We start from the raw sequence: 91,558 nt of genomic DNA on the forward strand, positions 1-91,558 counted from the left end.
CTTGCATGTATTAGGCACGCCGCCAGCGTTCGTCCTGAGCCAGGATCAAACTCTCCATAGAATTTGAAAGCTCATTACTTTGTTTTATCGCTTTTCCATTAATTCATTAGAATCAATGGGGCAGTTTTGCTCGTTGTTCAGTTTTCAAAGAACAATTTCTTTTGTGTGTCAACCGCGTGTGTCTCAGCGGCGACTCATATAATATATCACGGGTGCCTATAGCATTGCAAGTCTTTTTTTAAAGTTTTTTAGATTCTTTTTATACATACAAAAAAGAGACTCACGCATCCCGCGCAAGCCTCTTCATCTTACTACTATTAATATACTTTTGCCGTTGTATATTTCGAAGCCTCTTTTACAAGCTCGAACTTCTTATTCGACTTTTTCAGGCCGGCATCAACTGTTGTATCGATCGTTACCCATTTGCCGTCCAGGTACACTTCATTCCAAGCATGGTACTGAGTTACATAAGTCGAATTACCCATAACCAGCTTAGTCGGAATATCTACGCTGCGCAGCATAGCTGCAAACAGTGCCGAGTAACCGTAGCAAATATCTTTCTTCGTGCTAAGCGTCCGATCAATGCTTGGCAAGTACTCAGTCGGCAAATTGTTTGCCAGATCATAATCATAGTCAACAGTTTTGATAATGTAATCATAAATAGCTTTTACTTTATCGGCATCGCTCTTCTTGTTAGCTGTCAGTTCTTTAGCCTTTTGGATCGCTTTATTCGTGTTGTTCCATTTAACGTTTTGTACCGAGTTCAGGAAAACAATCTTCGTGTCGTTCAACTTCAAGCTAACGACTTCTTTACTTACTACTTTATATTTGTTGCCAGTTGTGTTCTCAAGAATCGAAATCGTGTAATCCCCATTGCCAAGCTGCAATGGAAAAACTTCTTCGCTCGAGCTCGCCAGCGTATATGTATAGTTGTCCTTGCCTTTTGCTACCATTACTTTCGTTTTTACATTCGACTTCACGTCATATTTAACGCCTACTGTACCATTATTAATGTTAGCAGTATCCAACCATTGTGCATCAGCGCTTGCAGCTGCTGTTGTCACTTGAATCGATGTTGTAATTACAAACACGGCTACGAGCATAAGAATTAGCTTACGCATGAATAAAACTCCCTTCGGTGGCTAGGCTGCCATCTCATTAAGAGAAAAGGCCCTATAGCTTTGCGTCCCTACCTTTCGATAGGTTTGCCATTATCGTATAAAGTTCTCGAACATACGTTCGCTTTTTAACAAAATAAAAAAAGCCCGTTTCTTTCGGTAGCTGGCTGCCATCATACGGAAGGCCCTGTAGCTTTGCGTCCCTATCTTTCGATAGGTTTGCCGTTATCGTGATTAGCTTTGTCTAGTACTAGATTACCATATTCTATGAAAAAATCAACCCTATTTTAATAGTTTTTAATAGTATAGCGAAAAAAAATAGGGACCAGCCCTTTATGGACTAGTCCTCTAAATGAATTAAACATTACTTATGCATTATTTTTCTTTTTAAGAAGCAATACTCCGCCCAGCAATGCAAGCATAGCTCCGGCTAAGTAAATCGGTAACGAGCTTGACTCACCTGTTTTAGGCAGTGCGCCCAGAGGTACTTCTTCATTAACATCTACTGTATCAGAATCACTTCCAACAACTGCAGTAGGAGCAGGCTTATCATTCGATGTACCCGTATCGCTGCCGCTACCCTGATCGACTGGTCCCAATGGGTTCTCATTGTCGTCTATTACTACTTCTTCATCTGGTGTCGAAGAAGGCGTTGGTGTCGGGGTTGGTACTGGAGTTGACTCCGGTGTTGGTGCCGGCGTTGACTCCGGTGTTGGTGCTGGCGTTGACTCCGGTGTTGGTGCTGGCGTTGACTCCGGTGTTGGTGCTGGCGTTGACTCCGGTGTTGGTGCCGGCGTTGACTCCGGTGTTGGTGCTGGCGTTGACTCCGGCGTTGGTGTCGGAGTTGCCTCCGGCGTTGGTGTCGGAGTTGCCTCCGGCGTTGGTGTCGGAGTTGCCTCCGGCGTTGGTGTCGGAGTTGCCTCCGGCGTTGGTGTCGGAGTTGCCTCCGGTGTTGGTGTCGGAGTTGCCTCCGGTGTTGGTGTCGGAGTTGCCTCCGGTGTTGGTGTCGGAGTTGCCTCCGGCGTTGGTGCCGGAGTTGGCTCCGGCGTCGGCGTTGGTGTCGGCGTCGGTGTCGGCGTCGGTGTCGGCGTTGGTGTCGGTGTCGGCGTCGGCGTCGGCGTCGGCGTCGGCGTTGGCGTCGGCGTTGGCGTCGGCGTTGGCGTCGGTGTCGGCGCAGGTTTTTCCTTTTTATAGAACGTGATTCTATAAATGGACTGATACTCGCCAAACCAACCTCTATTAGCAGTCAGACCCAGATCGCCTCTTGAACCTCCTTGATACTCGATGATCTTACCATCACCCAACCAGGTTTCAATCTTTACGCAATACACATCATAATTGCCGGTTGCTGACCAATCCAAGAATGCGTTAGAAACTTGAGACCAGCCTGAACCCTGATCTCTTAACGAACCGCTAATGTCACCATGTGATGTCGTAAATGTTTTTTTATTACCGACAGTGTAACTCACTGTGCCGTAATCCGAACATTTAAACGAATTACTTCCTCCCCCATGCGCAAAAACATTACCGGCTATGCTGAACGTCAGAATAATAATCATCGTCAGCACAAGCAACGATTTGAACCGTTTCTTGCCCATTACTCACTCTCCTCCATAAAATAATTCCGGATTCAAGGCAACAAAAAAGACTGCCTCGAATATGGTCATATTCATGGCAGTCGGACGATCATCGCATACACCCCAACCGTGTAATGCCTTAGACTCCTGACTTTGCGTCCCACCCTTTCGGATGGTTTGCTATTATCATGTCATATGTAGTTAATCCTACGGAACCTAGTAAATCTACCAATTACACCCGGTTCGCAAGACCTATTCTACAATTAGTAGCAATTGCAAGTCAACGGTTTTCTTACCATTTTTTAAACTATTTCTGTCGCTTAAAAACCCACCATTTACTGCCGACAAAATTCAGCACAACTGTTATACAAGTAACGACAAGCTTCGCCAAAAACGGGTTAATTCCCCAGCTTTCTTTGGTCAGAAACAGCAATCCAAGCGAGACAAGGAGCACTGCCAAATTAAGGGTGATAAAGCGAATCGGCCTGCCCCTATCCTGCTCTCCTCCGCCAGCTTCACCCGAGGCGCCGCGAAACGTAATCAGCGTATTCATCAGATAGCTGTTGCCCATTCCCGCGGCATAAGACAGTATCTGTCCCGGTATATAATGCAGGCCTGCCCAGACGAGCAGGCTGTACACCGCAAAGTCCACTGCCGTATTGATTACGCCAACCATATTAAATAAAATAAATTGCTTAAACATTTTCCGGCGATGCTGTTTCACTTGTGCATCCGTCTCGCGTTCTACTGGCGTCGGCACTGAAAGGGGATCAAGCTGATCAGCGGACATATTCACGTTCCGTTTGAACAGATGCTTGTTCCTGCCGCTCATTATCCTCAAAGCCTTGGGCTTCCCGCACAATATACAAAGGACGGTTTTTCGACTCGTCGTAGATTCTGCCGATATATTCACCGATTAAACCAAGAAGCATAAGTATGATGCCGTTGAATAATAAATTAATCGCTACAATGGATGTCCAGCCGACCTGATTATAGGATGTGAACAGCTTCTGATACACGACGACCATCAAGTAGAGAAAGCTGGTTACTGATAAAAAGAACCCGATATACGTAGCGATTTTCAACGGCTTATAGGAAAACGAAGTGATGCCGTCCAGTGCGAAGCTGATCATTTTTTTCAAAGGATATTTCGTTTCGCCGGCAAAACGCTCTTCCCGGACATACTCGACGCTCGTCTGACGAAAGCCGACCCAGCTCACAAGTCCGCGCACGAACCGGTTTTTCTCCTTCAGCCCGCGCAGCACATCGCATACTTTGCGGTCGATCAGCCGGAAGTCTCCTGTATCCATAGGAATATCGAAGTTGGTCATGCTGCGCATCGTCCGGTAGAACAACATCGCCGTAATTTTTTTAAAGGCGGTCTCGCCCTTCCGCTTCAACCGCTTGCCGTATACGACCTCGTAACCCTCTTTCCACTTCTCGATCATTTGCAGCATCACTTCCGGCGGATCCTGGAGATCCGCATCGATGATGATAACAGCCTCGCCCTTGGCATAATCCATTCCAGCCGTAATTGCAATCTGATGACCGAAGTTGCGGGAAAAATTAATGAGCCGAACGTTCCGGTCATTGCGGCAAATGCCGTCGACAATCTCAACCGTACGATCCCGGCTGCCGTCGTTGACGAATATCAACTCATAGGACTCTCCGTAGCCGTCCATGACCGTTTTCAGCTGTAAGTACGTATGCCCGATTACTTCTTCTTCGTTGAACATCGGCACAATAATGCTGTACTTGGCTTGCATCCGTATCCCTCCTATTCATAAATTCCCGATCCGTCCAACCTAACCGTAAAACACCCAAGAATCAAAGATCCGAATGACTGCCGCATAAGCTCTGGCGACTTCCATGCCCGACAGCACCGGATAGTAAATAAGGAACAATACTGCAGCCGCAGCGACATAAAGCCAGCGCAGCCATTGCCGGTCGGGATGCCTCTCCTCATAAAGCTTGAACATATAAATAATAGCTAAAATCATAAAAGGCACCATCGCAAAATAATGGTAGATAAACGTAAGGCGCGGAACGAGCATCCAAGGCAAGTATTGCGACAGGTACGCAATCCAGATGATGTAGATCCGCTTATCCTTCCGTTTGATGCTGAAGTAAAGCGTGCCAAGTAATGCGAATATCCCCGTCCACCAAATCAGCGGATTGCCGAAAGCCGATATGGTCGAGACGTTGCCCGGATTAGCGAGATCACTGCCGCTGTAATACCAGACCGGACGCTTCATAAACGGCCACTCCCACCACTGCGAGGAATAAGGATGCGTAGCGACAAGCTCGCTGTGGTAATGATACATATTTTTCTGATAGTCTACCAATCTTTCCGCTGTGTATTCATCTCCCGATACCTTCAGCACCGGAATGTAAGACAAGCCATAAATGACAGCCGGAATGGCAACGTAGAAAATCAGGCATATTGCCAAGGTGATAATCGTATTTCGCGGGAACAGCCGGATGATTTTCCGGTACGTATCCTCTTCCTCCGCCTTAACCTTGCCAGCAGCGAGAATTCGTTTGGCAGCCCCGTATTGCCGGTACCGTTCGAAGAGCGACAATGCGAGCATTACTGCTAGTCCAGCACCACCGTAAATCACGATCCATTTCGACGCAACGCCGATGCCAAACAACAGTCCTGCCCAGAACAGCGGTACAAGCGTCTTGCGCAGCGGTGTGCTGTAAAAGTTCAGCGAGTAGTACTTATGCATGAAGTAGAACATCAGCATGATGAAGAAGACACCGTACACGTCAATCGTTGCAATTCGCGTCTGGGTAAAATGCATAAATTCCGCTGCGAGCAGTCCAGCTGCAGCCGCAGCATAACCCGTGCGCTTAAACAGCCTGAGCGCAAACAGATAAAGGACAGGCACCATCGCAATACCAAATAGGGTGCCCATAATGCGCCAGCCAAACGGACTGAGGCCAAACAGCTTAATGCCAAGCGCAATAATAATTTTGCCTAGCGGCGGATGTGTATTCTCATAGGCTCTAACGCCTTCGATATTCTCAAGCGCCGTTCTAGCATGATAGATTTCATCGAAATAGCTGCCGTTCTTATAGCTTGCCTTGTAGGCAGCGGCCGACTGTTCATCGAATAAGCGGACGGCGGAGCTTTTCCCCTCCTGCTTCTCCTCTTCAACAACTTGGCTGATCGCAACCGGCTCATCGCTGCCTTTTGCGTAGAACGCCATCTCTTGAATCGAGTAGCCTGTCTGATTAGTAGTTACCTTCACATAACGAGCGGTAACATCAAGCGGGTGAACCGCCCACTTCAGATCGTCGCCGCCCTTCTGCTCCAGCTCAACCGGATTGCTCCAAACATCCGGCGTATTGCCGAATTCCAGCTTATACTTGCCTTCGCCATACCCGCCGAAGCTGTTCATCCGCTCCAGCTGCCGGGCTTCCCCAAGATCTACGTAGAAGCTTTGTCCCGACTTGGCTGGCGTCCAGCCCGAGCCTAATGTTTGCGTGGAGCCCAAGTTGGACAGAGCAACCACTGCATAGATGAGCGTGATTGCGAGCATCGCAATCCAATCGTTTTTCTTCAATCTCGAAGGTGACTTATTGGACCGCTGCACGTTAACGATCTCCGACAGCAACTTCTCATCATTGCGAGCCTGTTCATCCTCCGCGAGACTCGGTACAGACTGCACCCGGCCGCGGATATAAATATCGTAACCGACATACAGCATGTACAGCAGCAATCCAAGATTAGCGATTGAGGTTACGATGACGATGCCGTCCGTCGGAACATTCGTTGTAAATTTGCTGAACGCTAACACATAACCGACATTAATAAAGAAGGTGATGCTGTAGCCCAGTAAGATATGCAAAATCCGTCTGTCTTTTGCTTCGATATAAGCAAATACGCCTAACAGAATCGCCGGGAACAAATAGCGCTCATGCATTTTGGTGCCCAAAAGGAACATAACTGAAATGAGAATTAGGCCGATATAATAAGACTTCGATAAATCCGATTTGTCTTTTGCCTTAACGGACAAGTATACAGACAATGCTACCGCTAACAGAATGGCGATTATGCCCCATTTGCCGTATGGGATGAACAAGAAGGTATGATCCAGATCCGTCCAGTTGCCGCCAGTAAGCGCATAAAGATTAAATACATTTAGCGTAGCGTAAGGGTATGATGCCAGCGTCGATTTGTAAAGATTGATCAGGCCGGCAATCCCGCCATTGCTCCAGAAAAAAGGAATGGCCAGCGCCACGAATAATGCCAATCCGTATACCGCGCTTATTGCAGTCCGCTTCCACTCGCGCTTGGTTACGATGGCCAACAAAATAACCGGCGTAAAAATCAGCGCCTGCGGTTTAACCAGAACGGCGATCGCAAACCACAGCGCTCCGCGCTCCAGCTTATTGCCGACTATAGCTTGAATGGCAAGCAGCAGGAACAACGTAAAGATGGAGTCCACTTGGCCCCATGCAGCAGAATCTACCCAGACAGCCGGATTCCACAGATAAAGCATCGCAAGTCCAAATGCAGCCGTCTCGCCAAGCTTCTTGCCAGCCGCTTTATAAATCACCCATCCGGCAGCCAAATCGGCAATAATCGCCGGAAGCTTGTACAGCAGATAAGCGCCCTTCGAAGCGCCGTCCAGTCCGAACAGCTGCTGCAGCATGCCAAGCACATAGAGCACATAGATATAACCAGGCGGATAGTCGGCAAACATCCCCTCCTGATAAAAGCCGGTAATCCCATTTTTGTATGCCGCATTGCCCCAATAGATGAAGGTTCGCAAATCCGACTCATAGCCGGTATAACCTACTGCAATGACAATACGGAAACCTAGTGCAATTAAGAGCCATGCCATAACCTGCGTGGCCTTGCTGGCGCTGGCGCGCTCTAGCGGAAGTCTCTGCCTAAGAGTACGGCTATATAAATAAACGAATAGAATAGCGAATAGTGTAGAGATCGCAAGTACTGGAAAAGCCGAAACCTTCGGCGGGCTGTCCGCCTTCGCTGCATCGCCGCCGCTGACATCGCTTGGCGCAAACGAGATCGCCGTTACGCCCGCCGGCAGCTTGTCGACCTGCGTCAGCGACAGATCATCAAACCATGCCCGGCCGGTATTCAAGCTGCCGTAGCCGCCGAGGCTTGCCGCCAGCTGAATCTCTTTCTGCCCCTTGCTTGTCTTGCCGTAGAATTCGATTAGCTTCCATTCGCCGGCGGTATTGTGGATTTGCGGAAATTCGCCGCCAACGCCAATGATCAGCAGGTTCGCGCCTGTAGCATTCTCATCTGTTCCGGCCACATTCACCCAACCGCTAATCCGGTAGTAGGTATTGGGTTTCACCGCTACCTTCTGAACCCATTTGGCATGGTTAGGCTGTGTGTTCTCAATTACCGCAGCAGTACCGCCCGAATGGGTATTCAACGTATCGACCGTAAACCGGGTAACATCGCTTCCTTGAACCCATACATCCTGCGTCCACGACAGAGGAACTCCCGACTCCGCCTCTTCGAATCCCGGGTTTAACAATAGATTCGGATGCTCTCCCTCGCCAGCTGCATGTCCTACAGTCAAAGGAATTGCCATGATAATGAGCACGGTAGCAATAATGAGTTTAGACCAGACAGAATTCCGCATACTCAGACCTCTCACCTCTACATTTTATAATTTATCAACAGCAATTTAGCCTATTTTTTCCTAAAAATACATATCAACTTTAAAGGAAAAGCTATCGACGGTCAATGTCTGCCCATAAAAAAACCGCTTGGGATTGTTTCCCAAGCGGTATGAAGGCTTTTATTGTTCGCCGCCGCGATCGCGCATATGCGGGAACAGCAGTACATCGCGAATCGAAGGCGCATCCGTAAGCAGCATAACAAGGCGGTCAACACCGATGCCTAGACCGCCAGTAGGCGGCATGCCGTATTCCAGCGCACGGATGAAATCATCATCCATTTCATGCGCTTCGTCATTGCCCTGCTCGCGTTCAACCAGCTGCGACTCGAAACGCTGACGCTGATCGATCGGATCGTTCAGCTCCGTGAACGCGTTCGCATGCTCGCGTGCCACGATGAACAGCTCGAAGCGGTCTGTGAAGCGAGGATCTTCGGCATTCTTCTTCGCCAGCGGCGAGATCGCAACCGGGTGGCCCGTTACGAAAGTCGGCTGGATAAGCGTATGCTCACAGAAATGCTCGAAGAAGGCATTGAGAATGTGGCCGAACGTCATATGCTGTTCAACCGGCACTTTATGCTCCTTCGCCAGAGCATGTGCTTCTTCGTCGCTCATTTGTACGCCGAAGTCTACACCCGTCGTTTCTTTGACCAGGTCAACCATCGATACGCGGCGCCATTGCGGCGTCAGGTCAATCTCTTGGCCCTGATACATAATCTTAGTCGTACCGAACACTTCTTGCGCAATGTGTGCAATCAGATTTTCGGTCAGCGCCATAATATCCTTATAATCAGCGTAAGCCTCGTACAGCTCGATCATTGTGAATTCCGGATTGTGGCGTGTCGAGATGCCTTCATTCCGGTATACACGGCCGATCTCGTATACTTTCTCCAGGCCGCCGACAATGAGACGTTTCAAGTGGAGCTCAATTGCAATCCGCATGTAGAGCTGCATATCAAGCGCATTGTGATGCGTCTCGAACGGACGGGCAGCCGCACCGCCTGCAATAGAATGCAGCGTCGGCGTTTCGACTTCCAGATAACCGAGCGAATCCAAATAACGGCGCATCGATTGAATGATACGGGAACGGGAGATGAACGTCTGTTGAACGTCCTGGTTCATGATCAGATCGACATAACGCTGGCGGTAGCGCAGCTCTACGTCTTTCAGTCCATGATACTTGTCCGGCAGCGGAAGCAACGACTTGGTCAGCACGTCGACTTCCTTCGCTTTTACCGAAACCTCGCCCGTATTCGTCTTGAACACGACGCCATGAACGCCAACGATATCGCCGATATCGAGCAATTCGAACGCTGCGTATTTATTCGCTTCTACCGAATCCTTACGCACATAAATTTGAATTTTGCCGCTCAAGTCCTGAATATGGGCAAATGATGCCTTACCCATACCGCGCTTCTGCATAATGCGTCCCGCAATGCTTACCGTGACCGCCTTCTCCTCCAGCTCTTCCTTGCTGAAAGCTTCGTATGCAGACACAATTTCCTTCGCTGTATGTGTACGTTCAAATTTACCGCCGAATGGATCGACGCCCAAGCCGCGGAGCTCGTCCAGCTTGTCTCTGCGAATTTGCAGCAGCTCGCTAAGCTCCTGTTCTTCTACTACACCGTTATTTTCCTCGTTCAATTCAGTCATCTCCTCGACACCGCCGAAACGTTCAAAAAGCTTCCGCTAAGGAAGCTTTCTGAAATAACACAGTGCAAACCTTATTTTTTGATATCTAAAATTTTATATTGAATAATGCCGGCAGGTACGCTCACGTCAACGACAGTCCCAATCTTTTTGCCCAAAATCGCTTTGCCTACCGGGCTTTCATTCGAGATTTTGTTCTGCAGCGGATCAGATTCCGCCGAGCCTACAATCGCATACTCCATCTTATCGCCGTATTCCAAATCTTCAACCGTTACTGTCGAGCCAATGCTCACCGTATCGGTATCGATGTCGTCATTATTGATAATCCGCGCATTGCGCAGCATTTTTTCCAACGTTATGATACGTCCTTCAATAAAAGCCTGCTCGTTCTTCGCATCTTCATATTCCGAGTTTTCGCTAATATCGCCGTACCCGATTGCTACCTTAATCCGTTCTGCTACTTCACGACGTTTAACCGACTTCAGGTTTTCCAGTTCTTCTTCAAGCTTCTTCAATCCGTCCTGAGTCAGAATGATTTCCTTATCGCTCATCTTTCCGATTCTCCTGTCGTGTGACAAATTTTCATACGGTGTATGAATTCACTCGTACTTAATATATTACGGTCGCCAGCCGTCATGCCTTCGGCAAGCGCTGCAACTGCGTCATTGATGTATATTGCAAGATTATATTTCAAAGACACCCCGAATGTCAATCAAAGGGAATTGACACTGTAACCGCTTTATTCGATTGCCCTGCGCCTGACAGGACCGGGAGAGAAAATGCGAAAAGCGGACATCCGGCTCATGCCCCCGGATTATCCGCTTACGGTATTAATGAACGGCTTGTGAGTTTGCTTTAACAGCCGAATCCGCCAGCGCATCCGCATCCAGTGACCCAATATAATTCTCCAATATTTCAAGGACGCCTTCGCGTCCCGTTTCTTCCATAATGGCATCCTTCACGCGGGCTGCGCCAGGAAGTCCCTTAAGATACCATGCCAGATGCTTGCGCATCTCGCGAACCGCTACCGCTTCGCCCTTCAGCGCGGCAAGCCGGTCAAGATGGAGCAAAGCCACGTCCATCTTCTCGCGCGGCAATGGATCGGCCAGCAGCTCGCCGGAAGCCAAATATTGAATCGTCCGGTAAAGCATCCACGGGTTGCCGAGCGCGCCCCGTCCGATCATAACACCGTCACAGCCGGTATGCTCCAGAAGCCGTTTGGCGTCTTCCGGCGAGAATACGTCGCCATTGCCAATAACGGGAATCGATACCGCTCGTTTGACATCCCTTATAATATCCCAGTTTGCCTTTCCCGTATACTGCTGCTCGCGCGTGCGTCCATGTACGCTAACCGCGCTTCCGCCAGCGCTTTCAACCGCTTTGGCGTTGTCTACGGCAAAGATATGCTCATCGTCCCAGCCGATCCGCATTTTGACCGTAACCGGTTTGCTAACCGCTTCAACGACAGCTGATACCATTTCGTAGATTTTGTTCGGGTCCAGCAGCCAGCGCGCCCCTGCCTCGCAATTGGTTACCTTCGGTACCGGGCAACCCATATTGATGTCGATAATGTCCGCATTGGTCTGCTGATCGACAACTTTCGCAGCTTCGACAAGCGTCTCGCGGTCACCGCCGAAAATCTGCAGGCTAAGCGGCTTCTCCCGCTCGTCAACGAACAGCATTTCCATCGTTCTTTTGTTGCCATGCAGAATAGCTTTGTCACTTACCATCTCCGCACAGACAAGTCCTGTGCCAAATTCCTTTGCGATGAGTCGAAAAGCCGGGTTGCACACGCCTGCCATCGGTGCGAGCACGACTCTGTTCTTCATCTCGATGTCTCCGATTTTAAGCATGCCGCCTTTGACTCCTCCTTCAATCCTTCTATTTGCAAAAATGCTTCGCGCCAGCCTCCGCTATTGCTTCGCATCCGTTAATTCATCGTAAGTGACGCCTAGCGTGCTTGCAATGTTGTTCAACAGCTTCGTATCTGCTTTCCGGGTGCCTCTTTCAAGAGATCCAAGAACCGCTACCGAGACGCCAAGCTGCTTGGCAAGCTCCTGCTGGGTATATCCTTTCAGCTTCCGGAAAGCCCGGACGCGCTGAGCCAGTTGGTCGTTTTCCATTGGGCAATGCCTTCCTTTCCATCCTGAAGCGCCGCTGCTGCAGCTGCCGCAACGTGATTCCGCAATGGATTCTCGCCCGCAATGACATCGCTCAGCGGAACGAGCACGAATGCGCGTTCCATCATACGGGGATGCGGAAGCGTCAGCTCCTCATCGTCCATCGCAACGTCTTCATACAGCAGCAGATCAAGGTCTATGGTGCGCGGCCCCCATCGAATGTCGCGTACGCGGCCAAGCAGCCGCTCCACATCCTGCTGCACACGCAGCAGATCAAGGGGCTTAAGCGTCGTTTGTACGGCAATAACCATGTTGAGAAAAGCGGGCTGATCCGTATAACCGACAGGATCGGTCTCATAGAGCGCGGACAGCCGCAGCACATCAATATCCGGCCGTTCGTTCAGACATTCAACGGCTTGCTGCAGCAATTGCTCCCTGTCGCCCATGTTAGAGCCGAGCGCAATATATGCCGCAAAGCGTTCTGCATTAGACGGGAACAATTCGGCCATGAGCATCCCGCTTTCTGCGCAACTCCACCGTCACGCCTTCGAAATGGATCTCGAACGGCGGATTAGGCTTCGTTACGCGAACCGTCACTTCATTTATCATAGTATAAGCTTCTAGTACCCGTGTTGCAATGCCGCCTGCTAAAGCTTCGATTAATTTGTAAGGCTTGCCTTCTACAACTTCTTTCGTAAGAGCATGCAATTGCGAGTAGTCGACAGAGTGCGACAGTTCATCCGTTTGTGACGCCTGCTCGAGATCAATCTTCAGCTCCAGATCGACGCCGAATTTTTGACCGAGCCGGTTTTCTTCGGGAAAAACTCCATGATAGCCAAAAAACTGCATTCCTTTTAACGTCATTTTATCCATGCGAGTCCGACTTCCTTTCAAGTATGAACAATCAGCGATATACGATAGCATCGGCCATTTTGGCCGTACGGGCGTTGGTCCGGACATCATGAACGCGTACGATCTGGCAGCCTTGGGCGATACCAAGTGCAGTCGTTGCTGCCGTTCCTTCATCCAGTTCGGACACCGGCAGATTAAGCGTCTGGCGGATGACCCGTTTCCTGGAGGTACCCAGCAGAACCGGATAGCCCAGCGCGTGAATCTCTCTTAAGCTTCCGAGCAGCTGCAAGTTCTGCTCATAACTTTTGGCAAAGCCTATGCCTGGATCGAGCCAAATATTGGACTCCCGGACGCCGGCTTGCTTCGCGATAGCTATGCTTGTCTGCAAATCAGCCAGCACATCCGCTAGAAAATCGCCATATTCCGCTTCCGCGCGGTTATGGGTAACAATTACCGGACAATCATATTCAGCCGCAACGGCGGCCATCAGCGGATCATATTTTAATCCCCATACATCGTTGAGGATATGAGCGCCAGCCTCCAAGGCTTGCTTTGCCGTCTCTGCTTTGTAAGTGTCGACGGATATTGGAATATGCGGCAGCGCCTCTCGTACAGCCTGGATAACAGGCAGCAGCCGCTCCAGCTCTTCCTCGGCGCTGATCGGCATAAAGCCCGGCCGTGTAGACTCCGCTCCGATGTCGATCAGATCCGCCCCGTCCGCCACCATTGCAGCTGCATGAGCGACAGCCGCCTCCGCTGTATGATGGCGACCGCCATCGGAGAAAGAATCGGGAGTGGCGTTAAGGATGCCCATAATGAGCGTCCGTTCGCCAAGCTCCAGCTTTATTTCATTCGAGCCTCCGCCGAATTGATAGGAACGGCTCCAAAAAGACGGTGCGCCGCCGTTATTCATATTCTGTGTCATCGTAAGCCGTCCTTTCCTTCTCAAGCGAAATTTTACGAACGCAGCTATACAGCACTGCCCGTGTCGCTCCGGTAAGCTTGCAGCAGCTTATCTGTAATCGGACCGATAGCTCCATCGCCAACGGTCATTTGGTCCTGAACCTGACCCTGCCCAGAAATCCCGCTCACCGATGTAATCGGCACAAGCTCTTGAATCGAGTTGGTCACCCATATCTCATCCGCTGCCAGCAGCTCCGCCAATTGATAATGCCCTTCTTCCGCCTCGAAGCCCGCTTCAAGCGCCAGCTCCAGCACTCTCGCCCGAGTAATACCCGGCAATATGCCTGTATCAATAGCGGGTGTATATACCTTGCCGTCCTTCGCGAAAAACAAATTGCTGACGATTCCCTCGGCTAGCTTGCCGTCCGCGGTCAGCATAAGCCCTTCAGCGTTTGCAGCAGCCCCGCTGCCTGCAAGTTCCCGCTTCGCTATCATATTATTCATATAATGGAGAGATTTTAACCGTACAGCCCCCTCCGGCGTGTTTCTGGCGGTGCTCAGCAGCCGCAGCTCCTTGCCGGAGCGGTACAATGCTTTATTGACAGGCGGCAGCGCCTTCATCAGCAGAAGCTCGTTCGGGCGTTCATAATCGCCGCTTTGCAGCCCAAGCTCGCCTGCGCCAGCTGTAACGGTGAGCCGAATATAAGCCTCATCCAAGCCATTCTCCCGCAGCAGCCCGGCAATTAGCGCCTGCAGCGCTTCCTGATCCGCCTTATAGCGTATACCTAGCTGCTCGCAGCCCTCCGCGAGCCGCTGCAAATGCCGTTCCAGCATATACGGCCTTCCGCCGTAGGTGCGGAACGTCTCGAATAGCCCCATTCCGTACAAAAAGCCGTGATCATAAATCGAGATCACAGCTTCCTCCGCGTTCTTCACCTCACCATTAAATCCGATCTTCATTGCGCCGCGCCAACCCGGATTTGCAAGAAGTTGCGAAGCAGCGTCAAGCCGTGCTCCGTAATGATCGATTCCGGATGGAATTGTACGCCTTCAATGGGATAATGCTTATGCCGCAGCCCCATGATTTCGCCCTCAGCCGTCTCTGCGCTGATCTCCAGGCAATCGGGCAGCGTCTCGCGCTTCACGATAAGCGAATGGTAGCGTGTAGCCGTATAAGGGGAAGGGATGCCTTCGAAAATCGTCTTGCCGTCATGGATAATTTCCGACGTTTTGCCATGCATCAGCTTCTCTGCGCGCACAACATCGCCGCCAAAAGCTTGACCGATCGACTGATGGCCGAGGCAGACGCCAAATATCGGAATAATCCCTTTGAAATGATCGATCAGCGACAGGCTGATTCCCGCCTCATTAGGGGAGCATGGTCCCGGCGAAATGAGAATATGGTCAGGCTTCAGCGCCTCGATTCCAGCAAGATCGATCTCGTCATTGCGCTTGACGACAACCTCCTCGCCCAGCTTGCCCAAATACTGCACCAAATTGTACGTAAACGAATCATAGTTATCAATTACGAGAATCATCGTCCCAGTCCCCCTTCTACCATTCTGCACCGGACCCTGCGGTCCAGCGTGAGCGCGCCGGGAATGCCCCTAAACGCGGCTTGTCTGCTCAGCGAATTGCTCGCTGAACTGTACCGCTTTCCAAAGTGCCTTTGCTTTGTTAAGCGACTCGTAGTATTCCCGCTCCGGATCGGAATCGATGACGATTCCAGCTCCCGCCTGGACATGTACGAGGCCGTCCTTCACTGCCATCGTTCTTATAATAATATTAAATTCCATATCGCCATTATAGTCAATCCATCCGAGGGAGCCTGTATAGGAGCCGCGGCGTGTCGGCTCAAGCTCCTCGATGATCTCCATCGTACGGATTTTTGGCGCGCCGGTGATCGTGCCTCCCGGGAACGTGGCGGCAATGACATCGTAGGCGTCCTTGCCCTCGGCCAGCCTGCCTTCCACTTGCGACACCAGATGCATGACGTGGGAGTAGCGCTCGATCACCATCAGTTCTTCGACATGGACAGATCCGTATGCGGCGATTCTTCCAAGGTCATTGCGCTCCAGGTCGACGAGCATAATATGCTCTGCCCGTTCTTTCTCGTTGGATAACAGCTCGTCCTCCAGCATCCGGTCTTCTTCCTCCGTCTTGCCCCGGCGGCGTGTGCCCGCTATAGGGCGGGTCGCCAGCAAACCGTCACGCTGCTCCACGAGCAGCTCTGGCGACGCAGATACGAGCTGGAAGTCCGGTGTCCGCAGAAAGCCCATGTAAGGCGACGGGTTGACAACTCGCAGCCACTCATACAATTCCTCTGGCGAAGCGCTGACCTTACGGCTCTGGCGAAGCGACAGATTCACTTGGAAGACGTCGCCCTGAGCGATATACGCCCGTATCCGCTCCACAGCCGCCTTATAAGCCTCTTTAGAGAACGGTGAGGTCATCCCCTCCATCGACTCCACATCGATATGGAGGCTTCCATCCTGCGTCCGCCCGAGCCAATCAGAACGCAGAGCAGCAGCAGCCGTGCTGCCGCCTTGCACGCTGTCATTCCAATAGGCCGCCATAGCATCCGCCCTTGCTGCTGCCGCCTCGTAGAGGCTGCGCAGCCGCGCTGGAGCGGCGTCCTTCTCTACCTTGGAATGAACGGCGCAATATAGCGTTTGCTCCGCCTTATCAACGATCCACAGCTCGTCCATGCGCATGAACAAATAGTCGGGCATGCCGAGATCATCAGCGGCGAGCTCCGGCAGCCGCTCGATGGAGCGAATAATATCATAGCTCCAGTAGCCGACGCAGCCTCCCGTCCATTTCGGACCTTCGCTCAGTTTAGGAGCCGTATGACCGCTCATCCAGCGGCGGACGAGCTCCAGCGGCTTCCCTTCCCATTCGCTGTCTGCGCCAGCAAGCGGCGGCGTGCCTCCGCCGCCCAGCTCCGTACATACAGCCTTAAGACCCTTGCCGCGGATGACGCTTGCCGGATGCAAGCCCAAATACGTATAGCGGCCATCCTTGCCGCTCTCCAAGACGAAGGCGTAAGGCGAAGCGTCCTTCCAGGCTCTCTCCCATGAATCAACGGCAAACGTCTCCAGCTGCACCTTTTTCAATAACGGCAGCGTTGTGTATTGCCGTTCGGCGTGCCACCCGTTCCATTGCTCCCAAGCGGTGAACATCACCTTTTACCCCCGATCAGTTGCATATTATGATTTGCTAAGTATACAGAAAGGCAGGGCAAAAGAAAAGACTGACATGTCCCAACCAAAAAAAAGCCCTCCACCCGCAGCAAGCGGCATGGAGGACTTGGCGATCCGTATGGATTAGTTCTCGAAATTGAACAGCGGCGTGGACAGGTAACGTTCGCCGTTGCTTGGAACGATTGCAACAACGCGTTTGCCTTTGCCCAGCTCTTTGGCAACTTTCAAAGCCGCGTAAATAGCAGCGCCGGAAGAAATGCCGACAAGAATGCCTTCTTCTTTCGCAGCACGGCGTGCGTATTCGAATGCTTCCTCGTTCTCAACGGTAATAACACCGTCATAAATTTCACGGTTCAAAATATCAGGCACGAAGTTCGCGCCGATGCCTTGAATTTTGTGAGGACCTGGCTGGCCGCCCGACAAAATTGGCGATGCAGCCGGTTCAACGGCATAGACTTTGATGCCTTCGAAGTTTTGCTTCAGTACTTCGCCAGCGCCAGAGATCGTACCGCCCGTACCGATACCTGCAATGAATGCATCCAGTTTGCCGTCAAGGGAGTTAATCGCCTCTACGATTTCCGGACCCGTCGTTTCACGGTGGATTTTCACATTGGCTTGGTTTTTGAATTGTTGCGGGATGAAGTAGCTAGGGTTTTCTTTCGCCAGCTCTTCCGCTTTGCGTACTGCGCCGTTCATACCTTCCGATCCAGGCGTCAATACAAGCTCTGCGCCATAAGCGCGAAGCAGGTTGCGACGCTCGATGCTCATCGTCTCAGGCATAACGAGAATCGCTTTATAGCCTTTCGCAGCTGCTACCAGAGCAAGACCGATACCCGTGTTGCCGCTAGTAGGCTCAACAATCGTGTCGCCCGGCTTCAACACGCCTTCTTTCTCCGCCACTTCGATCATGCTGATTGCAATCCGGTCTTTCACGCTGGAGCCCGGGTTTTGGTATTCAAGCTTTACATAGATTTCCGCGCTATCCTCAGGCACCAAACGATTCAAACGAACAAGCGGAGTATCACCGATAAGTTCAGTAACGCTTTGTACAATTCTAGCCATGATAGAAAAGCCTCCTTATTCCGACTAATTCAGTTGGTTTTTTAACTAATTCCATATTAACAATGCTGGTATTCGTTGTCAATAGCTTTTCTATGTAATTTGCCCTATGAAAGGAAAACGATTACAGCTATCCCCATCTATTAATGATATAACGGCCTGTATAAAAAAATGATGCTGGCCAGCCGGAATATTACTTCCGTTTGACAGCATCATATTTCAGCAACAGCTCATCCTCGATATCATGCAGAGGCTTGGCCTTGGAAAGCGCAAGCTGCTTGCGCGCTGCGTCCATCAGCCTTTTGCCCGTCAGCCCCTCGGTCTTCTGGCGCTCAACGAGCCGAATCACGGCATAGCCGCCGTCTGTTTTAAGGGGACCCGCCATTTCTCCGGTCTGCAGCCGGCTTGCGGTATCCAGCAGCTCCGCATCGTAAAAGGGATCATCAGCGTCAATCAAGCCCAGATCTCCGCCTGAGTCTGCCGTAAAGTCATCAACCGAATACGTTCTGGCGATCCGCGCGAAATCCTCGCCATCGGACAGCATATCCAGTACGTCTCCCGCATCCTTTTCCGTTTTCGTCACGATCCATTGCAGATGCAGCTGAAGCCGGTCGCCAAACAGCTCGGCATGCTCGCCGATATAGCGATTCACATCCCCGTCGGATATCTCAACGGACAGCATTGCAATTTGTTCCAGCAGCAGCTTGTACTTTACATCCTCGCGCACGTCGTCCTTCTCCATGCCAAGCTGCTCTTTCATAACCCGGTAATATTCGTCTTCGTTCTCATAGCCTTCCATCATGGCAGCCAGCTCGCGGTCCTGCTCCTCCACGGTGACCTTCAACTGCCGCGCGCCGGCTTCGAGGTTCAACGCCTTGCGCACCATCATCGTTCTCAGCACCGTATCGCCATATTGCTTCAAAAGCTGCGCTTCCAGCTCACCGGCCGTTATCGGCTCTCCTCCGACGGTTGCCGCCTCGTCGCCTCCGTCGTTGCCGGTATGAGCTTCATTGCCTGTACCCGGCTCCAGATCAGAGGGGTCGCTGCCGAATGGCGAAAGCTTAACCACTACGGCAACGCTAAGCACGATCATACAGACCGCCTGCAGAAGAACAACTGTCTTCACTACCCCGAATTTTTTCATTCCCCCACTGCCTCCGTTTTATTGGAGAGGCTACGGTCTCGCTTGTTCGAGCAGCTTCTCCAGCTGTTCACGATCAAAGGTATACGCCTCGTTGCAAAAGTGGCACACGATTTCCGCTTCTCCGTCATCATCAATCAGTTGTTGCAGCTCAGCCTCGCCCAAGCTGACCAGCGTCTGTGCGACACGGTCCTTCGAGCACTTGCATTGGAACACGATATCCATCGTATCGTGAATTTGCAGATCGTCGCCCACGAGCCAGCGCAGAATTTCCTCCGGCGTCTCGCCTTGATCCAGCAGCGCCGTTACATGCGGCATCGTGCCAACCGCTTGCTCCAGACGGGTAATTTCGGCGTCAGTCAGACCCGGCAGCAATTGAACAATGAATCCGCCCGCATGCAGGACGGTTCCGTCCGCCTCAACCAGTACGCCAAGGCCAACAGCCGATGGCGTCTGCTCCGACAGCGCAAAGTAATACGTGAAATCCTCGGCAAGCTCCCCGGAAATAAGCGGCACGCTGCCGCGGTACGGCTCCTTCAAGCCGAGATCTTTAATAATATGAAGAAAGCCTTCGCGGCCCACGCCGCCGGCAACATCAATCTTCCCGTGTTCATTGCTTGGCAGCAGCACGTCCGGATTGTCGACATAGCCGCGAACCTCGCCATGCGCGTTGGCGTCGATGACGATTTGACCGATTGGACCGTCGCCTTTCACTTGAACCGTCAGCTTTTCTTCGCCCTTAAGCATCGATCCCATAATTGCCCCGGCAGTTGCTGCGCGGCCTAGAGCTGCAGTCGCAGTAGGCAGCGTTCCGTGACGGCGTTGAAGCTCGCTGACCAGCTGAGTCGTACGAACGGCGAAGACGCGGATTTTACCGCCCCAAGCCGTGCCCCGTACGAGTACGTCCTTCAATTGTTCCATGCTTTAAACCTCCTGATTCCGTTCATAAATGATACGCAGTCCTTCTAATGTAAGAAGAGGATCAACTTCCTCTATCGTTTCCGATTCCGCGCTGATTAACTCTGCAAGCCCGCCTGTCGCAATGACGCGCGGCGTAACCTTGAACTCGCTGCGGATGCGTTTCACTATGCCGTCTACCTGACCTGCATAGCCGAAAATAATGCCAGCCTGCATCGAAGTAATGGGATTCCGGCCTATTACGCTCTTCGGGCGCACCAATTCGATGCGCGGCAGCTTGGCCGCCCGCTGGTACAGCGCCTCCGTGGAAATGCCGATGCCCGGCACGATTGCTCCGCCGAGGTAATTGCTGTCCCCGTCGATATAATCGAAGGTCGTCGCCGTTCCGAAATCGACGATGATGAGCGGCGAGCCGTATTTCTCAATGCCCGCCACTGAATTGACGATGCGGTCGGCGCCCACCTCCCGCGGGTTCTCGTAGCGGATATTCAAGCCGGTCTTAATTCCGGGCCCTACGATCAGCGGCGTTTTACGCAAATATTTCAAGCATAGCTGCTCCAATGCCCGCATAAGCGGAGGAACGACAGAAGAGATAATGACGCCATCCATCTGTTCCAGCTTCAGGCCGGCGAAATGAAACAAGTTATGAATATTGATGCCATACTCGTCCACAGTAGCGGAACGATTGGTGCTTAACCGCCAATGATGCAGCAGTTCCTTGCCCTTATAGACGCCAAGCACGATATTGGTGTTGCCTACATCAATAACGAGAATCATGAGGCCGATCCTCCCTTCTTCGCGTTCAGATCCAAGCTAATGTCCAGCGCGTTGAAAGAATAGGTCAGTCCTCCAACCGATATGACGTCGACGCCGGATAATGCAATAGCATGAATCGTATCAAGCCGGACATTGCCGGAAGCCTCGACGATAACCCGAGGAGAATGGCTCTTGATACGGGCTACCGCTTCCTTCATTAGAGAAGGGCTCATGTTGTCGAGCATGATAATATCGGCGCCGCAGGCAAGCGCTTCTTCAACCTGCTCCATCGATTCCGTCTCCACTTCGATCTTCATCGTATGCGGAATACTCGCTCTTGAAGCCTCGACAGCCTCACGAATGCCGCCAGCCCCTTTAATATGATTATCCTTGATCATAACCGCATCATACAAGCCAAAGCGGTGGTTGGAGCCCCCGCCGATGCGGACTGCATACTTCTCCAGCAGCCGGTGGCCGGGCGTCGTCTTCCGCGTATCCACCAGCCGGACAGGCAGCCCTTCAAGAGCCGCAACAAACGCATTCGTCTTCGTAGCGATGCCGGACAGCCGCTGCATGAGATTGAGAGCAAGACGCTCGCCTGTGAGCAAGCTATGCGTGCTGCCCTCCACAATTGCGATAACAGTCCCCTTCTCTACATAGTCGCCATCTGCCACTTTCGCCTCAAACACAAGGCTAGGGTCGACAACCTCGAATACAAGCTGAGCTACAGGAAGGCCGGCGATGATCCCGCTCTCCTTGACGTGAATGACCGCTTTCGACTGCGATTCCGCCGGAATGGTAGTCGCCGTCGTGACGTCGCCGCTGCCGACATCCTCAGCGAGCCAGCCGTTTATTTGATTTTTCAACGTTTGCCGATAGCCGAAGCCGTTGAAATTCGTCTCAAGCATGAACAATTCGCTCCTCTGTCATTCCATGTAAGCGGTGCAAGACGGTATGCTTGCGCCATACTTCATCGTTGCGCTCCGGAAAGTCTTCACGGGCATGTGCGCCGCGGCTTTCCTCGCGCTGCAGCGCCGCCTCTGTCGTCAGCAAAGCACAGGTGAGCAGGTTGGCGAATTCGAATTCTTCCCGCTTCGTCAATACGGACTCAAAGATCGGCAGCTGCCGCTTTAACTCTTCCAGCCCGCGCTCCAAGCCCTTCGCATCCCGCCGCAGTCCGACGTATCTCACCATAATCTTTTGCAGCTTCAACCGTTTCTCAACAACAGCCTGCATCGGCGCATCTACGCGCAGCTCCTCCGGCTGAATCGACGGCTTCGTCTCCAGCTTCGGAAGCTTATTAATCGCATCGACAATACGCTTGCCGAATACGATCGCTTCCGACAAGGAATTGCTCGCTAACCGGTTCGCGCCGTGAACGCCTGTAGACGATACTTCACCGCAAGCAAACAATCTGCCAATATTGGTTTCCCCGTTCAGGTCGGTTTTGACTCCTCCCATCATATAATGGGCGGCAGGCGCCACCGGAATCCAGTCGGTCGTCAGATCAAGCCCGTACTTCAGGCAGAATTCATAGATATTCGGAAAACGATGCGTGATCATATCCGCAGACTCATGCGTCACATCAAGATAGACGAAGGTCGATTTAGTCTCCTCCATCTCCGAGACGATCGCCCGCGCAACGACATCGCGAGGGGCAAGCTCCAGCTGCGGGTGATACCGCTCCATGAAGCGTTCGCCCCTGATATTGCGAAGCACGGCGCCTTCGCCGCGAACCGCCTCCGAGATCAGGAAACGAGGCGCTCCCGGATAACAAAGCGAAGTCGGATGGAATTGAATGAATTCCACGTCCTGAATATAGGCGCCTGCACGGTAAGCCATGGCAATGCCATCGCCTGTAGCGACGTCCGGATTGGTTGTATAACGGTACAACTGGCCTGCGCCGCCGGAGCAAAGAACTGTCGCTTTCCCGCGAATGAACAGACGCTGGCCGTCCGGTTTCTGCACGAGAACGCCGCAGCATTCGCTTTCCTCCGTAATAAGATCGATAACGAAATGGTCGTCCCACACCTCAATCTGAGGATCAGCTACTGCTTTCTCTGAAAGCGCGCGAACGATTTCATAACCCGTCGCATCGCCATTTGCATGCAGAATACGGCGCTGACTGTGCGCCCCTTCCTTCGTAAGAGCAAACTCCCCATTCTCCAGATCGAACTGGGTTCCCATCTTAATAAGGCGGTTCACGCCATTTGGCCCTTCATGCACGAGCACGTTTACGGCTTCGTCAGAGCAAAGCCCTGCACCGGCGATCAGCGTATCCTGGCGATGGTACTCCGGTGAATCATCCTCCGAAATAACGGCTGCGATTCCGCCTTGCGCGTACCGGGTGTTGCTGTCGAGCAGCGACTTCTTCGTAATCATCAGTACGGAATTGCCGCTGGCGCTGGCGCGCAATGCGGTAAAAAGACCGGCAATGCCGGCCCCGATTACGATAACGTCTTTATCGATAACTGGCAGTTCATCCAGTTGAACATCTACTAAGTATCTAGGAATCATAACGTTGGCGCCTCCAGGCATAGGAGTAGCGCATGCTCCTCCTATTTCACGAGTAACATGCGCTCCAGGGAAAGACGAGCTTGATCGGCTACATGCGGCGGAACGTAAATTTGCGGCTGCATTGTCTCGAGACATTTCACCAGCTTCTTCAAATTATTCACCTTCATGTTCGGGCAAACCAAATATTTCGATGCAAAATGGAATGATTTATCCGGGCTGTCCAGACGCAGCTGGTATCCCGTTCCGTCTTCCGTTCCGACGATAAATTCCTTGCAGTCGGATTCTTTGCAATATTTAATGATTGCAGTCGTGCTGCCAACGAAATCGCCAAGCGAAACAACCTCTGGGCGGCATTCCGGGTGAACGACGAATTGCGCGTTCGGGTGCTTCGCTTTCATTTCCTCAACGTCTTTCACCGTCAGCATATCATGGGTATTGCAATAGCCTTCCCAAATGATCATCTTTTTGTCGGTGTTTTGCTGTACATAGTGTCCGAGGTTTTTGTCCGGTACCCAAATCACCTCGTCGCCTTCAACTGAATTGACAACGTTGAGCGCATTCGCCGAAGTACAGCAAATGTCGGTCTCCGCCTTAATTTCTGCCGAAGAGTTGATATAGGTTACAACCGTCGCGTTAGGATGCTGCGCTTTCAGCTTCCGCAAGCCGTCCACATTGACCATGTCAGCCATCGGGCAGCCGGCGCGTTCGTCCGGAATAATAACCGTTTTATTAGGAGCCAGTATCTTTGCGCTCTCGCCCATAAAATGAACGCCGCAAAAAACGATGACATCAGCATCTGTCTGAGCCGCTTTCTGAGCCAGCAGGAAGGAATCCCCGCGGAAATCGGCTACCTCTTGTATTTCATCCCGTTGGTAATAGTGAGCAAGAATGATTGCATTCCGTTCTTTCTTCAGCTGCAATAGCCGTTCCCGCAGCTCGCGGTTTTGTTCCGCTTTGCGTTCCAGCGCCAATGCTTCCACAGTTGATCCTCTCCTCTTATGAGGGATGGGCGGTGAATCCCATTCCGAGTTATGGCCGACCGACTTTGTGAATTGATGCACAAACATTGTCGAGTCAAGCCTGATGATTAGAATGTTTATAATAATACATTTGTTAAGGTTTAATTTACTCCAGGCGGAAGGCGCTGTCAATGCGTGAATTGCCAAACTTCCGTCACAATTTATATTTTTTATTTCCATCGGCGCTATCAGCCTCGAAATCACCTGATTGCCTGTCCTAATATAAGTAAAGCTATGGATTATCGATTGGAACTGTTATATTTCTAACCTCTCAATTAACGATAAAGAAAAGCCCGCTTGGCACATGGCCTTGCGGGCTTCTCTACTTCATTAAGACTTCGTTGGTTCTCCGTCGTCACCGGACGGTTTTTCCTCATCCAGTGCAGGAGGCGTAATATCGCCAGCTTCACGGGTTTGGATCCGTACTTTAACGCCGCCAATCGTATCGACAATCGGTTCGGATGTTGCTTCTCCATCGGCGCTGCCGCCTTCGGATGAGCCCTCGCCTGTAAGCGAGCCCGTCTCGATCAGGTTCTTGATTTGCTCAAGCTCCAGCGTCTCTTCGTTAAGCAAGGTTTGTGCAATGATATGCACCTCTTTGCTCTTCTCGGTCAAGAGGTTTTTCGCAATCGTGTAGCACTCGTTCACCATACGCTGCATCTCTTGGTCGATCTCGTAAGCGATCGCATCGGAGTAGTTCTGTTCATGGCCCAAGTCCCGTCCAAGGAATACTTGGCCTTGGGACTGACCGAATTGCATTGGACCAAGCTTGTCGCTCATACCGTACTCCATAATCATGCTGCGGACAATGCTCGTAGCTTGTTTGAAGTCGCTGTAAGCGCCAGTGCCGATCTCGCCGATGAACAATTCCTCAGCAACGCGTCCGCCCAGCAAGCCAGTAACGCGGTCGAGCAATTCCTGCTTCGTCACCAGCATCCGGTCTTCCTTAGGAAGCATAATGACATAGCCGCCGGCTTTGCCGCGAGGAATGATCGTAACCTTGTGTACTTGGTCGGCATGCTCCAGGAAGTAGCCGATAATCGTATGGCCGGCTTCGTGGTAGGCAACAATCCGTTTCTCGCGTTCGCTGATAACGCGGCTTTTCTTCTCCGTGCCGACAATAACACGGTCGATTGCCTCGTCTACCTCGCGCATTCCGATATCCTTCTTGTTGCGGCGGGCTGCAAGCAGCGCCGCTTCGTTCAACAGGTTCTCCAGATCAGCGCCTGTGAAGCCCGTTGTACGCTTCGCGATAATATCCAGCTTAACATCTTTTTCAAGCGGCTTGTTGCGGGCATGAACCTTCAGCACCGCTTCGCGTCCTTTCACATCTGGACGGTCAACCGTAATTTGACGGTCAAAGCGTCCAGGACGGAGCAACGCAGGGTCGAGAATGTCAGGACGGTTCGTTGCAGCAACGATAATGATACCTTCGTTCGCGCCGAAGCCATCCATCTCAACGAGCAATTGGTTGAGCGTTTGCTCGCGCTCGTCATGTCCGCCGCCGAGTCCGGCGCCGCGCTGACGGCCAACTGCGTCAATCTCATCGATAAAGATAATACAAGGCGCATTTTTCTTCGCATTCTCGAACAAGTCGCGGACGCGGGACGCGCCTACGCCGACGAACATCTCAACGAAGTCCGAACCCGAGATGCTGAAGAACGGTACGCCTGCTTCGCCTGCAACTGCACGGGCGAGCAACGTTTTACCGGTACCTGGAGGGCCTACAAGCAAGACGCCTTTCGGTATGCGTGCACCAACCAGATTAAACTTGCGAGGGTCTTTCAAGAAATCGACGACTTCGACAAGCTCTTGCTTCTCTTCGTCGGCACCTGCGACATCCTCGAACGTAATCCGTTTCTTCTCCTCGTTGTACAGCCGCGCCCGGCTTTTGCCAAAGTTCATCACTTTGCCGCCGCCGCCTTGCGCCTGATTCATAAGGAAGAAGAATAATACGAAAATGATGACGAATGGAATAATGGAGGTCAGGAGCGTAAGCCATACGCTTGGCGTATCCATTTTCCTGTAATCCAATTCGAACCTATTCTGCCCCTGTGCGTCAATGATCTCTTTCCCAGCATCCAGGCCGATCCTTGTCGTGAACGAAAGCTCTTCGGTTTTCGCGCCGACAGGCGGTTTTTTATATTTACCAGCTACAAAATAAGTATACCCCTCATACTTGACGGTGAGCTTCTCGATGTTGTTCTCGCTGATGGCGGTACGAAGCTCATCGTATCGTATTCCAACGGTAGTGTCATTCTGCTTACTGATAAACTGGATAATCCCGACAGTTACCAAAAAGATGATCAAATAAAATCCAGTATTACGGATGATCCGATTCATCCCCTACCTCCTCTCAAGACGCTTCTAATATTTTACCATAGCATGACTTTCCATCTCAATAGAGCTTGATTCGGAGGAAAGCTGGCCCTGAAACGCTTATTAGAACTGCTACTTCTGGTATACTTCCGGCTTGAGTATGCCGATAAACGGCAGGTTCCGGTATTGCTCCGCATAGTCGAGGCCATATCCGACAACAAACTCATCAGGCAGAGAGAAGCCCGTGTAGTCCGCTTCCAGATCAACCGCACGTCTAGCCGGCTTGTCAAACAGCGTAGCGACCGTAACCGATTTGGCATTGCGGCGTTCGAGCACGTCGATCAAATAGCTGAGCGTCAGCCCGCTATCGATAATATCCTCAACGATTAGAACGTCCCGTCCTTCGACCGAAGCGTCCAGATCCTTGATGATTTTCACGACGCCCGACGATTTCGTGGATTGCCCGTAGCTGGACACGGCCATGAAATCAATCTCAAGCGGAATAGACATTTTCTTCACCAGGTCGGACATAAAAACGAATGCGCCTTTCAGGACGCAAATAACGAGCGGATTCCGCCCGCCAAAATCCCGGCTCAATGTCTCGCCAAGCTCTTTGACCTTGGCCTGAATCTGCCCTTCGTCGTACAACACCTCTTGAATATCGTTAAGCAAAATAAATATCCCCCTACACTTCCTTATATTTATGAGTATAACAGCGTTTCTTATTCGTTTTCCAATCGGATGAACAGGAACTCCTTCGTCGCCTCGTCAACCAGCGCATGACCGGACCTTCGAATGCCCGGAATCCAGAGCAGCCTGCCCTCCGCATCAAATAGAAGCGGATACCTCTCCCTTGCGGATGGAGCAATCTTTTCGTCAACGAACATATCTTGCACTTTTTTGGAGCCATTTAATCCTAAAACGGAAATTCGGTCTCCAGGACGCCTATTGCGCACCACCAACGGAAAAACAACCTTCTCCGCATCGAAGCAGGCTTCGTTTCGACCCTTGGCTTTCACATGACCGCCATGCCGGGCAACAAGCGTCAGTCCGCCTTCCGACACTTGCCAGCTTTCAGCAGAACGGTCAAGCTCGTACGCGTAATCGCTGTCCTCCGTTCCTCCGGAAGCAAAGCTTGCGGAGCGGATCCAGCGCATAACCTCGTACTCGCGCATGCATCTTATTCCGGCTCCGGCATCGAAGCGCCAGGTGCTCGGAGCATCGGTCCGGGCGGCGAGGCGCATCGCTTCGATGTGCTCAAACGCGGCCGAAACCGTATCATTAGAAAGATAATTTAATATTAGTTTAATCAATCTCCTTTGTAAAGCGACGGGGAGACTGGTCAAATCACTGCCGCGAACCTTGCATTCGCCGGGGGAGGACGCTACAAGTTCCGCAAACCTTTCTTCCGCCTGCTGCTCCATCCATTCATCCTCAGCTCCCGCTACATCAGCGAGCCTCCGGAGTGAATGGGACAGCTGCGGATTAAACTGTGTTAAGTACGGAAGGACATCAAGCCGAATGACATTCCGGAAGTAGTAGCGCTCATTATTGCTGCTATCCACGCAATAAGGCACCTCATGCTCGGAACAATATTGCATAAGGTCTGACTTGTTCATACGAAGCAGAGGGCGAATGAGTTGCACGTTTTTTTCGCGGCGCTTCACAGCCATCCCGGACAGGCCCGTCAGACCCGTCCCGCGCAGCAGACGCATCATGATCGTCTCCGCTTGATCGTCGCCATGATGGGCCAGCACAATCGCTGCCGCCCCGCGCCTCTCTGCCGTTTCTACCAGATAGGCATAACGCCTCTCCCGTGAAGCGGCGGAAGGATTCATTCCGGTCTCTTCTATATATGCGGGCATATCGAGCTCCGTCATCTCGAAGGCAAGACCTAATTTTGCCGCATACTGCTCTACCATCTCAGCCTCTGCTGCCGACTCCGCCTTGCGAAACCCATGGTTCACATGAGCGACTGTAATCGTCAGATCATGCTCGGCCGCCAGTCTGCTAAGCAGATGGAGCAGCGCCATCGAGTCAGGCCCTCCTGATACGGCGGCGATCAGAGCGTCTCCCTTCGCCCATAACCCCTCTTGCTCCGCCGTACTTCGCACTTGCTGCAGCATTCTGCTTCCCATTTCCTTATGTATCTCCCCTTTAACCCATCCTTGAATGTTACAGCCCGCCTCTTATCAGCCAATAGACGGAGACGCCCAGCAGCACCGCCGAGACGGCTGCGAGTCCCTTCAGCCAGCCCGGCGTATCGGAACGCCGCCTTAATTGGCGCCGGTGCATCAACAGCCGCCAAGCCTCTGCGCCTTCGGCAGCATCCCAGAAGTCTCCGGTCAATGCCCGGTGCAGCCATTCGGATACAGGCTTCAGCGTTTCGTTTTCCTTAGAAAGCTGCAGCAGCTCCTCAATCGACCGGTTCTGCGGCAAGCCAGCCGTTAATTGCTGCAGCTTCTTCGGTTCAAGCAGCTGCAGGCAAAGAACGCCAAACGAGAACAGGTCATATTTCGCATCTGCCGAACGTGATCCCGCATTCCAATAGCCCCGGTCATAAATTTCGGTAAATTGCCGTATGCCTCTGCCCGCTGCCGTTGCACCGCCGTAATCGACCAATTCCACATAACCGTAATCGGCCACCAGCACATTCTCCACTTTCAAATCGCCAAACACCCAGCCCTTGGAGTGGAGCGCAGCCAGCTTGTTTAATAAATTCAGCCCTACGAGCGGAAACCATTCCTTGCCGTTCTGCGACAAATACTCCGAGAGCGTCACACCTCTGACATATCTCATTATATAGAAAGAATATTCGCGGCCATCCGGACCGTAAAGATCGTCGACATCGATCAGAAACGGTTCGCCGTTTGCACCGCCGGGCAATGTGTCCTGCCTGCTCCGGCCGCCAGGCTTCTCCTGCTTAGCCAGCGCCTGGAGCACATTGATCTCGGATTGAAGATCCACTGCATCTGCGCCGACTTTCATGGCATACCAGCTGCGGTCCCGCTGAACCAAATAAACTTTGCCGTTTGCCCCTTCTCCCAGTAGGCGCTCGACCTGGTAACGGTTCCGCTTCCACTTGCCCGTCACCGCCATCCCGCGACGGAGGTTGATCTTAAACGACGTAGTCACTCATCATCCCATCCGTTTCATCTCTGCTCTTCCTACCATAATCCCCGCGTCTGTAAAAATCAATAACATGCATGATCGCCGGCCCTGTCGGCGTCGTTCCATTCATCTGCAGCTTCGGAAACAACGACGAAACGCCGGACAAGTTATCTGTCCAATCCAAATCCATCATGCAGTCGTCCCCATACTTGGAGCTTGGAAAATGGAACACGGCAATTTCGCTTCCACCCTGTCTGGCCTGCAGACTCAGCATCAGATCATGAATCGCTTCCTCTACCGCCCGCAGCTTCGGCTTCATGCTGGCACTGGCATCGATCAGCAGCGCCACCTGCAGCTTCGTCGTCTCGCCAAGCTCATCGATTACGCGCACTACTTCGCTCCGCTTATCGGGCGGCAGCGCTTCGATTGAACCATTGCCCAGCACGTTCTTCAGCTCTTTCTGAACGGCCAGTTGAATAGACTGAACCGCTGTCTTACGCGTAATCATTTGAACCGTCTGCGAGAGCTGCCTCGTATTGACCAGACGGCTCAGACCTCCGCCTGCTCTAGCAATTTCCTCAATCTCAGCTGCACCCAACTCTCCGACATCGCCATAATCGAGAACACCTACGATATTTACAGCAATGCCTTCCGCTTTGGCATGCGCCGCTGCTACTACGGGACTAAGGCCGACATTGGAGCAGCCATCGGTAATCAGCAAAATTTGTTTCATACTCGCTCATCCTCCTAACAATCGTTTCTATCAGTTTTGCCTTTTGTTTAGGAGGATAAACGAATAGATTCGTAAAAATTATGTATGGCCTGCAAGGAGAACGGTATTTGTCCGCTCTCTCTTATCTTCGGATTCTATGGAACCTTCTATAATACATGACTGCCAAGAGGGCAAAAAAAAGCTCTTCCGGCATCCCGAGCGCCCCTCGCACCCAATATGCCGAAAGAGTTGTATCTTATTGTCCGGTTATCCATTTAACTTACCGTGCGCGGGCGCTCCAGACGGGTCAGCCCCGGCCAGCGGAACGACGCCCATTCCGGCAGATGCTTGTCTACCCGGGCGACCAGCACCGTCATGTCGTCCGCAATATCGCCCTCATGATGCCGGACGACAGTCTCCAGCAGCGCATCCGCCATTTCCTGCGGATCGCTTGTCTTCAGCTCGGTGATCATCCGCTTCATCCACATCTCTTTGTTGACCGCATGACCCGGCGCATCATAGATGCCGTCGCTCATCATAATGAGCGCATCGCCAGGCTGCAATTGCATCGAGATCATATCGACATCAATTTCCTGCAGGATGCCGATCGGCAAATTGTTGGCCGTCACCAGAATAACCTCATTCCCCCGTTTAATAAAGCTTGGCGTAGAGCCAATCTTCATGAACATCGTCTTGGCCGTATATAGATCGATGATCGCTAAATCGACAGTTGCGAACACCTCATCGGAGGAACGAAGCAGCAAAATGGAATTGACAGATTTGACCGCCAGCTGCTCGTCCATTCCGGATTGCAGGAGCTGCTGAAGAATAGACAGCGCTGCGCTGCTTTCCTCGCGGGCCCGCTCTCCATTGCCCATGCCGTCGCTTATCGCCACAGCGAACTTGCCGTTGCCCAGCTCCAGCATACTGAAGCTGTCGCCTGACAGCAAATCGCCTCCTTTCGCCGCGCCGGCAATGCCCGTCTCAATTTCGTACTCTTTAGCCGAGCCGAAGACGACGAGCGTCGGCTCCCCGCTTTTGCCGGAAGCACGCTCCGACTTGACCGCTACGTGCTCGCCTAATATATCAGAGAGCAGCGGCGCTATAATTTTGCGGCACTCGTCGTAGCCTTGAGAGAAATGATGGTAAAGCTCGATCTCGATATTTCCCTCCTCCAAATTGATCACTTCAATTTCCTGAATAGATAGTCCCAGTCCCTCCAATGCTTCCCGGATCTGCTCCTCCTGCAGGTGAAGCGTTTGACCCTCCCGCTTAATCTCGCCGGCCAGATCCTCCATGACTTTCGACACACCGGACAGCTGCTCCGCAACAAGTTGACGGGAATCGAATATTTGCTTCTTCCAATGCATATTGTTTTTATAAAGCTCGTACTGCTGCTCCATCACGCCAATGACTTGAGCAGGCTTGACGCAGTGGTTCGTCCACTGGCGAGGCATCGACTTAGCGGAAGGCGTCCTTCCTTCCTCTACACTCGTAATCATGTCTGTCATCATCTGATGCGTATGATAAAACTTCGTCTCCCAGCAGGCATTTTGCCGATGGCAGTTAAGGCAGCTCCGCTCAGCAACGGCATTCATGAAATGGCCAAGCTCCTCCTCCCGCTTCAATGCGGTAGAAGCGCCGCTGAATTGTCCGAAGCTCCGGGAGAGCTGGCGGAATACCTCCGAATATTGCGACACCCGTTCCGCTGTCACTTCCCGCACCCGCTTGGCGTAATCATGCTGGGACTTGGCATGCTCGTTCGTGCCTGGCACATAGCGGGCAATTGTCCGAATCATCACCTTTGGCGTCAGCATGAGCAGAATTGCGGCGGCAGCCGATTCCCATGTGGAAGACATGACATCAGACTGACTGCCCACATAAATAGCCAATATCGAGGTGCCGAGCAGCATCCCGAAGGCGACCGCCATCTTCCCGCCATCCCGCAGCAGGCCGGCAAGCAGACCAGCGAAGGCGAGCAGGCTCATCTGCACAATAGCGGTTAAATCGGCCAAGCTTAGAATCAAGCCAGCGACGACGCCAACCGAGGCTCCAAGAGGTGCACCGCCAGCCAGGGCGAACAGCAGCAGCATATAGCGGGACATCACATGCTCGACGGACATGCCGTAGACGACCCAACCTACCGCGCCTGTCATGACTGAGGCAAGCATGATCATGAGACATATGATTTCTTCATTTTTGAGTGTGGCCGTCTTCTTGGACATCGTAAGCACCGGAATCGCCTGGATGAACACGAGCGTCAATACGAAACCTAGCGCAGCCTCGACGACAACCATCATAAAGTTATACCAGCTTAATGAATCACCGACAAATACGGAAAACAGCTGGACGAGAAGCATCGCGGCGAATACGAGCAGCGGCGCCGATGACAGCTCCGCCTTCTCATAAGCTTCAAGCCCCTTGAACATGAGAAACAGCACGGCAATTTCCATCGCAATCCACATCGGGGAAGGAACGGCGGCAAACCAGCTCCCGGCAATGAGCGACACCGCTATCCACGCATGCACATCCCGGCGCATGAAATAAATGACGGCGAAATAAGCAGCAGCAAACGGCATCAGCGATTCCAGAATAACAGCCCGTCCAAGCAAAAAGCCGACCAGCACCAGCAGAAACGTCCACTTCTTGGCCAGCAGCAATTGAACGAACCGAAGCGATGACGCCCACTCCCCGCCTCTGCGCAGCCACGCTCGACCCCATCCCGCCTTCTTGCTCTCTCCACCCGGAAATACTACTACGTTCTCCTTGTACACTTCCCGACACCACCATTCCGACTTTATTGTGTTTCTCATTATAGGAGGTTGTCCGTATGAAGTTTGTCAGTTTAACGTAGCCTGTTCAAAAGTTTTTTCCGACAAAATGGTCTACCCGCGCATTGCTTGTCGCCTCCGTGGAAACGCTTGCCCCGCGCGGAGTTAAGCGGCGTTGCCTGACTCCTCATCCCGTTCCTGCTTCAACAAAAACCGTCGATGGCGTCTCCTTTTCGTTGACGAATGCTGACTTGACGCTGTCGGTAATGACGAAGTTGCTCAGAAATTTTTTCCATTTTACCCATGCCAAAAACTTTCATTCTTCTAAAATCGTACCGCAATGCCTCTGAAATGCCTCTGAAGACAGTAAAAAAGCAGAACCACTTGGGCTCTGCTTTCCGTAGAATTGTATAAAAAACCGATCTATACCCGTTTGGCTCCGCGTCCGCCGCGTTTGCCTTCGGTGTTTTTCTTCAAGGAAGAGATGCGCTCTTCGCTATCCTTCAAGAAGCGCGACATTTTATCTTCGAATGACGGTTTTCCGTAAGACGGTCTGCCAGAAGATGGCTTATTGAAGGGACGTCCGCCACGATCTTGCCCGCCGCCGCCTCCGCCACCGCGGTTGAAACGTTCTCCGCCGCCTCCACCACTTGGACGCGGTTCGCGTTGCGGCGGTTGTTGACCCTCCGGCCGGTCAACTGCCTGTTTAATGGAAAGTCCGATTTTACCGTCTTTATCGACGTTGATCACTTTAACCTTGACGATGTCATCAATTTTCAGGTGATCCTTCACGTCTTTGACGTAATTATCGGCAATCTCCGAGATGTGAACGAGCCCTGTGACACCTCCCGACAAATCGACGAATGCCCCGAAATGCGTAATGCCTGTCACTTTGCCCTCTAACTTGGCGCCCACTTCAATTGCCATAAAATAAAATGTTCCTCCCTAAGATATTTGCTAATTAGCCTCACACCGTGATTATAACCGAACGGTTGAAGGCAGGTCAACAGACGTTCACCCGTTTACAGCGTCTAATTCCATCCAGCCGCTTACTTAACGACTTGAATCTGCCGTTCGCCGTCCTTAACCATTCCTTGATCCTTTGTTGCCAGTTGTTCGATATATTCAGGATCGTTCAGCCGTTCAATCTGCTGCTGAAGCGCTTTTGTCTGCACAGTTGTTTCTTCCAATTGCTTCTGGGCCGCGGAAAGCTTCGTCTCCATCGCCTTCTGCTCGTTCCATTGCCCTATGAAAGTATAAGCTGCCCAGCACATAAATAGAACACAGGCCATCCCCCAGATCCGAATACGGCGTCTGGAACCGGCGCTGATTGTTGTCTTGCCCGTCGCTGCGGCTGTTGCCATTTGCTTACACCCTCCTTAGGTCGGTCCGAAAAGCTTGAAGCCATCACTCCCGCTTGAACCATCTTTTCCATACATTCGTTAAACGTGTCCTCATTTCCTTCCATCTCGCAGGAATTTGCCAGCTTTCAACGATCGGTCCCAGCCAGCGTCCCAGCGGACGTATTAGCGGACGAGTCATCCAACGAAGCAAAAGCCAAAAAGGACGAAGTAATTGTAACACAATTTTGAAGACGAAAATAGTGATCGCAGTCCCAATTCCAATGATGACCTTCACTAATTTGTACAGCAGAATAATAGGCTTCACAATGAGCAGATCCAGGCATCTGAGCACAAAACGGATAAGCTTGCGGAAAGCCTCAATCACCCATTTGACGATGGCAATGACCGCTTTGCTCAAGAGCCAATAGTAGCTCAGAACGCCGATAAGCAATCCAACAAACACATACGCCCGCACCTCGCCGTAATTGCTGGCGTATAAGACACGGAAGATAATAAGGGCCGCAGCCAGCCAATACACCATGTCGAGGACGGGAAGCCACCACTTCGGAAAGCGAAGCTCGTTCGATACGACTCTATAGCCGTCGAACACCGCCCCCATGCCGATGCCGGAGAGCAGCATCATCGCCATGGTGAACCATTGCATGTCCAGCGTCACTTAAACAGCTTCCCGAAGAGCCCTTTAGATTTTGAAGGGCCTGTTCCGTCCAAATAGGCGAGTGAATGGACGTAGCCTTCGATAGCTACAAGACCCTGTTCCAGGTTGAGATGCTTAATATGCAGGTTTTGCCCTTTAATCGTCAGGAAGCCGAGCTCCGTATCCAGCAAAAACTCCTCACTGTCGAAGCTTTCTACGTTCAATACGCCGGTTAGCTCAAGCAGCTTGCGGTTCAGCATCTTTACTTCCTGACGCTTCTGCCCTTTGACTTGATCATTCATTCGACTTGTCCCTCCATCCGCTTCGAAAGCTTCGAAACATCGCTTGAGACTAGCCTATGAACGGGGGACAACCATTAGAACTATTTTTGCTAGATTAGCTTCGCCTAGTCCAAGTGCCTGGAGCAATTGAACAGCTCGCAAGCCCAGCCTGCTTCGTCCCCGTCATTCCTGCAGATTGTGGTAATGGATGTATTGACGAGCGACTCGCCGGTATACGCTTCCGGAATCCACGCCTCCATCGACCGGCCGATCAGAGCGCCGTGGCTGACGACGAGCACATTTTGCCCAGGGTGGCGTTCTGCGATCTCATCAAGCACCGCAGTTGCCCTCTCCAGCAGTGATTCCCTGGTCTCCCGCTCCAGTTCCAGCTCTCGCCAATTCGCGCCCCATTTCTCGATACGTTCTGCCTCCGTCGTTCCTTCGGTTTGTCCGCCGTTCGCTTCGCGCAGCCTTTCATCGAGTCTGACTTCACCCAGCTGCAGCCGTCGTGCTACAGCCTCCGCCGTTGCCCGCGCCCGCATCAAGTCGCTGGAGTAGATCACATCCCACTTCTCCCCGCTGAGCCGCTCAGCCAGACGTTCCGCCTGCTGTACACCCTCCTCATCAAGAGGAATGTCGGACTGCCCTTGCGCCCGTCCTTCTTTATTCCACGCCGTGCTTCCGTGCCGAATCCACCCGATTCTCGTCAATGCCAATTCAATTCCCTCCCTGTTCTCCTCTTCATTATTCTTCGCTAGAAGCTAAATCATGCCCTCTATTAAAAAGCAAAAAAGCTGCCCGGCAAGCCTAAGCTTGCAGAACAGCCCTTCTAGAGCTACCAGCCGAGATCATTCTCGCGCGGGCGCTGCTCTTCTCTCACTAGCGTGTAAAGCTCACCGGCTTCATCCTTACGGGTTGTGTCCGCAATCCGTTCTACACGAACGGTTACGTTCTTCTGACCGTACTGAATTGTGAGCTCGTCCCCGACCTTCACGGTGCTGCTCGCTTTCGCTTCGCGGCCGTTGATCCAGACGCGTCCTTGCTCGGACACATCCTTAGCGACCGTACGCCGCTTGATCAACCGGGACACTTTGAGAAATTTATCCAATCTCATGAACTACTTAATAGCGTCCTTGAGTTTGTTGCCTGCTTTGAATGCAGGAACTTTGGATTCTGGAATCGTGATTTCTTTACCCGTTTGCGGGTTGCGGCCCACTCGGCCGGAACGTTTGCGAGTTTCGAAAGTACCGAAGCCGATCAGTTGTACTTTATCTCCACCGGCAAGAGCGTCAGTTACTTCGCCCAGGAAACCGTTAAGAACGGCTTCTACGTCACGTTTAGTCAAACCGCTTTTTGTTGCAATGTTGTTGATCAGGTCTGTTTTGTTCATGATTAAAATCCTCCTAATTTGAAATTGCCCTCAGTTCAGTATCGACGGTCGGCATAGGCTAAGCCGTCTATTATCTGAGTGGTAATTTTTACTGTTAAATCCTTTATACGAAGAATACATATTCTGCTCGGCTGCAAGAAATCCTGCTGTTATTAAAAATTTTTTACCGAATCGTAGCGGAAAACTTCGATTGTTGACGAATAGCGGCTGCTATTGTCGCTTCGCCTCTTCCCACCAGCGATCCATTTCTGTTAGATCAGTCTGGTCAAAAGTTTTGCCGTTTATACGAAGCTGCTCCTCAATATACGAGAATCGTTTTTTGAACTTCGCATTCGTGCGGGAGAGCGCCTCCTCCGGATCGGCCTTGATGAACCGGGAAGCATTCACCACAGCAAAAAGCAGGTCGCCGAGCTCGCCTGCCTGCTCCTCCGCGTCGCCTGTGCCGACCGCTTCACGCAGCTCCGCCAGCTCTTCTTCAACCTTGCTAAGCACCGGGCCAAGCTCGTCCCAGTCAAATCCGACCTTCGCCGCCTTCTTCTGCAGCGCGTAGGCTTTCATCAGCGCGGGCAGATCGGCAGGTATGCCGTCAAGCTGAGACTTGCGGCTCTGATCCGAGCCGTTGCGCTTCTTCTCCTCCGCCTTCATCTGCTCCCAGTTGCCAAGCGCCTCATCGGCATTATTGGCATTCCGGTCGCCGAATACATGCGGATGGCGGAAAATCAGCTTTTCGTTCAATGACTCTATAACGTCATAGACGGAGAACGCACCGTTCTCCTCCTCCATCTGGCTGTGCAGCATCACTTGCAGAACGACGTCGCCAAACTCCTCGCGCATACCGTCTGGATCATCGTTATCAATAGCTTCGAGCGCTTCGTAAAGCTCCTCGATAAAGTTTTTGCGGATCGATTGATGCGTCTGCTCGCGATCCCAAGGACAGCCTTCCGGACTGCGAAGAATGGCAACAATCTCATGCAGCCGGTCGAAGGAGCGGTTGAGCACGGCATCCTGCTCCGTGCGCGGCACCCAGATCAGCGACAGATTGCCGAAGCCTTCCGTCCGGTCCAATTCATAGAGTGGAACCTTGACGATTGTCTCTTCTCCCGCCACGCCTAACGCGTGGCCCACCACGACTTCGAAATCATCGGGGTAACGCTCCATCAGTGCGAGCTTCACATCAGAGGCGGTGAAGGCGTCATAGACTTGGCCAATAAGCGTATGAACGCGCGGCTGAAGCTGAGACGCTTGCAGCTCGGCTGCATCAAGCAAGGCGAAGCCTTCGATTGGATCGAAGCCCAGCCGGACGAAAGCTTGATCCAGAAAGCTCTCGCCGCCGAGAATCTCCAGCGTCACCCCAGCTTGCGGACAACGCTCGCGGAGCAGTTGAACCGTGCGTTCAGCCACCATAGGATGACCGGGAACGGCGTAAAGCACCGGTCCGCCGGCGCTTGCTTCGTTGATCAGCTGCTGAGCAATCGCTTCGTACACCTCAGGAAACGTATCATGCTGTTCATACACACTGTCGAAGGAAGTGAATGCAAGATTCTCCTCCCGCAGCAGTGCCATTACCGGATGATGCTCTGTACGTACATACAGACGCTCAGCAGACTGAAGCCGGCGCCATACGCCTAACGTCAATTGATCGGAATCGCCGGAACCGAGGCCGACGACCGTAATCGAATGTGTCAATGTCATACTCCTCCTTGCCTAATGGCAAAATTACGCTACAGGTAGTATACCATTGCTTGCGGCCCAACTCTAAATTTGGAATACTGAGAATACCATAATGCGCGCAAAAATGCGAGAAAAGGCGGGATTCCTGATGAAAGTCATAGCTGCACCCGATTCTTTTAAAGGCAGCATGTCCGCAGTCGAGGCCGCGGCCGCCATTGCCCGCGGCGTGCGGCGCGCCCTGCCGCACGCGGATGTCGTAGAAGTGCCTATCGCTGATGGCGGTGAAGGCACGCTTAGCTGCCTGCTTGCGGCTGCCGGCGGACAGCGCGTGGAAGTACAAGTGCTTGGGCCCATGAGCAAGCCCGTGCGCGCCGCTTACGGGCGACTAGGCAAGGCGGGGCATGAGATCCAGGACGAAAGCAGAGGGCTAGATGCGGGTGAGGATGCACAGGTACGTCTAAGTGAGGGCTGGGGCGTGGACGACGAGCAGCCCGTAGCAGCCGGAATGACTGGGCATGCTGCGAATCGCAGTGGCATTGCCGTAGTTGAAATGGCTGAAGCATCCGGCTTGATGCTCGTTCCACCTCATGAACGCAATCCACTGCTGGCCACCACCTATGGCACAGGACAACTGCTTCGCCATGCACTGGACGCAGGCTGCCGCCAATTCGTATTGGCGCTTGGCGGCAGCGCCACAAACGACGGCGGCGCAGGCATGCTGCAGGCGCTGGGCATGAAGCTGCTGGACCGCGAGGGTAAGCCCATCGCAGCTGGAGTCGGAGGCGGTTCACTAATCGATATCACTGCCATCGATGACAGTGAATTCGATTCGCGAATTGCCGAATCCAGCTTCATTATCGCCACTGACGTTGAGAGCCCGTTTGTAGGGCCAAACGGTGCATCGCATGTATTCGGCCCGCAAAAAGGAGCCGATCCGGCCACAGTTCGACAACTGGAGGAGGGCATGACCGCTTGGGCTGATCTGATCGCCGGGAAAACCGGCGTCAGCTTGCACGAGCTTCCCGGCGCGGGAGCGGCCGGCGGTCTAGGCGGCGCATTCCTCGCCTTCTTCCCTGCAGCAATACGACGCGGCATCGACGTCGTCATGGAATATGCGGGGCTCCGCCGCCTAATGGAAGGGGCGGAGCTCGTAATAGTCGGCGAAGGCCGTATAGACGGCCAGACCGCCGCAGGCAAAGCGCCCATGGGCGTGGCGCTGGAAGCGAAGCGGCTCGGGATCCCGGCCATTGCGCTGGCCGGATCGGTCGGCTCTGGCATCGAGCCGCTGTACGATGCGGGCATAGTGAGCGCCCACAGCATCGTAGACGGCCCCATGCCGCTGGAGGAAGCCATGTCCCGAACGGCCGAACTGCTGGAGCAGGCAGCGGAGCAAGTGGTGCGGACTTTTGCCGCTAACCGGCCACCTTCATCGCGCATCCATACTCCAACTAACTAAAAAGAGCGAACCTGCTTAACCAGTAATTGAACCATTACGCGGAAGATGGCGCTCATCAACAACCCTAAAAACTAACTAAAAATAACGCCACTTATTGAGCCAAAAATTGACTCATTACGCGCTACATGACGTCCATCAACTGATCCAAAAACTAACTCATTTTGGGCCGCAACGCAAAATTAAAAAAGCAAACTCGCTTCGCTAATCAGCTCGAAATTGGGTACAAGTGCAAATAGGTGAGCCAAACCCCAAAAAAACGAACCTCCTTCGCTAAATAACGAAGACAAGTTCGCTCGAGACCACCTAAGACACCTGTACATAGAGTTGTAGCGAATCTTTCTTCGCTACTCGAGAACCTAAGTTCATGAGTTGCGAAGATTAGTTCGCTATACCGTTCCACGCCCCCTCAACGAGGCTCACTAGCGAAGATTGGTTCGTTATTTTGCGAATCTGCTTCGCTAATCAGCTCGAACCGGGCACAAGTGCCAATAAGTCAGAGAAACAGCGAAAAAAAGATCCGATTCCTAACAAATCGCTTCTCTATTTGCTCAAAAAAGACCTATTACGCGCAACGTGCCACCCAACAGCCGCTCTCCAAACCAAACAATGTCTGACCGCAGCGCCCAAGCCTAAAAAAGCGAACCTCCTTCGCTAAACAACGAAGGCAAGTTCGCTCGAGACCACATGAGACACCAGCACATGCAGCTATAGCGAACCTTTCTTCGCTACTCGAGAACCTAGATTCATGAGTTGCGAAAGTTGGTTCGCTATACCGTGCTATGCCCTCGTAACAAGCCACTTTAGCGAAAGTTGGTTCGTTCTTTTGCGAGTCTGCTTCGCTAACCTGCAGTGGAGGCCAAGCCAAAACGCCATACAAACACTTGTATAAGCAAAAAAAGCCGCCTAAGCGGATCACACGCAAGGCAAACCTTTGCCATTGCGTGCTTGTCCCGCCCGAAGCAGCCTGGAAAATCTATGTTACTTAAAGGATGGCAGCCAGCTGCCGTGCGCTTCGATCAAGTCGTCGCAGAGCGATACGATATCGTCGAGCGACAATTCAGCAGAAGTGTGCGGATCGAGCATCGCCGCATGATAGATGTGCTCTTTTTTGCCCGTAATCGCCGCTTCGATCGTCAGCAGCTGTGTGTTAATGTTGGTGCGGTTAAGAGCAGCAAGCTGCGGCGGCAAATCGCCGATAAAAGTCGGCTGGATGCCGGAGCGGTCGACCAGACACGGCACTTCGACACATGCTTCTCTAGGAAGGTTCGTGATGAGCCCTGTATTCATGACGTTGCCGCCGATTTTGTACGGAATGTCCGTCTCCATAGCTTCCATGATGTGCGAAGCATACTCTTCACTGCGCTTGTGTTCAACCTTCTTGTCAGCAAGCATTGCATCACGCTGTGCTTCCCAGCCTTTGATCTGATCGATACAACGGCGCGGATATTCGTCGAGCGGAATGTTGAACCGGTCCACAAGCTCCGGATAGTTGCGCTTGATGAAGTACGGATGGTATTCCGCATTATGCTCGGACGATTCCGTCACGTAGTAGCCGAATTTCAGCATCAGCTCGAAGCGAACCATGTCATGATGCTTCTCCTTCTGCAGTTCAGCGGCACGGCGCTTCATTTCCGGATACAGATCGACGCCGTCCTTTGTTGCTTCCAACAGCCAAGCCATATGGTTAATGCCCGCGATTTTCGTCTTCACGCCCGTGGTATCCATACCCAAGTGTTCGAACAGATGCGGCACGCAGCCTTGTACGCTGTGGCAAAGACCAACGGTATTCAGGCCGCCATGTGTAGTCAGTACGTTGGTCAGTACGGCCATCGGATTCGTGTAATTCATGAACAGTGCATCTGGGCATACTTCTTGAATGTCTTTGGCAAAATCAAGCACGACCGGAATCGTACGCAAATTTCGGAAAATACCGCCGATGCCAACAGTGTCGGCAATCGTCTGACGCAAGCCATATTTTTTCGGAATTTCAAAATCCGTAATGGTACATGGATCGTAGCCGCCTACCTGAATGGCGTTAACGACATATTTTGCGCCGCGCAGCGCCTCTTTACGATCCGTGTAGGCTTTAATAACACATGTGCTGCCAATCGATTCCTTCATATTAAGAAGCAATTGCTCCGACTCGCGCAACCGGTTGTCATTGATATCGAATAATGCCAGTTCGAAGCCTTGAAGCGCTTCCGTAAGCATGACGTCACCGAGAACGTTTTTCACAAAAATCGTGCTGCCTGCGCCTAGAAACGTAATTTTGGACATTTCATTCGCCTCCGTCTTATCGTTGAATTTAATACCTTAACTATAAGGCGGAGAGGCACTCGCGAACATGGGTTAAATCCCGAACTACCTGTCATAATTCCTTTTCATTGCGTGATTTCACGCATAATACTATAATAATCCATGTCATAATATTGAACGAGTGAAAGGAGCGCCACCATGGAAATTTATCAGAAAAAAGAGCCGCCGCAGCGGCAAATGGAGCTTCGCTTGCGCTTCTTCGGGGAAGAGCATTGCCAGCCCCTTCACAGCTGGGGACCCGGGCTGCGGGACCTGTACATTGTTCATTACGTGCACAGCGGAAAAGGACAATTTTCGACAGGCGGTGAGACATATAAGCTATCAGCAGGCAGCGGTTTTCTGATCACTCCGGGGACGCTCGTTCATTACACCGCGGACGATACCGACCCTTGGAGCTACAGCTGGATCGGATTCGACGGCCTTCATGCCCGGTCTTTCATGCAGCGTGCAGGGCTAAGCGTATCGCAGCCGATATTCAACGCCAATAACGGAAACGACACGGGGAACAACTGGTTCGAAGATGCTTATCGCCTTATGATGGATGCCCACCAGCTCGAATCCAACGATATATTAGAACAAAGTCTCCTGTACCGGTATATCGCAGAGCTTGTTGAGTGCTCAGAATCCCGCTCCCCGGAGCCCATCAAGCGCGCAAATTCGAAAGAAGCCTATATGAGTCAGGCCATCACCTTCATCGAGAACAATTACAGCCAAAAGACGACCGTGCAAGACATCGCGCAAGCCGTCGGCCTCGACTCGACTTATTTATCCGGCCTTTTCAAACAGCAATACGGACTGTCGTTGCAATTGTTTTTGCTGCAATTCCGGATGAATCGCGCTGTCGAGCTGCTCGCCAACCCTGATCTTACAGTCAGTGACATTGCCCGGTCTGTCGGATATACCGATCCTTTCTTGTTCAGCAAAATGTTCAAAAAAACGATCGGAGCCCCTCCCCGCACCTATCGGGAACAGCTGAACAACCCTAGTTAAGCATCGAGCCTGCCTTTATTCAACTTACGTTGCTTAGTTTAGCTTCGCTTTACCATGCCATGCCTTGCCTTGCTTCGATTTGCCTTTTCGTGCCTTGCTTTGCCTTGCCTCATCTTGCTTTGCTTTGCCTTGTCGTGCCTCGCTTTGTCTTGCTTTCTCTCGCTCTGTCTAGCCTTTGTCTTGCACTGCTTTACTCTACTTAACTTTGCTCATCTAACCTGACATCACTTCACTTGAACATCGATAATACCCCCGGCATACGGGGCGACCTCATACTCCTGGAACAGCAAGTACACCTTGCCGTCTGCCAAATAGAAAGTATGATCATCGGTTAATTCGAAATTCTCAACATCCGTTGCATTGAAACGTTCGGGATCTTCCGCCAACGCTTGCTTCAGTGCGCCCTCGCCAAGCTCTTTGAAGCGGCTGCCAAGCACTTTCTCCAGCGTTAGCGGCTCCGCCTTCACATCATTTCTTACATTATAAGTGTCGACACGTGTACCGCCGTGAGCCCCTCCGCTATACAGGTAAGTCTGAACCGTCAGCGACAGCTTTCCTCCCGCAGCAGCCCCGCCATCAGATTTCAACGTATAATCCAGCTTCATTTCATACGGATGGAAGGTGTAGCCTCCAGCCGCTGCATCAGCAGAACCTTCCTCAGCTTGCTTCTTCAGCAGCTTAAAATCCTCCATCGTCTTCTTTTCCAGCTCCGCATTTAATTGTGCCTGATAACGCTCATCAGCCATTCCGGCAATGACGGGAATGCTCAAATCAGCCGTGTATAGATCAGTCGTGTCATGAATCGTTTTATCACTGACGACAACCGCTTCAGCCCCGTGCCCCGGTTCAGGCTTCTGATCCTGATCCTTCCCCGCCTTCTGCGCCTCTCCTGAATTCACATTGTGGACGATAGCTGCTTCAGCAGGCGAAGAAGCTGCATCCGGATTTCGGGAAAAGGCCGGAGAAGCCATGACTACAGGAATCGCCACAGCTAAGCCGGCAACGGCAAAAGCAATCATTTTATACGAAAATTTCATATCGATGCCTCCAGAACTAGAATCTTGTCTTCACTATAGCTCAGTCCAGCCGAACAAACGTTACAATACGGTTAAAGCCCATTCGCGCAAAAAAAGACCCGGCTCCCGATATGCCGCATCGCCGCGCACCGAAAGCCAAGTCTTCGTCCATTCTCTTCAATTTATTGTTCCATTTGTTTCGCTAGAAAGCCTGCAGCCGTCTCAGCCATCTTCGTCTCCATCTGAGACATTTTCACGCTATCGTCCTTGCTAAGCAGCACAACCGTGCCGATCGGATCTCCGCCAGCCACGATTGGCGCAGCCACATAAGCGGAATAAGCATCCTGTACATCTTTAACGATTTCATAGGTGCCTGCCGCGCCTTCCACCGTCTTGCGGTTTTCCATACAAGTCTCCAGAAGCGAGCCGATCTGCTTGTCCAGCAGCTCTTTCTTGGATGCCCCTGCAACGGCAATAACCGTATCGCGGTCAGTAATAAGCGTGACGTGATTCGTGCTTTCGAATAAAGATTCGGCATATTCCTTCGCAAAGTCGCCAAGCTCGCCGATTGGGGAATATTTCTTGAGTATAACTTCACCGTCGCGGTCTACGAAGATTTCGAGCGGATCGCCTTCACGGATACGCAATGTGCGGCGAATCTCCTTCGGAATCACCACACGCCCGAGGTCATCGATGCGACGTACAATTCCAGTTGCTTTCATTTCATGTTGCCCCACTTTCCTAGAGGATTTTGAGTCGACTGGATATTCCGGCTAGATGCAAGCCTTAGACAGCTTGCCTGCCCTTGCGGTAAAAATATTTAGCGTACGGCTAACGGATACGTTCGGGCGATGAACAGCTTATTTGAACATCAGGCGATGCGGGCTGTCCTCGAGATCGAGCGAGTTCGATAACGAATTCGTTGTGAATCTGACCATAGTATTCATCGGCTCCCATTTTCTTATACACAATACCATGGCAGCAGTTGCGCAACTTGCGGTCTCGCTTCCAGACTGGCCGTTCTTCCAGCATTCCCCGAATATCCGCAGAGCTTGCATGGCTTTTATGAATTAATCTCATTCAATCGCGTTTATCATCCTGTCCATCCCCTCCATACCAAAAACATCCTGCCTCTCTGGAAAGAGCGGCAGGATGTCTGGCGAGCAGTATTCTGGCAGTAATGCCTAATGCTTTAAGCAAAATCGGACGCCACCCGCGGGATGGCGTGACGGGGAGTGAAGTTGCCTCAATCGTATTAGAATTAGAATTTGGCGACACGCCATCAACAACACATTCCTTGTCGTTCGTTGATTCAGATTTCATTAAGTTCATTTCCATCTGCCGCTCCTCCTTGTTAATTATGCTTCAGCAATCCGACCAATTCACGCTTCAACCCTAGAAACTCAGGGGTTTCCCGCACATCCGGCGCAAGACGGTCGGGCAATTGCACCCTGAACTCCTTCAAAATCCGGCCAGGACCCGCGCCCATAACTACAATGCGCTGCGATAGAAAAATCGCTTCATCAATGTCATGAGTGATGAACAGTACCGTCGTCCGCTCCTTTTCCCAAACCTCCAGCAGCATCTCCTGCATCTCCAGCTTCGTCTGAGCATCGAGCGCGCCAAACGGCTCATCCATCAGCAGCACCTTTGGCTTGTTAGCAAGCGCTCTCGCAATCGCTACACGCTGCTTCATCCCGCCGGATAGCTGCTTCGGAAACGCTTTGTCGAAGGATTCCAGCCGTATCGTTCTCAGCCACTCATTAGATATTTTTCTGCGCTCCAGCGTCGGAATGCCTTTCAGCTTGGGGCCGTATTCGATGTTCTCCCTCACAGTCAGCCAAGGAAAAAGCGTATACCCTTGGAATACCATGCCCCGATCGGCGCATGGACCGATAATGGGTTCTCCATCAAGCAGCAATTCGCCCCCGGTTGGCTCATCAAGACCAGCGACCATCCGAAGCAATGTCGATTTGCCGCAGCCGGAGGGACCCAGAATCGTCAGGAACTCATTCGAGTCAATCGTCAAATGAATGTCTCGAAGCGCTTCAAACCTGGATTTCTTCGTCTCATACACCTTATGAACCCCGGATATTTCAATTCGGCCCCGCTCAACCACGGTATCTGCAAGCTTCACTTCCATTGTTGGATCCGCTTCAACCGTATTCACATTTAGCTTCTTGGCTGCCTGCATCATCGTTCATGCCCCCATCCCTCATCGCTGAGTGTCGTTATTCGAATAGCAAAAAGCCCGGGAGAAAGTGATCTCCCAGGCTTTTATCCTTCCGTGTATATAGAAGGGCCGCCGTGCTCGGGTGATCGCCTGCTATACGTCATCTCTCGGACCGGACTTGAGCAGCTCAGCCCAACGGAACCCTAGACGACTTTGTCATTCCCGGTTCTGCAATCATCCGGAAACCTTTATTCAGTTAAAATGCGTCAACTAATCTAACTTATTTATTATTAGATTAAAGCATTTCGGTCTGATTCGTCAATATTTATGTTAGATATTATTACATAAAACCGAGAGAAGACTCTGCTAAAGCGAATTACCTCACATTCCTCAGACATAACGCCAACCGCCAGCTGCAGTAATTTCCTCCACTTCCTGAACAGCATACCCTTCACATACGAAACCCGGCACTACAGAGCCGTCGTCCAGCTCAATCTTGCCGATTCCAAGCGGTGCCGGAATGGACGCCACGAACTCGCCGAATCTCTCCAGCGGCATTTCCCAGAGCTCCACTTCAATTGAAGAACCCTCTTCATGGACCCGAACCATCCCCGGCTTGGCAGGCTCCGTCAGCAGCTTGAACAACTTATACTTGGCAGCCGATCTCGCCGTACGAATATAAACCGCTTCGCAGCCCAGCATTTGCTTCTCCAGCGGAAAGCCGCGCATATGAAGGCCGCATACAGCGACAAGAGTCGTCGCAGTCGCAGACTTCCCGATCGGCACACTAAGTACACGGTCTAAAACAACCGTCTCAGTACCCCCAGCCCCCCTTGACACTTCCGCCCCCAAAACCTGTGACGCAGCCCCGACGACCAGGCCCTCCTCCTCCGCCAAGGCAAACAGCGTAATGCCAAACGGCAGATCCGCTTCCGCTTCACCTGCAGGAATAGCTACCGCACAGAGATCAAGCAAATTGCAGTGATTCGTATACAGCCCCATCGCACTGTTAGTTGCAATTGGATTCAGACGCACTTCTTCACGCGTCCATGTGCCTCCGCAGGTTGGCATTGCCAATACAGCATCCTCCAGCAATTGGCGCACTTCCAGCTTATATTGTGCCAGCTTGTGCATCGCCCGGAAGACTGAAGCAGCAGTCAAGGACTCAGCGTTGCCTGAGCGCAGCACCTGCTCCGTCACCGGAAATACCGTTCCAGGGGAACTTGACTCGACGAATCCCTCCATTTCGGCCCACCGCTCAGCAATCCAAGGCCCGTCGTATAAAACCGCCGCCGCCTCTGAGAACAGCGCATCATCGATATACTCGATTTGCATACCAAGCCCGCCCTGCTCCTCCAGCTTAACGAGCCGCGCAACCTCCGCATCCCAAGCTTTGCCGTATGAATCTGCGAAAGATCCATAGAAACTAGGCCGATTACTCGGCAAATAAAGCTTGGCGGGCAGCTTGGCGGCCGGCTGCGGCAAGCTTCGCGACCAAGGATCTGAGGCGTGGGCGCCGCGCACCACACCATCCACTGCCAGCACATCCTCCAAGCTATGGGCAAAGACGGTCACGCAATCCAAGCTTTCGCATGCCGGAACCACGCCTTTCACCGGCCATGCACCAATGCTGGGTTTGAAGCCAACCAAACCATTCAACGCAGCCGGCACGCGACCGGAGCCCGCCGTATCCGTACCCAAAGAAAATGCCGCATGACCCCGCGCAACGGCTACCGCCGAGCCGGAGCTTGAACCGCCGCTAATCAGCTCGGGACGAAGGGAATTGGTTGTCTCGCCATATGGGCTTCGCGTTCCAACAAGCCCTGTCGCGAATTGATCCAGATTCGTTTTGCCAACCGGTATAGCTCCCGCTTCTACCAGCCGCTCCACGACCGCCGCATGATGGGCAGGTATATAGGCATACTCGGCACAACCCGCTGTAGTTGGCAGACCAGCCACATCAATATTATCCTTAACCGCGAACGGAATGCCCCAAAGCGGCGCATCAGCAGGCGCTAGAACGCTCAACCGATCCAGATAGGGCTGAATATGCTCATAAGACGGCGGTGTAATCCAAATATTTTTAGCTGCGTCCGCCTTAGATCGTTCTACAATTCCTTCTATAACAACACTTGGCGTAAGACGCCCCGCTGCATATTGCTCCTTCAGCCGCTCGATCGATAAAATGCCTGTTACATTCATAGATGTCATCCTGCCGCCACCCCAATTTCTGTCGTAATGCCGACAATGAGCTGCCCTGTATGCACTTCATCACCCGGCTTGACGAAGACGGAAGCCACAACGCCGTCGCAGGACGCCTGCTGCGAGAATTCCATCTTCATGCTCTCAATAATAAGCAGCGTGTCACCTTTCTTCACCGCTTCACCCGGCGAGACAAGCACCTTCCATACACTTCCCGGCATATTGCAGCGCACCGCTTCCGTACCAGAAGGTAGCGCATCTTCCTCTTCCAATTGTCCTGAGTCGCTATCCGACACATATTCAGCCAGACCTAGCGCCTTCCAGCTCTCTCTTTCCGCCGCAAACGCCGTACGCTGCTTCAAGCGAAATTGCTCCACACTCTCTCCGATCTCCTCTAAGAAAGCCAGATACTCTCCCAAGTCAAATGTCGTCTCCACAATCTCAGCTTCATAGCGGCCGCGCGGAAAATCTTCGCGAAGACGAAGCAATTCTTCGGCACTAACCGAAAAAAACTGAATCTGATCAAAGAACCTGAGCAGCCAAGGCTTGCCCGGCCGGAAGCTTTCCGTTGTACGAAGCTTATTCCACATCTGGATCGTCCGGCCGACAAATTGATAGCCGCCAGGCCCTTCCATTCCATAGACACACATATAGGCTCCGCCTATGCCAACTGCATTCTCCGGCGTCCAAGTGCGGGCCGGATTGTATTTCGTCGTTACGAGGCGGTGACGCGGATCCATCGGCGTTGCCACAGGCGCGCCCAGATAAACATCACCAAGACCCAGTACAAGATAACTCGCGTCAAACACGATGTTCTGCACCTCATCGACACTGTCTAGTCCGTTAATCCGGCGAATGAACTCGATGTTGCTCGGACACCACGGCGCATCCGGCCGTACTGTCTGCTGGTAGCGGTCAATCGCCAGCCGGGTAGCCGGATCATCCCAAGAGAGCGGGAGACGGACGATTCGCGAAGGCACTTGGATCGACTCCAGCGGCGGAAGCTTGCTATCGAGTTCAAGAATGAGACGGCAGGCCTCGCCCACCGTTATACGAGAGCGATCGACATGCACTTGCAGCGAGCGGATGCCTGGCGTCAGATCCAGCACAGGCAGGTCCGCACAATCGCGAATGGCATCCATTAAGACATGAACCTGGAAGCGCAGCAGCAGATCAAGCTCCAGCGCGCCGTATTCTACGAGCAGATTCTCGTCGCCGCTGCAGCGGATTTTAATCGGAAAACGCCGCCCTTCCGATTCATCTACCAGCAACGGATAGGATGGGTCCATTAGCAATCGGTCGGACTTGGGCGGCAAGCTTAACTCGGCAAGCGCCGACCATTCGCCGCGGCCTATAGCTTGCAGATTAGCTTCTTGAACGTCGCGAAGCGCATCCGCCTCCTCCAGTGTTAACAGACGGAAGCTCACTTTGTCGCCGGGATGCAGCTGGCCCAGCTTCCAGAATTCTGCTGAAGCTGTCGTTACCGGACAAACGAAGCCACCGAGACTCGGTCCGTCCGGGCCGAGCAAAATCGGCATATCCCCCGTTAAATCAAGCGTCCCGACGGCATACGCATTATCATGAATATTTGAAGGATGAAGCCCGGCCTCGCCTCCATCCTCTCGGGCCCACAACGGAGCGGGGCCAATTAAGCGAACGCCGGTCCGGGAGCTGTTGAAATGCACTTCCCACGTCGTCTCGGTAAGCTGATTCAAATACTCCTTCCGCAAAAACTCCTCCGTGCAATGCGGTCCAGGAATAACCCCAATCGTCCATTCCCGGGCTACAGCCGGAAGAAACGCTTCATCAATTGGCCCGCTCCATGGCAGCGGCTGATGACCGCCATTCATCCGCAGCACGTCGCCCGCCCGCAGCGCCCGTCCGCCATGCCCTCCAAAGCCCCCTAGCGTAAAGGTCGCGGAGCTGCCCAATATGCGAGGCATATCCAATCCTCCCGCAAGCAGCAAATACGTCCGCAGTCCTGCGGAAGCTTCTCCAAAGTGAAGCACTTGCCCCTGGTCAGCGCGTATCGGCCGATAGAGCGGAACCCGCTCGCCATCCAGCTCCGCATTCATGTCGGCGCCGGTTAGACAAAACCATGCAGCATTGCGGAATTTATAGGCACCGCCCCGCAGCGTCAGCTCAAGACCAGCCGCAGCGTCGGTGTTGCCAAGCAGCTTGTTGCCAATCCGGAATGAGAACGGGTCCATCGGCCCGCATGGCGGTACTCCTACATCCCAATGTCCAACCCGGCCGGGAAAATCCTGCACCGTTGTCTGAATCCCGCCGTCGAGCACTTCAAGCGCAGCTTCCGCCGGAGCAAAACCCTCCAGCATTCGCGTGTATACCAGACCGTCCTGACAATCAGATTCTTGAAGCAGCGCCTGCAAATATTGCAGATTGGTCGTAATACCGAACATCCGCGTCTCGCTCAGCGCAGCAAGGAGCTTCGCTATAGCGTCTTCGCGATTCTTGCCGTGTACGATGATTTTTGCCAGCATCGGATCGTAGAGGGTCGTAATCTGAATCCCATCCCTTACCCAGCTTTCATTGCGGGCATTCTCAGAGAACACCGCCCGGTCGAGCTGACCGGCGCTCGGACGAAAGTTCTGCAAGCAATCCTCGGCATAGATCCGGGCTTGCATACTGTGTCCGTTCGGCTCCGGAACTAAAGCTTCCAGCCCCCGCAATTCCCCTGCCGCTTCGCGAACCATCCACTCAACGAGATCGAGACCGAGCACTTCCTCCGTCACGCCGTGCTCCACTTGCAGCCTTGTATTCACTTCAAGGAAATAGAATTCACAACTCTCCGGATCATAAAGATATTCCACCGTACCAGCGCTGCGGTAACCCGCCTCGGCGGCAAGCCGTTTAGCTGAAGCAAGCAGACCGGCACGCACCGCCTCCGGCAAATTCGGCGCCGGACTTTCCTCAATCACCTTCTGATTGCGGCGCTGGATGGAGCAATCCCTCTCCCCAAGCGCAACAACCTCGCCATATTCATTGCCGAAAATCTGTACTTCGACATGACGTGCTCTCGCAATATATTTCTCCAAAAACAAGCCGCCGTTCTTGAAGTTCGTCTCGGCAAGATGACGCACGCCGTCATAAGCCGCGATCAACGCACCCTCATCGTCACATACGCGCATCCCGATGCCGCCCCCGCCAGCGGTGCTTTTCAGAATAACCGGGTAACCGATTCGTCCCGCCTCGCTCAGCGCTTCCGCGAACTCCGTAATAAGCGGCGTACCCGGCAGCATCGGAACTCCCGCCTTCTCCGCCAGCTCACGCGCGGAATGCTTCAGCCCGAATCGCTCCATCTGCTCCGGCTCCGGGCCAATGAACACAATGCCTCGTTCACGGCAAGCTCGTGCAAAATCGGCATTTTCACTCAAAAACCCATAGCCGGGATGGATCGCCTCAGCTCCTGTCTCGATAGCCGTCTTAAGAATGAGCTCCGCATTCAAATAGCTTTCCGCTGCCGGCCCGTCGCCGATCAGCACCGCTTCGTCGGCCTCATCAACATGACGGCTGTCTTGATCCGCTTGTGTATAGACGGCAACGGACCGGATGCCGAGCCGGCGCAGCGTCCGTTCAATTCGCACGGCGATAGCACCTCGGTTAGCAATTAGCACTTTTGTAAACATCATGTACTCCCCCTTAGCGAGCGTCCGCTTCATTCTCCCAGATCAAGACGCGAATCGGCGTCGGATTATAGCCATTGCAAGGATTGTTCAATTGCGGGCAATTGCTGATCAAGACTGTCGTCTGGCAAAGCGATTCAAGCTCCACATATGCCCCTGGCGAGGATACGCCGTCATCAAACTTCAAGCCGCCATCACTCGTCACCGGCACATTCATGAAGAAATTGATGTTTGGCGCCAGATCACGTTTCGAATACCGCCCGTCCCTTTTAGCCAACTGCAGCATAAACGTATCCCGGCAGTTATGCATATGAAGCTTCTCATGCGCGTAGCGGACGGTATTGCTCTGAGCCGAGCAAGAGCCGCCCACCGTATCGTGACGGCCGCAAGTATCGGCAACGATCCGAAGAAGCGCCTTCCCGGACTCCGCCAGCAGGACAGACCCTGTCGTCAAATAAATATTTTGTTGCCCGGCTATTGTCGCTGTTGCACTATAATGATCATCCGGTTCATCCGCATCGTAAAATATCGTGTCCGCCGCCTGGTTCCCTTCCACGTCCACGATTCGAAGCACCTGCCCGGGCTTCAGATCATACATCCAGCCGTCCCCCGCCAGCACCGTCGCCTCATAGATCGCATCCGCCTCCGCTCTCTCGCTTTCCACCCGATTAAATACCGCCATAGTCAGCTTCCTCCCTCATAAAATAATCAACTCTCGCTAAATGCCAAGCAGTATCTCATACTCCCAAGTATTTTCGAACGCTCTGACGTTCTCCGGGCGATATTGAACACAATAGTCGGCATCCCGATCGACTGCGGCCGCTTCCGACACTTCGATCAGCACCGGCACGGATGGATAGACCGTGCGCGAATCCAGCGGATTTGGCGTATTCGATAAAAGCAGCAGCACATCCATCTCCGTGCGGAGTGTGACCGTCGCACCTGCCGGACAATGCAGCTCATCGTAGTGCATGTTGCCTTCATTATCACAGCTGACTTTGGAAAACAAATTAACAACAGGCATCATATCCCGCATGCCCAATCCGCTGCGCACCAGTTCAATAGCGAAATTTTCCTGGCCGCTTCGCAGCCAGTCATTGCGCTGCTTCTGGTAATTTGTCAGCCCGTATTTGTCATCCGTCAGCGACCGGCTCGTGTAACCGCCTATCGGATCATGCCAGCCCAAGCTATCCGCCACAATACTGGCCAGAACACGGCCGTTGTCGCTCATAAGCGTATGACCACTCGTTAAGCGAGCCGTATATTGCGCCTTCAGCGTATCCGGCATGTTGTAGCGCTCCGTCAAATCCCTCGCATTGAACAACAATATCGATACGTTCGCCCCCGCCTCTTGGGCCGTAAATTGAATCAGCCTGCCCTTTCCGATATTCCCTGACCATTTGCCGCCCGCTTCTATCGTTTTGCTCCATAACATGCCGCGTTCCTCCCGCTTGTTTAAAATAGAAAAAGCCAAGGAGACACTTGATCTCCCAGGCTTTTATCCTTCCGTGTTATATGGCGAGCGCCATACGCCGTCTCTCGGTCCAGTCCTAATAGATGATGATCACAACCATCAGCGGAACCCTAGACAACCTTTTGTCCCCATTTGCTGCTTAACCGGGAACCTATATTAAATTGTTCAACAAATCGCTATGCCCAAGGGAAAAATCGCTTGTTCATAAAGGCGAATATCCGGTCACTAATGAGGCCAAGCAAACCAATCACGATGATGCCGACAAAAATTTGATCCGTATTCAGAAACCGCTGCGCCTTCATAATGGCATATCCCAGACCGCTATTGACTGCCACAAGCTCAGCTACGACCAGATAGGTCCATGCCCAGCCGAGAATGAGGCGAAGCGTATGCATTAATTGCGGCTGAATGGCCGGAATCAGCACCGTCTCGATTGCCTTCCAGCGGCTTGCCCCCAGCGTGAAGGAGGCTTGCAGCAGGTCATGCGATACCCGGCGTGTATTGTCAGCAACCATAAGAACGAGCTGAAAAAAGCAGCCGATGAAGATGAGCAATATTTTCGCCCATTCACCAATGCCAGCCCACACCATAATGAGCGGAATGAAAGCGACAGCCGGCATGTAACGGATAAATTCCATCGGCGGCTCCACCACAGCCTCGCCGTATTTGAACGTCCCGGCAAACAGGCCGATCGGAATGCCGACGATGCATGCAAGCAGGAAGCCGGCTGAAACGCGGAATACACTAATACCGATATGATGCCAATAGGCCTCCGTGCCAAGCTGCCTGAACAATTCGGCTAGCACTTGATGCGGCTCCGGCAGAAAAACCGGATTGACGAGCTTCATATAACTGAGCACCGACCAGATTAACAGCAAGGCGAGGAAGGAAGCCCCCGCTGTCAAGGCAAATGGCTTTGCGCCTATTTCTTTGAAGATTTGCATACGATAAGGTTTGCGTCTGTTGACCAGCTTCATCCCGCATCACTTCCCAGCTGCTGTATTTTTAATGAATTGCGAGTCGAACATGACGCTTACATCTTTGATGTCATCAACCATATCAAGCCCCTTCAGAAATGCCGCCGTTTTCCCCGCCGTATATTCAAGCGAAGTGTATTCATCCCGTTTCTCGAACGCATGAAGATTGTCTTCGACCGAGAACAACTTAATGCTGTCCATGCCTAGCTTGAAATCTTCCGGTGACGTCTCCGCCTTCTTCGCAAGCAGGGAAATCGCCTCCTCTTGATGTTCCTGAAAGTAAGCGACCGCATCGAACCAGGCGTCTACAATCTTCTGAACTTCCTCCGGCCTTTCCTTCACTACCTTCTCCCGGAATACGAGCAAGTCAGGAATTAGGCCTGGCGTGTCTTTGGAGGAGAACAGCACCTTCCCCTTCCCTTCCTTTACCGCAATCGTCTGAAACGGCTCCCACAGCACCGACGCTTCGGTTTTGCCCGATATAAAAGCGGGACCTGCATCGTTAACGGTCATATTGACGTAATTGATATCCGATTCTTTCATGCCATTCTCTGCAAGAGCAGTCAGCAGCAGCAGATGATCCACCGTTCCCAGCTCAGTCGCAACCGTCTTGCCTTTCAACTCTGCAATGGAGTTAATGTTCGCTTTGCTGACAATAGCATCCCCGCCAAAAGAATTGTCGTTCACAAGCACCGCCTTGAGCGGGATGCCCTTGGAGATTGGAGCCAGCGTATCGCTGAGTGTCTGGCTATTGGCATCAACCTTGCCCGTTGCGAGAGCTTGGAGCGAATCGCTGTAAACGGGGAAAAACTCCAGCTTCACCTGAACACCATGCTTTTCGAAAAAGCCCTTTTCCTCCGCCAAATACCACATATACCAACCGGGCCAAGGACTGAGCGCAATTGTAACCGGACCATCGGCTCCTCCAGAAGCTTTAGAGCCGCCTCCACAGCCCGCAATGGTGAACATCGCGATCAGAAGCATCAGACTGCACCATTTCTTCACCGTCAACTTTTCCATTCTCCCCACTCCTTGTCTATTTCGCTCCGAACAGCCAATCGCCGCCATCCTTCGGGCTCTAAAATAAACAAAAGCCTGAGAGAATTTAATCTCCCAGGCTTTTATCCTTCCGTGTTATACAGCCAATCTGACTGTACGCCGTCTCTTGGACCAGACTTGAGCCTTTGCATGAGCAAAGTCTCAACGGAACCCTAGACAGCTTTTTCGCTCTCATTCTCATCCATTATGAGGGAAAGCCTTTATTTTATTGTTAGAAAACCTAACGTTTAATCGTAGTATAGTGGGGAATGTATGGGTGTGTCAACATAAATGTTAGATTATATGACACAAAAAAAGGAATGACCGAACCATTCCGCCGCCGGAACATTCGGTCATTCCTTTTAATCTTCTTGTGATTTCGATTGGATGGAGGATGGCTTCGGCAGCCTCCCCGCTTTCCCAAGCGCTTCCCGGAGTAAAAATTCAATATGGCCGTTGACGCTGCGGAATTCGTCATTCGCCCACTGCTCCAGCGCACGATGAATATCGGGATCAAGACGCAGCGCGAAAGCTTTCTTTTCTTTCCCCATCTGAAGCCCCTTTAGCTATAAAGAGAGCCGGTATTAATGACCGGCGTCGCCGCGCGGTCCGAAACGATGGCTACCATCAGATTATTCACCATCGCCGCACGCCGCTCCGCATCAAGCTCGATCCCATTCTCGACTAATTGCTTCAAAGCAGAGTCCACCATCCCAACTGCGCCTTCAACAATCTTTTGTCTAGCCGATACAATCGCAATGGCTTGCTGCCGCTGCAGCATCGCACTCGCAATCTCCGGCGCATACGCCAAGTGCGTCAGCCGCGTCTCCAGCACTTGTACGCCTGCAACGGACAATCTCGTCTGCAGCTCCTTCATCAGCTCATCCGCCACTTCGTCCGCGTTGCCTCTAAGCGACAGCGCCTGTTCATTTTCAAACGTATCATAGGCGTACTGAGCAGCCGTGTGCCGAACCGCCGTCTCGCTTTGAATCGCGACAAATTTCTCATAGTTGTCCACGTCAAAGCTTGCTTTAGCCGAGTCTGTCACCTTAAACACAACAACCGCGCCGATCTCGATCGGATTCCCTTCCGCATCATTAACCTTTAGCGTCTGGCTATTGAAATTGCGTACCTTTAGCGAAACCGTGCTCTTGTTCGTGAACGGCAGCACCATCCACATCCCGCTTCTCGAGACTGTTCCCACGTACGATCCGAAAAAGGTAATGACTTTAGAATCATTCGGCTGCACGATCGTGAGTGACGATACAGCCACCGCAAATACAGCGCCAAGAATAACACCTAGCACAATGAACAGTGTATTCGGTTCTGTTGATGTCGAACCAGCTACAATGAGTGCCACGCCGCCGGCAATTGACGCGAGCGCAATGAGCAGCGCCAGAAATCCATTCACATGCCATGCTTTTTTCTCTTTCATAGAACCAGCCCCTTATATTATATTAGTATCATTATGATATCACTTTTTACATTATAAGTAAACACAAAAATGAAGCCGCCCCTCCGATCCACTGCTGCGATCGCTAGGACGGCTCCTATTCAGCTCAATATCTACTGTCTGGTCAACTTTTCCTGCGCCAGCCGGATCATCTCGCGCACCATTGCGCCTCCAATTTTCCCGCCGATTTGACCAGCATCCTCCGTCTTCAAATCACCGTTATCCCCTGCCTTGAGCGGTATGCCCAGTTCGCTTGCCACCTCATATTTCACTCCATCCGGATGATTCGGATCTACCGCGTATCCTTCCTGCCGCATCACATCGGCTTTGAAGCTTTGCATCGCCTGTCTAGCCTCAGGCACCAGCAGCCTCCGATTCCTTCTTGCCACATTACCACCACCCTTTCAATCACTCCTAACATCAATTACCTCCATACTTTTCCCTGAGGCTTTACATTTATGAACAAAATAAAAAAAGCCCGTCTCTTCGCCAAAACGTCTTTGGACGCTCCGACAAAGAGACAGGCCTTCACTTCACACTCCGCCTCTTGACTTGCAGCTATACCGTCAAATACTTCTTAATAACATCATCCGTCAACGACTCTATTCCGCCCTCCCAAGCGACCGAACCCTTCTCCAGCACATAAAAATAATCACCGACGCTTTTCACAAATTCCAAGCTTTGCTCCACAAGCAGGATCGCCGTGCCGCCATCCGCCTTGATGGAACGAATGACATCACGAATATCATCCACGATAGACGGCTGGATACCCTCGCACGGCTCATCAAGCAGAAGCACCTCCGGCTTCGATGCCAGTGCTCGCGCAAATGCCAGCTGCTGCTGCTGCCCGCCGCTCAAGTCGCCGCCGTGTCTGGCGTACATTGTCGGCAGCACAGGAAACTTAGCGATCGCCTCTTGAGGGATGGATTTCACCTGTTTGTCGCGAGCCGCCTCCAAGCCGATCAATATATTCTCATATACAGTAAGCTGACCGAATATTTCACGCCCCTGCGGCACATAGCCAATCCCGCTCTTAGCTCTCCGTCCCGGTGCCAGCTTTGTCAATTGCTGTCCATCATAAGAAATCGTGCCGCTTCGAGCCTTAAGCAGCCCCATTATGCTTTTCATCAGTGTCGTTTTGCCGACTCCATTGCGGCCGAGCAGACAGACGACCTGTCCCGGCTTCACCTTCAATGACACATTGCGAAGAATAACACTCTCGCCATAACCGGCTTCAAGCTGTTGAACGGCTAACATCCGCATCCCGCCTCTTCCCCAAGTAGACTTCCGCCACACGGTCATCCCGCTGCACTTCCTCCATCGTCCCTTCCTTGAGCAGCCTGCCTTCATGCATAACGGTCACCTTGCTTGCAAAATTACGGACAAATTCCATATCATGCTCAACCACCACGATGGAGCGCTGGCGGGAAATTTCAATAAGTAGTTCACCCGTTTTATCGGTCTCCTTATCCGTCATGCCCGCAACCGGTTCATCAAGCAGCAGCACTTCCGGCTCCTGCAGCAGCATCATACCGATCTCCAGCCATTGCTTCTCGCCATGCGACAGGCCGCCCGCACGCCATTCCGCCTTATCCTGCAGCCCGATCATCTCCAGCTGCTGCTCAATCCGGGCAGCATCCTCCGCCTTCATCCTCGCAAACAGAACGGTGAATACACCGCGCCGCTGGCGCATTGCAATCTCCAGATTTTCAGCCACTGTCATCGACGGAAATATCGAAGGAGCCTGGAACTTGCGTCCGATGCCGAGCTCGGCGATCTGATGCTCTTTTTTCCTCGCGATATCGACAGATTCCTTGAACGTAACCCGGCCGGAAGTCGGCCGCACCTTGCCGCAGATAACATCTAGCATCGTCGTTTTCCCTGCGCCGTTGGGACCGATCAGAAAGCGCAGCTCCCCTTTTCTAAGCTGCAAGCTCATGCCTTGCACCGCCTTGAAGCCGTCAAATTCCACTGTAACCTCTTCACACTGCAGGATACTCGACTCTATCATGCTCTGGCTCACTCCTTTTTTTGCCTTTCCCCAGCTTGAACTTGCTCGCAAGTCCCATCAGCCCGTTCGGCAGGAATACGACCACCACAATAAATACCGCCCCGAGAAAATACGTCCAGCCCTCCGGATACGTCGTACTAAATTCACTCTTCGCCCAGTTCATCAGCACCGCACCTAACGCTGCGCCAATTAACGTGCCGCGGCCGCCAATCGCAACCCACAGCACCATCTCAATAGAAGGAACGATCCCCATCATGGATGGCGAAATAATACCGACATGAAGCACAAACAACATACCGGCGATGCCAGCCAAGGCGGCGGATATCGTAAAGATAACCATTTGATAAACTGCCGGGTTGTAGCCGATGAACCGCACCCGGTTCTCCCCATCGCGAATGGCTCGCAGCACCTTGCCGAAGCGGCTCTTGACGATATAGCGGCAAAGGATGAACACCGCTATGAGCACCGCCGCCGTGATCCAATACAGCATCCGCTTCGTATCAGAGGAGGCGATAGATTGGCCGAGAATTTTGCTATAGCCGGTAACGCCGTTCGTTCCTCCCGTATAAGCTTGCTGACCGACAAGCAGCGTTGTCGTAATAATGACCAAAGCCTGCGTCAGAATCGTAAAGTAAACGCCTCGAATCCGGTTGCGGAATGTGAAAAAGCCCAGGAAAAGAGCCAGCACTGCCGGTATAAGAATACCCATCAGCACCGCAAACCCAAAGCTTTCGAATGGCTTCCAGAACCACGGCAGCTGACTCAGCCCGCTCCAGCCCATAAAGTCCGGCAGCTTGCCGCCGCTTGCCTCCAGCTTCAAGTACATCGCCATTGCATAGGCGCCGAGACCGAAGAAGATACCGTGCCCCAAGCTCAGAATGCCCGTAAAGCCCCAGATCAGATCGAGCCCGAGCGCTACAATGGCAAAGGCAAGAAACTTGGCAAGCAGATTCAGCCTGAAGTCACTTAAAAATAGCGGAGCCGAGAATAGAGCGGCCGCCGCAGCCGCATACCCGACTAACAGCCATACCCGCGCCGGCGTTAATTTTTTCAGCGTCAACATCCGTCTCTCCACCTCTCTCTATGAATCAAGCGAACGCGAGCGCATGGCCACGAACCCCATCGGTTTCCATTGCAGAAAAGCAACGATACAGAGGAATACGAGCACTTTGCCAAGCGAAGCATTCGTCCAATATTCGAACATCGTATTAAACACTCCGATCCCCATTGCTCCAAGCACTGTGCCGACCAATTTGCCGACACCGCCAAGAACGACAACCATAAATGCATCGACGATATAATAGGTGCCAAGAGACGGTCCAATCGGACCAAGCAGCGTAAGCGCACAACCGGCAATACCTGCTATACCCGAACCGATCGCAAAGGTCATCGCATCCACACGCCTGGTGGATACGCCAAGACAAGCGGCCATATCGCGGTTCTGCATCACAGCCCGCATTCTGCGTCCCTCAAGGCTGCGGTAAATGTAGAAGTACATGGCAAGCAAACACAAGGCAACCAGACCGATAATAAATAACCGTTTATACGGCAGAACAGCACCTAATACCTCTACACCGCCGTTAAGCCAAGACGGACTTGTAACTGCAACGTTCGGCGCTCCGAAGATGGATCTCGCCAGCTGCTGCAGCACCAGCCCGACGCCCCAGGTTGCCAGCAAGCTGTCGAGCGGCCTGCCATACAGAAACCGGATGAGACTCATTTCGAGCACAAGCCCAAATATAAAAGCAATAAGGAAGCTGAACGGAATTGCCAGCACAAAGTACCAGTCGAACAGGGATGGCGGCAATGCTTCCTTGAAAATATTTTGCGTTAAATAGGTGGAGTAGGCGCCGATCATAATAAGCTCTCCATGCGCCATATTGATGACCTTCATCAAACCGAATGTAATAGCGAGACCTAATGCGATAAGAAGCAGAATCGAGCTGACGCTCAGCCCGTTGAATAACTGCAGCGTAAACACTTCCATATGCCTTCAACTCCTTCATGATTTGCGCGTCGCTGTCCACCCTAATAACAGAGGGAGTATCCGCTGCCCAGAATACTCCCTCGATTATTGCCGAGCGCTGCCGCTTAGCCCGCTATTCTGTAGGCTTGATGCTTGCCGCCCAATCATAGCCTTTCAAATAAGGATCCGGCTTCACCGCTTCGCCGGAATTCCACAGCTCCTTGAACTGTCCGTCCGCCTGCACTTCGCCGATCCGCACCGTTTTGTAGATATGCTGCGTATCGCCGTCAATCTTCACTTTGCCTTCCGGCGCATCCCACTCCAGCCCCTTGGCGGCTTCCTTCACTTTATCGACATCGGTAGAGCCAGCTTTCTCTACAGCCGCTTTCCAGAGATAGACTGCCGTATAGCCCGCTTCAATCGGATCGGCCGTCACTCTGTTCTCGCCGTATTTCTTCTTATAGTTCGCAACGAAGCTTTTATTCGCCGGTGTATCTGTCGTTTGATAGTAGTTCCAGGCTGCCAGATGTCCTTGGAGCACATCGACGCCGATGCCGCGGATTTCTTCCTCAGCTACAGACACCGATAATGTCGTCAAATCCTGCGTGGTAATGCCTGCATCCTTCAATTGCTTGAAGAAAGCGACGTTGCTGTCGCCGTTCAGCGTGTTGAATACGACATCCGGCTTTGCGGCTTTGATTTTACTAATGATCGTGCTGTAATCGGTATGGCCGAGCGGTGTATATTCCTCCCCAACCAATTCTCCGCCTTTCGCCTTCAGCTGCTCCTTAATGATCAAGTTAGCCGTGCGAGGGAATACGTAGTCCGAACCAAGCAGGTAAAACTTTTTGCCGCGATTCTCCAGCAGCCAGTCAACCGCGGGAACGATCTGCTGATTTGTTGTTGCCCCTGTATAAAAAATGTTAGGAGAGGATTCAAGCCCTTCATATTGAACCGGGTACCAGAGCAAGCCATTCAGCTCTTCAAATACAGGCTTCATCGCCTTACGGCTGGAGGACGTCCATCCGCCGAATACAGTCGCGACTTTATCTTCGGAAATAAGCTTGCGCGCTTTCTCTGCAAAGGTCGGCCAATCCGATGCGCCATCCTCTTCTACCGCTACAAGCTTCTTCCCGAGCACGCCGCCTGCGGCGTTGATTTCTTCGATCGCCATAATCTCGGCATCGCGCACCGACACCTCGCTAATTGCCATCGTACCACTCAAAGAATGAAGCACCCCTACCTTAATCGTATCCCCTGATGCCGCCCCCGAATTGCCTCCTGATGTAGTGGATGCCGGTTTCTCATTGTTTCCGCAGGCCGCCAGCGCCATGCTAAGCACAACTGCAGTAAGTCCCACCTGATAAAACCATTTCTTTTTCATCTCTCCACTCCCCAATTCTTCTATAAATTTAATCGAATGCCGAACATTTACATGGAATGTGTTTCCAATGTTCGCATCCTTATTATAGGGGGCGGCCAGATTATGTGTCAATATATATAACATCAAAATTTAAAAAGGGGGACATTTGTCTCAGAATCTCATTGAAAAAGGGCATACCCCACTGAATTGTGTTAATTAATAAGACAAAATTCCCTCTTTTTATATTTGTATATTACACAAACATTACATATGTGACTTAACCTTCGGCAAAAGCTAACAAAAAAAAGGACCGCCCGCATAGGCAATGTCATTAAGTAAAGGCTTAACTTAATGACATTGCCCGCTAGGGCAGTCCTTTCATTACCAATTATTATTTTGCGTCTTCAGGCTTTTTCGTAGCATCCGGCGACGGCGAAGCCGATGCATCCGGAGATGCCGATGGCGACGGCTGAGGAAGCGTAATTTTCAAATCCTGCTTCGGCATTTCATCCTTCATGAACGTGTTCATATGCTCGTATGCAACAGCGCTCTTCACGGATTCCTTCGTTTTCTCGTCAAGGTCAGCGTAAGCTTTGACATCGCGTTTTTCAACCTTGATGACATGGTAGCCATACTCGGTCTCAACCGGATCGCCAATTACGCCTACTTTTTGCTCAAGGGCAGCTTTCTTGAAGCCTTCTACCCACTCGCCTGCATTGGCATTCTCGTAGAGGCCGCCTTTGTCTTTGGAGCCGCCGTCTTCGGAATATTTCTTCGCGACTTCATCCCAGCTCTTGCCGGCTTCCAATTCCGCTTTTGCTTCCTTGGCAAGCTTCAGCGCCTCTTCCGGCTTATGCTTCTCTTCGCCAGTCGATGGATCTGTAGTCGTTACCAGTACGTGGCGGACCGTTACCGGGTTGTAATTGCCGCTGTTTTTCTCATACTCAGCTTTAATCTGATCATCCGTCACTTTCGAGTTCATATGCTCTACAACGACGAGCATCAAGCTCAAATACGTCTTAACGTCGGCGTTTGTCACTTTTTTATCGTCCAGCGTTTTTTTCAAATCGGCATTTTCTTTGATCGCTTTTTCGAAATCCTTCATTTGCTTGTCTGTTTCTTCAGCGGCCTTCTTCACGTTCTCTTCAGTAGCTTGTCCAGCAAGCACTTTGTAAGAAACGAATTGCTGCAGCAGCTGCTCTTTGAATTGCGGAATCGCCAGAACTTGCTCATATCCAGGCTGCATAATGTTGAATACGCCCAAATATCTGTCGAACTCAGGCTCCGTTACGTTACCGTCCTTATAAGTGGCGATTACCGTACCTTCTCCCGCCCCTTTGAACGTGGTGCCTGTTCCTTCTTCTTCTTTCTTGCCGCAAGCCGCCATAACCGTCATGACGAGCACTGCCGCGATTACAAGCAGCGCGCTTCTGCGCCATGCCGATTTGCGTGTACCGTGCAACATGCTGAATCCCCTTTCAAAATAGGAAGTTGTTAGTATTGTAACAGAAAACGTCATCGCAATGCGAATTTTCTATCCGGATGTCGCATCCTGCAGCGCTTCCGCACTAATCCGAGCGCCAATGTGAGCCTCTTGAAAAGATTTCAGGAAATGCTCCAGCAATTGCAGCTTCTGGTCCATCTCCAGCCCTTTGCCGCGCAGCAGCAGAGAAGGATAGTCATCCTGCACGCTATTACTTAGACGGAAGCGGTTCTCGAAGGTTACACAAAGCTGATCGACCTTTTTCGAATCGATCCGTTTTTTCTCACGCGGCGCGAATTTGACGATCAGGTCATCCGCTTTTTGGCTAATTTGCTCGATGCCGTACATAGCGCCGTATACCTTCAAACGGGCAACCGTCAGCAAATTATCGACAGCTTGCGGCAAGTTGCCGAAACGGTCCATAATTTCCTCTGTCAAATCATCCGCTTCGTCGAAGGAACGAACAGTTGCAACCTTCTTGTAGATCTCAATCTTCTGAATGCTGTCGTAGATGTAATCAGACGGCAAGTACGCATCGATGCTTACATCGATCAAGGTGCTGACGGCGCGCTCTTCCTTCACCTGAACGCCTTCCATCTCCGCTTTACGTTTCGCGATCTCATCGGCCAGCATTTGCGAATAGAGATCAAAGCCGACCGAGGCGATATAGCCATGCTGCTCCGCGCCAAGCAGATTGCCCGCTCCGCGAATGGCAAGGTCGCGCATCGCGATCTTGAAGCCGGAGCCCAGCTCCGTAAATTCCTTGATCGACTGGAGCCGCTTCTCGGCTACCTCCGTCAGCACCTTATCGCGCTGATACGTAAAGTAGGCATAAGCGATCCGGTTGGAACGTCCTACCCTGCCCCGCAGCTGATACAGCTGGGAGAGGCCCATTTTATCCGCATCATGCACGATTAGCGTATTGACGTTCGGAATGTCGACGCCGGTCTCGATAATGCTTGTGCTGACGAGCACGTCCGACTCGCCGTCCAGGAAGTCGAGAATCGTTTTTTCGAGCTCCTGCTCGGACATTTGCCCGTGGCCTACCGCGACCTTCGCATCCGGAACCAGCGAATTGATCAGCTCTGCCATCTGATAGATGCCCTGCACCCGGTTGTACAAATAATAGACTTGGCCGCCGCGGGCCAGCTCACGCTCAATCGCCTCACGGACAAGCGACATGTTGTACTCCACGACATAAGTCTGAACCGGGAACCGGTTCTCCGGCGGAGTCTCGATAACGGACAGGTCACGCACGCCAAGCATCGACATATGCAGCGTCCGGGGGATCGGCGTAGCAGTCAGCGTTAATACATCGACATTTGTCTTCAGCTTTTTCAGCTTCTCCTTATGCGACACGCCAAACCGCTGCTCCTCATCCACGATAAGCAGTCCCAAATCTTTAAAGATAACATCCTGCGACAACAGGCGGTGCGTACCGATGACAACATCGACCGTGCCTGCCTTCAAGCCCTTCATCGTCTCATTCTGCTCCTTGCGGGAGCGGAACCGGCTGAGCACCTGAATATTGAATGGATAGCCGGAGAAGCGTTCGCGAAACGTCTCGTAATGCTGCTGAGCCAGAATCGTAGTCGGCACGAGGATCGCCACCTGCTTGCCCTCTATCGCCGCCTTGAAAGCCGCGCGTACCGCGACCTCTGTCTTGCCATAGCCAACGTCGCCGCAAAGAAGCCGGTCCATCGGCTGCGACTTCTCCATATCCTTCTTGATCTCTTCGATCGCCCGCAGCTGGTCCCGCGTCTCATCGTAAGGGAACATCGCTTCGAATTCATTCTGATAGGCCGTATCCTGTCCAAAAGCAAAGCCCGGTGCCGACTGGCGCTCGGCGTACAGCTTGATCAAGTCGTCAGCGATATCCTGAACAGACGAACGAACCTTGTTCTTCGCCCTTGTCCATTCGCTTCCGCCGAGCTTATTAATCTTCGGCTCCTTCTCTTCCGAGCCGACGTACTTCTGAATCATATCAACCTGCTCGATCGGTACAGACAGCTTGTCGCCGCCCGCATAGAGAACATGCAGGTAATCCTTGTGTATACCGCCGATTTCCAGCGTGCCAATGCCGACATATTTGCCGATACCGTGATTCTGATGGACAACATAGTCGCCGACCTTCAGCTCGGTATAGCTTTTTATCCGCTCCGCATTGTCGATTTTCTTATCGATACGGCGAGCCTTACGCTGCTTCTGCGTGAACATCTCGCCTTCTGTAATGACGACCAGATGCGAGGAAGGCAGCTCAAAGCCGGATTGCAGGTTGCCCTCAATCAGCTTAGGCGGCTCGATATGATAGTCCTGCAGCACACGGCGCATCCGGTCCATCCGTTCAGTATCGCCGGCCAGCATCATGACATTGGCGCCCGTCTTGCGCCAGCGGTCCATCTCGGCCTTAAGCACATTCATCTGGCCATGGAAGTTCTGCATCGCCCGGCTCGTCATGTTCAGAATGTTCTGCGGCTGCGTATGCGGAATTTGGCGCAGGAACAGCTGCAGGAACAAGGTCTGGAACGAGCGGTGATGCAGGATTTCATCCGAGGCGCGCGCAAGCGTAAAGCCCGGCAGAGACTTACCATTAGAAAGCAAATGGGTCGCCCACTCCGCTTCGTCGCGCTCGAGCTGCTTGCCCGTCTCGATCAAGCGCGTAGGCTCATCCATAATAAGCAGCGTATCTTCCGGGACGTAATCCAGTATCGTCTGGCGTTCCGGGTACAGCAAAGAAATATATTTATAAATTTCGGCAAAATAAACCTGTTCCCGCAGCTTCTCGATCTCGCCGCCAACTTCACCCCGCAGGCGATCCTTCGCAGTCCGGTCCGTCATCTTATCCAACTGCTGCTCCAGCAGCGACGCCGCATGATCGGCAGCCGCTTTGAACCGCCGTTCGTCAGCCAATATTTCCTGACAAGGCGGAACCGTCAGCTCCTGCAAGTTGTCAAGCGAACGCTGGTCGCCGGGATCAAAGGTACGGATCGAATCCACATCGTCGCCAAACCATTCGATCCGGTACGCCGTTGCCGACGTCAGCGGATAGAAATCGACGATACCGCCGCGAACACTCATTTCTCCCTTCGATTCGACCCGGTCTACACGCGTATAGCCAATGCCGGCCATCTGACGCAAAAACTGCTCAATAGCGAGCTCGTCTCCGACCTTCACCCGGATTTTCGCTTGAGCCATTACGCCGGGGACAGGCAAATAGCGGCGAACCCCGGAGAAAGGCACGACAACGATCCCGCGGAAGCCTTCGGACAGCTTGATCAGCACGTCCATGCGCTGCGCCAGCGTCTCGGGACTCGAGATCGCCGCTTCGGCAGCTACCAGCTCGTTAGCGGGATATAACAATACATCATGAGGAGAAACGCATTCCTGCAAATCCTCGACTATTTTTTGCGCGGCATACATATTGTGCGTCACGACAAGCATCGGACGCTCCACGTCCAATTTCACGGCTGCGACGAGCACTTGTCTGGAGGAGCCTGCGAGCCCCGACACCATCTGCTCCCGCATCCCTTTGCGGACACCGGCGATAATGGACTGAACGTCCGGATCCGCAGCAAAAGCCTGTACTAATGCTTCCAATCGTTAAGGCACCTCGTTTCTAAACCGTCCATTGGCGACAAAAGCCCGTTCGCAAATTTCCGTTCCCTTCCATTTGCGAAGCCTTTTATTCCAATCAAACAAGCTTTCTGCAAACAATCGAAAAGAAGCCTCAGCGTTCGCTAAGGCCTTGCCATACCATTCATTTCCCCGCTTATTGCAGCGGGCTCGCGACCAGATTCAGCTCGGGATTGGCATCAAGCGCTTCCCGGCAGTAGTCGCAAATGACTTTAACCGTCACATCTCCGTTTGGGTTATACGCTATTATATCGCTGCGTTCTTCGGGGGTCAAGAAATGGAAACCGAGCTGCTGCTCTGTTATTCCGCTTTGCTCAATGGTCCCCACCGATGTGCGGCAGTGCCTGCAAATATAGTTTACAGCCATATGTATGCCTCCTGAAGAGTCGTTATACCCTTCAGTATGCCCGGCTTTGGCGTAAATTAACGGCTTAGCGGTTAAACTTTGCCATCGTGTTGTCAAAAGGATTGCTCAGCGAGTATTCAATCGCATCGCAGGCCTGCTCGACCATCGCTTTCAGCGGTTCATGCTCGCTCTTCGGAAAGTTATCGAGGACATAATCGACGATGCTGCGGCCCGGCTGCGGCCGCGAGATGCCCATGCGGACCCGGTTGAACTGCTGCGTGCCCAAATGCTGAATAAGCGATTTAATGCCGTTGTGGCCGCCGGCGCTGCCTTGATAGCGCAGCCGGATCTTGCCAATTTCAGTATCCATGTCATCATAGACAATAATGCCGTCCTCGCGGTCGGCCTTGAAATAGTCCAGAAACCCGCGAACCGATTCTCCCGATAGATTCATATACGTCATCGGCTTAATGAGAACAACCTTCGTCCCCCCCACATTGCCTTCGCCGATGAGCGCCTTGCATTTATTTTGCGTGACCGAGATGCTCCAACGTCTTGCCAGCTCGTCGACTACCATAAAGCCGACATTATGCCTTGTATTCTGATAAGCGGCGCCGGGATTCCCCAGCCCTGCAATCCACTTCATACCTTCGTCTCCAATCTTGCTAGCTGTAGTCCTTCTTCATTCTACACGATTATCGGTTATCCCTGCATGCGCCTTGGAAAACAAGAAAACGGCATCTGCCCTACGCCTGTAACTTAGGCCGTAGGGCGATACCGCTTGTTAAGCGAGATTAAGCGAAGTCTACCTCGTGCATTTGTGCTTCCTCGGATCTCGATTCCGCTTCAATTCGTTCAACTTCAGCCGCTTCCGCTTCTTCCTCCGTCAGTTCCTTCTGCGGCGCCAGCACCGTTACGACGACTTGCTCAGGGTCTGACAGCACCTCAACGCCGGAAGGCGGACGCACATCGCGAACGAGCAGGCTGTGTCCGAGCTCCAGGTCGGCCACATTGATCTCCAGCGCCTCCGGAATGCTGCCCGGCAGGCATTCAACCTCCAGCTCATGCAGCAGCACTTGCAGGATACCGCCTTGGCCTACCCCGTTGGCTTCACCAACGAAGTCGATCCGCACCTGCGTCCTTACTTCCTCGTTCATGTTGATCTGGCGCATATCGATATGAAGCAAGCGGCGAGACAGCGGCTCGCGCTGCACTTCGCTAATCATGACCGGCTGCTTGCCTTCGCCGGGAATTTCAAGCTCCAGCACCGCATTGGGGTGAGAGCGCAGCAGTGCTTGCACCTGCCTCTCCTCCAATGCAACGGCAGCCGGCGCAGCCAATTGCTTTCCATATACGACACCCGGTACTTTGCCGCTTTCCCTCAACAGGCGAAGCGCGCCTTTTGTTCCAACGGTTCTCTGCTCAACATTCATCGGTATGGACATCTATCGGAACCTCCTAGTAAAAGTCGTATTCCATATAACTGTACCCAAACCGATAAAGAATTAATCATAATATTGCATTCTATTAGCAAAAGCTAGACGTTAGTTACTCCGGCTTAGCCTTCTTCGCATTTTCTTTTTTCACTTTAGCCCGCGCCCGGATTTTATCCGCATAGCCCGGCTTATTCACTTGACGCTCACGCGCAATGGAGAGGTCACCGGCAGGCACGTCATGCGTAATCGTAGAGCCCGCTACAACATAAGCGCCTTCTCCGATCTTCACAGGCGCGATCAGATTGACGTTGCTGCCAACAAAAGCATTGTCGCCAATTTCCGTTACGGACTTGTTGAAGCCGTCATAGTTGACTGTAATAGCGCCGCAGCCGATGTTCACATCCTTGCCGACCTTGGCATCGCCAACATAGCTCAGATGCGATACTTTGCTGCCATCATCAAGCGTTGCATTTTTCAGCTCGACGAAATCGCCAATCTTGCAGCCGACGCCAAGCTTGGAGCCCGGGCGAAGGTTCGCATACGGCCCTACCGAGCTTTCATTGCCGATGACCGATTGATCCGCCACCGAGTATTTCACCGTAACGCCGTTGCCGATAACGGAATCCTGAATATCGGCATTTGGCCCGATTACGCAGTCTTCCCCGATAACCGTTGAACCGCGCAGAACCGTTCCCGGATAAATAATCGTATCCGATCCGATACGCACATCGGCCTCGATATACGTGGATGACGCGTCGATAAGCGTCACGCCCTCCAGCAGATGCTTGCGGTTAATTCGCTCCCGCATATAGCCCTCTGCTTCCGCAAGAGCGACGCGGTCGTTGACGCCGATCGCTTCCGCAAGATCAGATGTGCAATAGCCCTGAACAATCTCGCCTGCGCCGCGGAAAATACCAATGACATCGGTCAAATAAAACTCGCCCTGAGCGTTGTCATTCTTCACCTGAGCCAATGCCGCGAACAGCTTCTTATTATCGAAGCAGTAGGTGCCGGTATTGATCTCTTTCACAGCCGCTTCTTCCGGCGTACAGTCTTTCTGCTCTACGATGCGCTCTACGGTATCGCCGCCGCGGATGACGCGTCCATAGCCAGTCGGGTTGTCAAAGGATGCTGTCAGTACCGTTGCCGCCGCTCCTGTCGAGCTGTGCAGCTCCAGCATCGATTGGATCGTCTCTGCCCGCACAAGCGGCGTATCCCCGCAGATGACGATCGTCGTGCCTTCCTCTGAGCCGAGCAGGGCTTCCGCCTGCTGAACCGCATGACCGGTTCCAAGCTGCTGCTCCTGCAGCACATATTCGGCTCCATCGCCGAGATAGCCCTTCACAGCATCCGCGCCATGCCCTACAACAACAACGGTGCGCTCGCTGCGCGCTTCCTTCACCGTATTCCATACGTGGCCCACCATCGGCTTGCCAGACACCTGATGCAGTACTTTATATAATTTCGATTTCATCCGCTTGCCCTGTCCAGCCGCAAGCACAATCGCCATCACTTTCAACCGTAATTCCTCCCACTCATGTACGCTTTGTTCTTTTGAATATATCCCATTACAGACAAAAAAGAAAGAGAGCCTTCCGGCTCTCTTTCCTGTGACTCCCAGGCAACAATCGGCCTAAACCGTACTGCCCGGGCCTTATCCATAAAGCGATTTGAAATAGGTTACGCGCCTTCTTCGATTGCTACTTCTTCCGTTGCAGCGCGCTCGTATTCTGCGAGCACAGCAGCTTGGATTTTCTCGCGGGTAGTCGAAGAAATCGGATGCGCGATATCCCGGAATTCTCCATCAGGAGTCCGCTTGCTAGGCATTGCAACAAACATACCATTGTTACCGTCAATGACACGAATATCGTGAACGACGAATTCATTATCAATGGTAATGGAAGCAATAGCTTTCATGCGTCCTTCCGAATTTACACGGCGGAGTCTTACATCAGTAATTTGCACTTGTGTTCACCACCTTTGCCTATCTGAGACTTGGTGTATACTTCCACGTTTTTGTGCAAATTCCTTCTAAAAATTTGGCAAAATAATGCACTATTTAAAATATTTTTTTTAGTTTGAATCTTTTTCGTTTCTATTCGACATTTGTCGATGCAATGACCTCAATTTCGACAAGAACATCCTTTGGAAGCCTTGCCACCTCTACAGCCGAGCGAGCTGGTTTATGGTCTTCGAAATAGGAAGCATAGATGCCGTTGACCGTTGCAAACTGATTCATATCTTTCAGGAAAACGGTCGCTTTCACGACATCTTGGAATGTCGCTCCCGCTTCAGCCAAAACTTCTTTTAAATTTTGGAAAACCTGATGCGTTTGCTCTTCAATGCCGCCCTCCACTAATTGACCGGATGCATCCAGCGGAATTTGTCCCGATGTGAACAGCAATCCGCCCAGCTTGATCGCTTGCGAATAAGGTCCAATCGCTGCAGGCGCTTTATCAGTTGATACTACTTGCGGAATAGGTTTCTGTGTCACTTCAATTCCCAGCCTTTCATAGTCAGCTTGAACAGGAGCATCGGCGCCCGTCTATTTGAAATAATTGCCCAGCACTACTGTCGCTTGCTTCGTCTTCATATCGACTGCCGTCAATTTGGCCAGCGATACATAATCCTCTAACAGACGCTCCTCCAGCTCCACTTCACCGGACTCGACGAACACGCCAACTCCCGCAACGGTAGCTTTGAATTCATAGAGCAGATCCATCATGCCTTGAATCGTTCCGCCTGCCTTCATGAAGTCGTCGATGATAAGCACCCTCGACTGCTCCTTCAATGCGCGTCTGGCCAGCGACATCGTCTGAATCCGCTTATTGGAGCCGGATACATAGTTGATGCTAACAGCGGAGCCTTCTGTCACCTTATTGTCCCTGCGTACAATAACGACAGGCAGGTTCAAGCAGGAAGCTACCGCATACGCCAGCGGAATCCCTTTGGTCTCTACCGTCATAACCACATCAATATTGCTGCTTGCAAAAGAAGTCGCGAACATCCGCCCCACATCAGCAAGAAGATCCGGCTGACCCAGCATATCCGTCATATACAAATAACCGCCCGGCAGCACCCGTTCCGGCTGCTCCAACTGGCGGCAAATATTGTTCATAATCGAAAGGGCGGTATCGGTGTGCATCTTAGGCGTATATCTGACGCCACCCGCTGCGCCCGCCAGCGTGTTCAATTCGCCAAAGCCTTCTTCCTCGAACACTTCTTTTATGATGGCCAAATCTTCACTAATAGATGATTTCGCAGACTGATAACGGTCAGCAAAAGCTGTCAATGATATTAACGTGTGAGGACGACTAAGCAAGTATTGCGTCATTTCTACTAGTCTTGCACTGCGCTTTAATTTTTTCAAAGCCATCTCCCTCCCACCTAAACCCGAATATTATAAAGACAATATAACATTTTTATACGGATTTAATCAAGATCAACGTCACGATCATGTCAGCATTCTTACCACGTACACTTCTTTGCAAAATCCTCTAAGCCCATTATAGATGCGGGCGAGCTTGGCTTCCTTCGATACCAGGCCAAAAACAGTCGGACCGCTGCCTGACATCAGCACGCCGTCAGCACCCAGCCGCTGCATGCTTTCCTTCAATTGCAGCACCTCAGGATGCAGCTCCAGCGTCACGTTCTCCAGTACGTTGCCGAGACCTTCGCATACGTCATTGAACGAGCCTCGCTCGATCGCCGATATCATATCGGCAGCCGACGGATGCGTCTTCAGCTCATTCGCTCTGAACTTGCCGTACACGTCTGCCGTCGATACATTGATCGGAGGCTTGGCCAGCACAACCCAGCACTGAGGCGGCGCTGCAATCGGCTCCAGCTTCTCTCCGCGTCCAGTAGCCAGAGCGGTGCCTCCCGTTACGCAGAACGGCACGTCAGAGCCGAGCTCCGCGCCGAGCTTGCACAGCTCGTCCTCGGAAATCTGCAGCCCCCATAGCCGGTTCAATCCCCGCAGGGCCGCGGCAGCGTCGCTGCTGCCGCCTGCAAGGCCTGCGGCCACTGGTATTTTTTTATCCAAATGAATATATACGCCTTTGCGTACATCATAGCGGTCTTTAATGAGCTTAGCGGCCTGGAAGGCTAAATTCTTCTCGTCCAGCGGTATGTATCCGGCCTGACTCGAAATAATAATCGTATCCCGCGGCAGCTCCTCCATCTCCAGGCGATCTGCCAGATCGACCATGGTCATAATCATCTCGACTTCGTGGAAGCCGTCCTCGCGCTTTCTAAGCACATCGAGCAGCAGATTGATTTTAGCCGGCGCTTTCTCATATATTTTCATCATAAGCTCTCCCGTTCGTATCGTTAGCTTAAGCAACATTATAACAAACGGACACAAGAAAAGCTAAGAGACTGCGGCTTCTTTCCTATACCGTGTCCTTAGCTTATGAATTACAGCTTTCCCGCCCTTACGGACGGTCTGATTTATTCGCGGCAGCTTGCTCGGCAAGCTGTATGGCGCGCTTGACCATATTGCCCGCTTCCTTCGTCGTAATCCCGCCCCAGCCCTCTTGATCCACTTTATTCGCGAAACCAAGGTCTTTGGCAAGCTCATATTTCAACTGCTCCGACATGACAGATCTTCTGCGGCTCATTGTTCTAGTCGACCTCCTTAAGAATAGGGTTGCTGCGTTTTAGTATGCACTGGGCCCTCCTCGTTCATGCCTTGCAGGTTTCAACAAAAAAAGGACGCGAATGGGAATCCATCCGCGTCCAGACAAACGGCCTTTCGGCATCTATAGCTCTATTGCTCCATATGGGTAATACGGACTTGACCTTCATCATTGCATACGGTCACTTCCACCGACTCCGTCAGTATATCCGCATAACTGTAAGAGACACGCTTAAAGGCGTGAGACTCCTGATCCAGTTTTACAATGAAAACAGAAGGGTAGATTTCTTCCAACGTACCGGTTCGTTCGATAGTCTTGCGACGGCCACCGTTTGCTCGAAGACGGATTTTGGAGCCAACGTGGGCTTCCAAATTGCGTTTAATTTCCAACAGCGCATTTTTTGCCATTGTCCACTACCACCTCTTTCCTTGTCCATTATAACCAAAAAGAGGGAGGTTGTCAAACAAAGCAAAATATTATATCAGCCATTTTATTTGTTTGTCAACGGTATTTTTTCTTATTTTTCTAATATGAGGAATAATGGACAAATAAATAGGGCATAGCTCCGCAACATCCCAGATGCAGAGCCTTTTCCGGATGGAAATGGCTAGGAAGTTGATTTCAACAAGGCGGCTACAGCAGCCGTTTTGGGCTTAGGCAGACCTACCCGGCATCGGCCTATCGTCTCAATTCCGCCTACACCGTCAATCCCGCTTATTGTGCCGTGCACGACATCGGATAAATTTATCGTTTCCCGGATGGACGTATAGCTGGATTTGATCGCAATATAAACCGGATCAAGCGCATGAATCAGAATGCGTCCGGGCGAGCTTGCAAAATTGGAGCCAGCTTGAAGAAGCGCTTCGAAATGCGACTGGCAGGCTCCCGCTATGACGACTAAGCCGTCGCGGTTCTTCTCATATTCTCTGGCAACGTGAACGGCATTGACGAAGCTCTGCGAGTTCTTATAGCTGCCCAGACTGAATAGGTCGCCATTAGCATGGCTTTTCAGCACACCATCATGGCCCGTAATAACAACGATATCTGGCTTCACCTGCGGCAGCAGACGGAAGAGCAGATCCGCCATCTGCGACTCATGAGCATGCACGCCATGCGCAGGCACCTTCATCGCCTCGTACAGCTGCATGCTTTTTCGTAAGTAATTGCCATCACCATCAAGATGGAGCACTTTACCCGGCATTTCGAAATACGGCTGCGCCTGCTGTTCAGCTGCCAGCCTGATTTCTTCCCCGGTCTGCACTGACTGCTGCTGCGCTCTTTGCTGCCGCATGCGCTTTAAGGAGTCGTTAACTTTAATACGCACTTGCTGGGTCGCTCTCGTCGATTCGGGGTCACGTACAACCGACAAATCGGGAATCGGCGCATCCGCAAGCAATCGATAGTCCGTGCCTTTCAATAGGGCTCGCTCGGATCGAACATCTTCAACTCGGAACAGCACGTCACCGCCATACGATTTGCGGACGACCAGGTCCCCTTGCTTCATGGGTAAATCACCTCTTCGTCTATCGTATGGGTGTAACGTGCTGAGTGTGCGAATGTCTTTGTTATTGGGCCTGTGCTAGCCCCTCCAGCCTGCCTCGAGGAAAGCCCGGCTTATACGGGCGAACTCCTCCAGCGAGAGCGTCTCACCACGCCGCACAGGATCGATGTCGCAGCCGATCAGCAGCTGTGTCAATTCCTCGCGGCGTTCTTTGCCGACGAGCGCCGTCAAGTTGTTCGACAGCGTCTTGCGCCGCTGCGCGAAGCTCGCCTGGACGACGCGGAAGAAATGCGCCTCATCCGGCACATCTACAGGCGGCTTGTCCCGAAGGGCAAGCTTAATAACAGCTGAATCAACGTTCGGCTGCGGAATGAACACCGTATGCGGAACGAGGCATACGATTTGCGGCTCGCAATAGAACTGTACGGCTACGCTCAAGCTGCCATACTCCTTGCCGCCTGGCTTGGCTGCCATCCGCTCTGCCACTTCCTTCTGGATCATGACAACGATATTCTCCAGCGGGAGCTTCTCCTCCAGCAGCTTCATCAGAATCGGAGTTGTGACGTAATAAGGCAAGTTGGCCACGACGCTCACTTTGGATACGTCCGCAAACTTCTCCTCGAACAGCTGCTTCAAATCCAGCTTCAGCACGTCGCCATGAACGACCTCCACATGGGATTCTTGAGCCAGCACATCGCGCAAAATCGGAATAAGCCGGGGATCAATCTCCACGGCGGTCACTTTGGCCGCTTCAGCAGCCAGATGCTGCGTCAGTGCGCCGATGCCCGGACCGATCTCCAGCGCACCCTTCGTCTTATCCAGACCGGCTGCTGCCACAATTTTATGCAATATATTTTGATCGATCAAAAAGTTCTGCCCCAAGCTTTTCTTGAAGGAGAATCCGTATTTCGCAATAATTTCTTTCGTTCGCTTTGGCGTCGCCACTTCTAACGCCTTCATAGCCGATCCGTTCGTCTCTTGTCCGCTCATACCGCTCACTCCTGTCCCTGTTCCATTTTACGCAGAGCTTCCACAAATTCCGTTCGGGAAATCCTGAAGCTTGTACAACGCTTAAAAAACGTCTTGCCGTTTGCGTAGCCGATGCCAAGCAGCTTGCCCATCTCTAGCCTGCGGTTAGCTGCATCGGGATGTACAATCAAGCCCGCGCCCATTAGATCATCCCAAGTAATCTCTCCAGCACCCTCGCCCTCCGGATTTTCCGTCCGCAGTTCAGATAAAGCTTGCCGGATCGCATCCGGGCTTGCATTCTCGATGCCGATATCGCCCTTGTACAGCGCCTTCTCCTGCGGCAGAAACGCATGCTTGCAGCCAGGCACCCGCTTCGCCACGATTTTACGGATACGTTCACCCGCATGGTCGGGATCGGTAAATATAATAACGCCGCGGCGCTCCTGCGCCAGCTCAATGCGGCGGAGCACCTCCTCGCCGATTGCCGAGCCGTTCGTCTCGATCGTATCGGCTTCTACCGCACGTTTCACGGCTACTGTATCGTCCTTGCCTTCCACCACGATTATTTCTTTAATCAACGATTTACATCCCTTTCTTGCACCGCCAGATCCCTTCTTTGTGACCGGGCATATTTTATCCCAGCGAACCGCAACATTGCTGCGGCTGACGCCGTCTAGACTTATGTACGTGAAAATACAAAAAAGAAGAGGCAATGCCCCTTCTTATCATATAAGGCTTTATAAGTTTTTCCAATACAAATCGACTTATATTCCTTGCACGCTAGCTAGATGTCGGTTTATTTGGTCCAAGAACGTATACGGTGTAGCCCTTCTTGCGCCCAAACTTATTCGCCAGCTTGGAGCTGTCGAAATAAACGTCGATCTTGCTGCCCTTAATGGCACTGCCCGTATCTTCCGCGCGGCGGAAGCCGATGCCTTCGATATAGACCCACCAGCCGATAGGAATGACTTTCGGATCGACTGCGATCGTGCGGCCTTCCTGAACCTTCGTACCGGAAGCCGTTATACCGAATTGCGGATGGCTCTCGTCCTTGCCTGTAGATTCCATGTCAGCGGTATAGGCCGTGAGCGTTACATTATTCAATATCTTCTTGGCTTTGAACGAAACACCGCGTTTCGTGAACGTCGCCAGAGTCGTGCCGCTATTCGATAGCGTCTTCACCTTCGGCTCCGGTTTTTTCGTTCCGATCGCAACAACCTGGTTGACCGCTTTCGATTCAACAACTTTGTTGACGATCTTCTGAGATACGAGAACTCCATTCTCGTATTGCCTTTGTACATGTTCGACGACAAGACCCTCTTTGCCGGTCTGCACCAGCTTCTCTTTGCCCTCTTCGAGGCTCGGGTCTTGCTTTTTAACGATCGAGAATGGCGTAACTCTCTCCGATTGAGACACTTTCGTATCGACGCGAGTGACCGTTACCGTCATCGCATCTGTAACCAACGTACCCCGCGAAGGTGTTACCCGATCCTGATCGCGCACAGCAATATTTAATTCTCCAATCGCTGCTTCGACTGTCTTCTCCGTCGTGTACACCGTTGATGTCTTGCCGTCCGCTACTACAACGAGCGGTACCGCGAGCTTAACCTCGATCCGGTCACCGTCTTTGATCGACGCATTGAGAGGTGCTGAAACCTCGTCATGCGGGCCGATCGTAATAGCTTGTTCATCCAGTAGGCGTTGCAGGACCCATTGTTTTGTTTTCACAACGGTTTCTTGTCCATTCACCACTACGGATACGCTTTTGTCAGCCGTTCCGTACAACAACACCAAAAACATGAAAGTCATAGCGATTGAGATAATGGCACTTAGAAGAATCAAACGCAAGTTTTCATGCTTCCATCGCAATGCGAAAGACATGCTGGATGATCGTTTCCCATGGGTCTCCTTAGCTTGGATAATGCCCACTTCATCGGTCCTCCTTCATAGCCCCGCCGCCCTTGTGTGACGCATGATCATAATTGACGCGACTATTAAGTATATTGGCGTGCAAGCACGCTCCAGTGCATTTCCTAATTTCTCGCAGCCTCTCACCCCCTGAGACTTACCCTATGTCGACCTTTTCCGAGATATTCAGAAAAGAAAAAGAAGCCTTCGACAGAGGATCTGTTTCGTGGCTTCCCGGATTGTCGGTAGACTTCAGGAATGGTGAATGCACGAGATTGATCGCTCTCTATTTACGCTTACGAGGTTAGCTGTCGGATTCGGGCAAGAGAGCTGCCCTATCGACGGTCGAATGCTCATGGCAAACGCCGCCAAATTCACCCCATTGAGAAACTTCAAAAGCTCGTCACTGCCAAGCCGTCGATGGCTGCAGATTCGATGCCTGGTTCCCCCGCTTTCCGGTTCCGGAAATTAAGCGTCAACTGGAAATCCAATACAAAAACTTAAAGCTCTGAAATGAATCATACCTTCACGGACCACCTGTTGTAAAGAAGCGATAAAAGACGATTTTAGCTAAATTTCTGGATTATGACGGAAAAGAGAGCCGATTTTCGCAATAAAAATCAGTTTTATCGCTTGAAAGGTCTCTCAATCTTTGTTTTTTGGCCTTTTTTATACAATACCAAAACATTTTTTACCGTTTTCCATCGTAATTTTTGCAATTTCATCCACTGTTTTTCCTGTTATTTCTGCTGCAGCCTCCGCTACATAGGTCACAAATGCAGTCTCATTTCTCTTCCCTCTAAATGGATGAGGAGACAAATAAGGGGAATCTGTTTCAATCAAAAGACGGTCTAATGGAACCCTTTCCAAAACCTCTTTTGGCACCCTTGCATTTTTGAAAGTGACGGGTCCGCCGAATGAAATATAGAAGTTCATATCCAGGCATTTTTGAGCCGTTTCCCAGCTCCCGGAGAAGCAGTGCATGACCCCTCCAACCTCTGCTGCATTTTCTTCCTTAAGCATTCTGATTATATCCTCATGAGCGTCCCGGTTATGGATAACGATGGGCTTGCCCACCTTGCGGGCGAGCCGGATTTGCTCCCGGAACACCCGGTGCTGAACCTCTTTGGGCGATGTATCCCAGTGATAGTCCAGTCCGATTTCTCCGATGGCGACCACTTTCGGATGCGAGCACAGCTCTTCAATCCATTCCAGATCTCCCGGCTGCATATCAATGCTGTCTACCGGATGCCAGCCGACGGCTGCATAGACGAAATCATACTGTTCAGCGAGCGCCAGCGTCGTCGGGATCGTCTCCCGGTTGAAGCCGATATTAAGCATCAAATCTACACCAGCCTCCCGTGCCCGAGTGATCGCTTCGGCGCGGTCGCTGTCGAATTTGGAGCTGTCCATATGCGTATGGGTGTCGAATAAAGAAATCATTTTCAACCTTCTCCTTCTATATATATGTAATCGGAATGGCTGTCCCAATTCCGGGTGTATGGAGTCATTTTCCAGTTGAACGGCTACAGTCGGAATAACTCTCTTATTGCAGGGCTTAGCTTGGTGCCAGCCTCAATAAGCGGCTCCTCCGGATAATACAAATGATACTCCCCTTGATGCAGTCCGGTGATTGATCGTACAATGTCGGATTTAGCGGAGATTTCGGATAAACGGTCTTGCTCGTCGAGCAGCAAAATCGGCGTTTTCTCCTCTTTTCCACCCTTTTTCGAGTCCGGACGGTATACGTCATAGGGCTGGTCAAACGGGAAGTCAATCTCCATATGATACTCCGGATTTAAGCCGATTGAAGTGAACTGCAAACTTATTTCTTCTAATAAAGTATCGTCAGGATCGGTCATCGTAATGTACTTGTACAGACGGCGATTCAAGAACCGGTTGCACAGGTCGGCAAGCAGAGCATCCCCTTCATCCTCCCAGTGGAGAAATGCAGCCTGTACATACGCTTCATCCAGCTTCAAGTAGGACTTAACCGTGATGGTCCCATCGAGCAGCTGCTTGATCGGTCCAGGCATCCATTCGAAATGATAATCCTGCTCAAAAAGCTCTTTGGCTCTGCGGAAAATTTGCCGCAAAATGATCTCCGAGCTTCTTGTCACCGGATGGAAGTAAATCTGCCAATACATCTGATAGCGTGACATCAGGTAATGCTCAACGGCATGCATCCCGCTCTCTTTCACGACGATTTTGCCCTGCACAGGACGGAGCACGCGCAGAATCCGCTCCAGATCAAAATTGCCGTAATGAACCCCGGTGAAATAAGCATCCCGCAATAAGTAATCCATCCGGTCGGCGTCCATTTGGCTGGAAATGAGGCTGACGACAATCGGATTCGGATAGGTCTTCTGAATGACTGCAGCTACTTTGTCCGGAAAATCATCCGATACCCGCTTCAGAACGCGGTTGATCTCCGTATCCTCCAATAAAATGCTGCAGGTCCATTCCTCATGATGCGTATCGAATACCTCTTCGAGCGAATGGGAAAAAGGGCCGTGGCCAACATCATGGAGCAGCGCCGCACATAAAGCCAGCAGTTTCTCCTCTCTTGGCCAACCAGGATAGTCGTTTCGTTCGAACTGGGAAATAATTTTTCTCGTAATCTCATATACTCCCAGCGAATGGGAGAATCTGCTATGCTCGGCGCCATGGAAAGTTAAGTAAGAAGTTCCCAATTGACGAATGCGTCTTAGCCGTTGAAACTCTTTCGTGTTGATCAAATCCCAGATCGTCTGATCCTGCACATAAATGTATTTATGGACGGGATCTTTAAACACTTTCTCTTCGGTTATATACGGATTCATTTCGCCAATTCAACTCCTTTTGTTCATATTTTCGACACAATGCTATGGTAAAATGTCGAATACTGTCGTAATTTAGTTTCCAAAATGTCGAAGCTGTTGTATTCTATAGTAAGATTAATATGACCTTACTATATAGTCAAATCTAATGTCTACTTGTAATCATTCTAATAATGATGGTTGACTATTCTGGTAATCGTTGGTATTATAGTAGACACAAATAGAAAAAATATGTCGAATAGTGACGAAATCAAATCACTTTTTGAGAGGGGAAACAAAAGCTATGATGAAATCTACAGGTATTGTTCGTAAGGTTGACGAATTGGGTCGTGTTGTAATTCCAATCGAATTGCGCCGCACACTCGGAATCGGTGAGAAAGACGCCCTCGAGATTTATGTAGATGGCGAACGCATCATGTTGAAGAAATACGAGCCGGCATGTATCTTCTGCGGCAACGCAGAAAACGTATCTTACTTCAAAGGTAAAATTGTTTGCCATATTTGTCTATCGGAAATGCCGACTCCTGTGACAAAATAAGAAATATAGGTTATAATAGAAATACTTCACTTGTTAATTCTAACCTTTTTATACTCCTTTATGCCTTCCTGTGCTAGAACCCGGCCAGGAAGGTCTTTTTTTTACCCAAAAAAGCCTATACCGCAGCGACCGATTAACGATTCACTGCGTTATAGACATCCCTCTTCGGCAAACCGCGGTCAACGGCAGCGAGCTTAATCGCTTCCTTCCGGCCATGCTCCGCTTCGTAATGAGCAACATGATCTTCGAGCTCCAGCGATTTCCACCATACATCAGCTTCTCCATCTATTTCAGACGATCTTCCCGCTTCCGCTGCAGCGTCTGCACCTTCTATAATGAGACAGTACTCCCCGAGTGGCGAATGCTCCTGTATCCAGGCAATGCATTCCGATATCGTTCCCCGCGCCGCTTCTTCATGCCGCTTAGTCAATTCACGAATCATCGCAATTCGGCGATCGCCTAATTGCTCCAGCATTGCTTCCAGCGTCTTACGCAGCCGATGCGGCGATTCATACGTCATCAATGTGCCGGTCTGTGACTTCAATATGCCTAGCCATTTCGTCAACGACTTTTTATCCCGTGGCGGGAATCCGGTGAAGACGAATTTCTCTGTCGACAGGCCTGAAATAATAAGCGCCGACAATGCAGCGTTCGCGCCCGGGATCGGTACTGCTTTAATACCAGCTGCGACTGCTTCTGCAACAAGATCAGCACCAGGGTCGGAGACAGCCGGCAGACCCGCATCACTAACGAGAGCGATCGATTGCCCTTCTTCCAAAAGCCGGATCAGCTCTGGACCGCTCGCTTGCTTGTTATGCTCGTGATAGCTGACAAGCCGTGTTGCGATTTCAAAGTGAGTTAACAGCTTTCGGGTCTGCCGCGTATCCTCGGCCGCAATTAACGATACTTCCTTCAGCGTACGAATTGCGCGAAACGTCATATCCTCTAAGTTGCCGATAGGCGTCGCTACCAAATAGAGCGTTCCTTTTGATTCTTGTCCCTGATCCGAAAAGCTTTTTTGTATGCTGATCATCTCTTTCGTCCCTCCTTTGCTTCTTATTCATACACCATAACGGGAGGCAGCACTCGAAGCTCCGGCTTTCCATCGCGAATAGCTTCTATTAATACCATATTCGCCTCGCCTTTGGCATTCGGATGAATAAACTGCACGCGTTTCGGTTCAAGCCGATATTTGCGCATCGTCTCCATAATATCGATAAACCGGGAAGGACGATGCACCATCGCTACCTTACCGCCTGACCTTACTAAACGGGCGCTAGCATGAACGACGTCATCCAGCGTGCAATGCACTTCATGCCTGGCTATCGAATAGTGTTCATTTTCATTAGAATCGCCGGCTTTTACCGCCATATAGGGAGGATTTACGGTAACCGCATCGTAGACGCCGTTGCCCGCTTCCTTCATATATTGACGAAGATCGGCTTCAATAATCTTAATTTGCTCGCCCAGCTTATTCATAGCGACGCTTCTGCGGGCCATATCAGCCAATCTCGGCTGAATTTCCACAGCATCGATGCTGGCTTCTGTCCGCGTCGTCAGCAGCATCGGAATGACTCCGTTGCCTGAACACAGATCGATGATCCGTCCGCGCTTCGGAACCGTTGCAAATTTCGAGAGAAGAACGGCATCAAGCGAGAAGCTGAACACTTCCCGGCTCTGTATAATTTTGAGCCCCGTCTCCGTCATTAAATCATCAATTCGCTCATTCGCTTCAAGTTTGATCTCCATCTGCTCTTCCACGTTCATATGGCTCCTCTGACATAAAGATACCGTCCTCTTCTTGCAAGGACGGTATGCATTGATAGTGTTCGGTTATTTATTCAAAAAAGATAAACAGAACAAGCAATCGCCCTCTGTCCGAAGATGTCCATAATACACATTGCATATATGGAAACCTTCATGGTACAGTCTGGCCAGATTATCATGGCCTTCCCCAACCGCTTGCTGCGAGGACTCGAAAGGGTCGATCCCATCCGAATGGTCTGCCGTGCTGACTTCATATGAAGCAGCTTCGGTCTGCCGTTTCGGCTTGGCTGCCGCAGTCTCCGTTCTTGCTGCGGAAGCTGCCTGCTCTGGAACCGTCTCGCGTTTTAAAATTTTACGCAGCTGGCTATTTTCCAAGCTTAGTCGCTTATTCTCCTCCAGCAGCTGTTTGACCCGCTGCTTCAGTGCGCCTAATTCGGTATGGAATTGTCCCATCCGAGTGTCCAGCTCATCCATTTGTTCGAAGATCTCTTTTTTCTCCAAGTTTCCACCCCAGAGCATCAAACATAGTTAAGCATAAACGGCGGTCGCCGTTGTTGGCTCAAAGCCTGTCTTATTTCACTACGACATCATCCATCGAAAGCTCCTTCGGTTTGCCCGATACGTCAAATAGCTGGACATATACCGATTTCGTGGAAGCATTGATGCCAGTAACCTTGCCTTCTCCAAGAGATGTCACCACAATCTTGCCAACTGCGGGAAGCTCTTCTCGAATGCTTTCGTAATTGTCATGCTCGTACTTCAAGCAGCACATGAGACGGCCGCATAATCCGGAAATTTTCGTCGGATTGAGCGATAAATTCTGATCTTTGGCCATCTTAATGGATACAGGCTCGAAGTCACCCAGCCATGACGAACAGCATAATACCCGTCCGCATGGTCCAATTCCGCCCAGCATCTTCGCCTCGTCACGTACACCGATCTGCCGAAGCTCGATCCGGGTACGGAATACGCTGGCCAAATCCTTTACCAGCTCGCGGAAGTCAACTCGGCCTTCAGCTGTAAAATAAAAAATGATTTTGTTGCGGTCAAAGGTGAATTCGACGTCAACTAGCTTCATTTTCAGCTGATGATCCTTTATCTTGTCCAAGCAGGTAGCAAACGCATTCTTAGCTGCGCTACGATTCTCTTCCACAACCTTTGCGTCTACATCGCTTGCGATACGAATCACTTTCTTTAACGGGAGGACGACATCTGATTCACCGACTTCTTTTTGTCCTACCACAACTTTACCGTACTCGATACCCCTTGCCGTCTCGACAATGACATGCTGGTCCTTGTCCACCGGATGCAAGGCCGGATCAAAGTAGTAAATCTTGCCCGCCTTCTTAAAGCGGACGCCGACGACATTATACAAGGATTTAGCCCTCCTGTAGGTTTACCAATAATTGCTCTAATGCAAGTTGAGGCGCTACATTAGAGCGTATGCGCTTACCTGCTTCCAGCGTATGCTCAATACAGGCCACCCATCCCTCGATCGGACGGCTGAACGCATGCTTGCTTATCCACTCCAACTGATCTATATAAACGATGCTTTCTTGTCTTCCAGCTTGAAATTGAATCATGTCTTTGAACCATAAAACGAATAGTGATAGCAACAGCTGCGGATTGTTCGCCAAATCCGTCTTAATAAACTGCTGCTGAATGGAAATCATTGCCGCGGTGAATCGGGTCAGACTCTCCTTCCCTAATTGTATCACTACGTTTCTGATTTCTGCAAACTGATTCTGCTGGATGATTTCTCTAGCCCCATCCAATCCGGAGCTGAGCTGCACCGCCGCACGGGCTAGCGTCGGGGATATTCCTTCGTCTATCAAAGCCTGCAGCATCTCATTTGGCGAGAATGGCAGAAAAGGCACCCACTGCGCACGCGATCGAATCGTTGGCAGGACGGCTTGTCCATTATCGGTAATTAAAATCGCTACAACCGGAGATAGCGGCTCCTCTAGAAATTTAAGCAAGCTGTTTGCGGCTTGAACCGTCATTTTCTCCGCTCGCTCGATAATATAAATTTTGCGCTTCGTGCCGCTTCCCCTGTAGGCAAGCTCGCGCTGCAGGTCGCGGATTTGTTCAATCTTGATCGATTGTCCGTCAGGCTCAATCCGCAGCAGATCCGGCTGGTTGCCATTCTCAAACTTGCGGCATTCCAGGCATTGATCACAAGCGTCATCACCGCCTGCAGTGCAGAACAACGCTTTCGCGAATGCCCGGGCCAGCGCCATCCTTCCCGTTCCGGAAGGTCCGTTAAATAAATAAGCATGCGATACTTTGCCGCTTTGAAGAGCATGCTTCAATATTCGCTTCGCTTTCCATTGTCCGGCTACTTGTTCCATGCTCATTGCACTTTGTTATCCTTCCTTCTTCTAAAACAATAGATTAATAAGCATGCCGCGGATTTCACCAATCCGTCCCAGCAGCTCAATTCGTCCCTGTTCGCTGTCCAGCAGCTCTTCAGCCATCGATACCAGCGCCTCATCAATCTCGTCGAGCAGCTTGTACCGTTTCGTCCGGCCTCTGCGGTCGAAACCGCGAAGCTCTTTCAGACCAATACCCCGGCGAACCGTATCCTCCAGGAAACGCTTCACCATCTGGCGATAGAGCTTAAGCTCGCGGACAGTCATCGTTCTAGCGAGCCTCTCGCCCTGATTGTGAATATCCTGCAGCTTCTGCTGCAGCTGTTCTTGCGTACGCTGCGCATCCTGCTGCACCATGGCGTCTGCGAAGCTTTTCATCTGCACGGGCTTCGTCGCGGCATCTGCATTCGTGCGGCTTTGCCCCAGCGGACGATATCCTGAATCAATCTTCATCGCTGTTCACGCCCATTTCAGAAATGTTCGAACCGTTCCACCGGTACGACGAATACGGCTGCGCCGCCTACTTGCACTTCAACAGGGAATGGAATATAGGAATCCGTTGAGCCCCCGATCGGCGAGACAGGCGTAACCAGTTGATCTCTTACTTTGCAATTGGAGCTAATGACTTGAAGCACCTCGTGAACACGCTCATCCTCAATCCCGATCATGAATGTCGTATTGCCTGCTCTTAGAAAACCGCCAGTACTGGCAAGCTTGGTCGCTCTAAATCCATCCTTCACCAACGCATTGGACAACCGATTGCTGTCTTTATCCTGCACGATCGCAATGACTAATTTCATCCTCATACCTCCTGTTATAGATAGTCATATCGTTCTACTTGCTTCTTACACCCCGCCAGCGGTGAAAAAGGAGGCAAATCTGGCGTCGATTACCGCCATAGCTTCCTGATAAACGACCTCTGCGGCGTTTTCCGCTTGGAGCTTAACGATCCGATCCGGGTATTGCTCCAGCAGCAAGCGATATCCTTCGCGTACTTTCTCGTGGAAAGCCAGCGATTCCAGATCGAGACGGTTCACTTCCCGTTCTGCGGATTGGCTGATCCGGTTGAGCCCGACTACAGGATCAATGTCCATGTAAATTGTCAGATGAGGCATGAGCCCATTAATCGCAAAATGATTAATCGACCATACTTCATCCATGCCTAACCCGCGTGCATGGCCCTGATAAGCTAAGCTGCTGTCGACGAATCGATCGCAGATGACGATCTTCCCGGCTTCAAGCGCTGGCATGACCTTCTCAACGAGATGCTGCCGGCGTGCCGCTGCATACAACAGCGCTTCCGTCCGGGCATCCATCTCCGTGTGACTGCGGTCAAGAATGACCGCGCGGATCTGTTCGGCGATTGGAATGCCGCCTGGCTCACGTGTGATCACGGCGGTTTTCCCCCGCTGCTGCATCGTATGCGAGATGCGCTCGATCAGTGTAGTTTTGCCGGAACCTTCTCCGCCTTCTATTGTAATGAAAATTCCTTTGTTCAACGTCTTATGCTCCTGATTCGTAATAAACCTTCTATATAAAAGGCAATACTTCCTGCCTTACTACCATTCTAGCAAAGCATATACTCCTGTCAATTAGAATTGACTCATAACTCTTAACATTTCCCATCATTCCTGTACTTCTATCGTCTGCATAGACGGGTCTGAGGCGCCTTGAAACTTCGCCCCATGCTTGGCAAGGTGACTGATCTGGCGGATAGACGCCTCCGTTATTCTCTCTCCCGCATAAAGGACTGGGATTCCAGGAGGATAGGGCACGACCATCTCAGCAGAGCAGCGGCCTGCCGCCTCCGCAAGCTTTACCCGGGCAATATTCATTGCTGTTTTTCTTGTAAAAGAGATCGGCTCGGTCGGAGGTTGAACTTCTGTTAGCCATGCTGCCTTGTCTTCTTCTGCTGCTGCCGCTGCTTGGCCGCTCACAGGAAGACCGGTGGAGTGCTCCGTTTTTAAAGCGTCCTCCCCTGCTGTTAATGGCTTTAGCTGGGGTTCGGCTGATTGCTGCGATGCTGCTTCAAGGTTTGCGATTCGTGCCTCAATCGTCATAAAGACATTGATTAAACGTTCTACATCCTGCATGGAGGTCTGAATCCCGAATACTAGCACAACATGCCGGGGATCGGCCATCTCCGCCCAGCAGCCTTGCTCCTCAAGCAGCCGCTGCAGCTCAAATCCGGAATAATTGCCCGTCGTATCCTTAATAAGAATGCGAAGCGGATCAAGCTGGTTGTAGGCTGAGGATCGGTCCTCGGGGTGGAGGGTTGCCAGCAGCTTTGGCGTTCGCTCCGCTAGCCAATGTCTAAAAAACGCCGCTGCCTGAATGCCCGGTTCAAACCATGCCTCACGGCGGCGTTCAATCATTGCTCGGGAAATATCGAGCGAAGCCATGATTGGAAAAGAAGGGCTGGAGCTCTGTACAGTGGCCAACGCCTGCCGTATTGCGGCTCTTGGAAGCCGCTCTCCTTGCATGTGGAGCATCGCGCCCATCGTAAGCGCGGTCAGCGTCTTATGCGTAGATTGCACCACCGCATCAGCACCCGCTTGAATAGCTGATTCCGGCAAAAGTGGATGGAAGCCGTAGTGGGCGCCATGCGCTTCGTCTACGAGCAGCATTTTACCCTGTGTGTGAATGAGATCTGCATACGGCCTTAGCTTCACGCTCATGCCATAGTAATTCGGATTGGTCAGGAAGACGGCTTTTGCTTCCTGATATTGAGTAAGAGCTTGGCTAACGGAAGTCAGCGACGGCACCGTTGCTATTCCCGTCCGCTCATCAATCTGTGGCATGATGAACACTGCTCGTGCTCCTGCCAGCTTTAGCCCGTTAATTACCGATTTATGAACGTTCCGTTGAACGATGACGATATCGCCGGGATCGCATACGCCTAGCAGTAAAGCCAGATTGCCTGAGGTGCTGCCGCCTACGAGAAAGCAGGTCTCCTCCGCTCCAAAGCAGGCTGCTGCCAGCTGCTGGGCCTCAGCAATCGCAGCCTCAGGATGATGCAGGTCATCCGTGATAGAGAGCTCTGTAACATCCAGCTGCATAATGGCTTGAAACGCGGCTTTTTCCAGCTCCGGCTCTATGCTGCTGTCCGAGCCGTCGCCGAAGCCGTCGAAGATGGAGCCATACCGATGTCCAGGAACGTGAAAGCTTGCAGGCCGTTGATTGGCAAGCTTCCTCAGCGTATCAAATAGCGGTGCTTGTAATCGGTCCATAGCAGTTATTGTTTCCTCTCTATTTGCGTGTTTCTTCTATTGTATCTCAAAATTGTGGCAAAAAAAGAGCGGCTTCTGGCTACAGAGTCCGCTCACGCATTTTTTTCGATAAAGATTTGTTTCATCTGATGAATGAAAAAAGGATATTTAGCGTCCTGTACATCGGTGCGGACCATCTCGGCCTCGCAGCTATCGCATATAAATTCGGTTACGATGCAAATTCCTTCACCCTCGGCCTTATGTTGGCGGCATATAATACAGTGCAGTCGGCGATCTTCTGTCATCACGCTATTCCACCTTCCTGTATATCTATATAGCTACTATTATGGCATATATTCTAGCGGTTTATACTTCTTTCATAGTCCATTTTCAAATATTTCTATATCGTATGCGGCATCCGCCCATTTGGTGATTGCTGCAGCAGTTGTTTTTTTATCCCGATGCTATGGACAGATGCTGCGATTAAGCCGATATACTATAAGATACTGTTTTGTTAAGGGGGAACGTTAACCGGTGCGCCAATCTTTATCCGATCAATCTTCCGCTACCGTGTACCAATATAAGCTTGTCAAAAGAAAGCTGATCCAGCCCGAGCTCGTATCCAGCCATATTCTGACTGCAGCAATTCTTTTCGGCTTTGAACTGCTCGTGTATGGAATGCAGGGCGTTTTCAGCTGGCTGTTTGGGTTCGCTATTGTACAAGTCATTCACCTTGTCATCCTGCTGCTCACATTCATTAGAGTGGATGAAGCTGCCGACCGTAAATGGAAGTGGGGCATTACCCCGCCCTGGTTCGGCTTCAAGCCCGCAAATGATATCCGGCTCAAGCTCTTCCGCCGAGTTCACCGACATATGTTCTGGATCGGCCTGTGTATCGCCTGCATTATGTATCCATGGCTGCATGAGTCGCTTATGATCAGCATCATCTTCTGGCACTTCTGGCTCCTTGTTCCCCGTATGCTGCTGTCATTCGTCTTCCGCCGCCAAGAGAAGGATGGCGTACTTCGTCTGCAAAAGTTCGAGGCCTCCTATTATCACCGGTAGATTCGATTATGTGAACCTGCTCTGCCCTGCCTCGCTGAAGCACGGTGGAGCAGGCTTCAACCGCTAAAAGCACTAAAAGAAGCCTCCGCTGCGCGAAACGGCCCATGCTGCCGTTCTTGCTTCCATCCCCCCGCCGCTAATCCGGCTCCACCATCTAACGAAGCTTCAAAAAGTCATCATGGGCTCGTTTCGCTCCGCTTCTGCCTTTACACACACTAAAAAAACGTTGCAGCATGCCTCCGCTGCGCGAAACAGCCCTTGCTGCCGTTCTTGCTTCCATCCCCCGCCGCTAATCCGGCTCCACCATCCAATGAAGCTTCAAAAAGTCATCATGGGCTCGTTTCGCTCCGCTTCTACCTTTACACACACTAGTCCCTTTTAGAAAGTTAGCTGGCCCACTCTAGCATTTTCACGCTCATCGAGCAAACAAAATGTAAAAGTACATTTTGTTTGGCTGGAATTCCGCCAATATGGCCATCAACATGCAAAAGTGCAGTTTGATCCGCGTTTTAGAGGCCATTTCGGCGATTTTAGCCCCTTTCACCTGCACTTTTACATTTTAAAGGCTGTTTAAGGCATTTTTGGCTTCATCAACCTGCACTTTTGCATTTTGATCGGACTTGTTCTGGTTTAGAGGAATCGTTCGTAAACACATTCTGCCTACATATGCGAGCAACGTCGGTTTTCGGAGTGAAAATCAGCGCATTTGGTTACTTTGTAGAGCTCTTACTAGAGCGCTTAGGAGGTAGGGTAGATGGAGGAGCAGCTGCGCGATATCGAATCCTTGTTCCTTCACTACATCCCAATAGAGCGGATAGAGCGCTTCTCTGGTTTAGCGATAGGGTTAGGGTTAGGGGGGTTGAGGGATAGAGGTTCTAGCAGTCGATGAGACTTGTAGGAGAATATTCTATGTTCTGCATGCTATCTAAACAAAAAAATCTACACAACAAAAAACCTGCCGCAATCATGCGGCAGGCCTCTCGTGCTTGGCGACGTCCTACTCTCCCAGGACCCTGCGGTCCAAGTACCATCGGCGCT

Annotated in this window: 88 protein-coding genes, 1 rRNA gene and 7 riboswitches; of the genes, 4 read left to right on the plus strand and 85 right to left on the minus strand. The window is 51.8% G+C overall.

Annotated features, from left to right (window positions below; genetic code table 11):
- The 38 genes from ACFVVF_RS28090 to yabN all read right to left on the minus strand — a co-directional run.
- Positions 1-61 (minus strand): 16S ribosomal RNA (locus tag ACFVVF_RS28090); the annotation flags it as partial.
- A gap of 256 nt (positions 62-317) precedes the next feature.
- Positions 318-1,121, minus strand: a complete 804-nt coding sequence (locus tag ACFVVF_RS28095; protein ID WP_387816470.1) for a transglutaminase-like domain-containing protein — start codon at positions 1,119-1,121, stop codon at positions 318-320.
- 13 nt (positions 1,122-1,134) lie between these two features.
- Positions 1,135-1,220: riboswitch (cyclic di-GMP riboswitch) on the minus strand.
- Between the two features lie 53 nt (positions 1,221-1,273).
- Positions 1,274-1,352, minus strand: a riboswitch (cyclic di-GMP riboswitch).
- Between the two features lie 134 nt (positions 1,353-1,486).
- Positions 1,487-2,716: an LPXTG cell wall anchor domain-containing protein gene (locus tag ACFVVF_RS28100; protein ID WP_387816473.1), complete on the minus strand. Its 1,230-nt coding sequence runs from the start codon at positions 2,714-2,716 to the stop codon at positions 1,487-1,489.
- A gap of 72 nt (positions 2,717-2,788) precedes the next feature.
- Positions 2,789-2,887, minus strand: a riboswitch (cyclic di-GMP riboswitch).
- 115 nt (positions 2,888-3,002) lie between these two features.
- Positions 3,003-3,527, minus strand: a complete 525-nt coding sequence (locus ACFVVF_RS28105; protein ID WP_387816475.1) for a GtrA family protein — start codon at positions 3,525-3,527, stop codon at positions 3,003-3,005.
- Entirely contained in the window at positions 3,475-4,461 is a 987-nt protein-coding gene (locus ACFVVF_RS28110; RefSeq protein WP_387816478.1) for a glycosyltransferase family 2 protein, read from the minus strand. The genes ACFVVF_RS28105 and ACFVVF_RS28110 overlap by 53 nt, the downstream gene beginning before the upstream one ends.
- A 39-nt stretch (positions 4,462-4,500) precedes the next feature.
- Complete coding sequence (locus ACFVVF_RS28115) at positions 4,501-8,328, minus strand: glycosyltransferase family 39 protein (protein ID WP_387816480.1); 3,828 nt, start codon at positions 8,326-8,328, stop codon at positions 4,501-4,503.
- A gap of 159 nt (positions 8,329-8,487) precedes the next feature.
- Complete coding sequence (gene lysS, locus ACFVVF_RS28120; protein ID WP_387816481.1) at positions 8,488-10,017, minus strand: lysine--tRNA ligase; 1,530 nt, start codon at positions 10,015-10,017, stop codon at positions 8,488-8,490.
- A 71-nt stretch (positions 10,018-10,088) separates the two neighbouring features.
- The gene (gene greA / locus ACFVVF_RS28125) at positions 10,089-10,565 is read right to left on the minus strand and encodes a transcription elongation factor GreA (protein ID WP_387816483.1); all 477 of its coding nucleotides are present in this window, start codon (positions 10,563-10,565) and stop codon (positions 10,089-10,091) included.
- 279 nt (positions 10,566-10,844) lie between these two features.
- Positions 10,845-11,867 carry a tRNA dihydrouridine synthase DusB gene (dusB, locus tag ACFVVF_RS28130; protein WP_387816485.1) on the minus strand — a complete coding sequence of 341 codons (1,023 nt, stop codon included), beginning with the start codon at positions 11,865-11,867 and terminating at the stop codon, positions 10,845-10,847.
- A gap of 60 nt (positions 11,868-11,927) precedes the next feature.
- A complete protein-coding gene (locus tag ACFVVF_RS28135; protein WP_042171346.1) occupies positions 11,928-12,137 on the minus strand; it encodes a helix-turn-helix domain-containing protein in 210 nt (69 codons plus the stop codon).
- Positions 12,089-12,643, minus strand: a complete 555-nt coding sequence (gene folK / locus ACFVVF_RS28140) for a 2-amino-4-hydroxy-6-hydroxymethyldihydropteridine diphosphokinase (protein WP_387816488.1) — start codon at positions 12,641-12,643, stop codon at positions 12,089-12,091. The genes ACFVVF_RS28135 and folK overlap by 49 nt, the downstream gene beginning before the upstream one ends.
- Positions 12,621-13,007, minus strand: coding sequence for a dihydroneopterin aldolase (gene folB / locus ACFVVF_RS28145; RefSeq protein ID WP_387816490.1), 387 nt, complete (start codon positions 13,005-13,007; stop codon positions 12,621-12,623). Before folB ends, folK begins: the two co-directional genes overlap by 23 nt.
- 31 nt (positions 13,008-13,038) lie before the next feature.
- Positions 13,039-13,911 (minus strand): dihydropteroate synthase, encoded by an 873-nt coding sequence (gene folP, locus ACFVVF_RS28150; RefSeq protein WP_387816492.1) that lies wholly within the window; start codon positions 13,909-13,911, stop codon positions 13,039-13,041.
- A gap of 44 nt (positions 13,912-13,955) precedes the next feature.
- Positions 13,956-14,849, minus strand: coding sequence for an aminodeoxychorismate lyase (gene pabC, locus ACFVVF_RS28155; protein ID WP_387816494.1), 894 nt, complete (start codon positions 14,847-14,849; stop codon positions 13,956-13,958).
- Complete coding sequence (pabA, locus tag ACFVVF_RS28160) at positions 14,846-15,427, minus strand: aminodeoxychorismate/anthranilate synthase component II (protein ID WP_042171336.1); 582 nt, start codon at positions 15,425-15,427, stop codon at positions 14,846-14,848. Before pabA ends, pabC begins: the two co-directional genes overlap by 4 nt.
- Before the next feature lie 69 nt (positions 15,428-15,496).
- On the minus strand, positions 15,497-17,071 hold the full coding sequence (locus ACFVVF_RS28165) for an anthranilate synthase component I family protein (protein WP_387816497.1): 1,575 nt from the start codon (positions 17,069-17,071) through the stop codon (positions 15,497-15,499).
- Between the two features lie 144 nt (positions 17,072-17,215).
- Positions 17,216-18,154 carry a cysteine synthase A gene (gene cysK / locus ACFVVF_RS28170; RefSeq protein WP_188892667.1) on the minus strand — a complete coding sequence of 313 codons (939 nt, stop codon included), beginning with the start codon at positions 18,152-18,154 and terminating at the stop codon, positions 17,216-17,218.
- Between the two features lie 190 nt (positions 18,155-18,344).
- Entirely contained in the window at positions 18,345-19,295 is a 951-nt protein-coding gene (locus ACFVVF_RS28175; RefSeq protein WP_387816499.1) for a peptidylprolyl isomerase, read from the minus strand.
- 30 nt (positions 19,296-19,325) lie between these two features.
- The gene (gene hslO, locus ACFVVF_RS28180; protein ID WP_387816501.1) at positions 19,326-20,213 is read right to left on the minus strand and encodes an Hsp33 family molecular chaperone HslO; all 888 of its coding nucleotides are present in this window, start codon (positions 20,211-20,213) and stop codon (positions 19,326-19,328) included.
- Positions 20,214-20,216: 3 nt separating this feature from the next.
- Positions 20,217-20,987, minus strand: coding sequence for a type III pantothenate kinase (locus ACFVVF_RS28185; protein WP_387816503.1), 771 nt, complete (start codon positions 20,985-20,987; stop codon positions 20,217-20,219).
- The gene (gene nadC / locus ACFVVF_RS28190) at positions 20,984-21,874 is read right to left on the minus strand and encodes a carboxylating nicotinate-nucleotide diphosphorylase (RefSeq protein ID WP_387816505.1); all 891 of its coding nucleotides are present in this window, start codon (positions 21,872-21,874) and stop codon (positions 20,984-20,986) included. The genes ACFVVF_RS28185 and nadC overlap by 4 nt, the downstream gene beginning before the upstream one ends.
- Entirely contained in the window at positions 21,867-23,483 is a 1,617-nt protein-coding gene (nadB, locus tag ACFVVF_RS28195) for an L-aspartate oxidase (RefSeq protein WP_387816507.1), read from the minus strand. Before nadB ends, nadC begins: the two co-directional genes overlap by 8 nt.
- Positions 23,484-23,524: 41 nt before the next feature.
- The gene (gene nadA, locus ACFVVF_RS28200) at positions 23,525-24,463 is read right to left on the minus strand and encodes a quinolinate synthase NadA (RefSeq protein ID WP_387816509.1); all 939 of its coding nucleotides are present in this window, start codon (positions 24,461-24,463) and stop codon (positions 23,525-23,527) included.
- Between the two features lie 369 nt (positions 24,464-24,832).
- Positions 24,833-26,845, minus strand: coding sequence for an ATP-dependent zinc metalloprotease FtsH (gene ftsH / locus ACFVVF_RS28205; protein ID WP_387816511.1), 2,013 nt, complete (start codon positions 26,843-26,845; stop codon positions 24,833-24,835).
- 108 nt (positions 26,846-26,953) lie between these two features.
- Entirely contained in the window at positions 26,954-27,493 is a 540-nt protein-coding gene (gene hpt, locus ACFVVF_RS28210; RefSeq protein WP_042171291.1) for a hypoxanthine phosphoribosyltransferase, read from the minus strand.
- A gap of 50 nt (positions 27,494-27,543) precedes the next feature.
- Positions 27,544-28,959 (minus strand): tRNA lysidine(34) synthetase TilS, encoded by a 1,416-nt coding sequence (gene tilS, locus ACFVVF_RS28215; protein ID WP_387816514.1) that lies wholly within the window; start codon positions 28,957-28,959, stop codon positions 27,544-27,546.
- A gap of 37 nt (positions 28,960-28,996) precedes the next feature.
- Positions 28,997-29,956: a protein kinase domain-containing protein gene (locus ACFVVF_RS28220; RefSeq protein ID WP_387816516.1), complete on the minus strand. Its 960-nt coding sequence runs from the start codon at positions 29,954-29,956 to the stop codon at positions 28,997-28,999.
- The gene (locus tag ACFVVF_RS28225) at positions 29,940-30,665 is read right to left on the minus strand and encodes a vWA domain-containing protein (RefSeq protein WP_387816518.1); all 726 of its coding nucleotides are present in this window, start codon (positions 30,663-30,665) and stop codon (positions 29,940-29,942) included. Before ACFVVF_RS28225 ends, ACFVVF_RS28220 begins: the two co-directional genes overlap by 17 nt.
- 254 nt (positions 30,666-30,919) lie before the next feature.
- Positions 30,920-33,457 (minus strand): stage II sporulation protein E, encoded by a 2,538-nt coding sequence (gene spoIIE, locus ACFVVF_RS28230; protein WP_387816520.1) that lies wholly within the window; start codon positions 33,455-33,457, stop codon positions 30,920-30,922.
- Between the two features lie 145 nt (positions 33,458-33,602).
- Complete coding sequence (locus ACFVVF_RS28235) at positions 33,603-33,725, minus strand: hypothetical protein (RefSeq protein WP_387816522.1); 123 nt, start codon at positions 33,723-33,725, stop codon at positions 33,603-33,605.
- Between the two features lie 113 nt (positions 33,726-33,838).
- Complete coding sequence (locus ACFVVF_RS28240; protein WP_387816524.1) at positions 33,839-34,342, minus strand: S1 domain-containing RNA-binding protein; 504 nt, start codon at positions 34,340-34,342, stop codon at positions 33,839-33,841.
- A 122-nt stretch (positions 34,343-34,464) separates the two neighbouring features.
- On the minus strand, positions 34,465-34,779 hold the full coding sequence (locus ACFVVF_RS28245; RefSeq protein WP_387816526.1) for an FtsB family cell division protein: 315 nt from the start codon (positions 34,777-34,779) through the stop codon (positions 34,465-34,467).
- A gap of 43 nt (positions 34,780-34,822) precedes the next feature.
- On the minus strand, positions 34,823-35,434 hold the full coding sequence (gene yabQ, locus ACFVVF_RS28250; protein WP_387816528.1) for a spore cortex biosynthesis protein YabQ: 612 nt from the start codon (positions 35,432-35,434) through the stop codon (positions 34,823-34,825).
- Positions 35,431-35,715: a sporulation protein YabP gene (gene yabP, locus ACFVVF_RS28255; RefSeq protein WP_387816530.1), complete on the minus strand. Its 285-nt coding sequence runs from the start codon at positions 35,713-35,715 to the stop codon at positions 35,431-35,433. The genes yabQ and yabP overlap by 4 nt, the downstream gene beginning before the upstream one ends.
- Before the next feature lie 104 nt (positions 35,716-35,819).
- Positions 35,820-36,404 carry a histidine phosphatase family protein gene (locus ACFVVF_RS28260; RefSeq protein WP_387816633.1) on the minus strand — a complete coding sequence of 195 codons (585 nt, stop codon included), beginning with the start codon at positions 36,402-36,404 and terminating at the stop codon, positions 35,820-35,822.
- 125 nt (positions 36,405-36,529) lie between these two features.
- Positions 36,530-36,808: an RNA-binding S4 domain-containing protein gene (locus tag ACFVVF_RS28265; protein ID WP_042171271.1), complete on the minus strand. Its 279-nt coding sequence runs from the start codon at positions 36,806-36,808 to the stop codon at positions 36,530-36,532.
- 3 nt (positions 36,809-36,811) lie between these two features.
- Positions 36,812-37,084, minus strand: coding sequence for an HU family DNA-binding protein (locus ACFVVF_RS28270; protein ID WP_042171268.1), 273 nt, complete (start codon positions 37,082-37,084; stop codon positions 36,812-36,814).
- A 210-nt stretch (positions 37,085-37,294) separates the two neighbouring features.
- A complete protein-coding gene (yabN, locus tag ACFVVF_RS28275; RefSeq protein WP_387816533.1) occupies positions 37,295-38,770 on the minus strand; it encodes a bifunctional methyltransferase/pyrophosphohydrolase YabN in 1,476 nt (491 codons plus the stop codon).
- 133 nt (positions 38,771-38,903) lie between these two features.
- Between yabN and ACFVVF_RS28280 the strand changes: the two genes are divergently transcribed.
- Positions 38,904-40,211 (plus strand): glycerate kinase, encoded by a 1,308-nt coding sequence (locus tag ACFVVF_RS28280; protein ID WP_387816535.1) that lies wholly within the window; start codon positions 38,904-38,906, stop codon positions 40,209-40,211.
- Positions 40,212-41,189: 978 nt separating this feature from the next.
- Here the strand turns inward: ACFVVF_RS28280 and melA are convergent.
- Complete coding sequence (gene melA / locus ACFVVF_RS28285) at positions 41,190-42,488, minus strand: alpha-glucosidase/alpha-galactosidase (RefSeq protein WP_387816537.1); 1,299 nt, start codon at positions 42,486-42,488, stop codon at positions 41,190-41,192.
- 177 nt (positions 42,489-42,665) lie between these two features.
- Here melA and ACFVVF_RS28290 point away from each other — a divergent pair, with 177 nt between their 5' ends.
- The gene (locus ACFVVF_RS28290) at positions 42,666-43,517 is read left to right on the plus strand and encodes an AraC family transcriptional regulator (RefSeq protein ID WP_387816539.1); all 852 of its coding nucleotides are present in this window, start codon (positions 42,666-42,668) and stop codon (positions 43,515-43,517) included.
- A gap of 224 nt (positions 43,518-43,741) precedes the next feature.
- On the opposite strand, the gene ACFVVF_RS28295 is transcribed toward ACFVVF_RS28290, so the two are convergent.
- The 36 genes from ACFVVF_RS28295 to ACFVVF_RS28470 all read right to left on the minus strand — a co-directional run bounded on the left by ACFVVF_RS28295 (position 43,742) and on the right by ACFVVF_RS28470 (position 81,572).
- Complete coding sequence (locus ACFVVF_RS28295; protein ID WP_387816541.1) at positions 43,742-44,554, minus strand: DUF3298 and DUF4163 domain-containing protein; 813 nt, start codon at positions 44,552-44,554, stop codon at positions 43,742-43,744.
- A 161-nt stretch (positions 44,555-44,715) separates the two neighbouring features.
- Positions 44,716-45,255, minus strand: coding sequence for a stage V sporulation protein T (gene spoVT / locus ACFVVF_RS28300; RefSeq protein WP_387816544.1), 540 nt, complete (start codon positions 45,253-45,255; stop codon positions 44,716-44,718).
- A gap of 358 nt (positions 45,256-45,613) precedes the next feature.
- Positions 45,614-45,856, minus strand: a complete 243-nt coding sequence (locus ACFVVF_RS28305; protein ID WP_387816546.1) for a hypothetical protein — start codon at positions 45,854-45,856, stop codon at positions 45,614-45,616.
- Between the two features lie 31 nt (positions 45,857-45,887).
- A complete protein-coding gene (locus tag ACFVVF_RS28310) occupies positions 45,888-46,730 on the minus strand; it encodes an ABC transporter ATP-binding protein (RefSeq protein ID WP_387816548.1) in 843 nt (280 codons plus the stop codon).
- A gap of 67 nt (positions 46,731-46,797) precedes the next feature.
- Positions 46,798-46,924: riboswitch (guanidine-I (ykkC/yxkD leader) on the minus strand.
- Positions 46,925-47,096: 172 nt separating this feature from the next.
- Complete coding sequence (gene atzF / locus ACFVVF_RS28315) at positions 47,097-48,917, minus strand: allophanate hydrolase (protein WP_387816550.1); 1,821 nt, start codon at positions 48,915-48,917, stop codon at positions 47,097-47,099.
- Positions 48,914-52,555: an urea carboxylase gene (uca, locus tag ACFVVF_RS28320; RefSeq protein ID WP_387816635.1), complete on the minus strand. Its 3,642-nt coding sequence runs from the start codon at positions 52,553-52,555 to the stop codon at positions 48,914-48,916. Before uca ends, atzF begins: the two co-directional genes overlap by 4 nt.
- A 13-nt stretch (positions 52,556-52,568) precedes the next feature.
- Positions 52,569-53,234 carry an urea amidolyase associated protein UAAP2 gene (locus ACFVVF_RS28325; protein ID WP_387816552.1) on the minus strand — a complete coding sequence of 222 codons (666 nt, stop codon included), beginning with the start codon at positions 53,232-53,234 and terminating at the stop codon, positions 52,569-52,571.
- A 36-nt stretch (positions 53,235-53,270) separates the two neighbouring features.
- Positions 53,271-53,987: an urea amidolyase associated protein UAAP1 gene (locus tag ACFVVF_RS28330; protein ID WP_387816554.1), complete on the minus strand. Its 717-nt coding sequence runs from the start codon at positions 53,985-53,987 to the stop codon at positions 53,271-53,273.
- 50 nt (positions 53,988-54,037) lie between these two features.
- A riboswitch (guanidine-I (ykkC/yxkD leader) is annotated at positions 54,038-54,151 on the minus strand.
- Positions 54,152-54,202: 51 nt separating this feature from the next.
- Positions 54,203-55,003 carry an ABC transporter permease gene (locus ACFVVF_RS28335; RefSeq protein WP_387816556.1) on the minus strand — a complete coding sequence of 267 codons (801 nt, stop codon included), beginning with the start codon at positions 55,001-55,003 and terminating at the stop codon, positions 54,203-54,205.
- A 6-nt stretch (positions 55,004-55,009) separates the two neighbouring features.
- Positions 55,010-56,023 (minus strand): ABC transporter substrate-binding protein, encoded by a 1,014-nt coding sequence (locus tag ACFVVF_RS28340; protein ID WP_387816558.1) that lies wholly within the window; start codon positions 56,021-56,023, stop codon positions 55,010-55,012.
- Positions 56,024-56,111: 88 nt separating this feature from the next.
- A riboswitch (guanidine-I (ykkC/yxkD leader) is annotated at positions 56,112-56,229 on the minus strand.
- Between the two features lie 174 nt (positions 56,230-56,403).
- Positions 56,404-56,592 (minus strand): type II toxin-antitoxin system antitoxin, encoded by a 189-nt coding sequence (locus tag ACFVVF_RS28345; RefSeq protein ID WP_387816560.1) that lies wholly within the window; start codon positions 56,590-56,592, stop codon positions 56,404-56,406.
- Between the two features lie 11 nt (positions 56,593-56,603).
- Positions 56,604-57,476, minus strand: a complete 873-nt coding sequence (locus ACFVVF_RS28350; RefSeq protein ID WP_387816562.1) for an SPFH domain-containing protein — start codon at positions 57,474-57,476, stop codon at positions 56,604-56,606.
- 131 nt (positions 57,477-57,607) lie between these two features.
- A complete protein-coding gene (locus ACFVVF_RS28355) occupies positions 57,608-57,883 on the minus strand; it encodes an alpha/beta-type small acid-soluble spore protein (protein WP_387816563.1) in 276 nt (91 codons plus the stop codon).
- A gap of 169 nt (positions 57,884-58,052) precedes the next feature.
- A complete protein-coding gene (gene urtE, locus ACFVVF_RS28360) occupies positions 58,053-58,751 on the minus strand; it encodes an urea ABC transporter ATP-binding subunit UrtE (RefSeq protein WP_387816565.1) in 699 nt (232 codons plus the stop codon).
- Complete coding sequence (gene urtD, locus ACFVVF_RS28365; RefSeq protein ID WP_387816567.1) at positions 58,729-59,505, minus strand: urea ABC transporter ATP-binding protein UrtD; 777 nt, start codon at positions 59,503-59,505, stop codon at positions 58,729-58,731. The genes urtE and urtD overlap by 23 nt, the downstream gene beginning before the upstream one ends.
- Positions 59,477-60,568 (minus strand): urea ABC transporter permease subunit UrtC, encoded by a 1,092-nt coding sequence (gene urtC, locus ACFVVF_RS28370; protein ID WP_387816569.1) that lies wholly within the window; start codon positions 60,566-60,568, stop codon positions 59,477-59,479. Before urtC ends, urtD begins: the two co-directional genes overlap by 29 nt.
- Positions 60,569-60,586: 18 nt before the next feature.
- Positions 60,587-61,492: an urea ABC transporter permease subunit UrtB gene (gene urtB / locus ACFVVF_RS28375; RefSeq protein ID WP_387816571.1), complete on the minus strand. Its 906-nt coding sequence runs from the start codon at positions 61,490-61,492 to the stop codon at positions 60,587-60,589.
- A 112-nt stretch (positions 61,493-61,604) separates the two neighbouring features.
- Positions 61,605-62,855, minus strand: a complete 1,251-nt coding sequence (urtA, locus tag ACFVVF_RS28380) for an urea ABC transporter substrate-binding protein (RefSeq protein WP_387816576.1) — start codon at positions 62,853-62,855, stop codon at positions 61,605-61,607.
- Between the two features lie 370 nt (positions 62,856-63,225).
- Positions 63,226-64,299 (minus strand): peptidylprolyl isomerase, encoded by a 1,074-nt coding sequence (locus tag ACFVVF_RS28385; RefSeq protein WP_387816578.1) that lies wholly within the window; start codon positions 64,297-64,299, stop codon positions 63,226-63,228.
- 69 nt (positions 64,300-64,368) lie between these two features.
- Positions 64,369-67,914 carry a transcription-repair coupling factor gene (gene mfd / locus ACFVVF_RS28390; RefSeq protein ID WP_387816580.1) on the minus strand — a complete coding sequence of 1,182 codons (3,546 nt, stop codon included), beginning with the start codon at positions 67,912-67,914 and terminating at the stop codon, positions 64,369-64,371.
- Positions 67,915-68,086: 172 nt separating this feature from the next.
- Complete coding sequence (fin, locus tag ACFVVF_RS28395; RefSeq protein WP_387816582.1) at positions 68,087-68,317, minus strand: anti-sigma-F factor Fin; 231 nt, start codon at positions 68,315-68,317, stop codon at positions 68,087-68,089.
- A 64-nt stretch (positions 68,318-68,381) separates the two neighbouring features.
- The gene (pth, locus tag ACFVVF_RS28400; protein ID WP_387816584.1) at positions 68,382-68,942 is read right to left on the minus strand and encodes an aminoacyl-tRNA hydrolase; all 561 of its coding nucleotides are present in this window, start codon (positions 68,940-68,942) and stop codon (positions 68,382-68,384) included.
- Between the two features lie 148 nt (positions 68,943-69,090).
- Complete coding sequence (locus ACFVVF_RS28405) at positions 69,091-69,741, minus strand: 50S ribosomal protein L25 (protein ID WP_387816586.1); 651 nt, start codon at positions 69,739-69,741, stop codon at positions 69,091-69,093.
- A 103-nt stretch (positions 69,742-69,844) separates the two neighbouring features.
- Entirely contained in the window at positions 69,845-71,251 is a 1,407-nt protein-coding gene (gene glmU, locus ACFVVF_RS28410; RefSeq protein ID WP_387816589.1) for a bifunctional UDP-N-acetylglucosamine diphosphorylase/glucosamine-1-phosphate N-acetyltransferase GlmU, read from the minus strand.
- Between the two features lie 161 nt (positions 71,252-71,412).
- The gene (spoVG, locus tag ACFVVF_RS28415) at positions 71,413-71,697 is read right to left on the minus strand and encodes a septation regulator SpoVG (protein ID WP_042171213.1); all 285 of its coding nucleotides are present in this window, start codon (positions 71,695-71,697) and stop codon (positions 71,413-71,415) included.
- Positions 71,698-71,827: 130 nt separating this feature from the next.
- Positions 71,828-72,226 (minus strand): RidA family protein, encoded by a 399-nt coding sequence (locus ACFVVF_RS28420; protein WP_387816592.1) that lies wholly within the window; start codon positions 72,224-72,226, stop codon positions 71,828-71,830.
- Between the two features lie 51 nt (positions 72,227-72,277).
- Positions 72,278-73,102 (minus strand): pur operon repressor, encoded by an 825-nt coding sequence (gene purR, locus ACFVVF_RS28425; RefSeq protein WP_387816594.1) that lies wholly within the window; start codon positions 73,100-73,102, stop codon positions 72,278-72,280.
- Between the two features lie 84 nt (positions 73,103-73,186).
- Complete coding sequence (gene ispE, locus ACFVVF_RS28430) at positions 73,187-74,041, minus strand: 4-(cytidine 5'-diphospho)-2-C-methyl-D-erythritol kinase (RefSeq protein ID WP_042171207.1); 855 nt, start codon at positions 74,039-74,041, stop codon at positions 73,187-73,189.
- A 127-nt stretch (positions 74,042-74,168) separates the two neighbouring features.
- Positions 74,169-74,354, minus strand: coding sequence for a small, acid-soluble spore protein, alpha/beta type (locus ACFVVF_RS28435; RefSeq protein ID WP_387816596.1), 186 nt, complete (start codon positions 74,352-74,354; stop codon positions 74,169-74,171).
- A 149-nt stretch (positions 74,355-74,503) separates the two neighbouring features.
- Positions 74,504-74,779 carry a biofilm formation stimulator Veg gene (gene veg / locus ACFVVF_RS28440; protein ID WP_387816598.1) on the minus strand — a complete coding sequence of 92 codons (276 nt, stop codon included), beginning with the start codon at positions 74,777-74,779 and terminating at the stop codon, positions 74,504-74,506.
- 200 nt (positions 74,780-74,979) lie between these two features.
- Positions 74,980-75,876 carry a sporulation peptidase YabG gene (gene yabG / locus ACFVVF_RS28445; protein ID WP_387816600.1) on the minus strand — a complete coding sequence of 299 codons (897 nt, stop codon included), beginning with the start codon at positions 75,874-75,876 and terminating at the stop codon, positions 74,980-74,982.
- 75 nt (positions 75,877-75,951) lie between these two features.
- Positions 75,952-76,863, minus strand: coding sequence for a 16S rRNA (adenine(1518)-N(6)/adenine(1519)-N(6))-dimethyltransferase RsmA (gene rsmA / locus ACFVVF_RS28450; protein ID WP_387816602.1), 912 nt, complete (start codon positions 76,861-76,863; stop codon positions 75,952-75,954).
- 5 nt (positions 76,864-76,868) lie between these two features.
- Positions 76,869-77,420: a ribonuclease M5 gene (gene rnmV / locus ACFVVF_RS28455; RefSeq protein WP_387816604.1), complete on the minus strand. Its 552-nt coding sequence runs from the start codon at positions 77,418-77,420 to the stop codon at positions 76,869-76,871.
- 202 nt (positions 77,421-77,622) lie between these two features.
- Positions 77,623-78,771, minus strand: a complete 1,149-nt coding sequence (locus ACFVVF_RS28460) for a resuscitation-promoting factor (RefSeq protein ID WP_387816606.1) — start codon at positions 78,769-78,771, stop codon at positions 77,623-77,625.
- 256 nt (positions 78,772-79,027) lie between these two features.
- Positions 79,028-79,235: riboswitch (cyclic di-AMP (ydaO/yuaA leader) on the minus strand.
- Positions 79,236-79,419: 184 nt separating this feature from the next.
- Positions 79,420-80,193 (minus strand): TatD family hydrolase, encoded by a 774-nt coding sequence (locus tag ACFVVF_RS28465; RefSeq protein ID WP_387816609.1) that lies wholly within the window; start codon positions 80,191-80,193, stop codon positions 79,420-79,422.
- Positions 80,194-80,276: 83 nt separating this feature from the next.
- Positions 80,277-81,572: an HD domain-containing protein gene (locus ACFVVF_RS28470; protein WP_387816611.1), complete on the minus strand. Its 1,296-nt coding sequence runs from the start codon at positions 81,570-81,572 to the stop codon at positions 80,277-80,279.
- A 280-nt stretch (positions 81,573-81,852) separates the two neighbouring features.
- Here ACFVVF_RS28470 and ACFVVF_RS28475 point away from each other — a divergent pair, with 280 nt between their 5' ends.
- A complete protein-coding gene (locus ACFVVF_RS28475; protein WP_028609554.1) occupies positions 81,853-82,107 on the plus strand; it encodes an AbrB/MazE/SpoVT family DNA-binding domain-containing protein in 255 nt (84 codons plus the stop codon).
- Between the two features lie 133 nt (positions 82,108-82,240).
- On the opposite strand, the gene rsmI is transcribed toward ACFVVF_RS28475, so the two are convergent.
- From rsmI to ACFVVF_RS28525, 10 genes are all read right to left on the minus strand, one after another.
- Positions 82,241-83,140, minus strand: a complete 900-nt coding sequence (gene rsmI / locus ACFVVF_RS28480) for a 16S rRNA (cytidine(1402)-2'-O)-methyltransferase (RefSeq protein WP_387816613.1) — start codon at positions 83,138-83,140, stop codon at positions 82,241-82,243.
- Positions 83,141-83,163: 23 nt separating this feature from the next.
- Positions 83,164-83,874 (minus strand): tRNA1(Val) (adenine(37)-N6)-methyltransferase, encoded by a 711-nt coding sequence (locus ACFVVF_RS28485; protein ID WP_387816615.1) that lies wholly within the window; start codon positions 83,872-83,874, stop codon positions 83,164-83,166.
- Positions 83,875-83,940: 66 nt separating this feature from the next.
- Positions 83,941-84,375 (minus strand): initiation-control protein YabA, encoded by a 435-nt coding sequence (locus tag ACFVVF_RS28490; protein ID WP_387816617.1) that lies wholly within the window; start codon positions 84,373-84,375, stop codon positions 83,941-83,943.
- Between the two features lie 70 nt (positions 84,376-84,445).
- On the minus strand, positions 84,446-85,249 hold the full coding sequence (locus ACFVVF_RS28495) for a PSP1 domain-containing protein (RefSeq protein ID WP_387816619.1): 804 nt from the start codon (positions 85,247-85,249) through the stop codon (positions 84,446-84,448).
- A 4-nt stretch (positions 85,250-85,253) separates the two neighbouring features.
- Entirely contained in the window at positions 85,254-86,231 is a 978-nt protein-coding gene (holB, locus tag ACFVVF_RS28500) for a DNA polymerase III subunit delta' (RefSeq protein WP_387816621.1), read from the minus strand.
- Positions 86,232-86,255: 24 nt separating this feature from the next.
- Complete coding sequence (locus ACFVVF_RS28505; protein WP_387816622.1) at positions 86,256-86,699, minus strand: YaaR family protein; 444 nt, start codon at positions 86,697-86,699, stop codon at positions 86,256-86,258.
- A 17-nt stretch (positions 86,700-86,716) separates the two neighbouring features.
- Positions 86,717-87,046 carry a cyclic-di-AMP receptor gene (locus ACFVVF_RS28510; protein ID WP_012772016.1) on the minus strand — a complete coding sequence of 110 codons (330 nt, stop codon included), beginning with the start codon at positions 87,044-87,046 and terminating at the stop codon, positions 86,717-86,719.
- Between the two features lie 45 nt (positions 87,047-87,091).
- On the minus strand, positions 87,092-87,745 hold the full coding sequence (gene tmk, locus ACFVVF_RS28515) for a dTMP kinase (RefSeq protein WP_387816625.1): 654 nt from the start codon (positions 87,743-87,745) through the stop codon (positions 87,092-87,094).
- A 126-nt stretch (positions 87,746-87,871) separates the two neighbouring features.
- Positions 87,872-89,476 carry an aminotransferase class I/II-fold pyridoxal phosphate-dependent enzyme gene (locus tag ACFVVF_RS28520; protein ID WP_387816627.1) on the minus strand — a complete coding sequence of 535 codons (1,605 nt, stop codon included), beginning with the start codon at positions 89,474-89,476 and terminating at the stop codon, positions 87,872-87,874.
- A 92-nt stretch (positions 89,477-89,568) separates the two neighbouring features.
- Positions 89,569-89,760: a sigma factor G inhibitor Gin gene (locus ACFVVF_RS28525; protein ID WP_387816629.1), complete on the minus strand. Its 192-nt coding sequence runs from the start codon at positions 89,758-89,760 to the stop codon at positions 89,569-89,571.
- A 229-nt stretch (positions 89,761-89,989) separates the two neighbouring features.
- Between ACFVVF_RS28525 and ACFVVF_RS28530 the strand changes: the two genes are divergently transcribed.
- Entirely contained in the window at positions 89,990-90,520 is a 531-nt protein-coding gene (locus ACFVVF_RS28530) for a transposase (RefSeq protein ID WP_387816631.1), read from the plus strand.
- The last annotated feature ends 1,038 nt before the right edge of the window (positions 90,521-91,558 follow it).

Origin of the sequence: Paenibacillus sp. NPDC058174 (genome assembly GCF_042883865.1) — a bacterium.
Taxonomy (GTDB): domain Bacteria; phylum Bacillota; class Bacilli; order Paenibacillales; family Paenibacillaceae; genus Pristimantibacillus.

What these genes read in the sequence shown, in the direction of transcription:
- ACFVVF_RS28095 (WP_387816470.1), bottom strand. Translation starts at nt 1,121, where the DNA reads ATGCGTAAGCTAATTCTTATGCTCGTAGCCGTGTTTGTAATTACAACA.
- ACFVVF_RS28100 (WP_387816473.1), bottom strand. Translation starts at nt 2,716, where the DNA reads ATGGGCAAGAAACGGTTCAAATCGTTGCTTGTGCTGACGATGATTATT.
- ACFVVF_RS28105 (WP_387816475.1), bottom strand. Translation starts at nt 3,527, where the DNA reads ATGAGCGGCAGGAACAAGCATCTGTTCAAACGGAACGTGAATATGTCC.
- ACFVVF_RS28110 (WP_387816478.1), bottom strand. Translation starts at nt 4,461, where the DNA reads ATGCAAGCCAAGTACAGCATTATTGTGCCGATGTTCAACGAAGAAGAA.
- ACFVVF_RS28115 (WP_387816480.1), bottom strand. Translation starts at nt 8,328, where the DNA reads ATGCGGAATTCTGTCTGGTCTAAACTCATTATTGCTACCGTGCTCATT.
- lysS (WP_387816481.1), bottom strand. Translation starts at nt 10,017, where the DNA reads ATGACTGAATTGAACGAGGAAAATAACGGTGTAGTAGAAGAACAGGAG.
- greA (WP_387816483.1), bottom strand. Translation starts at nt 10,565, where the DNA reads ATGAGCGATAAGGAAATCATTCTGACTCAGGACGGATTGAAGAAGCTT.
- dusB (WP_387816485.1), bottom strand. Translation starts at nt 11,867, where the DNA reads ATGCTTAAAATCGGAGACATCGAGATGAAGAACAGAGTCGTGCTCGCA.
- ACFVVF_RS28135 (WP_042171346.1), bottom strand. Translation starts at nt 12,137, where the DNA reads ATGGAAAACGACCAACTGGCTCAGCGCGTCCGGGCTTTCCGGAAGCTG.
- folK (WP_387816488.1), bottom strand. Translation starts at nt 12,643, where the DNA reads ATGGCCGAATTGTTCCCGTCTAATGCAGAACGCTTTGCGGCATATATT.
- folB (WP_387816490.1), bottom strand. Translation starts at nt 13,007, where the DNA reads ATGGATAAAATGACGTTAAAAGGAATGCAGTTTTTTGGCTATCATGGA.
- folP (WP_387816492.1), bottom strand. Translation starts at nt 13,911, where the DNA reads ATGACACAGAATATGAATAACGGCGGCGCACCGTCTTTTTGGAGCCGT.
- pabC (WP_387816494.1), bottom strand. Translation starts at nt 14,849, where the DNA reads ATGAAGATCGGATTTAATGGTGAGGTGAAGAACGCGGAGGAAGCTGTG.
- pabA (WP_042171336.1), bottom strand. Translation starts at nt 15,427, where the DNA reads ATGATTCTCGTAATTGATAACTATGATTCGTTTACGTACAATTTGGTG.
- ACFVVF_RS28165 (WP_387816497.1), bottom strand. Translation starts at nt 17,071, where the DNA reads ATGTTCACCGCTTGGGAGCAATGGAACGGGTGGCACGCCGAACGGCAA.
- cysK (WP_188892667.1), bottom strand. Translation starts at nt 18,154, where the DNA reads ATGGCTAGAATTGTACAAAGCGTTACTGAACTTATCGGTGATACTCCG.
- ACFVVF_RS28175 (WP_387816499.1), bottom strand. Translation starts at nt 19,295, where the DNA reads ATGAAAAAATTCGGGGTAGTGAAGACAGTTGTTCTTCTGCAGGCGGTC.
- hslO (WP_387816501.1), bottom strand. Translation starts at nt 20,213, where the DNA reads ATGGAACAATTGAAGGACGTACTCGTACGGGGCACGGCTTGGGGCGGT.
- ACFVVF_RS28185 (WP_387816503.1), bottom strand. Translation starts at nt 20,987, where the DNA reads ATGATTCTCGTTATTGATGTAGGCAACACCAATATCGTGCTTGGCGTC.
- nadC (WP_387816505.1), bottom strand. Translation starts at nt 21,874, where the DNA reads ATGCTTGAGACGAATTTCAACGGCTTCGGCTATCGGCAAACGTTGAAA.
- nadB (WP_387816507.1), bottom strand. Translation starts at nt 23,483, where the DNA reads ATGATTCCTAGATACTTAGTAGATGTTCAACTGGATGAACTGCCAGTT.
- ftsH (WP_387816511.1), bottom strand. Translation starts at nt 26,845, where the DNA reads ATGAATCGGATCATCCGTAATACTGGATTTTATTTGATCATCTTTTTG.
- tilS (WP_387816514.1), bottom strand. Translation starts at nt 28,959, where the DNA reads ATGGGAAGCAGAATGCTGCAGCAAGTGCGAAGTACGGCGGAGCAAGAG.
- ACFVVF_RS28225 (WP_387816518.1), bottom strand. Translation starts at nt 30,665, where the DNA reads ATGAAACAAATTTTGCTGATTACCGATGGCTGCTCCAATGTCGGCCTT.
- spoIIE (WP_387816520.1), bottom strand. Translation starts at nt 33,457, where the DNA reads ATGAGAAACACAATAAAGTCGGAATGGTGGTGTCGGGAAGTGTACAAG.
- ACFVVF_RS28240 (WP_387816524.1), bottom strand. Translation starts at nt 34,342, where the DNA reads ATGGCAATTGAAGTGGGCGCCAAGTTAGAGGGCAAAGTGACAGGCATT.
- ACFVVF_RS28245 (WP_387816526.1), bottom strand. Translation starts at nt 34,779, where the DNA reads ATGGCAACAGCCGCAGCGACGGGCAAGACAACAATCAGCGCCGGTTCC.
- yabP (WP_387816530.1), bottom strand. Translation starts at nt 35,715, where the DNA reads ATGAATGATCAAGTCAAAGGGCAGAAGCGTCAGGAAGTAAAGATGCTG.
- ACFVVF_RS28265 (WP_042171271.1), bottom strand. Translation starts at nt 36,808, where the DNA reads ATGAGATTGGATAAATTTCTCAAAGTGTCCCGGTTGATCAAGCGGCGT.
- ACFVVF_RS28270 (WP_042171268.1), bottom strand. Translation starts at nt 37,084, where the DNA reads ATGAACAAAACAGACCTGATCAACAACATTGCAACAAAAAGCGGTTTG.
- ACFVVF_RS28280 (WP_387816535.1), top strand. Translation starts at nt 38,904, where the DNA reads ATGAAAGTCATAGCTGCACCCGATTCTTTTAAAGGCAGCATGTCCGCA.
- melA (WP_387816537.1), bottom strand. Translation starts at nt 42,488, where the DNA reads ATGTCCAAAATTACGTTTCTAGGCGCAGGCAGCACGATTTTTGTGAAA.
- ACFVVF_RS28290 (WP_387816539.1), top strand. Translation starts at nt 42,666, where the DNA reads ATGGAAATTTATCAGAAAAAAGAGCCGCCGCAGCGGCAAATGGAGCTT.
- ACFVVF_RS28295 (WP_387816541.1), bottom strand. Translation starts at nt 44,554, where the DNA reads ATGAAATTTTCGTATAAAATGATTGCTTTTGCCGTTGCCGGCTTAGCT.
- spoVT (WP_387816544.1), bottom strand. Translation starts at nt 45,255, where the DNA reads ATGAAAGCAACTGGAATTGTACGTCGCATCGATGACCTCGGGCGTGTG.
- ACFVVF_RS28305 (WP_387816546.1), bottom strand. Translation starts at nt 45,856, where the DNA reads ATGAAATCTGAATCAACGAACGACAAGGAATGTGTTGTTGATGGCGTG.
- ACFVVF_RS28310 (WP_387816548.1), bottom strand. Translation starts at nt 46,730, where the DNA reads ATGATGCAGGCAGCCAAGAAGCTAAATGTGAATACGGTTGAAGCGGAT.
- atzF (WP_387816550.1), bottom strand. Translation starts at nt 48,917, where the DNA reads ATGACATCTATGAATGTAACAGGCATTTTATCGATCGAGCGGCTGAAG.
- uca (WP_387816635.1), bottom strand. Translation starts at nt 52,555, where the DNA reads ATGTTTACAAAAGTGCTAATTGCTAACCGAGGTGCTATCGCCGTGCGA.
- ACFVVF_RS28325 (WP_387816552.1), bottom strand. Translation starts at nt 53,234, where the DNA reads ATGGCGGTATTTAATCGGGTGGAAAGCGAGAGAGCGGAGGCGGATGCG.
- ACFVVF_RS28330 (WP_387816554.1), bottom strand. Translation starts at nt 53,987, where the DNA reads ATGTTATGGAGCAAAACGATAGAAGCGGGCGGCAAATGGTCAGGGAAT.
- ACFVVF_RS28335 (WP_387816556.1), bottom strand. Translation starts at nt 55,003, where the DNA reads ATGAAGCTGGTCAACAGACGCAAACCTTATCGTATGCAAATCTTCAAA.
- ACFVVF_RS28340 (WP_387816558.1), bottom strand. Translation starts at nt 56,023, where the DNA reads ATGGAAAAGTTGACGGTGAAGAAATGGTGCAGTCTGATGCTTCTGATC.
- ACFVVF_RS28345 (WP_387816560.1), bottom strand. Translation starts at nt 56,592, where the DNA reads ATGGGGAAAGAAAAGAAAGCTTTCGCGCTGCGTCTTGATCCCGATATT.
- ACFVVF_RS28350 (WP_387816562.1), bottom strand. Translation starts at nt 57,476, where the DNA reads ATGAAAGAGAAAAAAGCATGGCATGTGAATGGATTTCTGGCGCTGCTC.
- urtE (WP_387816565.1), bottom strand. Translation starts at nt 58,751, where the DNA reads ATGTTAGCCGTTCAACAGCTTGAAGCCGGTTATGGCGAGAGTGTTATT.
- urtD (WP_387816567.1), bottom strand. Translation starts at nt 59,505, where the DNA reads ATGATAGAGTCGAGTATCCTGCAGTGTGAAGAGGTTACAGTGGAATTT.
- urtC (WP_387816569.1), bottom strand. Translation starts at nt 60,568, where the DNA reads ATGTTGACGCTGAAAAAATTAACGCCGGCGCGGGTATGGCTGTTAGTC.
- urtB (WP_387816571.1), bottom strand. Translation starts at nt 61,492, where the DNA reads ATGGAAGTGTTTACGCTGCAGTTATTCAACGGGCTGAGCGTCAGCTCG.
- urtA (WP_387816576.1), bottom strand. Translation starts at nt 62,855, where the DNA reads ATGAAAAAGAAATGGTTTTATCAGGTGGGACTTACTGCAGTTGTGCTT.
- ACFVVF_RS28385 (WP_387816578.1), bottom strand. Translation starts at nt 64,299, where the DNA reads ATGTTGCACGGTACACGCAAATCGGCATGGCGCAGAAGCGCGCTGCTT.
- fin (WP_387816582.1), bottom strand. Translation starts at nt 68,317, where the DNA reads ATGGCTGTAAACTATATTTGCAGGCACTGCCGCACATCGGTGGGGACC.
- pth (WP_387816584.1), bottom strand. Translation starts at nt 68,942, where the DNA reads ATGAAGTGGATTGCAGGGCTGGGGAATCCCGGCGCCGCTTATCAGAAT.
- ACFVVF_RS28405 (WP_387816586.1), bottom strand. Translation starts at nt 69,741, where the DNA reads ATGTCCATACCGATGAATGTTGAGCAGAGAACCGTTGGAACAAAAGGC.
- ispE (WP_042171207.1), bottom strand. Translation starts at nt 74,041, where the DNA reads ATGAAAATATATGAGAAAGCGCCGGCTAAAATCAATCTGCTGCTCGAT.
- ACFVVF_RS28435 (WP_387816596.1), bottom strand. Translation starts at nt 74,354, where the DNA reads ATGAGCCGCAGAAGATCTGTCATGTCGGAGCAGTTGAAATATGAGCTT.
- veg (WP_387816598.1), bottom strand. Translation starts at nt 74,779, where the DNA reads ATGGCAAAAAATGCGCTGTTGGAAATTAAACGCAATTTGGAAGCCCAC.
- yabG (WP_387816600.1), bottom strand. Translation starts at nt 75,876, where the DNA reads ATGAAGCAAGGGGACCTGGTCGTCCGCAAATCGTATGGCGGTGACGTG.
- rsmA (WP_387816602.1), bottom strand. Translation starts at nt 76,863, where the DNA reads ATGAGCGGACAAGAGACGAACGGATCGGCTATGAAGGCGTTAGAAGTG.
- ACFVVF_RS28465 (WP_387816609.1), bottom strand. Translation starts at nt 80,193, where the DNA reads ATGATTTCTTTATTCGACACCCATACGCATATGGACAGCTCCAAATTC.
- ACFVVF_RS28470 (WP_387816611.1), bottom strand. Translation starts at nt 81,572, where the DNA reads ATGAATCCGTATATAACCGAAGAGAAAGTGTTTAAAGATCCCGTCCAT.
- ACFVVF_RS28475 (WP_028609554.1), top strand. Translation starts at nt 81,853, where the DNA reads ATGATGAAATCTACAGGTATTGTTCGTAAGGTTGACGAATTGGGTCGT.
- rsmI (WP_387816613.1), bottom strand. Translation starts at nt 83,140, where the DNA reads ATGATCAGCATACAAAAAAGCTTTTCGGATCAGGGACAAGAATCAAAA.
- ACFVVF_RS28485 (WP_387816615.1), bottom strand. Translation starts at nt 83,874, where the DNA reads ATGAACGTGGAAGAGCAGATGGAGATCAAACTTGAAGCGAATGAGCGA.
- holB (WP_387816621.1), bottom strand. Translation starts at nt 86,231, where the DNA reads ATGAGCATGGAACAAGTAGCCGGACAATGGAAAGCGAAGCGAATATTG.
- ACFVVF_RS28505 (WP_387816622.1), bottom strand. Translation starts at nt 86,699, where the DNA reads ATGAAGATTGATTCAGGATATCGTCCGCTGGGGCAAAGCCGCACGAAT.
- ACFVVF_RS28510 (WP_012772016.1), bottom strand. Translation starts at nt 87,046, where the DNA reads ATGAAATTAGTCATTGCGATCGTGCAGGATAAAGACAGCAATCGGTTG.
- ACFVVF_RS28520 (WP_387816627.1), bottom strand. Translation starts at nt 89,476, where the DNA reads ATGGACCGATTACAAGCACCGCTATTTGATACGCTGAGGAAGCTTGCC.
- ACFVVF_RS28525 (WP_387816629.1), bottom strand. Translation starts at nt 89,760, where the DNA reads ATGACAGAAGATCGCCGACTGCACTGTATTATATGCCGCCAACATAAG.